119 protein-coding genes and 22 tRNA genes (2 of these 141 cut by a window edge) are annotated in these 108500 nt (G+C 67.3%); 49 read left to right on the forward strand and 92 right to left on the reverse strand.

Going from position 1 to position 108500, the window contains the following annotated elements; genetic code table 11:
* The 5 genes from ABD683_RS05325 to ABD683_RS05345 all read right to left on the reverse strand — a co-directional run.
* On the reverse strand, positions 1 to 648 hold the 5' portion of the coding sequence (locus tag ABD683_RS05325) for a phosphotransferase (RefSeq protein ID WP_344767979.1). Its footprint begins 252 nt before the window's first position; the window shows 648 of its 900 coding nt (coding positions 1-648); the start codon lies at positions 646 to 648; the stop codon falls past the left edge of the window.
* Between the two features lie 82 nt (positions 649 to 730).
* Entirely contained in the window at positions 731 to 1543 is an 813-nt protein-coding gene (locus ABD683_RS05330; protein ID WP_344767981.1) for a GntR family transcriptional regulator, read from the reverse strand.
* Between the two features lie 26 nt (positions 1544 to 1569).
* On the reverse strand, positions 1570 to 3141 hold the full coding sequence (locus ABD683_RS05335; RefSeq protein WP_344767983.1) for an amino acid permease: 1572 nt from the start codon (positions 3139 to 3141) through the stop codon (positions 1570 to 1572).
* 124 nt (positions 3142 to 3265) lie between these two features.
* Positions 3266 to 3898, reverse strand: coding sequence for a hypothetical protein (locus tag ABD683_RS05340; protein ID WP_344767985.1), 633 nt, complete (start codon positions 3896 to 3898; stop codon positions 3266 to 3268).
* 41 nt (positions 3899 to 3939) lie between these two features.
* Positions 3940 to 5073: a peptidoglycan-binding domain-containing protein gene (locus tag ABD683_RS05345; protein WP_344767987.1), complete on the reverse strand. Its 1134-nt coding sequence runs from the start codon at positions 5071 to 5073 to the stop codon at positions 3940 to 3942.
* A gap of 120 nt (positions 5074 to 5193) precedes the next feature.
* Here ABD683_RS05345 and ABD683_RS05350 point away from each other — a divergent pair, with 120 nt between their 5' ends.
* Positions 5194 to 5985, forward strand: coding sequence for an exodeoxyribonuclease III (locus tag ABD683_RS05350; RefSeq protein ID WP_344767989.1), 792 nt, complete (start codon positions 5194 to 5196; stop codon positions 5983 to 5985).
* On the opposite strand, the gene ABD683_RS05355 is transcribed toward ABD683_RS05350, so the two are convergent.
* Genes ABD683_RS05355 through wecB form a run of 3 tightly spaced genes read right to left on the reverse strand, consistent with a single transcriptional unit; the run spans position 5978 to position 9805 of the window.
* Positions 5978 to 7267, reverse strand: coding sequence for a class I SAM-dependent methyltransferase (locus tag ABD683_RS05355; protein ID WP_344767991.1), 1290 nt, complete (start codon positions 7265 to 7267; stop codon positions 5978 to 5980). The genes ABD683_RS05350 and ABD683_RS05355 overlap by 8 nt on opposite strands.
* The gene (locus ABD683_RS05360; RefSeq protein WP_344767992.1) at positions 7264 to 8622 is read right to left on the reverse strand and encodes an FAD-binding oxidoreductase; all 1359 of its coding nucleotides are present in this window, start codon (positions 8620 to 8622) and stop codon (positions 7264 to 7266) included. The genes ABD683_RS05355 and ABD683_RS05360 overlap by 4 nt, the downstream gene beginning before the upstream one ends.
* Positions 8623 to 8647: 25 nt before the next feature.
* Positions 8648 to 9805, reverse strand: coding sequence for a non-hydrolyzing UDP-N-acetylglucosamine 2-epimerase (gene wecB / locus ABD683_RS05365; RefSeq protein ID WP_344767993.1), 1158 nt, complete (start codon positions 9803 to 9805; stop codon positions 8648 to 8650).
* A gap of 120 nt (positions 9806 to 9925) precedes the next feature.
* Here wecB and wecC point away from each other — a divergent pair, with 120 nt between their 5' ends.
* Positions 9926 to 11149 (forward strand): UDP-N-acetyl-D-mannosamine dehydrogenase, encoded by a 1224-nt coding sequence (gene wecC / locus ABD683_RS05370; protein WP_344767995.1) that lies wholly within the window; start codon positions 9926 to 9928, stop codon positions 11147 to 11149.
* Here wecC and ABD683_RS05375 read toward each other — a convergent pair.
* Positions 11146 to 13242 carry a glycosyltransferase gene (locus ABD683_RS05375; RefSeq protein WP_344767997.1) on the reverse strand — a complete coding sequence of 699 codons (2097 nt, stop codon included), beginning with the start codon at positions 13240 to 13242 and terminating at the stop codon, positions 11146 to 11148. The genes wecC and ABD683_RS05375 overlap by 4 nt on opposite strands.
* Before the next feature lie 95 nt (positions 13243 to 13337).
* Here ABD683_RS05375 and ABD683_RS05380 point away from each other — a divergent pair, with 95 nt between their 5' ends.
* Positions 13338 to 14804, forward strand: a complete 1467-nt coding sequence (locus ABD683_RS05380; protein ID WP_344767998.1) for a class I SAM-dependent methyltransferase — start codon at positions 13338 to 13340, stop codon at positions 14802 to 14804.
* Here ABD683_RS05380 and aroQ read toward each other — a convergent pair.
* The 3 genes from aroQ to ABD683_RS05395 are packed head-to-tail and all read right to left on the reverse strand — an operon-like array spanning position 14801 to position 16231.
* The gene (gene aroQ / locus ABD683_RS05385; RefSeq protein WP_344767999.1) at positions 14801 to 15232 is read right to left on the reverse strand and encodes a type II 3-dehydroquinate dehydratase; all 432 of its coding nucleotides are present in this window, start codon (positions 15230 to 15232) and stop codon (positions 14801 to 14803) included. The two genes, ABD683_RS05380 and aroQ, sit on opposite strands and share 4 nt — an antisense overlap.
* Positions 15229 to 15888, reverse strand: coding sequence for a pirin family protein (locus tag ABD683_RS05390; protein WP_344768001.1), 660 nt, complete (start codon positions 15886 to 15888; stop codon positions 15229 to 15231). Before ABD683_RS05390 ends, aroQ begins: the two co-directional genes overlap by 4 nt.
* Positions 15881 to 16231, reverse strand: coding sequence for a metallopeptidase family protein (locus ABD683_RS05395; protein ID WP_344768002.1), 351 nt, complete (start codon positions 16229 to 16231; stop codon positions 15881 to 15883). The genes ABD683_RS05390 and ABD683_RS05395 overlap by 8 nt, the downstream gene beginning before the upstream one ends.
* Positions 16232 to 16298: 67 nt before the next feature.
* Here ABD683_RS05395 and ABD683_RS05400 point away from each other — a divergent pair.
* Positions 16299 to 16374 (forward strand) — tRNA-Glu (locus ABD683_RS05400).
* Between the two features lie 131 nt (positions 16375 to 16505).
* Here the strand turns inward: ABD683_RS05400 and ABD683_RS05405 are convergent.
* The 22 genes from ABD683_RS05405 to ABD683_RS05510 all read right to left on the reverse strand — a co-directional run bounded on the left by ABD683_RS05405 (position 16506) and on the right by ABD683_RS05510 (position 19978).
* A tRNA-Cys gene (locus ABD683_RS05405) sits at positions 16506 to 16576 on the reverse strand.
* A 19-nt stretch (positions 16577 to 16595) separates the two neighbouring features.
* On the reverse strand, positions 16596 to 17042 hold the full coding sequence (locus ABD683_RS05410) for an HNH endonuclease (protein ID WP_344768003.1): 447 nt from the start codon (positions 17040 to 17042) through the stop codon (positions 16596 to 16598).
* 108 nt (positions 17043 to 17150) lie between these two features.
* Positions 17151 to 17221: transfer RNA gene (locus ABD683_RS05415), tRNA-Gly, on the reverse strand.
* 4 nt (positions 17222 to 17225) lie between these two features.
* A tRNA-Thr gene (locus ABD683_RS05420) sits at positions 17226 to 17298 on the reverse strand.
* Positions 17299 to 17372 (reverse strand) — tRNA-His (locus ABD683_RS05425).
* A gap of 2 nt (positions 17373 to 17374) precedes the next feature.
* A tRNA-Arg gene (locus tag ABD683_RS05430) sits at positions 17375 to 17446 on the reverse strand.
* Between the two features lie 47 nt (positions 17447 to 17493).
* Positions 17494 to 17811, reverse strand: a complete 318-nt coding sequence (locus ABD683_RS05435; protein WP_344768005.1) for a WhiB family transcriptional regulator — start codon at positions 17809 to 17811, stop codon at positions 17494 to 17496.
* Between the two features lie 37 nt (positions 17812 to 17848).
* Positions 17849 to 17920: transfer RNA gene (locus ABD683_RS05440), tRNA-Lys, on the reverse strand.
* Between the two features lie 3 nt (positions 17921 to 17923).
* Positions 17924 to 17994 (reverse strand) — tRNA-Met (locus tag ABD683_RS05445).
* A gap of 8 nt (positions 17995 to 18002) precedes the next feature.
* Positions 18003 to 18074 (reverse strand) — tRNA-Gln (locus ABD683_RS05450).
* Between the two features lie 6 nt (positions 18075 to 18080).
* A tRNA-Asn gene (locus tag ABD683_RS05455) sits at positions 18081 to 18153 on the reverse strand.
* 161 nt (positions 18154 to 18314) lie between these two features.
* Positions 18315 to 18389, reverse strand: a tRNA-Val gene (locus ABD683_RS05460).
* Positions 18390 to 18461: transfer RNA gene (locus tag ABD683_RS05465), tRNA-Ile, on the reverse strand.
* A gap of 1 nt (position 18462) precedes the next feature.
* Positions 18463 to 18535 (reverse strand) — tRNA-Pro (locus ABD683_RS05470).
* Between the two features lie 4 nt (positions 18536 to 18539).
* Positions 18540 to 18613, reverse strand: a tRNA-Leu gene (locus ABD683_RS05475).
* 159 nt (positions 18614 to 18772) lie between these two features.
* Positions 18773 to 18843, reverse strand: a tRNA-Glu gene (locus ABD683_RS05480).
* Between the two features lies 1 nt (position 18844).
* Positions 18845 to 18919, reverse strand: a tRNA-Glu gene (locus ABD683_RS05485).
* A 6-nt stretch (positions 18920 to 18925) separates the two neighbouring features.
* Positions 18926 to 18998, reverse strand: a tRNA-Asp gene (locus ABD683_RS05490).
* A 1-nt stretch (position 18999) separates the two neighbouring features.
* Positions 19000 to 19086: transfer RNA gene (locus ABD683_RS05495), tRNA-Ser, on the reverse strand.
* 4 nt (positions 19087 to 19090) lie between these two features.
* Positions 19091 to 19172 (reverse strand) — tRNA-Ser (locus ABD683_RS05500).
* A 5-nt stretch (positions 19173 to 19177) separates the two neighbouring features.
* Positions 19178 to 19248 (reverse strand) — tRNA-Lys (locus ABD683_RS05505).
* A gap of 328 nt (positions 19249 to 19576) precedes the next feature.
* Positions 19577 to 19978 (reverse strand): hypothetical protein, encoded by a 402-nt coding sequence (locus ABD683_RS05510; RefSeq protein WP_344768007.1) that lies wholly within the window; start codon positions 19976 to 19978, stop codon positions 19577 to 19579.
* 46 nt (positions 19979 to 20024) lie between these two features.
* Here ABD683_RS05510 and ABD683_RS05515 point away from each other — a divergent pair, with 46 nt between their 5' ends.
* Positions 20025 to 20564 carry a TetR/AcrR family transcriptional regulator gene (locus tag ABD683_RS05515; protein ID WP_344768009.1) on the forward strand — a complete coding sequence of 180 codons (540 nt, stop codon included), beginning with the start codon at positions 20025 to 20027 and terminating at the stop codon, positions 20562 to 20564.
* Complete coding sequence (locus ABD683_RS05520; protein ID WP_344768011.1) at positions 20564 to 22693, forward strand: MMPL family transporter; 2130 nt, start codon at positions 20564 to 20566, stop codon at positions 22691 to 22693. Before ABD683_RS05515 ends, ABD683_RS05520 begins: the two co-directional genes overlap by 1 nt.
* Positions 22694 to 22791: 98 nt before the next feature.
* Here the strand turns inward: ABD683_RS05520 and ABD683_RS05525 are convergent, their stop codons facing one another.
* A complete protein-coding gene (locus tag ABD683_RS05525) occupies positions 22792 to 23436 on the reverse strand; it encodes a response regulator (RefSeq protein WP_344768013.1) in 645 nt (214 codons plus the stop codon).
* A complete protein-coding gene (locus ABD683_RS05530; RefSeq protein WP_344768015.1) occupies positions 23388 to 24704 on the reverse strand; it encodes a sensor histidine kinase in 1317 nt (438 codons plus the stop codon). Before ABD683_RS05530 ends, ABD683_RS05525 begins: the two co-directional genes overlap by 49 nt.
* A 166-nt stretch (positions 24705 to 24870) precedes the next feature.
* Between ABD683_RS05530 and ABD683_RS05535 the strand changes: the two genes are divergently transcribed.
* Positions 24871 to 27030, forward strand: coding sequence for an MMPL family transporter (locus tag ABD683_RS05535; protein ID WP_344768017.1), 2160 nt, complete (start codon positions 24871 to 24873; stop codon positions 27028 to 27030).
* Positions 27031 to 27119: 89 nt separating this feature from the next.
* Here the strand turns inward: ABD683_RS05535 and ABD683_RS05540 are convergent, their stop codons facing one another.
* The 6 genes from ABD683_RS05540 to ABD683_RS05565 form a co-directional block, all read right to left on the reverse strand.
* The gene (locus tag ABD683_RS05540) at positions 27120 to 28028 is read right to left on the reverse strand and encodes an ABC transporter substrate-binding protein (protein WP_344768019.1); all 909 of its coding nucleotides are present in this window, start codon (positions 28026 to 28028) and stop codon (positions 27120 to 27122) included.
* Between the two features lie 42 nt (positions 28029 to 28070).
* Positions 28071 to 28751: an ABC transporter permease gene (locus tag ABD683_RS05545; protein ID WP_344768021.1), complete on the reverse strand. Its 681-nt coding sequence runs from the start codon at positions 28749 to 28751 to the stop codon at positions 28071 to 28073.
* Positions 28748 to 29446 (reverse strand): ABC transporter permease, encoded by a 699-nt coding sequence (locus ABD683_RS05550; protein ID WP_344768023.1) that lies wholly within the window; start codon positions 29444 to 29446, stop codon positions 28748 to 28750. The genes ABD683_RS05545 and ABD683_RS05550 overlap by 4 nt, the downstream gene beginning before the upstream one ends.
* Positions 29443 to 30255 (reverse strand): ABC transporter ATP-binding protein, encoded by an 813-nt coding sequence (locus ABD683_RS05555; RefSeq protein WP_344768025.1) that lies wholly within the window; start codon positions 30253 to 30255, stop codon positions 29443 to 29445. Before ABD683_RS05555 ends, ABD683_RS05550 begins: the two co-directional genes overlap by 4 nt.
* Positions 30256 to 30331: 76 nt before the next feature.
* Positions 30332 to 30796, reverse strand: a complete 465-nt coding sequence (locus ABD683_RS05560; RefSeq protein ID WP_344768027.1) for a rhodanese-like domain-containing protein — start codon at positions 30794 to 30796, stop codon at positions 30332 to 30334.
* Entirely contained in the window at positions 30793 to 31302 is a 510-nt protein-coding gene (locus ABD683_RS05565; protein ID WP_344768029.1) for a cysteine dioxygenase, read from the reverse strand. The genes ABD683_RS05560 and ABD683_RS05565 overlap by 4 nt, the downstream gene beginning before the upstream one ends.
* Positions 31303 to 31478: 176 nt before the next feature.
* Between ABD683_RS05565 and ABD683_RS05570 the strand changes: the two genes are divergently transcribed.
* Positions 31479 to 31555, forward strand: a tRNA-Asp gene (locus ABD683_RS05570).
* Between the two features lie 82 nt (positions 31556 to 31637).
* The gene (locus tag ABD683_RS05575; RefSeq protein WP_344768031.1) at positions 31638 to 31925 is read left to right on the forward strand and encodes a DUF7489 domain-containing protein; all 288 of its coding nucleotides are present in this window, start codon (positions 31638 to 31640) and stop codon (positions 31923 to 31925) included.
* Positions 31926 to 31989: 64 nt separating this feature from the next.
* On the opposite strand, the gene ABD683_RS05580 is transcribed toward ABD683_RS05575, so the two are convergent.
* Positions 31990 to 32063 (reverse strand) — tRNA-Phe (locus ABD683_RS05580).
* A 244-nt stretch (positions 32064 to 32307) separates the two neighbouring features.
* On the opposite strand from ABD683_RS05580, the gene ABD683_RS05585 reads away from it, so the two are divergent.
* Genes ABD683_RS05585 through ABD683_RS05600 form a run of 4 tightly spaced genes read left to right on the forward strand, consistent with a single transcriptional unit; the run spans position 32308 to position 34928 of the window.
* Positions 32308 to 33168 carry an SDR family oxidoreductase gene (locus ABD683_RS05585; RefSeq protein WP_344768033.1) on the forward strand — a complete coding sequence of 287 codons (861 nt, stop codon included), beginning with the start codon at positions 32308 to 32310 and terminating at the stop codon, positions 33166 to 33168.
* Positions 33165 to 33713, forward strand: a complete 549-nt coding sequence (locus ABD683_RS05590; RefSeq protein ID WP_344768034.1) for a carboxymuconolactone decarboxylase family protein — start codon at positions 33165 to 33167, stop codon at positions 33711 to 33713. The genes ABD683_RS05585 and ABD683_RS05590 overlap by 4 nt, the downstream gene beginning before the upstream one ends.
* Before the next feature lie 23 nt (positions 33714 to 33736).
* Positions 33737 to 34492, forward strand: coding sequence for an SDR family oxidoreductase (locus ABD683_RS05595; protein ID WP_344768036.1), 756 nt, complete (start codon positions 33737 to 33739; stop codon positions 34490 to 34492).
* A 16-nt stretch (positions 34493 to 34508) separates the two neighbouring features.
* Positions 34509 to 34928 (forward strand): VOC family protein, encoded by a 420-nt coding sequence (locus tag ABD683_RS05600; protein ID WP_344768038.1) that lies wholly within the window; start codon positions 34509 to 34511, stop codon positions 34926 to 34928.
* Here the strand turns inward: ABD683_RS05600 and ABD683_RS05605 are convergent.
* Together ABD683_RS05605 and ABD683_RS05610 are read right to left on the reverse strand one after the other, a co-directional pair.
* The gene (locus ABD683_RS05605; RefSeq protein ID WP_344768040.1) at positions 34925 to 35494 is read right to left on the reverse strand and encodes a hypothetical protein; all 570 of its coding nucleotides are present in this window, start codon (positions 35492 to 35494) and stop codon (positions 34925 to 34927) included. The genes ABD683_RS05600 and ABD683_RS05605 overlap by 4 nt on opposite strands.
* Complete coding sequence (locus tag ABD683_RS05610) at positions 35491 to 36387, reverse strand: sterol desaturase family protein (protein WP_344768041.1); 897 nt, start codon at positions 36385 to 36387, stop codon at positions 35491 to 35493. Before ABD683_RS05610 ends, ABD683_RS05605 begins: the two co-directional genes overlap by 4 nt.
* Before the next feature lie 71 nt (positions 36388 to 36458).
* On the opposite strand from ABD683_RS05610, the gene ABD683_RS05615 reads away from it, so the two are divergent.
* Both ABD683_RS05615 and ABD683_RS05620 read left to right on the forward strand, forming a co-directional pair.
* Entirely contained in the window at positions 36459 to 37070 is a 612-nt protein-coding gene (locus tag ABD683_RS05615) for a TetR/AcrR family transcriptional regulator (protein WP_344768043.1), read from the forward strand.
* Positions 37067 to 37870, forward strand: coding sequence for an SDR family NAD(P)-dependent oxidoreductase (locus ABD683_RS05620; protein WP_344768046.1), 804 nt, complete (start codon positions 37067 to 37069; stop codon positions 37868 to 37870). The genes ABD683_RS05615 and ABD683_RS05620 overlap by 4 nt, the downstream gene beginning before the upstream one ends.
* Before the next feature lie 21 nt (positions 37871 to 37891).
* Here the strand turns inward: ABD683_RS05620 and ABD683_RS05625 are convergent, their stop codons facing one another.
* Positions 37892 to 38251, reverse strand: coding sequence for a DUF2834 domain-containing protein (locus ABD683_RS05625; protein WP_344768047.1), 360 nt, complete (start codon positions 38249 to 38251; stop codon positions 37892 to 37894).
* A 112-nt stretch (positions 38252 to 38363) separates the two neighbouring features.
* Here ABD683_RS05625 and ABD683_RS05630 point away from each other — a divergent pair, with 112 nt between their 5' ends.
* Both ABD683_RS05630 and ABD683_RS05635 read left to right on the forward strand, forming a co-directional pair.
* A complete protein-coding gene (locus ABD683_RS05630; RefSeq protein ID WP_344768049.1) occupies positions 38364 to 38756 on the forward strand; it encodes a hypothetical protein in 393 nt (130 codons plus the stop codon).
* Positions 38757 to 38876: 120 nt separating this feature from the next.
* On the forward strand, positions 38877 to 39965 hold the full coding sequence (locus ABD683_RS05635; protein WP_344768051.1) for a Glu/Leu/Phe/Val dehydrogenase dimerization domain-containing protein: 1089 nt from the start codon (positions 38877 to 38879) through the stop codon (positions 39963 to 39965).
* Here ABD683_RS05635 and ABD683_RS05640 read toward each other — a convergent pair whose 3' ends face one another.
* The 5 genes from ABD683_RS05640 to ABD683_RS05660 all read right to left on the reverse strand — a co-directional run bounded on the left by ABD683_RS05640 (position 39966) and on the right by ABD683_RS05660 (position 44687).
* Positions 39966 to 40847 carry a hypothetical protein gene (locus ABD683_RS05640; RefSeq protein WP_344768053.1) on the reverse strand — a complete coding sequence of 294 codons (882 nt, stop codon included), beginning with the start codon at positions 40845 to 40847 and terminating at the stop codon, positions 39966 to 39968.
* Positions 40848 to 40905: 58 nt separating this feature from the next.
* Positions 40906 to 41076: a DUF3073 domain-containing protein gene (locus ABD683_RS05645; protein WP_344768055.1), complete on the reverse strand. Its 171-nt coding sequence runs from the start codon at positions 41074 to 41076 to the stop codon at positions 40906 to 40908.
* A 220-nt stretch (positions 41077 to 41296) separates the two neighbouring features.
* Positions 41297 to 42340, reverse strand: a complete 1044-nt coding sequence (gene purM, locus ABD683_RS05650; protein ID WP_344768057.1) for a phosphoribosylformylglycinamidine cyclo-ligase — start codon at positions 42338 to 42340, stop codon at positions 41297 to 41299.
* Position 42341: 1 nt separating this feature from the next.
* Positions 42342 to 43829 carry an amidophosphoribosyltransferase gene (gene purF, locus ABD683_RS05655; RefSeq protein ID WP_344768059.1) on the reverse strand — a complete coding sequence of 496 codons (1488 nt, stop codon included), beginning with the start codon at positions 43827 to 43829 and terminating at the stop codon, positions 42342 to 42344.
* Positions 43830 to 43883: 54 nt separating this feature from the next.
* Positions 43884 to 44687, reverse strand: coding sequence for a phytanoyl-CoA dioxygenase family protein (locus ABD683_RS05660; protein ID WP_344768061.1), 804 nt, complete (start codon positions 44685 to 44687; stop codon positions 43884 to 43886).
* Between the two features lie 58 nt (positions 44688 to 44745).
* Between ABD683_RS05660 and ABD683_RS05665 the strand changes: the two genes are divergently transcribed.
* The 5 genes from ABD683_RS05665 (at position 44746) to ABD683_RS05685 (ending at position 49692) form a co-directional block, all read left to right on the forward strand.
* The gene (locus ABD683_RS05665) at positions 44746 to 45435 is read left to right on the forward strand and encodes a ZIP family metal transporter (protein ID WP_344768063.1); all 690 of its coding nucleotides are present in this window, start codon (positions 44746 to 44748) and stop codon (positions 45433 to 45435) included.
* 37 nt (positions 45436 to 45472) lie between these two features.
* The gene (locus ABD683_RS05670) at positions 45473 to 45922 is read left to right on the forward strand and encodes an SRPBCC family protein (RefSeq protein ID WP_344768066.1); all 450 of its coding nucleotides are present in this window, start codon (positions 45473 to 45475) and stop codon (positions 45920 to 45922) included.
* A 53-nt stretch (positions 45923 to 45975) separates the two neighbouring features.
* On the forward strand, positions 45976 to 47541 hold the full coding sequence (locus ABD683_RS05675; protein ID WP_344768067.1) for a long-chain-fatty-acid--CoA ligase: 1566 nt from the start codon (positions 45976 to 45978) through the stop codon (positions 47539 to 47541).
* Positions 47542 to 47622: 81 nt separating this feature from the next.
* A complete protein-coding gene (locus ABD683_RS05680; RefSeq protein WP_344768069.1) occupies positions 47623 to 48945 on the forward strand; it encodes a glycoside hydrolase domain-containing protein in 1323 nt (440 codons plus the stop codon).
* Positions 48946 to 48948: 3 nt separating this feature from the next.
* A complete protein-coding gene (locus tag ABD683_RS05685; protein ID WP_344768071.1) occupies positions 48949 to 49692 on the forward strand; it encodes a glycerophosphodiester phosphodiesterase in 744 nt (247 codons plus the stop codon).
* Here the strand turns inward: ABD683_RS05685 and ABD683_RS05690 are convergent.
* From ABD683_RS05690 to purL, 4 genes are all read right to left on the reverse strand, one after another.
* Positions 49668 to 50033: a hypothetical protein gene (locus ABD683_RS05690; protein ID WP_344768073.1), complete on the reverse strand. Its 366-nt coding sequence runs from the start codon at positions 50031 to 50033 to the stop codon at positions 49668 to 49670. The genes ABD683_RS05685 and ABD683_RS05690 overlap by 25 nt on opposite strands.
* A gap of 97 nt (positions 50034 to 50130) precedes the next feature.
* Positions 50131 to 50706 (reverse strand): hypothetical protein, encoded by a 576-nt coding sequence (locus ABD683_RS05695; protein WP_344768075.1) that lies wholly within the window; start codon positions 50704 to 50706, stop codon positions 50131 to 50133.
* Positions 50707 to 50746: 40 nt separating this feature from the next.
* Entirely contained in the window at positions 50747 to 51100 is a 354-nt protein-coding gene (locus ABD683_RS05700; RefSeq protein WP_344768077.1) for a sterol carrier family protein, read from the reverse strand.
* Complete coding sequence (gene purL, locus ABD683_RS05705) at positions 51100 to 53358, reverse strand: phosphoribosylformylglycinamidine synthase subunit PurL (protein WP_344768079.1); 2259 nt, start codon at positions 53356 to 53358, stop codon at positions 51100 to 51102. The genes ABD683_RS05700 and purL overlap by 1 nt, the downstream gene beginning before the upstream one ends.
* 64 nt (positions 53359 to 53422) lie before the next feature.
* On the opposite strand from purL, the gene ABD683_RS05710 reads away from it, so the two are divergent.
* Positions 53423 to 54091 carry an NUDIX domain-containing protein gene (locus tag ABD683_RS05710; RefSeq protein WP_344768081.1) on the forward strand — a complete coding sequence of 223 codons (669 nt, stop codon included), beginning with the start codon at positions 53423 to 53425 and terminating at the stop codon, positions 54089 to 54091.
* Here the strand turns inward: ABD683_RS05710 and ABD683_RS05715 are convergent.
* Genes ABD683_RS05715 through ABD683_RS05735 form a run of 5 tightly spaced genes read right to left on the reverse strand, consistent with a single transcriptional unit; the run spans position 54088 to position 57592 of the window.
* Positions 54088 to 55167 (reverse strand): NADH:flavin oxidoreductase/NADH oxidase, encoded by a 1080-nt coding sequence (locus ABD683_RS05715; protein ID WP_344768083.1) that lies wholly within the window; start codon positions 55165 to 55167, stop codon positions 54088 to 54090. The genes ABD683_RS05710 and ABD683_RS05715 overlap by 4 nt on opposite strands.
* A gap of 35 nt (positions 55168 to 55202) precedes the next feature.
* Positions 55203 to 55346, reverse strand: coding sequence for a hypothetical protein (locus ABD683_RS05720; protein WP_344768084.1), 144 nt, complete (start codon positions 55344 to 55346; stop codon positions 55203 to 55205).
* Entirely contained in the window at positions 55343 to 56545 is a 1203-nt protein-coding gene (locus ABD683_RS05725; RefSeq protein WP_344768086.1) for an NAD(P)/FAD-dependent oxidoreductase, read from the reverse strand. The genes ABD683_RS05720 and ABD683_RS05725 overlap by 4 nt, the downstream gene beginning before the upstream one ends.
* Positions 56546 to 56570: 25 nt before the next feature.
* Positions 56571 to 57170 (reverse strand): GTP cyclohydrolase I FolE, encoded by a 600-nt coding sequence (gene folE, locus ABD683_RS05730; RefSeq protein WP_344768089.1) that lies wholly within the window; start codon positions 57168 to 57170, stop codon positions 56571 to 56573.
* A complete protein-coding gene (locus ABD683_RS05735; RefSeq protein WP_344768091.1) occupies positions 57167 to 57592 on the reverse strand; it encodes a hypothetical protein in 426 nt (141 codons plus the stop codon). Before ABD683_RS05735 ends, folE begins: the two co-directional genes overlap by 4 nt.
* A gap of 93 nt (positions 57593 to 57685) precedes the next feature.
* Between ABD683_RS05735 and ABD683_RS05740 the strand changes: the two genes are divergently transcribed.
* A complete protein-coding gene (locus ABD683_RS05740; RefSeq protein WP_344768094.1) occupies positions 57686 to 58369 on the forward strand; it encodes a helix-turn-helix transcriptional regulator in 684 nt (227 codons plus the stop codon).
* Between the two features lie 2 nt (positions 58370 to 58371).
* Here ABD683_RS05740 and ABD683_RS05745 read toward each other — a convergent pair whose 3' ends face one another.
* Entirely contained in the window at positions 58372 to 59088 is a 717-nt protein-coding gene (locus tag ABD683_RS05745; protein WP_344768096.1) for a hypothetical protein, read from the reverse strand.
* Positions 59089 to 59148: 60 nt separating this feature from the next.
* Between ABD683_RS05745 and ABD683_RS05750 the strand changes: the two genes are divergently transcribed.
* The 3 genes from ABD683_RS05750 to ABD683_RS05760 are packed head-to-tail and all read left to right on the forward strand — an operon-like array spanning position 59149 to position 61183.
* Positions 59149 to 59865: an ABC transporter ATP-binding protein gene (locus tag ABD683_RS05750; protein WP_344768097.1), complete on the forward strand. Its 717-nt coding sequence runs from the start codon at positions 59149 to 59151 to the stop codon at positions 59863 to 59865.
* The gene (locus ABD683_RS05755) at positions 59862 to 60590 is read left to right on the forward strand and encodes an ABC transporter permease (RefSeq protein ID WP_344768099.1); all 729 of its coding nucleotides are present in this window, start codon (positions 59862 to 59864) and stop codon (positions 60588 to 60590) included. The genes ABD683_RS05750 and ABD683_RS05755 overlap by 4 nt, the downstream gene beginning before the upstream one ends.
* Positions 60587 to 61183, forward strand: a complete 597-nt coding sequence (locus ABD683_RS05760; protein WP_344768101.1) for a TetR/AcrR family transcriptional regulator — start codon at positions 60587 to 60589, stop codon at positions 61181 to 61183. Before ABD683_RS05755 ends, ABD683_RS05760 begins: the two co-directional genes overlap by 4 nt.
* On the opposite strand, the gene ABD683_RS05765 is transcribed toward ABD683_RS05760, so the two are convergent.
* Entirely contained in the window at positions 61180 to 61812 is a 633-nt protein-coding gene (locus ABD683_RS05765; RefSeq protein WP_344768102.1) for a hypothetical protein, read from the reverse strand. The genes ABD683_RS05760 and ABD683_RS05765 overlap by 4 nt on opposite strands.
* An 86-nt stretch (positions 61813 to 61898) precedes the next feature.
* Here ABD683_RS05765 and ABD683_RS05770 point away from each other — a divergent pair, with 86 nt between their 5' ends.
* Positions 61899 to 62726 (forward strand): EamA family transporter, encoded by an 828-nt coding sequence (locus tag ABD683_RS05770; protein WP_344768104.1) that lies wholly within the window; start codon positions 61899 to 61901, stop codon positions 62724 to 62726.
* A gap of 74 nt (positions 62727 to 62800) precedes the next feature.
* On the opposite strand, the gene ABD683_RS05775 is transcribed toward ABD683_RS05770, so the two are convergent.
* Positions 62801 to 63661, reverse strand: a complete 861-nt coding sequence (locus ABD683_RS05775; protein WP_344768106.1) for an Fpg/Nei family DNA glycosylase — start codon at positions 63659 to 63661, stop codon at positions 62801 to 62803.
* Positions 63662 to 63722: 61 nt separating this feature from the next.
* The gene (locus tag ABD683_RS05780; protein ID WP_344768109.1) at positions 63723 to 64943 is read right to left on the reverse strand and encodes an Nramp family divalent metal transporter; all 1221 of its coding nucleotides are present in this window, start codon (positions 64941 to 64943) and stop codon (positions 63723 to 63725) included.
* A gap of 73 nt (positions 64944 to 65016) precedes the next feature.
* Here ABD683_RS05780 and ABD683_RS05785 point away from each other — a divergent pair, with 73 nt between their 5' ends.
* Complete coding sequence (locus ABD683_RS05785) at positions 65017 to 65337, forward strand: ArsR/SmtB family transcription factor (RefSeq protein ID WP_344768111.1); 321 nt, start codon at positions 65017 to 65019, stop codon at positions 65335 to 65337.
* Entirely contained in the window at positions 65334 to 66065 is a 732-nt protein-coding gene (locus ABD683_RS05790) for an SRPBCC domain-containing protein (RefSeq protein ID WP_344768114.1), read from the forward strand. Before ABD683_RS05785 ends, ABD683_RS05790 begins: the two co-directional genes overlap by 4 nt.
* A gap of 26 nt (positions 66066 to 66091) precedes the next feature.
* On the opposite strand, the gene ABD683_RS05795 is transcribed toward ABD683_RS05790, so the two are convergent.
* From ABD683_RS05795 to ABD683_RS05820, 6 genes are all read right to left on the reverse strand, one after another.
* On the reverse strand, positions 66092 to 67474 hold the full coding sequence (locus ABD683_RS05795) for a DEAD/DEAH box helicase (RefSeq protein WP_344768116.1): 1383 nt from the start codon (positions 67472 to 67474) through the stop codon (positions 66092 to 66094).
* A gap of 162 nt (positions 67475 to 67636) precedes the next feature.
* Complete coding sequence (locus ABD683_RS05800; RefSeq protein WP_344768117.1) at positions 67637 to 67915, reverse strand: GNAT family N-acetyltransferase; 279 nt, start codon at positions 67913 to 67915, stop codon at positions 67637 to 67639.
* Positions 67912 to 69561 (reverse strand): glycosyltransferase family 61 protein, encoded by a 1650-nt coding sequence (locus ABD683_RS05805; RefSeq protein WP_344768119.1) that lies wholly within the window; start codon positions 69559 to 69561, stop codon positions 67912 to 67914. Before ABD683_RS05805 ends, ABD683_RS05800 begins: the two co-directional genes overlap by 4 nt.
* Positions 69562 to 69570: 9 nt before the next feature.
* Positions 69571 to 69789 carry an SCO4848 family membrane protein gene (locus ABD683_RS05810; protein ID WP_344768121.1) on the reverse strand — a complete coding sequence of 73 codons (219 nt, stop codon included), beginning with the start codon at positions 69787 to 69789 and terminating at the stop codon, positions 69571 to 69573.
* A gap of 12 nt (positions 69790 to 69801) precedes the next feature.
* On the reverse strand, positions 69802 to 70398 hold the full coding sequence (locus ABD683_RS05815; RefSeq protein ID WP_344771567.1) for a TOPRIM nucleotidyl transferase/hydrolase domain-containing protein: 597 nt from the start codon (positions 70396 to 70398) through the stop codon (positions 69802 to 69804).
* An 11-nt stretch (positions 70399 to 70409) separates the two neighbouring features.
* Positions 70410 to 70901: a winged helix-turn-helix transcriptional regulator gene (locus tag ABD683_RS05820; protein ID WP_344768123.1), complete on the reverse strand. Its 492-nt coding sequence runs from the start codon at positions 70899 to 70901 to the stop codon at positions 70410 to 70412.
* Between the two features lie 91 nt (positions 70902 to 70992).
* Here ABD683_RS05820 and ABD683_RS05825 point away from each other — a divergent pair, with 91 nt between their 5' ends.
* Both ABD683_RS05825 and ABD683_RS05830 read left to right on the forward strand, forming a co-directional pair.
* Positions 70993 to 72273, forward strand: coding sequence for an MFS transporter (locus ABD683_RS05825; RefSeq protein ID WP_344768125.1), 1281 nt, complete (start codon positions 70993 to 70995; stop codon positions 72271 to 72273).
* A gap of 238 nt (positions 72274 to 72511) precedes the next feature.
* Complete coding sequence (locus ABD683_RS05830; protein WP_344768127.1) at positions 72512 to 73651, forward strand: HNH endonuclease signature motif containing protein; 1140 nt, start codon at positions 72512 to 72514, stop codon at positions 73649 to 73651.
* Positions 73652 to 73848: 197 nt separating this feature from the next.
* On the opposite strand, the gene ABD683_RS05835 is transcribed toward ABD683_RS05830, so the two are convergent.
* The 3 genes from ABD683_RS05835 to ABD683_RS05845 form a co-directional block, all read right to left on the reverse strand.
* Positions 73849 to 74055, reverse strand: a complete 207-nt coding sequence (locus ABD683_RS05835) for a hypothetical protein (protein WP_344768129.1) — start codon at positions 74053 to 74055, stop codon at positions 73849 to 73851.
* Between the two features lie 70 nt (positions 74056 to 74125).
* Positions 74126 to 74782 carry a response regulator gene (locus tag ABD683_RS05840; RefSeq protein WP_344768131.1) on the reverse strand — a complete coding sequence of 219 codons (657 nt, stop codon included), beginning with the start codon at positions 74780 to 74782 and terminating at the stop codon, positions 74126 to 74128.
* Positions 74764 to 75984 (reverse strand): sensor histidine kinase, encoded by a 1221-nt coding sequence (locus tag ABD683_RS05845; RefSeq protein ID WP_344768133.1) that lies wholly within the window; start codon positions 75982 to 75984, stop codon positions 74764 to 74766. Before ABD683_RS05845 ends, ABD683_RS05840 begins: the two co-directional genes overlap by 19 nt.
* A 130-nt stretch (positions 75985 to 76114) precedes the next feature.
* Here ABD683_RS05845 and ABD683_RS05850 point away from each other — a divergent pair, with 130 nt between their 5' ends.
* Genes ABD683_RS05850 through ABD683_RS05860 form a run of 3 tightly spaced genes read left to right on the forward strand, consistent with a single transcriptional unit; the run spans position 76115 to position 79356 of the window.
* A complete protein-coding gene (locus ABD683_RS05850; RefSeq protein WP_344768134.1) occupies positions 76115 to 76882 on the forward strand; it encodes an ABC transporter ATP-binding protein in 768 nt (255 codons plus the stop codon).
* A complete protein-coding gene (locus tag ABD683_RS05855; protein WP_344768137.1) occupies positions 76879 to 78798 on the forward strand; it encodes an ABC transporter permease in 1920 nt (639 codons plus the stop codon). Before ABD683_RS05850 ends, ABD683_RS05855 begins: the two co-directional genes overlap by 4 nt.
* Positions 78799 to 78807: 9 nt before the next feature.
* Positions 78808 to 79356: a YdeI/OmpD-associated family protein gene (locus ABD683_RS05860; RefSeq protein WP_344768139.1), complete on the forward strand. Its 549-nt coding sequence runs from the start codon at positions 78808 to 78810 to the stop codon at positions 79354 to 79356.
* Positions 79357 to 79416: 60 nt separating this feature from the next.
* Here ABD683_RS05860 and purQ read toward each other — a convergent pair whose 3' ends face one another.
* From purQ to ABD683_RS05890, 6 genes are all read right to left on the reverse strand, one after another.
* The gene (purQ, locus tag ABD683_RS05865; protein ID WP_344768141.1) at positions 79417 to 80088 is read right to left on the reverse strand and encodes a phosphoribosylformylglycinamidine synthase subunit PurQ; all 672 of its coding nucleotides are present in this window, start codon (positions 80086 to 80088) and stop codon (positions 79417 to 79419) included.
* A complete protein-coding gene (gene purS, locus ABD683_RS05870; protein ID WP_344768144.1) occupies positions 80085 to 80327 on the reverse strand; it encodes a phosphoribosylformylglycinamidine synthase subunit PurS in 243 nt (80 codons plus the stop codon). The genes purQ and purS overlap by 4 nt, the downstream gene beginning before the upstream one ends.
* Positions 80328 to 80347: 20 nt before the next feature.
* Positions 80348 to 80863 (reverse strand): hypothetical protein, encoded by a 516-nt coding sequence (locus ABD683_RS05875; protein WP_344768146.1) that lies wholly within the window; start codon positions 80861 to 80863, stop codon positions 80348 to 80350.
* A gap of 9 nt (positions 80864 to 80872) precedes the next feature.
* Entirely contained in the window at positions 80873 to 82444 is a 1572-nt protein-coding gene (locus tag ABD683_RS05880; RefSeq protein WP_344768149.1) for a long-chain-fatty-acid--CoA ligase, read from the reverse strand.
* A 275-nt stretch (positions 82445 to 82719) separates the two neighbouring features.
* Positions 82720 to 83394, reverse strand: coding sequence for a hypothetical protein (locus ABD683_RS05885; protein WP_344768151.1), 675 nt, complete (start codon positions 83392 to 83394; stop codon positions 82720 to 82722).
* Positions 83395 to 83460: 66 nt separating this feature from the next.
* Positions 83461 to 84009 carry an RNA polymerase sigma factor gene (locus ABD683_RS05890; RefSeq protein ID WP_344768153.1) on the reverse strand — a complete coding sequence of 183 codons (549 nt, stop codon included), beginning with the start codon at positions 84007 to 84009 and terminating at the stop codon, positions 83461 to 83463.
* 22 nt (positions 84010 to 84031) lie between these two features.
* Here ABD683_RS05890 and ABD683_RS05895 point away from each other — a divergent pair, with 22 nt between their 5' ends.
* Positions 84032 to 84934, forward strand: a complete 903-nt coding sequence (locus ABD683_RS05895; protein ID WP_344768154.1) for a serine/threonine-protein kinase — start codon at positions 84032 to 84034, stop codon at positions 84932 to 84934.
* Here ABD683_RS05895 and ABD683_RS05900 read toward each other — a convergent pair.
* From ABD683_RS05900 to ABD683_RS05920, 5 genes are all read right to left on the reverse strand, one after another.
* Positions 84931 to 85791 carry a phosphoribosylaminoimidazolesuccinocarboxamide synthase gene (locus ABD683_RS05900; RefSeq protein ID WP_344768157.1) on the reverse strand — a complete coding sequence of 287 codons (861 nt, stop codon included), beginning with the start codon at positions 85789 to 85791 and terminating at the stop codon, positions 84931 to 84933. The two genes, ABD683_RS05895 and ABD683_RS05900, sit on opposite strands and share 4 nt — an antisense overlap.
* Positions 85792 to 85927: 136 nt before the next feature.
* Complete coding sequence (gene purB, locus ABD683_RS05905; RefSeq protein ID WP_344768159.1) at positions 85928 to 87349, reverse strand: adenylosuccinate lyase; 1422 nt, start codon at positions 87347 to 87349, stop codon at positions 85928 to 85930.
* On the reverse strand, positions 87346 to 88602 hold the full coding sequence (gene purD / locus ABD683_RS05910) for a phosphoribosylamine--glycine ligase (RefSeq protein ID WP_344768161.1): 1257 nt from the start codon (positions 88600 to 88602) through the stop codon (positions 87346 to 87348). The genes purB and purD overlap by 4 nt, the downstream gene beginning before the upstream one ends.
* Before the next feature lie 22 nt (positions 88603 to 88624).
* Positions 88625 to 89908: an adenylosuccinate synthase gene (locus tag ABD683_RS05915; RefSeq protein ID WP_344768164.1), complete on the reverse strand. Its 1284-nt coding sequence runs from the start codon at positions 89906 to 89908 to the stop codon at positions 88625 to 88627.
* A gap of 78 nt (positions 89909 to 89986) precedes the next feature.
* Positions 89987 to 90520 (reverse strand): CGNR zinc finger domain-containing protein, encoded by a 534-nt coding sequence (locus ABD683_RS05920; protein WP_344768167.1) that lies wholly within the window; start codon positions 90518 to 90520, stop codon positions 89987 to 89989.
* Between the two features lie 39 nt (positions 90521 to 90559).
* Here ABD683_RS05920 and ABD683_RS05925 point away from each other — a divergent pair, with 39 nt between their 5' ends.
* Both ABD683_RS05925 and ABD683_RS05930 read left to right on the forward strand, forming a co-directional pair.
* Positions 90560 to 91516, forward strand: a complete 957-nt coding sequence (locus ABD683_RS05925) for an EamA family transporter (RefSeq protein ID WP_344768169.1) — start codon at positions 90560 to 90562, stop codon at positions 91514 to 91516.
* A 12-nt stretch (positions 91517 to 91528) separates the two neighbouring features.
* On the forward strand, positions 91529 to 92416 hold the full coding sequence (locus tag ABD683_RS05930; RefSeq protein ID WP_344768173.1) for a diacylglycerol/lipid kinase family protein: 888 nt from the start codon (positions 91529 to 91531) through the stop codon (positions 92414 to 92416).
* Here ABD683_RS05930 and ABD683_RS05935 read toward each other — a convergent pair.
* Complete coding sequence (locus ABD683_RS05935; RefSeq protein WP_344768176.1) at positions 92413 to 92826, reverse strand: DUF3151 domain-containing protein; 414 nt, start codon at positions 92824 to 92826, stop codon at positions 92413 to 92415. The genes ABD683_RS05930 and ABD683_RS05935 overlap by 4 nt on opposite strands.
* Before the next feature lie 197 nt (positions 92827 to 93023).
* Between ABD683_RS05935 and ABD683_RS05940 the strand changes: the two genes are divergently transcribed.
* The gene (locus ABD683_RS05940) at positions 93024 to 93992 is read left to right on the forward strand and encodes a type IV toxin-antitoxin system AbiEi family antitoxin domain-containing protein (RefSeq protein WP_344768179.1); all 969 of its coding nucleotides are present in this window, start codon (positions 93024 to 93026) and stop codon (positions 93990 to 93992) included.
* A gap of 77 nt (positions 93993 to 94069) precedes the next feature.
* Here the strand turns inward: ABD683_RS05940 and fbaA are convergent, their stop codons facing one another.
* The 6 genes from fbaA to ABD683_RS05970 form a co-directional block, all read right to left on the reverse strand.
* Positions 94070 to 95089 (reverse strand): class II fructose-bisphosphate aldolase, encoded by a 1020-nt coding sequence (fbaA, locus tag ABD683_RS05945; RefSeq protein WP_344768182.1) that lies wholly within the window; start codon positions 95087 to 95089, stop codon positions 94070 to 94072.
* A 66-nt stretch (positions 95090 to 95155) separates the two neighbouring features.
* Positions 95156 to 95626 carry a GNAT family N-acetyltransferase gene (locus tag ABD683_RS05950; protein WP_344768184.1) on the reverse strand — a complete coding sequence of 157 codons (471 nt, stop codon included), beginning with the start codon at positions 95624 to 95626 and terminating at the stop codon, positions 95156 to 95158.
* On the reverse strand, positions 95619 to 96224 hold the full coding sequence (locus tag ABD683_RS05955; protein WP_344768185.1) for a TrmH family RNA methyltransferase: 606 nt from the start codon (positions 96222 to 96224) through the stop codon (positions 95619 to 95621). Before ABD683_RS05955 ends, ABD683_RS05950 begins: the two co-directional genes overlap by 8 nt.
* Entirely contained in the window at positions 96221 to 96859 is a 639-nt protein-coding gene (gene pyrE / locus ABD683_RS05960) for an orotate phosphoribosyltransferase (RefSeq protein WP_344768187.1), read from the reverse strand. The genes ABD683_RS05955 and pyrE overlap by 4 nt, the downstream gene beginning before the upstream one ends.
* A gap of 3 nt (positions 96860 to 96862) precedes the next feature.
* Positions 96863 to 97540 (reverse strand): class E sortase, encoded by a 678-nt coding sequence (locus tag ABD683_RS05965; protein ID WP_344768190.1) that lies wholly within the window; start codon positions 97538 to 97540, stop codon positions 96863 to 96865.
* A gap of 182 nt (positions 97541 to 97722) precedes the next feature.
* Positions 97723 to 98889: an MFS transporter gene (locus ABD683_RS05970; RefSeq protein ID WP_344768192.1), complete on the reverse strand. Its 1167-nt coding sequence runs from the start codon at positions 98887 to 98889 to the stop codon at positions 97723 to 97725.
* Positions 98890 to 98929: 40 nt separating this feature from the next.
* On the opposite strand from ABD683_RS05970, the gene ABD683_RS05975 reads away from it, so the two are divergent.
* The 5 genes from ABD683_RS05975 to ABD683_RS05995 all read left to right on the forward strand — a co-directional run bounded on the left by ABD683_RS05975 (position 98930) and on the right by ABD683_RS05995 (position 103309).
* A complete protein-coding gene (locus ABD683_RS05975) occupies positions 98930 to 100081 on the forward strand; it encodes a pyridoxal phosphate-dependent aminotransferase (RefSeq protein WP_344768193.1) in 1152 nt (383 codons plus the stop codon).
* Positions 100082 to 100146: 65 nt separating this feature from the next.
* Positions 100147 to 100302, forward strand: a complete 156-nt coding sequence (locus ABD683_RS05980) for a hypothetical protein (protein WP_344768195.1) — start codon at positions 100147 to 100149, stop codon at positions 100300 to 100302.
* A 108-nt stretch (positions 100303 to 100410) separates the two neighbouring features.
* Positions 100411 to 102024 (forward strand): MDR family MFS transporter, encoded by a 1614-nt coding sequence (locus ABD683_RS05985; RefSeq protein ID WP_344768197.1) that lies wholly within the window; start codon positions 100411 to 100413, stop codon positions 102022 to 102024.
* 12 nt (positions 102025 to 102036) lie between these two features.
* Positions 102037 to 102474: a MarR family winged helix-turn-helix transcriptional regulator gene (locus ABD683_RS05990; RefSeq protein ID WP_344768199.1), complete on the forward strand. Its 438-nt coding sequence runs from the start codon at positions 102037 to 102039 to the stop codon at positions 102472 to 102474.
* Between the two features lie 451 nt (positions 102475 to 102925).
* Positions 102926 to 103309 carry a hypothetical protein gene (locus ABD683_RS05995; RefSeq protein WP_344768201.1) on the forward strand — a complete coding sequence of 128 codons (384 nt, stop codon included), beginning with the start codon at positions 102926 to 102928 and terminating at the stop codon, positions 103307 to 103309.
* Between the two features lie 18 nt (positions 103310 to 103327).
* Here the strand turns inward: ABD683_RS05995 and ABD683_RS06000 are convergent, their stop codons facing one another.
* Entirely contained in the window at positions 103328 to 103819 is a 492-nt protein-coding gene (locus ABD683_RS06000) for an Lrp/AsnC family transcriptional regulator (protein ID WP_344768203.1), read from the reverse strand.
* A 120-nt stretch (positions 103820 to 103939) separates the two neighbouring features.
* Between ABD683_RS06000 and hppD the strand changes: the two genes are divergently transcribed.
* From hppD to ABD683_RS06025, 5 genes are all read left to right on the forward strand, one after another.
* Entirely contained in the window at positions 103940 to 105139 is a 1200-nt protein-coding gene (gene hppD / locus ABD683_RS06005) for a 4-hydroxyphenylpyruvate dioxygenase (protein ID WP_344768205.1), read from the forward strand.
* Positions 105140 to 105147: 8 nt separating this feature from the next.
* Positions 105148 to 106326 carry a homogentisate 1,2-dioxygenase gene (locus ABD683_RS06010; RefSeq protein ID WP_344768207.1) on the forward strand — a complete coding sequence of 393 codons (1179 nt, stop codon included), beginning with the start codon at positions 105148 to 105150 and terminating at the stop codon, positions 106324 to 106326.
* Positions 106326 to 107054, forward strand: coding sequence for a hypothetical protein (locus tag ABD683_RS06015; protein ID WP_344768209.1), 729 nt, complete (start codon positions 106326 to 106328; stop codon positions 107052 to 107054). The genes ABD683_RS06010 and ABD683_RS06015 overlap by 1 nt, the downstream gene beginning before the upstream one ends.
* Positions 107051 to 108193, forward strand: coding sequence for a fumarylacetoacetase (fahA, locus tag ABD683_RS06020; protein WP_344768211.1), 1143 nt, complete (start codon positions 107051 to 107053; stop codon positions 108191 to 108193). The genes ABD683_RS06015 and fahA overlap by 4 nt, the downstream gene beginning before the upstream one ends.
* A gap of 169 nt (positions 108194 to 108362) precedes the next feature.
* Positions 108363 to 108500 carry the beginning of a crotonase/enoyl-CoA hydratase family protein gene (locus tag ABD683_RS06025; RefSeq protein ID WP_344768213.1) on the forward strand. 864 nt of this gene lie beyond the right edge of the window, so 138 of the gene's 1002 nt are visible here — the first part of the coding sequence; the start codon lies at positions 108363 to 108365; its stop codon lies off the right edge, out of view.

Consider the following 108500-nt stretch of genomic DNA (forward strand, 5'->3'; position numbering starts at 1 on the left):
GCACTCGGTCCAGCAGTTGCCGAGCTCGAAGAACGGGTCGTTGTTGCCGGAGTACTCGTAGTCGATCAGCCAGAGCTTGTCGCCGTCGTCGACGATGTTGCCGGCGAGCAGGTCGTTGTTGCACGGCACGGTGTCGACCGGGCTGACCCCGAGAGCATCCCGGATGCGGGCGAAGTCGGCGGCGAAGTCGGCATAGCCGTCGGGGACCTTGAAGCCGCGCTCGGTGCAGGTGCGCAGATAGGTTGCCTGGCGGGTGAACATGTCGAACTCGTTCTGGAATCGCGGTCCCGCGTGCAGCATGCGGAGCGCGATCGCGACTCGGTCGAGTGCTCCCGGTGCCCGCAGGTCGGCGTCGACGTACGTACGCCCCTCGATGAACCCGATGACCAGCAGCCCGAGGTCGGGGCGGTAGTCGACGTACGGCGCGCCGACGCCTGACTGCTCAGCCGCACGGGTGTTGAACGCCTCCGCCTCCCGGTCGATGTCGAGCAGCTCAGAATCGCTGAGGTTGAGCCGGGCGACGTACACCCCGTCCGGGGTCGTGACCTTGAGGTTGCGGTTGGTCAATCCGCCGGAGAGCTCCTCGATCCGGCGCGGCGAGCCCGTCAACGCCGGCACCTGGTCGAGCAACGCGTCCAGCTCCGTCATGCAAGGACCCTACCGACCCATCCCAGCAAAGGTCTAGACATCACAGGCCGGACGCACGGGGGTCCGGCCCACGGGCGGTTCTTCAGGTGAGGTCGATGCTGAGCTCCGTGGCCACGTGCGTGCCGGCGCCCGTCTGCAGGGTGATGCGGGTCCGGTCGGGGCGATAACGGTCGCGCGCGTACTCGACGACGATCCCGCCGGCCGTCGACGCCTTCCTGGTGACCAACATCAGCGCCGTCCCGGGATCGACGTCGAGCAGCGCAGCATGCTCGTCGGAGGAGATCTCCGGCTCGAGCCACTCGACGGCCCGGTCGGGCGCGAGTCCGTACGCCTTGCGCATCAGCGCGTAGAGCGACCCCGTCAGCTGGTGGTCGAGCAGACCCGGAAAGAGCTGTGCCGGGAGGTAGGTCTCCTCCAGAGCGAGCGGCTGCCGCCGTGCGGACCGGACGCGGACGAGCTCGACGACCTCTTGCCCCCGCGCGATCTCCAGACCCTCGGCCACCTCGGCTGGTGCGTCGATGAGCTGAGCGCGCACGACGCGAGCGCCTGCTCGTACGTTGGCGCGCCGCATCTGCTCGGTGAACCCGGGCAGCCCCGTGAGGTCGACCGCGACGCGCGGCTCGCGGATGAAGTTGCCTCCGGCGCGGCCACGGCGACGCTCGATCCAGCCCTGCTGCTCCAGCGAGCCGAGCGCCTGACGCAGCGTCATTCGGCTCACCCCGAGGGCGGCAGCAAGACCTTCTTCGGGTGGCAGCTTGTCGCCCGGTCGCAGCTTGCCGGGAACCATCCGCGACAGCAGCCACGCAGAGATACGGGCATGCGAGGGTTCATCGGTCGTGGCACCGAGATCCGGCTTGTCAGCCAGTGCATCGTCGTCGACGTCGAGAACCCTCACATGCCCATCCTCGTCCTTCCCTCCCGTCAGTCCTTGAACGCCTCGACGACAGCCTCGTCGATCGTGTGCTTCGGACCCGTGAACCATTTCTTGGCCGACAGGTGCCACCAGAGCGTCAGCAGGATCAGCGCACCACCGGTCAGGATCGGCGCGTAGTTGACGAACTTCCACGAGAAGTTGTCGTCCCACGGCCTCGCCGCCGGAGTGAACGGCAGGATGAAGTAGACGCAGATGATGGCGATCTCGATGACGGCGATCAGGTTCATCCACTTGTACTTCTTGCCGTTGGTCCAGCTGCCCGGCTTGAACGCGTCGCCCATCTTCCAGCGGAGCCAGATCGGGATCAGGAACGCCAGATAGAGCCCGATCACGGCGACCGAGACCACCGCGTAGAACGCCACGGGGACGATCAGTGGGGCATCCGCCGTACCGAGGTTGACCTCGACCAGAGCAGGCAGGGTGATGAGGGCGCCGATGACGGCCACGAAGATGACGGCATTCGCCGGCACCTTGGCGGACGTGACCTTCGACCACAGTCCCGATCCCGGGATCGCACCGTCACGACTGAACGCGAACGTCATGCGCGAAGCACTCGTCAGGCAAGCGACCGTGCAGAAGAACTGACCGGCGGTCGAGATGGCGAGGACCGTGACATGCCAGCCTTGCGGCAACGCCTGGCTGAAGATCGCGTCCACGCCACCACCTGCCGCTGTCACACCATCCTTGTCCTGGACCGCGAACAGGAAGGCGAGCAGCAGGATCCAGCCTCCAACAGCCGAGTAGAAGATCGAGCGCCAGATGCCCTTCGCCGCACCCTCGGACGCTGCCTGGGTCTCCTCCGAGAGGTGAGCCGAGGCGTCGAAGCCGGTGATCGTGTACTGCGTGAGCAAGAAGCCCAGCGGAAGCACCAGGAACCAGAAGTGGTTTCCAGAGGTCGCAGCATCCGCATATCCGGAGTTGTTGACCTTGTCACCGAACACGAAGTCGAGCGCCTGATGCGTGTCGGGGACGAACACCAGGATCGCAATGACGAATGCCACACCGGCCACGTGCCACCAGACCGAGATGTTGTTCAGCACAGCCATCAGGTGACCGCTGAAGATGTTCAGAATGGCAGCGATGGCCAGCAGGATCACGAAGATCACGAACACGCGCTGGAGGCTGTAGTCGTCAGCCCAACCACTGCTCATGGTGCTGAGCGTCAGATCGAGGAACGTCGCACATCCGTACGCGACCGATGCCGTGACGGCGAGCAGGCCGATGAGGTTGAGCCAGCCGGTGAAGAAGCCCGCGGCCGGCCCGCCCATCTTGGAGGCCCACCAGTAGATGCCGCCGGACGTCGGGTAGGCCGACACCAGCTCAGACATCGTGAACCCGATGATGAGGATGAAGATCGAGATGATCGGCCAGCCCCAGGAGATCGCGATGGGACCGCCGTTGTTCCACGCCTGGCCAAAGGTCGTGAAGCAGCCAGCAAGGATCGAGATGATCGAAAAGGAGATCGCAAAGTTGGAGAAGCTCGACCAGTTGCGGTTGAGCTCCTGCTTGTAGCCAAGCGTCGCGAGTAGCTTTTCGTCCTCGGTGAGTTGATCCGCCATGTGGTGCACCCAACTTTCAGTGAAGTTGGTGCATGCTAGCCCCTGCGTTGCGTTTGCATCTAGACCTTTGATGCAGAAGTTTCATCCCCGATACGCGACGGAATCGGGCGCGTCACACAAGCTTTCAGTGGGATTCGTCGGGCGGCTGCGAGATCGATCGGCGCAGCTGGTCGCGCTCTGACTTGAGCCGCTTGACCTGGTTCTTGCGGCGCGTCATCCACAGGCTCGTCGCGGTGAGCGCGAGTGCTGCCGCGGCACCGATGACGGCGCCGATCAGGGTCCCGGCACGGAAGTTGGGGGCGTCGACGTCCATGATCCGCTCGCCGGCGTGCGCAGCCTTGCTCGTGCCCAGCACGACCGAGAGCGTCAGCCAGTTGGGTGCCGCGAGGACGATCGCGAACAGCGCGACGATGAGCCGCCACGTCCAGTTGAAGAAGCGGCGACGGATCTGGAACAGGATCAGCAGCGGCACGAACGTGAACAGGAATCCGTAGAACAGGCCCCAGAGGGTGCCGGCGGTGAAGCCGCCCTGCACCTGGTCGGCCACTCGCTGCGCCCACCACCGTGGGAAGAACGCGGCCGCGACGCGGAATGCGATGAACGCCGCGACGAGTGCCACGAGGACCAGCACGATCCGGAGCACCCAGTTGCTCGACTCGGTGTCGCGGACGTCGGCCCGGTCGTGGCCCGCGTTCGCAGGTGCGTCGCTGGTGGGCTTGTCCTGGGGTGCGTCCGGCGTCGCCGACTCGTCCGTCATGGCCTCATCATGGCACCACGGCGCCGCGAGATGCCACGCCTTCAGCGCGCCGTGAGGGCCTGCCACTCGGGCTTGCCCACGATGCCGGTCTGCTGGAGACCGGCATCGGCCTGCAGCTTCTTGACCGCCGCGAGGGTGACGACACCGAAGTAGCCGTTGCGGTCGGCGGGCTTCATGCCGAGCGCGAGCTGCAGGAATGCTGAGCCCTTGCCGGTCGAGGTCAGGCGCAGCGTCGTGCCGCCGTACGTCTTGAGCCCGTACGCCGCTGCCTGCTTCGCGTTGTATCCGGCGGTCACGTCATTCGTCGCCTTGGCGGGGAACATCGACGCCCAGGTCGGCACGTCGAGCATCCCGGTCACCGGCAGGTCATGGGCTCGCTGGTAGTCCCTGACGGCATACGTGGTCGCCTGATCAAACGTCTTGGTCTGCTTGATCTTGAGCAGGGCCTGAGCCGTCACGACGGTCTTGGCCTTCGAGCCGAACAGCGCGATCGCGTTGGGGTGCTTGCGGACCAGCGAGATCTGCTTGCCGCACGGGGTGAACCGCGGTGTCAGCGACGGGATGGCGGGTTGCCCGGCGAAGTAGGCGCACGGGCCGTGGTCGACCTTCTGCACCGCTCCAGTCCAGAACGAGGTGTTGCCGCGGGCGCCATTCCAGCTGAACGAGATGTGGATGTGGTCGGTGTGTCCCGAGCTCGGACGCCATCCTTCCTTCTCGCGGTAGACCGCCCAGATCAGCTTGTTGTGGATCACGTACATGATGCCGAGGCGTTTGGCGTTCTCGCCGTGGTTGGCGGTCAGCCAGGCGAGGAAGTCGCCGGCCGCCTTCTTCTGCCTGGCGTCCTTGACGTTGACCATCCAGTCCCACGCACGACCGTCGGCGTGCTCGGACGTGCCCTCGTTGCACGTGCGTGCGGTGTTGCCGGCGCCACCCGTTCCGTACGTCTTGAGCACCAGGTCGCGGAGCTTGGCCACTCCGGCGGGCGTGCCGGGCTGGCACGAGATCTGCGGTACGTACGCGGGCGTCGCGTCGAGCGCTGTCGGTAGCTTGACCGGCGCCTTGAGGCCGACGGGCTTGGCCGGGAACGGGACCGGCGTCGTCGATGCACCCTCGGCCGAGACGACGCCACCGAGGCACAGCACCGCCACGACGGCGACCAGAAGCAATCGGCGCATGTTGGTCCCTCCTCCATCGCGACGAGCTTCCATAATGCGTCCCTTCCGTCACACCTGTCCCGCGAATCACACGATTGGGCGGAGCGGAGCACTGTCATGACGCTCGGATAGGTTCGTTCCATGCGCATCGCGACCTGGAACGTCAACTCCATCCGGAGCCGCATCGACCGCGTCGTCGCCTGGCTCGAGGCCAACGACGTCGACGTGCTCGCGATCCAGGAGACCAAGTGCCGCGAGGACCAGTTCCCCGGTCTCGAGCTGTCCGCACTGGGCTACGAATACGTCCACTTCGGCCTCAACCAATGGAACGGCGTCGCGCTGATCTCCCGGGTCGGGCTCGACGACGTCGCCACCTCGTACGCCGACGACCAGCCGCACTTCGGCGACCCGGCACACCTCGAGGCGCGCTCGATCGGCGCGACGTGCGGCGGCGTACGCGCGTGGAGCTTCTACGTGCCCAACGGTCGTACGCTCGACGATCCGCACTACGACTACAAGCTCCAGTGGCTCGACCGCCTGCACGCCGCGTCGAGCCAGTGGCTCGCCGACGATCCCAACGCGCAGATCGCGCTGATGGGTGACTGGAACGTCGCGCCGACCGACGATGACGTGTGGGACATGGCGGTGTTCGAGGGCCACACCCACGTGTCGGTCCCCGAGCGCGAGGCGTTCCAAGCCATCGTCGACGCGGGCTACGCCGATGTCGTACGGCCGCACACCCCGGGCCCGGGCGTCTACACCTACTGGGACTACCAGCAGCTGGCGTTCCCCAAGAAGCGCGGACTCCGCATCGACTTCATCCTCGCCTCTCCGGCGCTGGCATCACGCGTCGAGGCAGCGTTCATCGACCGCGAAGAGCGCAAGGGCAAAGGCCCCAGCGATCACGCCCCGGTCGTCATCGACATCAGCTGAGCCAGTCGGGGCGAAGCGGCCAGTTGGCCTGGCCCTTGTCGTCCGTCTTGACCGCGAGCACGTGGTGCAGCTCGATCTCGTTGCGCTCGAACGCCAGCCGGGAGCCGGCCATGTAGATGCCCCAGACCTTGGCGCGGCCGATGCTGACCTCGTTGAGTGCCTCGTCCCAGTGCTCGACGAGGTTGTCGCACCAGGCGTGCAGCGTCATGGCGTAGTGCTCGCGGAGGTTCTCGACGTGACGCACCTCGAGGCCGGCATCCTGCGCCGCCGTCGTGATGCGGCCGACGCCGGTGAGCTCGCCGTCGGGGAACACGTACCGGTCGATGAACGCACCCGTCGACATCGTCTTGTTGTGCGGGCGGGTGATGCAGTGGTTGAGGATACGGCCGCCGGTCTTGACGTGGTCGCGCATGAACGAGAAGTAGGCCGGGTAGTTCTTGACACCGATGTGCTCGGTCAGGCCGATCGAGCTGATCGCGTCGAAGCCGGTCTCCGTGACGTCGCGGTAGTCCATGAACCGCACCTCGGCGAGGTCGTCGAGTCCCTGACGCTTGATCTCCTCCTGCGCCCAGGTCGCCTGCTCCCTAGACAGCGTGACGCCCAGCACCTTGACGCCGTAGTGCTTGGCGGCGTGGCGGACCATGCCGCCCCAGCCGCAGCCGATGTCGAGCAGTCGCTGTCCGGGCTGCAGGTTGAGCTTGCGCGCGATGAGGTCGTACTTCTCGTACTGCGCCTCCTCGAGCGTCGACTCGAGTGTCGGGTAGACCGCGCACGTGTAGGTCATCGACGGACCGAGCACCAGCTCGTAGAACCGGTTGGACACGTCGTAGTGGTGGTGGATCGCCTCGGCGTCCCGCTTCTTGTTGTGGCGCAGTCCTTCGAGGGCGCGACGCCACTTGGGCAGGTGCTCCTCCTCCGGCGGCGGCGGGGGCTTGAGGTTGCCGAAGCCCAGGCTGCGGACGATCTGCAGCATCTCGGGTGCCGTGGGCATCTTGAAGCGCAGCTGGCTCATCACCAGCACCATGGCGTCGTACGGGTTGCCGGGATGCACGCCCTCGAGCTCGAGGTCGCCGGACACGTACGCGCGGGCGAAGCCCAGATCGCCGGGCGACGTCATGAGATAGGCGAGGCCGCGCTCGTTGACCAGGCGGAGCGTGATCGGCGCGTCCTCCGGTCCGGCGGCACTCCCGTCGAACGCCTCGAACCGGAACGGGAGTCCGTCCTTCATCAGCCGTCCGAGGGCGTCGGCGATCGAGAGTCGTACACCTACGTCTGTGGTCATGTGTTCCTCACCGCTTTCTCGTAGAGAGTGCTGAGACGCCCGTCGGGGTCATAGCGACGGCGGGCGGCGGCGAGCGTCTCGCCGCCATACATCTGCTCGAAGGTGTCCTGGTCGTAGAACGCCTCGGAGTACAGAGACTTGTGGCCGCCCATCCGCTGGACGGCTTCCTCGATGCGCCGGTTGACCGCACCGGGCTCGGACCCGGCCGGGACCTCGACGGTGCCCCAGAAGCCGGCGTTGACGTACGTCGCACCGGGCGTCAGCGGGTAGACGGGCCAGGCCCGGGTCGTACGCAGCGGGCACAGCCACACGGGGCGCATGCCGATCTCGGCGTCGAACCACTCGAGGAACTCCGGGAGGCGGTCGACCGGCACCTCGATGTCCTGGATGACCCGCTCGCGGCCCGGCACCTTCTTGATGCGGTCGAGCAGCCGGCTGAGGCCGACCTTCTCGTCGAGACCGACCAGGCGGTGGTAGACGTCGCTGCGGCGCCAGCGGCGGGGCCAGATGCGGCGCAGGATCTTGTTCTGCGCGCCGAACGCGCCTGAGCACCAGAACCAGTCGGTGTCCCAGCGCCAGATGTATTGCTCCATCGTCATCGAGTCGGTCTCGCGGGTCTGGATCGACTTGTAGTAGATCTGCTGGCCCGTGTAGTCGCTCGGCTTGCCCGGTGCGTCGTTGGTGAACTGCGCCAGCGTCAGGTAGATCTCGTCCGGGCTGAACGCGGTGCCGTCGAGCGCGTCGACGCGTACGCCCTCCCACTCGCCGGTGTCGGCGATGACCTCGATCGTCTTGACCGCGGCGTTGGCGTCGGCGACGCGTACGTGCCGCAGCGACGCTCGGGCCGGGACGACCTCGAGCTTGATCCTGAGCCGAGTCGCGTAGCCGAGGCTTCCGTAGGAGTTGGGGAACGCGTCGAACAGGTCGGCGTGGTCGCCCTCAGGTGCAGCGGTGACGATCTCGCCGGACCCGGTGAGGATGTCCATCTCCAGCACCGACTCGTGCGGCAGCCCGCTGCGGAACGACGTCGACTCGATGCCGAGCCCCGTCACGGCACCGCCGAGCGTGATGGTCTTGAGCTGCGGCACGACGTACGGCATCAACCCGCGCGGCAACGTCTCGGCGACGAGGTCCTCGTACGTGCACATGCCCTGCACGTCGGCGGTCAGCGCATCGATGTCGATGTCGATGACGCCGTCGAGCCCGCTGACGTCGAGACCCGTGACGGACTCGTCGCGGGGACGGAACAGGTTGGAGGTCTTCTTGGCGAGGCGCACGCGATCGCCGGCCGGGATGCGTTTGAAGGATGCCCCGAGCCGGTCAACAGCCTCCTGGTGCGCTGGCCAACCCTTCACATACTGCAGATTACGACTGTCCCTGTCAGACGGCATCGTCGGGAGGGGCAAAATCGTCGACCCGCTTGCCCAGGCCGAAGAACTGCTCCATCGCGGCGAGGTGTCGTGGGGTCGCCGCGCCGTCGCCGTACGGGTTGACCGCGTTGGCCATCGACGCATACCAGTCAGGGTCGGTGATCAGCCGTTCGCACTCGTCGACGATGCGGCTCTCACCCGTGCCGACCAGCCGTACGGTGCCCGCCGACAGGGCCTCGGGGCGCTCGGTGTTGTCACGCATCACGAGCACCGGCTTGCCGAGCGACGGCGCCTCCTCCTGGATGCCGCCGGAGTCGGTGAGCACGAAGGTGCACAGTGACAGCAGGTGCGTGAAGCGGCCGTAGTCGATCGGCTCGGTGACGACGACGTTGTCGATCGACTCGACGTATGGCAGCACGGCCTCGCGCACGACGGGGTTGCGGTGTGCCGGCAGCACGATGGTCCAGTCGGGGTGGCGCGTCGCGACCTCGGCCAGCGCACGGCCGACGTCGTGCATGCCCTCGCCCTGGTTCTCGCGGCGGTGGATCGTGACGAGGATGAACGGTTTGCCGGAGTCGGCCACCGCGTCGAGCGCCTCGTCGTCGAACGCGACCTTGTGCTTGACGGCCTCGAGCAGTGCGTCGATCACGGTGTTGCCCGTGACGACGACGTCGGCAGCAGGGATGTTCTCCACGAGCAGGTTGTTGCGGCTCAGCGGCGTCGGCGCAAAATGCAGGCTCGCCAGCTGGCTGGTCATCTTGCGGTTGACCTCCTCGGGGAACGGCGAGTAGCGCTGCCCGCTGCGGAGCCCGGCCTCGACGTGGAAGACCGGGATCTGGAGATAGAACGCGGCCAGCGCGGCGACCATGCTGGTCGTCGTGTCGCCCTGCACGATGACGGCGTCGGGCTTGTGCTCCTCCATCGCCAGCGTCAGCCCGTTGAGCGCCTTCTCGGTGATGCCGGCGAGGGTCTGGCGGGGTTGGATGATGTCGAGGTCGACGTCGGGGACGATGCCGAACAGCTCGTTGACCTGGTCGAGCATCTCGCGATGCTGGCCCGTCACCGCGACGAGCTGGTCGAACGACGCGTTGCGTTCGATCGCGCTCACCAGCGGAGCCATCTTGATGGCTTCCGGGCGCGTGCCGTAGACCGGCATCAGCAACGGCATGCGTACCCCTTGAGGCTCTGGGCGGCTAGGTCAATTCGAGTCAAGTGACGCTTGCACACTACAGTTGGGGGGCCTCGATCTCGGGGGCGCCCGCACGTCTCGCATGCACGAAGGATCACCATGAAGTCACGTATTGCCGTCATCGGTCTCGGCTACATCGGCCTGCCGACGGCGACAATCCTGGCCAAGAACGGCCAAAGCGTGGTCGGCGTCGACGTGTCCGCCCCGATCGTCGAGGCGGTGTCTGCAGGACGGCTCCCGTTCGTCGAGCCCGACCTGGCCGACGCGCTCGCCGACGTGGTCGCCGACGGCAGCCTGATCGCCACCAGCGAGATGCCGGAGGCCGAGGTCTACATCCTGGCCGTGCCGACGCCGTTCCTCGCCGACAAGTCCGCCGACATGGCGTACGTCGAGTCGGCCACCCGCTCCATCGCCGCCAAGCTCAGGGGCGGCGAGCTGCTGATCCTCGAGTCGACCAGCCCGCCCGGATCGACCGAGCAGATGGGTGCCTGGATCGCCGACGCGCGGCCCGACCTCGACCTCTCGACGATCGACCTGGCCCACTGCCCCGAGCGCGTCCTGCCCGGCCAGATCATGGCCGAGCTCGTCACCAACGACCGCGTCGTCGGTGGCATCACGCCCCAGGCGGCAGAGCGTGCGGCCGACGTCTACCGGACGTTCTGCAAAGGCGAGATCCTGATCACGGACGCCCGTACGGCCGAGATGGCCAAGCTGACCGAGAATGCGTTCCGCGACGTCAACATCGCCTTCGCCAACGAGCTGTCGCTGATCTGCGAGCGCCTCGGCGTCGACGTGTGGGAGCTCATCGAGCTGACCAACCACCACCCCCGCGTCAACGTCCTGCAGCCCGGTCCCGGCGTCGGCGGCCACTGCATCGCGGTCGACCCGTGGTTCATCGTCGCCGCGGCACCCGAGGAGTCCAAGCTCATCTCGATGGCCCGGCAGGTCAACGACGGCAAGCCCGAGCACGTCATCCACCAGGTGATCGACAGCGTCGCCGGCATCGCCAACCCGCGCATCGCGACGCTCGGCCTGGCGTTCAAGAAGAACGTCGACGACCTGCGTGGCAGCCCGGCGATCCAGATCACCGGTGACCTTGCCCGGCGCCTGCCCGACGCCACGGTCGTGGCGGTCGAGCCACACGTCGACGCGCTGCCCGAGTCGCTGGCCGACCTCGGGGTGACGCTGGAGATGGTCGACGACGCGCTCAAGGGGGCCGACGCGGTCGTGCTCCTGGTCGACCACGACGTGTTCGCCGACCTCGACCGTGAGCTGCTCGGCACCGCCACGGTGCACGACACCCGAGGCCTCTGGAAGAGCTAGCGCGCGTGGTCGGCGATGACGCTGCGCAGCACCGCGAGCGCACGGTCGACATCGCCCAGTGGCGACATGTACCTCGTGTCGATCGAGCTCAGCACCGATCCGTCCTCGACGAGTGACCACACGTCGGAGCCCGAGCCGCTGTAGTCGCTGATCTTGGACGGCAGGTAGGGGTTGATCCCGTGCGAGTCGGTGACCTTCGCGTCGTTGACCAGGAGCACGTCGAACGTCTTGGTGACCGCGAGGAAGTCGAGATAGGGCAGGAACCCCGTCGGCTTGATGACGTCGTCGAGCCCACGACCCTTCAGCTGCTTCGCGAGCTTCCTGGGATCGCGGGTGAAGACGTGGAGCGCCACCTTGCTCCGCTCCTCCGGCGTCAGCAGCGCGATCGCGTCGACGACCTCAGTCAGGCTGCGGGAGGCGTAGAACATACCGAAATAACCGATGTTGGCCCGAGCCGGATCGAGCGGATAGTCGACGTGACCGAGTTGGTAGAACGACGGGTCGAGCGTCGGGTGGTGGGCGACGATGGCTCGTTCGCGGATGCGCTCGACCAGTGCCGGGTCGTCGACATGGTCGAGCATGAACTGCATCTGGTGCTGATTGGTGAAGACGATCTCGTCGGCGAGCTGGTAGGCCAGGTGCTCGACGATCTCGGGAACGTTGCGGCTGGGGGGCGAGCCGTACGGAGTCGCGTCGAGCCCGGCGAGGATCTCGCGGGCCAGCGGCCCATCGGGCATCGCCGACTCACGGATCTTGCCGTTGCTGTCATAGAGCAGCGGGTCTGAGAACTCCGCGCGCCACTTCACCTCGGGCCGGCGCAGCTTGTAGAGCGCCGCGAGCACGTGCGAGGCCGGCCACATGGTGCGGCTGTAGACCGAGCGGTAGGGCTGGCCGCGATCGGCCTCCCACCCCTCGATCGCCTCCCAGCCTTCGCGGAGGAACCGGCCGAACCCGCCCCAGTTGAGCAGGCTCACCTCGCCGCCGACGACCTTCTGGTTGCCGACGTACTCCGCCGTCAACGCCGAGATGCCCGGATCCAGATCACGGATCCGCTTCATCCGGTGCGAGACCACGTCGACCGCGACGCCGGCCAGGCGTACACGTTTGGCGGCGACGATCGCGCTGGTGTCATTGGTGGGCGGGAAGGCGTACGCGATGACCAGGTCGCGAGCGCGATCGCGGTTCATGAACTTGTAGGGGAACTCCGGGTAGCCGCGTGCGGCGATCTGGCGGAGCGCTTCCTGGTGCAGGTCCGGGTGGGTCGCGAGGAACGACCCGATGTGGCGGGCCTGGGCGAAGACGTGCTCCCGCGCCGCCTTGTGGGTCCACGCCCCCGGGTCCTGGGCGATCGGCATCATGAGGTCGATGACGTCGAGCTTGGCGCCGATGCCGCGCTCCGGCGACACCTCGGTGGGCCGCGACAGCGATCCGGTGCGCGTGGTCCGGTAGTAGACGACATGGGCCGACGTCCTCGCGACGTTGACGCTGAGCTTGAACCGCTCGGCGAGCTCGGTCCAGTAGACGATGTCCGTGCCGCCGACCAGGTCCTCACGGACACGCACGGTCTGAGCCTGGTCGGTCCGCACGATCTTGCACACGTTGAAGCCCAGCCACGCCGACAGCTCGGACGGCGTACGTCGGCGTCCCGCGTGCCCGACGATGCTGGCATTGACGTACGTGTCGTAGTCGGGATCGCCCTCGCCGTCGTCCGTGACGTCGGCGAGGAAGCCGACGCCCACGACATCGGGGCCCGCCAGCTTGAGCAGGCCCTCGAGATAGGTGTCGGAGACGGTGTCGTCGTCGTCGACGAACGTCACGTACTCGCGTCCCGCGGCGAGCAGGCCGACGTTGGTCGCATGCGCGACGCCCGCGCGGGTCACCCGAGCGATGCGCAGGTCGATGTCGGAGTGCCGGTGCCGGAAGCGCTCGAGCAGCTCCAGGGTGCCGTCGTCAGGCCCGTTGGGCACCACCACGACCTGCATCAGCTCACGCGAGATCGTCTGCTCGGCAAGCGATCGCAATGTCGCCGGCAACCGCTTGGCGCCGAGATAGGTGGGGATGACGACACTGACGCCGGCATCGAACGCGGTCACCCTCGGACCTCCTCGGTCGCAGATTGGACGCGGACTCGCTGCGGCTACTATGGCAAACGTCTCGACGCCCATATCGACCGGGAGCCCCACCCAACATGTCCGTCCTCTTGGTGTGCACTCCCGATGAGTCCTACGCAGCTCCGTTCCTCCGGAACTCACATGACGAAGTCGTCGTCGACACCGCGGGCGACTTCACCGGGATCGCCGATCGCGTCATCGTCACCGGCGTCCCCGCCGAGCCCGCAGCACTGCGTACCGCCATCGACAAGGCCTCCGGCTTCGCCGCCGGGACGGTCGACATCGGACCCCTCGTCGGCGCGCTGTCCGGCGACCGGGCCTCGTGGGCCACTGCCCTGGCCGGTCTGAGCCTGGTCGAGGTCTCCGCCGACAGCGGCGTGCCGGTGGCGCGGGTCACGCTCGACGAGACAGCCGGCGACCTCGAGGCCGCCCACATCGTCGGCGCACTGATCGCCCTTCCCCAGAGCCCCATCGTTCCGCCAGTTCCGACGCCGGCCAAGCCCGTCACGTCCGCCCCGGTCAAGGCGACCGAGACCACGAAGAAGCCCGCGCCGCCGCAGACCCTCAAGCAGCGGATCGTCGGCATCGCCCGTCGCAACCGCAAGGTGCTCCTCGCACTCGCGCTGGTCGGGCTGGTCGCCCTCGCGATCGGTGGCGTCGCGTACGCCGTGATCGGCGGCTACTACACGGCGCTCGTCGTGACCGCGATCCTCGGCGTGGTCACCCTGTCGGCACTCCGCTCCGAGCAGCAGCACCGACGCCTCCTGGGCGGCGACACCGCGTTCCAGACCAGGCAGGCCCAGCGATCGGCGACACATTTCAAGCGTCTCGCCCGCAGCATGGGCGTCATCGAGCTCACGACGGTCGAGTCCAAGAAGATGCTGTCGCGCACCGAAGGCACGGTCCGCGTCATTCGCTCCGACGTCGCCCAGCACTTCGAGCAGGTCCAGGCCACGCTCAACCTCTTCCAGATGGTGAAGGTCGACGGCCTCCTCCCGCCGATGCGCGGCTGGGCTGCTTCCCCCGATGTCGTCGGCGTGCTGATCGAGGAGCTCCGCGCCTCCAGCCCCAAGCTGATCGTCGAGTGCGGCAGCGGCGTCTCGACGCTGTTCCTCGCCCTGGCCGCCAAGCAGCACAGCCCGCAGACTCGCATCGTCGCGCTCGACCACGACGAGGAGTACGCCGGCAAGACTCGTGCCCTGCTCCAACGTCACGGTGTCGCGGAGTTCGCCGAGGTGCGTCACGCGCCGCTCGTACCCAACGTCGCCGGCCAGACCTGGTACGACCCCCAGGTCGCCGAGACCCTCAAGGGCATCGACCTGCTGTTCGTCGACGGCCCCCCGATGACGACGGGTCCACTTGCCCGCAAGCCCGCCCTTCCGGTCCTGTGGGACCAGCTCTCACCCCACGGCATCATCGTTCTCGACGACATGATCCGTGCCGACGAGCAGGAGATCGCCGCCGCCTGGCAGAGCGACCACCCCGAGCTCGAGCGTCAGGACGTACGCACCGAGAAGGGCACGACGATCCTGCGACGTCGCTAGCTCTGCTTCTGCGCGAGGAAGCGCAACGCCGCGGCGTAGCCCTCGAGGCCCATGCCGACCACGACCGCGGCGGCGATGTCGCTGAGGTAGGACGTGTGGCGGAACGCCTCGCGGGCGTAGACGTTGCTGAGGTGCACCTCGACCAACGGTGCGCCGAGCTGGCTGGCGGCGTCGCGTACGGCCACCGACGTATGGGTCCAGGCGCCGGCGTTGAGGATCACCGAGGCGCCTGAGTCGGCGGCGTCGTGGAGCCAGCCGATCATCTCCGCCTCGGCGTCGGTCTGGCGCACCTCGACGTCGAGCCCCGTCTCCTTGGCGACCTCGGCGCAGCGCGCGACCAGGTCGTCGTACGTCGCGGTGCCGTAGACATCAGGTTCGCGGACGCCGAGTCGACCCAGGTTGGGTCCGTTGAGGACGAGGACGTTCATGAGCTCCTCAGCTGCCAGATCAGTGCTTCGCCGCCGTCGTCGGCAGCACTCAGATCGTACGCGGGTTCGCCCCTCAGACGTGCCTCATCGCCACTGGTCAGGGTGGTGTCATCGAGCGCGACGGCGCCACGGGTCACGTGGACGAGGCTGCGTTCGGCCGCGGGTACCCTCACGGTCTCGCCGGGTGTCAGTCGTACGACGAACAGGTCGGCCGGGGCGTGCACCGCGATCGCCGGGGTGAGGTCGGATGTGACGACCACGGCGTCGGCGTACTCCGGCTCCGCGTCGTGGGTCGAGCGCAGCATCATCTGCACGAACACCAGCGGCTCGTCGACGGAGGCGTTCTGCTCGGTGTGCTGCACGCCCGTGCCGGCGCTGAGCCGCTGGGCGGTGCCGGGTGTGACGATGCCGCTCTGGCCCGTGGAGTCGGCGTGCTGGAGCGCTCCCTCGAGGACCCAGGTGACGATCTCGACGTCGGCGTGGTGGTGCTCGTCGTACCCCTTGCCAGGTGCGAGCTGCTCGGTGTTGATCGCGATCAGCGGGCCGAAGCCGACGTTGTCGGGGTCGTAGTGAGCGCCGTACGAGAAGCTGTGCAGCGTGACGATGCCGTCGGCGTCGGTGCGGTAGCGCTGGTCGGAGCGGCGGATCTCACGCATAGCCGAGCTCGTGGAGTCGGTCGTCCTCGATGCCGAAGTGGTGCGCGATCTCGTGGACCACGGTGATGCCGACCTCCTCGACGACGTCCTGCTCGGTCTCGCAGATCGCCAGTGTCGGGTTGCGGTAGACGAAGATGCGGTCGGGCATCGCACCCCCGTACGACGTGTCGCGCTCCGTGAGCGGTATCCCGTCATAGAGACCGAGCAGATCCGGGTCGTCTGCGGGTGCGTCGTCCTCGATGAACAGCACCACGTTGTCGAGCAGCGCGGCAAGCTCGTCGGGCACGGCGTCGAACGCCGCCTCGACGAGCTCGGCGAAGCGATCCTCGCTGATCTCGACCATGTCTCCATCCTGCCCGACGCGGTTTGGGAGCCACCTTGCTCACCCACTATGCTGAACTGGTTTTCTGGCCCCCATCGTCTAGCGGCCTAGGACGCCGCCCTTTCACGGCGGTAGCACGGGTTCGAATCCCGTTGGGGGTACCAACCTTTCAAGCAAGACGCCGCCCTCTACCCAATGGCCGGCAGCCACCGGTTCGAATCCCGTTGGGGGTACGTCTTGGTCGCGCCGACGTGCTGGTTGAGCGCCCCGACTCAACAGAGAACAGCATCCTCAGAAATCCCGACCGGGTTCGAACCGGTGTCCTCGGCTTTGCAGGCCGCCGCCTCACCACTCGGCCACGGGATCACGTGAACCGACCCGAGCGTCAGCCGATCGCTGCCAGCTGGGCTCGGGTCGGAACGAAAGGTCGGAACCGCAGCGGCATACCCGCTTCGACTGGCGTCCGATCTCCCTTGCGCGAGTTGCACGGCTCGCAGGCCGCGACGGTGTTGGCCCACTCCCACAGACCTCCACGGGAGGCCGGAAGGACGTGGTCCACCGTCGCTGCACGCCCACCGCAGTAGGCGCACGTGTGGTTGTCGCGACGCAGCAGGTTCTGCCGCGACCATGCTGCTTCGCGGTAGAGCCACTTCGTCACGACGTACCGCACCAGCCGGATCACGTCCGGCCACGGGTGAGGGCCGATCATCCGATCGTCCTGACCTTGCTCCACGGTCGCGACACCGCGGAACAGCATGCGTACAGCGTGCTTGAACGACACCGAACCGAGCGGCTCGTAGGAGGCGTTCAGGAGTGCCACTTGCGTACTCACCGTCGACCTCCTCTCGTGTTGTTCGGACGAATGCGAGTGCCCCCACCTGGAGTCGAACCAGGCAGTCCGGCGTCGGAGACCGGACGGAAGATCCACCACTGGAGGCGGAACGGATAACCGGGATCGAACCGGTGCCTCGGACATGGAACGCCCGTGTGCCGCCACAACACTTCACCCGCACGGAGCCGAAGGAGAGATTCGAACTCTCGACATCCCCTTTACGAGAGGGGCGCTCTGACCACTGAGCTACGTCGGCTGGGGTGTCCGACCGGATTCGAACCGGCTCCGCCTCCGCCACAAGAAGGTGTGCTGCCGCTACACCACGGACACAGCACGCTCGGGAGGAATCGAACCTCCGTCTCCGACTTCGTAGGCCGGCGTCGTGTCCTCTGGACCACGAGCGTAGGTGGCTGCTGAGGCCTCGGGCCCCTCTCGCGCGCAGCCTGCACGGTCAGGCGACGGCTGACTTGGGCGGCCGTCCCCGACGCTTGACGCCGGCCTGAGGGACACCCTCCGCGAGGAGGACTCCACCCCAGACACCGGACTCGGCCCGGGCCACGGCGATCGTGCGGCACAGGGTCCGCACGGGGCAGCCGTCGCAGATCGCGAGGGCCGCCGCCAGGCTGGCGTCATCGGCGGGGAAGAACACGTCCGGGTCGATGCCGGCACATGCCCACGCCACGTTCGGGGTCGGGTGCTCGTACGCGCCGTTCACCGCCGTTGTGTTGAGGATCAGCGCGAACTGCTCCTCCTTCCGTACCTTCTTCATGTGCCGTCACCTCCTTCTGGTGTCGTTGGTGGCACAGTGCCCCGCCCAGGATTTGAACCTGGACCCACGGAGTAAAAGTCCGCTGCACAGCCAGTCGTGCTCGCGAGGCGAATGGTTGCGGGGCCACGAGTCGAACGTGGACCTACGGGCTTATGAGACCCATGGCGTCTCCCGACACCCGCACTGCTGAGCTGCGGATCGAGGACTCGAACTTCGGTCTTCCGGATCAGAACCGGACGTCCTTGCCACTGGACCAATCCGCATCGTTGCTGCTCGACCAAGACTCGAACTTGGGACCTTCCGGGTAACAACCGGACGCTCTGCCATCTGAGCTATCGAGCATCAGTGGGACCGCGAGGGATCGATCCCCCAAGCGCTTCGCCGCGGCACCCTTCGGGAGGTGCCTCACCCATGAGAGACGTGCCGCGGCTCGTGCAGGGAGGTACCCCCACGGTCACTGCCGGGCTTCAACCGGCCGCGCCGCCTGCAACGCTTCAGTCCCGTGGTCGGCTGAGAGGGACTCGAACCCCCGCTCCACTCCTTGTAAGAGAGCTGCTCTGCCACTGAGCTACCAGCCGTTTGCCTGGCCAGAGTTGAACTGGCATTTCCTCGATATCAGCGAGGCGACCTGACCGTTGGTCGACAGGCAAGTCCGGGTGGAGGGACTCGAACCCCCGATCCCCTGCGCCCAAAGCAGGTGGCGTGGCCGCTCGCCTACACCCGGTGAGTACTCGCCCGGGGATTCGAACCCCGATCCTCCGGTTTCTGAGACCGGCGCCTCTGCCAGTTGGGCTAGGCGAGCATGGAGCAGATGACCGGCCTCGAACCGGCTTCCTCAGCCATGGCGAGGCTGCGAACGTCCACATGTTCTTCATCCGCGAAGTGGAGCGACAGAGTGTCGAACTCTGCTGAGTCTTCTTGCAAGGAAGTCCTGGACCCGGTCCCCGCCCCTCTTGCTAAGTGCCTCGTACGGATGTCGACCCCGTCTGTCCTGGTTGAGAACCAGGTGTCCTGCCGCTAGACGAATGAGGCGTGGCACCGTGGACCGGAATCGAACCGGCGCGGCCCGGAGTGAAAATCCGGATTGGCCACCAGCAACCACCACGGCGTGAAGCGCCCTGTACCGGACTCGAACCGGCGATCTCCCGCTCGACAGACGGGCGTCCACTCCACTGGACCGACAGAGCTTGGCGGAAGACGGTGGAGTCGAACCACACACCCCGAGGTGCCTCCCGGCTAGCAACCGGGCGCCTCGCCACCGAGGCATCGTCATCCAGAGCGGAGGTGGAGGGACTCGATCCCTCGCGGTGTCACCCCCAGCCGTTTTCAAAACGGTGTCCTCGTCCAGCCGGACCACCTCCATGCGTGCCTCACCAAGGAATCGAACCTTGCTCTCCGGATTAAGAGTCCGGAGCATCGCCGCAATGCTTGCGAGGCATGTGCCGCGGCGCTGGCTTCCCAGTCGTCTCCGAACGGGTCGCCGCGGCTGGCAGGTCGCCGCTCCGGCGCCTGCCTGATGCTGTTCTCTGTGGAGTTCGTCCCCACTCCCGATCTCGGGTCTGGGTCGGACGGTGTCTTCATGGCCTTGTGACGGTGAGCCCGGTGCCACGGTGTCCTCGGCCTCTCGGCTGATTCGCGGGTCCGGTGCCCATGAAGTCCTGTCTCGATGAAGTTGTGCTGCAGGTGCTCGGGCATAGAAAAAGGGCCGTCCCATGAGGTGATGTGCCTCGCTGGAAACGGCCCCGGAAGTCGGGTGCGAATGCACCTACTCCATGGGCAGCTCCCGGACGAGGGACAGCCGCTTGTGGCCGCCGTTCATCGGCGAGGGCTCAATCCCGACGCGCTGCACGAAGGCAGCGCGAAGCTCACGATCGGCGGTCAAGCCGGTCGCGCATTCGAAGCTGCGATACGTACTCATCGGGTTCTGCCCTCTCGGATCGTCGGCGCACTGTGCACCAACGAGAGTCAACGGTAGGGCGTGACCACCGATTCCTCCAAGCGAATTAATGCCGTCGAGGAATCTCAGACTGCTCGAGACCTGCGGATGATCGTCGCCCGCTCCGGCGATGGAGGAGGAAGGCGCGTTTGAGCTGCACGCATGGAGTTCCTTGGGAGTGGGAGTGTCTGAAGCGTAGGGCGACGCTTCTCGCACACCGGAAACGCTCATCCCGACCACCGTTGACAGGTTTGTGAGTCATCACTAACTTGGCCCCATGGTCACTGGAAAGCGCATGAAGGCAGAGGACCGACGGCTCCTCATCCTCGAAGCAGCACTGGCGGAGTACGGCCGCTCGGGCATGCACGCCACCTCCGTCGAGGTCATCGCCGATCGTGCGGGAGTGTCCCAGCCGTACGTGTTCAAGATGTTCGGCACCAAGAACGACCTGATCGCCGCCGTCATCACACACCACACGACCGTGTTGCGCCAGGCCTTCCGCGACGCGGTCGAGCAGCGCGAGCCCAACAGCTCCCCGCTCCAGGCGATGGCGCTCGCGTACCTCGGATTCATGCAGGACGACGTCAACTCTCTGCGCTGCCAGCTCCACACCTGGGCGGCAGCGTCCGATCCCGCCATCAAGGACGTCGCCCAACGCACGTACCGCGAGATCTGGGAGGACATCGCCGAGCTCAGCGGTGCCACCGCCGATGAGATCCGCGACTTCATGAGCCACGGCATGTTGCTCACCGTCCTAGCCTCGCTCGACCTCACCGAACTGTTCGGCGACCCCCTCGCCGTCGCAAAGGAGTACTGATGTTCGCCGCACTTGCTCGTCTTGCCAACACCCACCCACGACGTGTTCTCGCCGTCACCGTGCTGTTCTTCGCAGTCGCCGGAGCCCTCGGCGGCCCGGTCGCGTCGCTGCTCAACAGCGACAACGACTCGTTCTCCGACACCGGCGCCCAGAGCGCCAAGGCGCTGGAGCGGATCGAGAAGGCATCCGGCGAGATGGCATCGCCGGACCTCGTTGCCGTGCTGCCAGCGAAGGACGCGGCGGCGCTCGACGAGACCGTCTCGATCCTCAAGGCCGAGAAGAACGTCGCGCAGGTCGCCGGCGGGCCCGAGGCAGGTCCCGCCTTCGTCTCGAAGGACGGCTCCAAGACGTACGTCGTCGCGGTCTACAAGTCCCATGGCGATCCGGACAGCACCACCGAGCACCTGCGCGACCAGCTCAGCGACGTCGACGACGTGTCGGTCGGTGGCGCCGGACCGGCGTACCAGCAGGTCAACGAGCAGGTCGAGAGCGACCTCGTGAAGGCAGAGCTCATCGCGTTCCCGCTGCTGTTTCTCGTGTCCCTCTGGGTCTTCCGCTCGGCAGTCGCGGCACTGTTGCCATTGCTCGTCGGCGGCATCACGATCGTCGGTTCACTGCTGGTCGTGCGCGGCATCAATGAGTTCGTCGACATCTCGATCTTCGCCCTCAACCTCATCACCGGGCTGGGCCTCGGCCTGGCGATCGACTACTCGCTGTTCCTCGTCTCGCGCTATCGAGAGGAGCTCGCGCGCTCGGGTCCGGGCCCGGAGGCGATCCGCCGTACGATCGCCACCGCCGGCCGTACCGTCGTCTTCTCAGCCGTGACCGTTGCCGGCGCTGGACTCGCGCTTCTGGTGTTCCCGTTGCGCTTCCTCTACTCGATGGGCATCGGCGTCTCGGTCGTGGCACTCATGGCCGCTGCCGTGTCAGTCATCGTCCTGCCGGCACTGTTCGCCGTGCTCAAGCACCGCGTCAACGCCGGCTCCCCGAAGCGCTGGCAGCGAGCGCAGGCCGCTGAGATCGCCGCCGAGAAGCACGGCTTCTGGTACCAGCTCTCGAAGTTCGTCATGAGGTTCCCGGTCGCGGTCGCACTGACTGGTACGGCGATCTTGCTGGCACTCGGTGCACCGTTCCTCGGCGTCAAGTTCACCGGTGTCGACGCAACGGTGCTGCCTGACAGCGCATCTGCCCGGCAGGTCGACACGACGCTGCGCACCGAGTTCGTCGGCGCTGAGTCCCTGCCGATCATCGTTGCCGTACCCGCCGCCGAGTCAGACGCTGACGAGGTCAAGGCGTACGCGGGACAGCTCCGCGAGCTCAACTCTGCGGCCGCGGTCACCGAGCCCCGCTACCGCGGCGGCGACACCTGGCAGATCGACGTGATATCGAAGTTCCCGACAATGGACGAGAAGTCACTCGACCTGGTGACCGAGATCCGGGACCTGGACGCATCCAGCCCGGTGCTCGTCGGCGGCGCGGCTGCTGAGCAGGTCGACCAGGTGCACGCCATCAAGGGCGGCATACCGCTGGCGATGCTGATCCTGGTGGTCGTCACGTTCATCACGCTGTTCCTGATGACCGGCTCGGTGGTGCTCCCGATCAAGGCATTGATCATGAACGTCCTGACGATCACCGCGACGTTCGGCATCCTCGTGCTCGTGTTCCAGGACGGGCGCCTCGAGGGCCTGCTCAACTACACGAGCCAAGGGGCTCTCGAGTCGTCGCAACCGGTGTTCCTCTTCGCCGTCGTGTTCGGCCTCTCCACCGACTACGCGGTGTTCCTGCTCACCCGTATCAAGGAGGCACGAGACGCCGGAGCCGGCGAGCGCGAGTCCGTGGCGCTGGGCCTGCAACGTACCGGCCGTATCGTCACCGCGGCGGCGTTGCTGTTCGCCATCGCGCTCGGAGCGTTTGCCACGTCCGACATCATCTTCATCAAGGAGCTCGGTGTCGGTACGGCGGTCGCCGTCCTGATCGACGCGACGATCGTGCGCGCGATGCTCGTCCCGTCACTCATGGCGTTGCTGGGCAGGCGCAACTGGTGGGCACCCAAGCCGCTGCGCAAGCTGCACGACCGCATCGGCCTCAGCGAGGGCGACCCCGAGGAGCTCGAGCCGACGAGGGCTTAGTGAGGCGGTGACCTAGCGTCCACCGTCAAGCAGAGGCGGTGACTTAGCGTCCACCGCGCAATGCACTCTGGACGCTAAGTCACCGCTCCACTCCGTCGTTAGCCCTGCAGGTAGGCGACGACGGCCAGCACGCGCCGGTTGTCGTCGTCGTCCGGCGGCAGGTCGAGCTTCATGAAGATGTTGCTGGTGTGCTTGCTGATGGCCTTCTCGGTGACGAACAGCGCGGCGGCGATCGCAGTGTTGGAGCGCCCCTGAGCCATCAGCTCGAGCACTTCACGCTCACGATCAGTCAGTCGCGAGATCGGGCTGTCGGGCTGCGCCCGCGCCATCAGCGTCGCGACGACCTCGGGATCGAGCACCGTGCCGCCCGCGGCCACCGTTCGTACGGCCTCGACGAACGTCACGACATCCGCCACCCGGTCCTTGAGGAGATAGCCGACCGCACCGTCGCCGCTGCTCAGCAGCTCGCGGGCGTAGAGCTGTTCGACGTACTGCGACAGCACCAGCACGGGCAGACCAGGCCGCTCGGCCCGGGCCTCGATCGCGGCGCGCAGGCCCTCGTCGGTGAACGTCGGCGGCATGCGTACGTCGACGACCGCGATGTCAGGCTCGTACGTGCGCAGCGCCTCGATGAGTTTCTCGGCGTCGTCGACCGCGGCGACGACCTCGAACTCGTAGGCCTCGAGGAGCCGGGTCAGGCCGTCCCGGAGGAGGGCGAGGTCTTCGGCGATGACAACTCGCACGGGACCTCCAGGGTGATGACGGTTGGGCCCTCGGCGGGGCTGCTCACGTCCATCGTGCCGTCAAACGCCGACAGACGTCGCGCCACCCCCGCCAGACCCGAGCCGTTCGACGCCTCGGCGCCACCTCGACCGTCGTCCTCGACGCGAACCGTGAGCATGCCGTCGACGTGTGACACCTCGACCACGGCACGGGTCGCACCAGCGTGCTTGCCGATGTTGGCGAGCAGCTCGTTGGTCGCGAAGTAGACCGCGGACTCGACCGGAGCCGGCGGGCGACCGGGCAGCGTGATCAGCACCGAGACCGGGAACGACATGTCGAGCGCCAACGCCTGGATCGCACCTGCGAGGCCGCGATCGGCGAGCACCGGCGGATGGATGCCGCGTACGACAGAGCGCAGGTCGCCGAGCGCCGACGTGGTGACTCCGCGTGCCTCGGCGAGCAGGGCGGCAGCACCCTCGGGGTCGGTCGCGAGCATCTCCTCGGCGAGGCCGAGGTTCATGCCGAGCGCGACGAGCCGAGCCTGTGCGCCGTCATGCAGGTCGCGCTCGATGCGCCGCAGCTCGGCGGCGGAGTGATCGATGGTCTCCGTACGAGACGCCGACACCTCGGCGACGCGGCGTTCAAGCGTCTCGCGCGACGGCGACAGCAGCGAGCGATCGAGCTCGGCCCGCCAGCGCATCAGAACCGGCATGACCTTCCACCACAGCCCCAGCATCAGCAGCGACCAGGTCCACTCGAAGAACGACTCGGCCTGGGTGTCGATCTTGAAGAGTCCGTAATTGACGTCGAACACACCGTCGGGAGTGATCGCGAAGATGAACGGGTAGATCGCGAACCAGATGACGCCGAGACCAATGCCGAACGCGATCCACGACAGTGCCCAGCCCACCGTGGCCGACATCCAGGTCCACGCCCAGTCACGCCAGCGGGCCGGGTCGTTCATCCACCGCCTGAGCAGGCCGAACCCCGACACTGCCTCGGTGGGCATGTACGGCTCCTCGATCTTGACGCCGAGGATGCGGCCCGACAGGTGGCGGTGAACGTTCGCGAGGTGCCGGTTGAGCGGGACGAACATGAGCAGCAGCACCATGCCGACGCCGACGATGGCGACGCCCAGAGCAGTGGTGAGCACGCAGAGCAGTACGAGCGCCGGGACGGCCAGGAGCACGTACGCGATGGACAACCCGCTCAGCTTGAGTCGGCGCGAGACGCCCTCCGCGAACGACTCCCCCGCGAACGGTGAGGCGGCTTCGACTGTCGTGCTCATGAGTGGTGCTCCGATTCGTGAAGTGGTTGTTCTCCGTCCATCGTGGCTCATCGCCCACCGTCGCACAGTGGGTCCAGGCCCACTTCGGACTGGGGTGTCAGCACCATGTCGCGACCGGTCCGGGAGCTGAAGGCTGGAGCCAACAACATCGAGGAAGGACAACACCATGTCATCCAGCTCCCCCACCGTTCGGGTCGCACGTTGGAGCGCGACCCACCCGTGGAGGGCGATCGGACTCTGGATCGCCCTGGTCACGGCCGCCGTCGCGCTGATGATCAGCGTGCCGACGCAGCAACCCAGCGAGGAGGACAGCCGCATCGGCCAGTCCGGCCAGGCTGCCGAGCTCCTCGACGAGGCCGGGCTCAGTGCCAGCCCGACCGAGTCGGTCCTCATCACCGCCGCCGACGGAACGCTCGACCCCGACCAGGCAGAGACTGCGGCGACGCAGGTCTCCGAGGCCGCGGTCGACGTCAAGGGCATCTCCGACGTCGGTCCGCCCATCTGGTCGGAGTCACGGGACGCCCTGCTGGTACCCATCACGCTGGCCGGAGACGCCGACGATGCGGCCGATCATGTCGGCGCCTTGCTTGATGCCACCGCCAAGGTCCAGAAGAACAACCCGGGCCTCGACATCGCCCAGGCCGGAACCGCGTCCATCGACTCGGGAATCAACGACAAGGTCGGCGAGGACCTCGCCTCGGCAGAGTCGCTGAGCCTCCCGATCACGTTCCTGATCCTGCTGATCGCGTTCGGCGCGTTCATCGCTGCCGGCATCCCGGTGCTGCTCGCAATCACCTCGGTCGTCACGGCACTGGGTCTGTACGCGCCCTTGTCCTACCTCGCCCCCGACGAGGGCACCGTCGCCAACGTCGTCCTGCTGATCGGCATGGCTGTCGGCGTCGACTACTCGCTGTTCTACCTCAAGCGCGAACGCGAGGAGCGCCGACGTGGTCGGGCGACGATCGACGCGATCGAGATCGCGGCAGCCACCTCGGGCCGCGCCGTCGTCGTCTCCGGATTCGCGGTCATGGTCTCGATGGCCGGGCTGTTCCTGTCCGGTGAGCAGGTGTTCAACGCCCTGGCCGTCGGCTCGATCGTCGTGGTCGCCGTCGCCGTCCTCGGTTCGCTCACGGTACTGCCGGCACTGCTGGCCAAGCTCGGTCGCGCCGTCGACCGTCCACGAATCCCGCTGCTGTGGCGCCTCAACCGCCGCATCGGAGCTGGCGGCATCAGCGGTCGGCTCGTACGTCCGGTGGTCCGCAAGCCCGTCGTGTCGGCACTCATCGCCGGCGGCCTGCTCCTCGGGCTCGCAGTTCCGGCGCTCGGCATGAAGATGCAGCAGGGCACGGTCGACACACTCCCGCAGGACATCCCGGCGATCGCTGCCTATCAGCGCATGCAGGAGAGCTTCCCGACGGAGCGGCCGAGCATCGACATCGTCCTGAAGTCAGCTCGCGATGGCGGTGCCGATCTCCGTACTGCGATCGAGCAGATCAAGAGCGACGCCGTCAGCGCCGACGTCGGCTCGGCGACCGACGATGCGATCGAGTTCTCCAAGGACGGGCGTACGGCAGCGCTCACGCTGTCTGCTCCTCACCACGAGGGCGACCCCCGCAACGACGCGTCGATCGAGCAGCTGCGCGACACGATCGTGCCGCGCGCCGCGGGCTCCCTGGACGGCGTCACCACCGCCGTCGGCGGCGGAGTCGCCGAGGCGTACGACTACGAGAACCGTCCCTCGAAGCTCCCCCTGGTGATCGGGTTCGTGCTGGCACTGACGCTGGTCATGATGGGTTGGACGTTCCGCAGCGTCACCATCGCGTTGCTGACGACGGCACTCAACCTGCTGTCGGTCGGGGCCGCGTTCGGAGTCCTGACACTGGTGTTCCAGCACGACTGGTTCAACGGCCTGCTCGACTACGAGTCTTCCGGGTTCGTCGTCGACTGGATCCCGCTGTTCTGCTTCGTGGTCCTGATCGGCCTGTCGATGGACTACCACGTGTTCGTCCTCAGCCGGGTCCGTGAGGGTCTGCGCAAGGGCCTCGACTACGACAGCGCCGTCGAGTTCGGCATCCGCGACACGGCCAGTGTCGTCACGAGTGCGGCGGCCGTCATGGTCTCGGTGTTCGCGGTCTTCGCAACGCTCAGCATGCTCGAGATGAAGCAGATGGGTGTCGGCCTGTCGGTCGCGATCCTGCTCGACGCGACGCTCGTACGACTGGTGCTGCTGCCGGCCCTGCTGCTCGTGCTCAGGAAGCCGCTGACCAAGCTGGCCGTCGAGCCCGCACCGAAGGTGCAGCCGGAACGCAAGCCCGCCCTGGTGTAGCTCCGGACACGGCAAACATCGTCCCCCTGCGGCAAGTTTCCCGCGGGGGGACGATGTTTACCACGGTGGCGTGGTAAACCGAGGAGCCCTTAGATCAGGCCCTTGTCCGTCAGCCACTGCTTCGCCAGCACGGCGGGGGCGGTCTTGTCGGCGCCCTGGTTCTTGCTGTTGAGGTCGAGCAGGTCGGCCGTCGTGAGCTGGGCCGAGATCGCGTTGAGCACGTCCTCGACCGTGTCGGTCGCCTTGTCGTCGTTGATCAACGGCACGACGTTCTGCGAAGCGATGAGGCTCTTGGGATCCTCGAGCGTCACCAGCTTGTTGGCGAGGATCGACGGCGTCGTCGAGTAGATGTCGGCGACATCGATCTTGCCGTCGAGCAGCGCCTTGAGAGTCGCAGGCCCGCCGCCGTCATTGATCGCGGTGAACTTCACACCCGTGATGCCGTAGACCTTCTCGAGGCCCGGGATGCCGTAGGGGCGCTCCGCGAACTCCGGGTTGGCACCCAGCTTCAGGCCCTTGACGCTCTTGAGGTCCTCGATCGTCTTGAGGTTGTTGGCTGCGGCGAACTCGGACGTCACGTTGAGCGAGTCCTTGTCCTCAGCCTTGGAGACGTCGAGGATCTCGAGGTTGTCGGGCAGGGCGTCGTCGATGCCGTCCTCGATCGCGTCGGGCGTCGTGGCCGTCGCCTTCGGGTCGAGGTAGCCCAGCAGGTTGCCGGTGTATTCGGGCACCAGGTCGATCGCACCGTCCTTGAGAGCCTTGATGTAGGCCTCGCGGGCACCGATGTTGAGCTGCTTCTTGACCTTCACACCCTTGGCCTCGAGGGCCTGGGCGTAGATCTCGGCAATGATCTCGTTCTCGGGGAACGCCGCCGAGCCGACCGTGATGGTGCCCTTGTCGGACGATCCGGAGCTGGTCGGGTCATCGCTTCCACAGCCGGCGAGTGCCAGGCCGAGAGCGGCCACCGCTGCAAGCGCGGTGAGCTTGGTCTTGTTCATGGTTGTTTCTCCTTGTGAAGGGGTTCAGGGGGTGGGAGTGGTTCATGACTGGGCGGCTGATTCGACGGTTGCTCGACCTCCCATGGCCAGGCGCTGGAGCGCGACGAAGACAGCATCGAGGACGAGCGCGAGGACGATCACGACGACCGAGCCTCCCGCCATACGGGGATAGTCACTGAGTGCCAGGCCGTCGATGAGGTAGCGGCCGAGCCCGCCGAGGCCGACGTACGCGGCGATCGTCGCGGTGGCGACGACCTGGAGCGTGGCCGAACGGATGCCGCCGACGATCAACGGCAGGGCGAGTGGCACCTCGACCTTGGTCAGGATCTGGGTCTCGGTCATGCCGATCGCGCGGGCCGCGTCGATCGTCGAGCGGTCGACGGCTTCGAGTCCGGAGTATGCGCCGGCGAGCAGCGGCGGGAGCGCCAGCAGCACGAGGGCGATGATGGACGGCTTGAGGCCGATCCCGGTGATGAGCAGGATCGACGTCAGGACACCGAGAGTCGGCAGGGCGCGAAGCGCCCCGGAGACGGCGATCGCGAGTCCGCGGAGGCGGCCGGTGTGACCGATGTAGAGACCGAGCGGGATGGCGATCGCCGCAGCGATCGCGACGGTCAGTGCGGTGTAGCCGAGGTGCTCGACCACCCGGTGGGGGATGCCGGCGTCGCCGGACCAGTTGTCGCCATCCGTCAGCCAGTCGACGGTCTCGCTGAGGACGCTCATGGCCTCGCCCCACTCAACCGGTGGAAGAACTGCCGCAGGGGCGGGTTGTCGTGATCGGGCGTCTGCGCCTTGGCCCAGGGCATCAGGAGGCGACCCACAAGGACCAACAGCAGGTCGTAGACCAGGGCGATGACGACCGTTGCGATGATGCCGATCACGATCTCGGTCTGGAAGTCACGCCGGAAGCCGTCGGTGAAGAGCGATCCGAGGTTGTCGACGCCGATCAGCGCCCCGATGCTGACCAGGCTGACGGTGCTCACCGACACGACCCGAAGGCCCGCGAGCAGCACCGGACCGGCGAGCGGCAGCTCGACCCCGAACGCCCGTCCTGCCGGCGCGAAACCGGCCGCAGTTGCCGCGTCGAGCACCGCCGGCGAGACCGCCGCGAACGCATCTGTCGCCGAGCGGACCATGATCGCCACGGCATAGATCGTCAGCGCGATGATGACGTTGAGCGGATCGAGGACGCTGGTGCCGACGATCCCGGGCAGGATCAGGAACAGCGGCAGCGACGGGAGCGTGTAGAGCACACTGCCGGTGCTGAGGATGAGGCCACGGGTGCGCCGGTGGCGGCTGGCGTACCAGCCGATCGGCACCGCGATGACGAATCCGAGCACGATCGGGACGGCACTCAGCCACACGTGCTTGAGCGTCAGCGACCAGACGTAGTCGACGTTGTCGAGGAACCAGGTCATTCAGACAGCACCCCGGTGACCTTGCCGTCGGTGTCGACGACGATCGAGGTGCCGTCGCGCTGCTCGACGTGGAGCGTGCGCTTGCCGCGGTCGAGTCCGACGAAGCTGCGCACGAAGTCGTCCGCGGGCTTGGCCAGGATGTCGGCCGGCGAGCCGACCTGGGCGATGTGGCCGCCCTGCTTGAGGATGACCACCTGGTCGCCGAGCAGGAACGCCTCGTCGATGTCGTGCGTGACGAAGACGATCGTCTTGTCGAGCTCGCGCTGCAGGCGGAGCAGCTCCTGCTGCAGCTCGTCACGCACGATCGGGTCGACGGCCCCGAACGGCTCGTCCATCAGCAGGATGTTGGGGTCGGTCACGAGGCCACGCGCGACTCCGACCCGCTGCTGCTGACCGCCGGACAGCTGAGTGGGGTACTTCGTCGCGACCGACGAGTCGAGTCCGACCGTCTCGAGCACGGCGTACGACCGCTCCCGCGCTTCCTTCTTGTCGACACCGTTGAGCCGCAGCACGGCACCGACGTTGTCGATGACCTTGCGGTGCGGCAGCAGCCCGGCGTGCTGCATGACGTAGCCGATGCTGCGCCGCAGCTGGACCCGGTTGCGGGTCGCGATGTCGACGTCGTCGATGCGCACCTCGCCCGCGGTCGGCTCGACCATGCGGTTGACCATGCGCAGCAGCGTCGTCTTGCCACAACCCGACGATCCGACGAACACCGTCGTGGTGCGGGACGGGAGGACGAGGCTGAAGTCGTTGACCGCCTCGGTGCCGTCAGCGAACGTCTTGCTGATGGAGCGGTATTCGATCATGCGGTCCTCCGCGTGGCGCACAGTGTGGGCAGGGGCGTTGGTAGGCAATCAACAGACTCGGGACAGTCTTGCCTCATCACGCGAGGTCGGCAATGCCAAGAGGGGCTGATCTCGTGACGGTTCGGTGACGCGGCACGACCGTCTCGACCGGTGTGGGACCGGCCACGACGGGCAGTCCGGCGTCACGCCAGGCGTGGATTCCGCCCACGATGTCGCTCGCCGGCAGGCTCAGCGACGTCAACGCCGCTGCCGCCAGCGACGAGGTGTAGCCCTCGGTGCACACCACGATCCACTCCTGACCAGCCTGCGCCTGGGGCAGGCTCGCGCCTGACTCGGGATGCAGGCGCCACTCCAGATGATTGCGCTCGACTACGACAGAACCAGGAATCTCTCCATCTGATTCCCGCTGCCAGGCAGGGCGTATGTCGACGATCAGCGCTCCGGCGGCGACGCGAGCGTACGCATCGAGGGGTTCGAGGCGCTGGATCGAGCCCCGCGACGCCTCGAGGAGATCGTCGACGGAGGCGTACCGGATGGTCATGTCACGGCTCGCAGGGTGGGCGCCGGCTCCTCCGGGTCGTCGGTCCACACCGAGGCCAGCTTGATGAGCTCACGTCCGTCGGTGTCGTAGTAGTTCATCAGCGACAGCGGCGGCGAGTAGGCGTGCACGCTCACGGCGGTCTCGGCGGCGGTGTTGCGCACGTCGTGGACGTAGTGCTCACCGAACACCACGGTGTCACCCTCCGTACGCGGTGTCTCCGCGAGCCTCTCGACGCCGGGTGTCCAGATCGTCTCGCTGAGCTCCCCGCTGACGACCGTGAACGCGCCCGACGATCCGCCGTGGTCGTGCAACTGCGTGCCCTGGTCGGTGGTCCAGCTGATCAGCCAGATGTCGACCTGGTCGTCACGGTGCAGGCGCACGTGCCAGCGCTCCTCGGCGTCGGCCTCGACGGCGTAGTGCCCCGCACGTACGTCGTCGGCCACACAGCTCGTCCACTCCACCAGCTGCGCAAGCGAGAGTGGGGACGGGATGGCGTGTGCGGTCATGCCTTCATACAAGCGATTTCCGAGCGATTTGTGGGGCTGGCTCAGTCTGCGGACGGGGTGCCCACCAACCCGTCAGATGAGGTACGTCCAGGGGCTCCGTGAGACCGCCACCCGTTTTGTTTCGCTGACCGCCCGTGCGTTACAGTTGCGTCTGCTCCTTTGCGGAGTTGCCACGAGGCCCCGTGGCGCAGTTGGTTAGCGCGCCGCCCTGTCACGGCGGAGGTCGCCGGTTCGAGTCCGGTCGGGGTCGCCACGTGAATCTCCCCTCATCTCATCGAGATGAGGGGATTTTCTTACCCTTGACCCTCGTACACCAGGTGCCTAGCGTGCGAGACATGTGGATCGCCATCGCCATCGCTGTTGTACTCATCGCTCTTCTCCTGCTCCTCCGCGCTCGCGTTCGTCAACGCGGGGCGGCTCGCCGATCCGAGGCCTGGGAAGGCGTCGTCACCGATCTGTCCCGCAACTCGTTCGACGGACAGAACATGGTTCACCAGGTCGAGGTGCGACTGTCAGACGGGAAGACAAAAAAGCTGCGCATCCCGGGCAAGCTCTTTGAGTCGCTCGCCGTCGGCGACGCCGTCAGCAAGACAGCTGGCTCACCAGATCCCGTCAAGAAGTAGCGACGCGCGCACACTTTCGCGACTGTGACCCGTGCGCTTGCTTGCTGATGTGGCCCATTCCTTGTGGCCAGGGCCGGGGTCGAACCGGCGACCCTCCGCTTTTCAGGCGGATGCTCGTACCAACTGAGCTACCTGGCCGTGCCCGAGACGGGCGACGATCACCCTATCGCACGAGGTTGGTCGGTCAGAAATCGCCGGACCCAGTGTCAGCCCAGCCGCAGGGAACCCAGCGCCGCTCGCGCATCAGCGATCGCAACCCCGTCGGCGACAGACAGCACCGCCGCTCTCCAGGCCGCGGCCAAGATGCTGCCCACAGTCTTGTCGTAAACCCCGTTTACGGTTTGGGGGTCACAACTGAACGAATTGCCAATAAGATGCGGGGATGACCGACATCAACGGCAAGCTCGTGCTCGTCACCGGCGCCGCCAGCGGCATCGGCCGAGCCACCGCCGAGGTGGCTGCCGAACGCGGCGCCCGGGTGATCCTCACCGACATCTCCCCGCTCAACGAGACCATCTCGACCATCACGGCCGCTGGCGGCAACGTCGCGTACGCCAAGTCGCTCGACATCACCGACGTCGAGGCGGTGAAGGCGTTCGCCGGCGAGGTGCACGACGCCCACGGCTCTGTCGACGTCGTGATGAACGTCGCCGGCATCTCCGCCTGGGGCACGGTCTCGGCGCTGGAGCACAAGCACTGGCGCAGCATGGTCGAGGTCAACCTCATGGGACCGATCCACATCATCGAGGCGTTCGTACCCACCATGGTCGACGCGGGTCGCGGCGGACACCTCGTCAACGTCTCGTCGGCGGCGGGCCTCATCGGCATGCCGTGGCACGCGGCCTACTCGGCGAGCAAGTTCGGCCTGCGCGGCGTCTCGGAGGTGCTGCGTTTCGACCTGCGCCGTCACGGCATCCGCGTCAGCCTGGTCTGCCCCGGCGGCGTCAACACCGGGCTGACCGAGACGATCGAGGTGGCCGGCGTCGACAAGAGCAGCAAAGCGTTCAGGAAGGCACAAGCGCACTTCAAGAAGCGTGCCGTGACGCCCCACCATGCCGCCCGGGCGATCCTCAAGGGCGTCAGTCGCAACCGCTACATGGTCTACACCTCACCCGACATCTTCCTGATCTTCACGCTGCAGCGAGCATTCCCGCCCGGCTACGCCGTCGCGATGCGCATCTTCAACACCCTGGCCAACAAGGTGCTCCCCGAGGCTGAGAAGGCCAGGCCGATCGCCGGATGAGCGGGCCACGCATCACGTCCGGCACCTGGCGGCAGACCGGACCGCTGATCCGCGGCTTCGGCTCGCTTGCCGGTCGGGCCATGGGCACCGACCCACCCCAGGTGTTCCTGGTGCTGGGGCGCACCAAGCGGCTGTTCTGGGGGTGGCTGATGTTCGCCGGCGGCCTGATGCCCGGTGGCAAGCTCCCCCGCCGAGAGACCGAGCTGATCATCCTGCGCGTCGCCACGCTGACCGGCAGCGCGTACGAGCGATCCCATCACGAGCGCATCGGCAAGCGTGCTGGTGTGACCACGGACGACCTTGCCGCCGTGACGGTCGGCCCATCGGATCCGCACTGGAACGCACGCGAAGTGGCGTTGCTGTCCGCCGTCGATGAGCTGCACAACACGAAGGACCTCAGCGACGCCAGCTGGAACGTCCTTCGCGAGCACCTCGACGAACGGCGCTCGGTGGAGTTCCTCCTGCTCACCGGTCACTACGAGATGCTGGCGACGGCACTCAACACCCTGCGCATCGAGCCCGACCCACCCCGCAAGAAGAAGTAGTGCAACCGTCCTAGTCTGGCCACATGGACCTGGGACTCACGGACCGCACGTACATCCTGACCGGAGCGACCGGTGGACTCGGTCTCGCCACTGCGAAGGTGCTCGTCGCTGACGGCGCCAAGGTCGTCATCTCGTCGCGTTCCCAGGAGTCGGTCGACCGTACGCTGTCCGAGCTCGGGGCCAACACCACCGGTCTTGCGGCCGACAACGCCGATCCCGAGACGCCCGCGCGGTTGATCGCCGCCGCCCGAGAGACGTTTGGCCGTCTCGACGGGGCGTTGATCAGTGTCGGCGGGCCGGCGGCTGGAGTCATGATGGAGCGCACCGAGGACGAGTGGCGCTCGGCCTTCGAGTCGGTCTTCCTCGGCTCGATCCGCCTCGCCACGGCAGTCGGCGCTGAGCTCGGGGAGGGAGGCTCGATCGCGTTCGTGCTCTCGAGCTCGGCCAAGATGCCGGTCGCCAACCTCGCGATCTCGAACGGGCTCCGACCGGGCCTGGCGATGGCCGCCAAGACCCTGGCCGACGAGCTCGGTCCGCGCGGTATCCGCGTCAACGGCCTGCTGCCGGGTCGGGTCGACACCGATCGCGTCCAAGAGCTCGACTCGCTCGCGGCTGATCCGGCTGCCGCTCGCGCCGCCAACGAGGCGGCCATCCCGCTGCGCCGCTACGGCACTCCCGAGGAGTTCGGCAACGTTGCGGCCTTCCTGCTCTCGCCGGCAGCGAGCTTCATCACCGGCGCAATGGTGCCAGTGGACGGCGGGCTCACGCGCGGGTTGTAGATCTAGGCTGGCGGCCATGACTGATCATCAGGTGACCCAGCTGCGACTCGTCGTCGAGACCGAGGACTTCGACGCGGCGCTCGCGTTCTACCGCGACGGGCTCGGACTTCCCGAGCTGGAGTCGTATGAGGGCGACGGTGGCGCGAAGGTGTCGATCCTGTCGGTTCCGACGGCCACTCTCGAGCTGTCCAACCCGGCGCAGGTGAGACTCATCGACTCGGTCGAGGTCGGGCGTGAAGGCGTGAGCCGTACCTACCCGCTCAGCATCCGTGTCGCGTTCGAGGTGGACGACGCGGCAGCCACCACCCATGCGCTCGAGGCCGGCGGCGCGACCGTTGTCGCCCCGCCGACCGAGACACCGTGGCGATCACTCAATGCACGCCTCGAGGCGCCCGGCGGCCTGCAGATCACGGCCTTCCAGGAGCTCGACGGCTAGGCCACCGTGGCTGGTTCGGGGACCATCGGACGATCCATGATGGCGGCAATGTCTCGTGCCGCCAGCGCACCGTGCAGATAGAGCGGGAGCAACCACCACGGAACGCCGAGCAGGTCGGGCTCCAGGTAGCTGAACTCACCGATCGCAGACAGCGCCGCCTCCCCGAGCACGCCGCCGACAGCGATCATCAGGCATGCAATGATCGCCGTGCCACGTTCGCCGCGGCGTACGACTCGTATGCCCCACGTCACCAGCAAGAGCAACGCGTACGCGACCGCATACTCCTGATCGACGAACCCCGAGATGAGGTACGCAGCGGTGACGATCGCCAGACTGGCGATCACCCCACGTGTGCTCGTCGAGCGGGGTTGCAGTGTGTTGACTCGCAGACTCGTGTCGAGCATCGAGACCGTCGCCAGCAGGAACGTCAACGGCACGATCACCGTCTGACCGGCCAGTTGAGGGTGCCAGTGATAGACCAGCGTCTCCGTCCGGACGTGGAACAGCTGGTCGAACATCGTCAGGACGATCGCCGAGGCGATGGCGACGAGCGCGAACCGCTTCACGCGTTGGACATCGTGCGCGGCTGCTCGGCTTCTGCCCGCCGTTCGCCCGGGTGCCAGCCCGGCGGCATGAAGACGTAGCCCAGCTTTTCGCGCCAGCTGGTCGCGTGGTGGACGTCCCGGAACAGCTCGCCGTACGCGCCGTACTGCAGGCGCAGCACGTTGTAGGTGTCGACCGGCACGGTGAGCCCGTACGTCGGACGCTGCAGCTCCTTCTGGAAGGTGCCGAACATCCGGTCCCAGATGATCAGGATGCCGGCGTAGTTCTTGTCGAGGTACTCCGGATCGCTGCCGTGGTGCACTCGGTGGTGCGACGGCGTGTTGAAGACGAACTCGATCGGCGCCCAGAGCCGGTCGATGCGCTCGGTGTGCTGGAAGAACTGGAAGACCAGGTTGATCGAGAACGCGACGTAGAGCATCCACGGCTCGAAGCCGAGGAACGGGAACGGCAGCCAGAACAGCGCCTCGAACCACGGGTTCCACTTCTGTCGCAGCGCGGTCGAGTAGTTGAAGTATTCGCTCGAGTGGTGGGCCTGGTGTGCGGCCCAGCCCACACGTACGCGGTGCACGAACCGGTGCTGGAGATAGAACGCCAGGTCGAGGCCGAGGATCAGCGCCGCCCACGACCACCACGTGTCGGTCGGCAGGTGCCACGGTGCGAGGTGCACGCTGATCGCGACGAACAGCACGAGCGTCGTGAGCTTGAAGACCGTGCTGGAGACCAGCGAGCCGATGCCCATGATGATGCTCGTACGGGCGTCCTTGCCCTCGTAGCCGCGATATTCCTCGTCGGTCTCGAGGTACTTGAACGCGGCGAGCTCGATCAGCAGCGTCATCACGAAGAACGGCGACGCAACGAGGATCGGATTCTTCAACGGGTCGAGGAAGTCCTGCACGGTGTTCTCCTGATCTATATGACTCGTCGGTAAGTTACCACAGGTTCATACACAGCGGCTAGACTTCCTCCGTGGCCAGACCCAATGCCGGCACCAAGGGTGTCCCCCGCCTCGATCGCGAGGTGCAGATCCTCGACATCGCCTCCGAGCAGTTCGGCACCCACGGATATGCCGCCACGTCTGTCGCGACAGTCGCCGAGAAGGCCGGCATCTCCAAGCCGCTGATCTACAACTACTTCGGCTCCAAGGAAGGGCTGTACGAGGCATGCCTCGACCGCGGCGGCGCGATCGTCGCTGAAGAGATCGAACGCATAGCTCGCGGCGACGCGGTCGGCATCGAGCGCGGCATGCAGACTCTCGCCGGCATGTTCACCCTGCTCGAGCCTCAGCCCCATCTCTGGCGGCTGTTCTTCGACACCACGGCACCCACCACCGGTCCCATCGCCGACTCCGCCACGCTGTACGCCGATCGCATCGGCAAGCTCGCCGAGGAGGGTGTCGCCGAGCTGATGGCGCTTGCCGGCAATTCCGACCAGCTCGACATCTCGGCGATGACGACCGTATGGCTCGGCATCGTCGACTCGTTGATGGACTGGTGGCTCGACCATCCCGACCAGACGGCGGACCAGATGATCCAGCGCTGCATGCGGTTGCTCGACGCGCTGTTCGGGGACCACTCGTGACCAAGCTCGCCGGCCAGACGATCGTCATCACCGGCTCGTCGAGCGGCATCGGCGCCGAGGCGGCCCGCAAGCTGGCGCGGCTCGGTGCGACGGTCTGCCTCCTGGCCCGACGCGAGGACCAGCTCGCCGACGTCAAGGCCAGCATCGAGGCCCAGGGCGGCGTCGCCCATACGTACGTCGTCGACCTCTCCGATCCCGAGGCCGCCGACGCGGTGGCCCGGCAGCTGCTCGCAGAGCATCCCCGCATCGACGCGCTGGTCAACAACGCCGGACGCTCGATCCGCCGGCCGATCCTCGAGTCGGTCGACCGGGCACACGACTACGAGCGCACGATGGCGATCAACTACTTCGGTGCCGTACGCCTGACGCTCGCGCTGGTGCCACGCTTCGTCGAGCAGGGGCACGGCCACGTCGTCATCTCGTCGAGCATGTCGACGCAGGTGCCGATCCCGCTGTTCTCCGCCTACCTCGCCAGCAAGGCCGCGCTCGAGTCGTTCACCCGGTCACTCACCGCCGAGCTCGGTCACCAGGGCATCACCTCGACGGTCGTCTACTTCCCGATGGTCCGTACCGAGATGTCCACCGCAACGCACATCTACCAAGCCATGCCGATGCTGAGCGCTAACAAGGCCGCCAACTGGCTGGTCAAGGCAATTGTCGACAAACCGACAAGAGTGACGAGCCTGGCCGGAACGATGGGCGAGCTCGGCATGGCCGCCTTGCCCGGCATCGTCACCAAGGCGTCGCAGCCGCTGTTCCGCCGCATGGACAAGAGCCTGGCCAAGCGAGTTCAGGACTGAGCTCGTGGGGGCCCCAACGGTCTAGCTGGCTTCCCTCGGCGTCCGGCCGCGGGCAGCCTCAGCCTCGTGACGCAGCCGGATCAGCAAGTACGCCGCGAGTGCGACCGTCAGGCCCGTGACCAGGCCGAGCAGCAAGGCGATCCAGCCTCGGCGCACGTGATTGGACACCGCCTCGTACACGACCCACGACGCGAGCACGCCGTATGCCAGCAGCACGTCGATCGAGACTCCCGCCGCGTACGGATTGTCGAACGTGTGCAGCGCGCCGCCCCAGAAGTCGAAGCCGTCGTCGATCAGCGCGGGCGGGATGATCGCGGCGAACAGGACCGTGGACACGACGGCGAAGGTGATGAGCCCCGCCCTGAAGATTCGCTCCGTCATCAACCCAAACTAGAGCGAAGTCTCCGAAGCCACAGCGATTGCACAGGATCGTCGGGGTCGGCCCACAGCCTTCGCCGCGATGCTGACAGCACCATCTGACAAGGAGCATCACGTGAGTCCGAAGAAGACGACCCAGAAGGACGAGGTCGAGGCGAGCGCCCCCGAACCGGCGCTTGAGGCCGAGACGGTCGAGGTACCGGCTGCAGCTCCCGTCACGAGCCCGGCCGCTCCGCGCTACTCCCGAGGCGCCATCGCGGCTGGCGTGGCAGGCCTCCTGGCCGTCGGTGGAGTCGCCGGCTTCGCCATCGGCCGCGAGACCGGAGACGGCGACGTCCCGCGCATCACCCAGGTCGGTGGGCACTTCCCCGGTCAGGGGCCCGTCCCCGGCGGACCGCAGATGCGGCGCAACGACTCCGGTGACCAGCGGGGCCAGCTCCCGCAGCTCCCGGACCAGCGCGGCGAACCGCTGCGGCAGGATTCGGGGGGCGACGTCAGCGGTACCTGAGCGCTCCTCGTGCAGAGGCGACCGGCGGTAGACTGCGGAATGACTTGCACCACCCCGCGAGTCCGCCGTTGACCGTGCCCACCACCGCACGGTCGTCACCCACAACAAGAGAGCACTACCGTGACCGACTCCAGCACCCCGCCGTCCGCATTCGGCAGCCAGCACGAACAAGTCGTCTTCTGCCACGACGAAGCCTCCGGCCTCAAGGCCATCATCGCGATCTACTCCACCGCCCTCGGCCCCGCGCTCGGCGGAACGCGCTTCTATCCCTACGGCTCCGAGCAGGAAGCCCTTGCCGACGTCCTCAACCTGTCGCAGGGCATGGCCTACAAGGCCGCGCTCGCCGGACTGGACCTCGGTGGCGGCAAGGCCGTCATCATCGGTGACCCCAACACGATCAAGACCGAGCCGCTGCTGCGCGCCTACGGACGCTTCGTGCAGTCGCTCAACGGTCGCTACTACACCGCGTGCGACGTCGGCACCTTCAGCCCCGACATGGACATCATCGCGCGCGAGTGCGACTACGTGACCGGTCGAACGGTCGAGCACGGCGGTGCCGGAGACTCGTCGGTGCTCACGGCGTACGGCGTCTACCAGGGGATGCGTGCCAGCGCGTTCCACGTGTGGGGCGACCAGTCGCTGGCCGGCAAGACGGTTGGCGTCGCCGGCGTCGGCAAGGTCGGCAAGCACCTCGTCGGACTCCTGCTCGAGGACGGTGCCGACGTCGTCGTCACGGACGTCTATGCACCCGCGGTCGAGGCCCTCCAGGAAGCCCACCCGCAGATCAAGGTCGTGGCGGACACGGCGGCGCTCGTACGCGAGCCGCTCGACATCTATGCTCCCTGCGCGCTCGGTGGCGCACTCGACGACGAGGTCGTCGGCGTGCTCTCGGCCAAGATCGTCTGCGGTGCTGCCAACAACCAGCTCGCCCACGACGGCATCGGCAAGCTCCTTGAGGAGCGCGGCATCACCTACGCGCCCGACTACTGCGTGAACGCCGGTGGCCTGGTGCAGGTTGCCGACGAGCTCGAAGGCTTCAACTTCGACCGCGCCAAGGTGCGGGCGGCCAAGATCTACGACACGACGCTGAGCGTGCTGGAGCACGCCAGGAGCGAGGGCGTGCCCCCGTCGGTGGCGGCGGACCAGGTCGCCGAGCAGCGCATGCGCGAAGTCGGCCGGCTCCGCTCGGTCTGGCTGCCTCAGTCCTGATCAGGCCTGGTCCGTCAGCGACCAGGTGAACCGCTCCAGCCCGACCAGCACATGTAGCTCCGCGCCGCGGCCGACGACTCTTGCGTCTTCCGGGATTCGTCGGCCGTTCGGCATGGTCAGCCGTGTGGTGGCGCGCGGCTTGAGGTCAGCGTCGCTGAGGTGCCCGATGACGAGTCGGTCACGCTCCTCCCAGTGACCGAACAGGGCGACGCGGTCATCGGCGACGGCAATCGTCTTCGCACTCGCGACGTCGTTGCGCCAGCGCTGCACGGCTCCGTCGCGCACGAGCGCGACGTCGAACTCGGAGTAGCAGCACACCCACACGTCGTCGCCTATGACGTTCATGGCGTAGCAGTCGTCGATCGGATTGTCGCTGGGCGGGAACTCCCACAGCAGCTCAAAGTCGCGCGTGAACTGCACGAGCCCGCTGTGACCGATCGGCTCGGGTCCCTTTCCCATTCCCCAGCCGAGATTGCCGAAGATGCCCTCATCGAAGTAGCCGACCCAGATCGTGCCGTCAGCGGCCACCTTGACGTGCTCGATCCCGTCGCCGAGACATCCCGACCGCTCCAGCGATCCGTCATGGCCGAAGACGAACGCGTTGTGCTCGCCCGCACCGTCTCGCCATTCTGATCGCATACCGACCACCAGAAGTCGGTCGTCAGGGAGCAACTGGACCAGCGGCCACTCCGGCGCGGAATGAGCAAGCGTGACCGCCTCGCCTTCCGACCCGTGGGTTATCACGGGGCGGCCATCGCCGGCCCACAGCACGACCGCCTCACCATGAGCGTCGAGATCAAACGACACGAGCTCAGGTCCGTCAGGCGGCGGGATCAGTGCTCCGCGCGGGCGCAGCTCAAAACTGCCTGAGGTCGCGGACATGCGGACAGGCTAGCGACCGCGCTCAACGCGGTGGAGATTCACAAGAGACGTGATCGCCTCAGGAGGCGGCGGGGTCTTCTCGTTCGAGATCGCGGTACTGCTCCGGGATCGGTTCGCCCGATTCGCCGTGGAGCTCACGCTGCAAGGTGTTGAAGTCGGTGTCAGGCGTCCGATACTTCAGGTCGCGCGCAACTTTGGTCTGTTTGGCTTTAGCTCGGCCGCGGCCCATGGGTCCGACCCCCTCGCAGAAAAATAGTCAGTTTGTCGTACCGACAAGCCTACCGAAGGTCGCCAACAATCCCGGCATCGACCCCCGTAACGGGCGCGGTTTCCCGGGAGCGCTGTCAAATCCGGTACCCCGGCCAGATTCCTGGCACACCACCCTTGTTGCGACAGTGGTGGAGTGCCAGAGCTCGGGGACCTCCTGGGAATCTAGAGGCTACCGACGGTTAGACGAGGGTTACGGTGCCACCGTTGCCGTGGGTGCCGGCCTCTGACACGTCGCCGGCGATCCACGCGTCCACGCCACGCTCACCCAGCAGGCGGACCGCGGCATCCGCCGCGTCCGGAGCGACGATCGCGACCATCCCCACGCCCATGTTGAGCGCGAGATCGAGGTCGTCCTGCGACACTCCGCCGACCGAACCGACCAGGTCGAAGATCGGCTGCGGGGTCCAGCTGGAACGCTCGAAGCGTACGGACACCGTGTCGGGCAGCACCCGAGCCAGGTTGGCGGCGAGTCCGCCACCCGTGATGTGCGACATCGCGTGCACCTCGAGCTCGTCGGCGAGCGCAAGACACGGCAGCGTGTAGAGCTTGGTCGGCGTCAACAGCTCCTCGCCGAGCGTGCCGCCGAGCTCTGGCACCTCACGGTCGAGCTCCCAGCCAGCCTTGTCGAAGAACACGTGACGGACGAGTGAGTAGCCGTTGGAGTGCAGGCCGCTCGACGCCATCGCGATCACGACGTCGCCCGGGCGTACGAGGTCGGCGCCGATCAGCTTGTCAGCCTCCACGACACCCGTCGTGGATCCCGCGATGTCGTACTCGTCGGGCGACAGCAGTCCGGGATGCTCGGCGGTCTCGCCGCCCAGCAGGGCTGTGCCGCTCTCGGCACAGGCCTGCGCGATGCCCTTGACGATGTCGGCGATGCGCTCGGGGACGACCTTGCCGCACGCGATGTAGTCGGTCATGAACAACGGCTCGGCGCCGCACACGACGAGGTCGTCGACCAGCATCCCGACGAGGTCGAAGCCGATCGTGTCGTGCTTGTCCATCCGCTGGGCGATCTGCACCTTGGTGCCTACCCCATCTGCGGAGGTGGCCAGCAGTGGCTTGTCGTACGACTTGAGGGCCGACGCGTCGAAGAGACCGGCGAATCCCCCGATGCCGCCGACGACCTCGGGCCGACGGGCCTTCTCGACCCATTCCTTCATCAGCTCGACGGCGCGGTCACCCTCGGCGATGCTGACGCCGGCGCTTGCGTACGAGGTCATGTCAGATGACCTCGAGGGGCAGGGTGTCCTGCACCTCGAGCAGGTGCTTGCCGATCAGGTCGTCCTCGGGCAGTGCCACGGGGTAGATGCCGTCGAAGCAGGCGCGGCAGAGGTTGTCCTTGGGCACGTTGGTCGCCTCGACGAGCTGGTCGAGCGAGATGTAGGCCAGCGAGTCGGCGCCGATCGACTTGCGGATCTCGTCGACCGAGATGCCGTTGGCGATGAGCTCGGCGCGGGAGGCGAAGTCGATGCCGTAGAAGCAGGGCCACTTCACCGGCGGCGACGAGATGCGTACGTGCACCTCGGCGGCTCCGAACTCACGCAGCATGCGTACGAGCGCCCGTTGGGTGTTGCCGCGGACGATCGAGTCGTCGACGACGACGAGCTTCTTGCCCTCGATGACATCGCGCAGCGGGTTGAGCTTGAGCCGGATGCCGAGCTGACGCAGCGTCTGCGAGGGCTGGATGAAGGTGCGGCCGACATAGGAGTTCTTGACCAGACCGTGGCCGAACGGGATACCGCTCTCCTCGGCATAACCGATCGCCGCGGGCGTGCCGGACTCCGGGACCGGGATGACCAAGTCGGCATCGACCGGGAACTCGCGTGCCAGGCGGCGGCCGATCTCGGCACGTACCGAGAAGACGCGCTGGTCGGAGATCGTGGTGTCGGGACGGGCGAGGTAGACGTACTCGAAGATGCAGCCCTTGGGCTCGGCCTTGGCGAAGCGCTCGGTACGGAGGCCGTTCTCGTCGATCGCGATGAACTCGCCGGGCTCGATCTCGCGGATGTATGACGCACCGACGATGTCGAGCGCCGCCGTCTCGCTGGCGACGACCCAGCCCCGCTCGAGGCGACCGAGCACCAGCGGCCGGATGCCCTGGGCGTCGCGGGCGGCGTACAGCGTGTGCTCGTCCATGAAGACGAGGGAGAAGGCGCCGCGCAGTCGTGGCAGCACCTCGAGGGCGGCCTCCTCGACCGAGCGGTCGGGGAACGATGCCAGCAGCGTCGCCATGACGGAGGTGTCGCTGGTCGCGGTCTCACCCTTGGTGGCGCTGCCGGCGAGGTCCTCGCGCTGGCGCACCATCTCGATCAGCTCGGCGGTGTTGGTGAGGTTGCCGTTGTGGCCGAGGGCGACCGAACCCTGGGCTGTGGGACGGAACGTCGGCTGCGCGTTGTGCCACACGCTGGAGCCGGTCGTGGAGTAGCGGGCGTGGCCGATCGCGATCTCGCCCTTGAGCGAGTCGAGCGTCGACTCGTCGAACACCTGGGAGACAAGACCCATGTCCTTGTAGACGAGGATCTGCTTGCCGTTGCTGACTGCGATGCCGGCGGATTCCTGACCACGGTGCTGCAACGCGTACAGACCGAAATAGGTCAGCTTGGCGACCTCTTCACCGGGAGCCCAGACACCGAACACGCCGCAGGCGTCCTGGGGTCCGGCGTCCTGGGGATCGATGTCGTGGGTCAGGCGTCCATCTCCGCGGGGCACGTGCACCAGTGTACGGGCGGGAGCCGGGTGGATCCCAATTCCGCCGAGTGTCGTCTACGCGGGCCAGGCCACCGGGAAGAGCGGGTGGTCCATGGGGGCGCCGTCGTCCAGCTGATCGACGAGCCCGTCGAACTCCGGAGACGTGGTCCAGCGCCGCGGCGCATGGCGTGCTTCCTCGGACAGGTAGCGCAGCGAGAGCACGCGACGGCGACCGGAGAACGGGAAGCCGGGTGCACCGTGCACCGTCAGGAAGTCGAAGAAAATCGCATCGCCGGGCTGCATCTCGAAGCGTCGGATGTCGTACGCGGAACGGTCGGCCTCGATGTCGGGCAGCTCGCCCAGCGAGCCCTCCGGGAACCACTTGGCTTCCCCGTCGAGGAACGTCCTCGGCATCAACCACGGTCCGAGGTGGGTCCCGGCAACCATCTCGAGGCACCCCGCTTCCGGGACCGGGTCGACCGGGATCCAGGCGCTGATGCCGCGCCCGTCGACGTTGTAATAGGGCTGGTCCTGGTGCCACGGGGTGCGCTGCTTGGTCTGTCCTTCCTTGACCAGGACGTGATCGTGATAGAACCGCACACTCGGCGTCGCCATGAGCGTCGCCGCGACCTCCGCCGCTCGGGAGTGACGCGCCAGCTCCTCGATCGCCGGCACGTCACCCCATCGTCGGAAGTCCTCGATGAAGGCACCGGGATCGTCGTGTCCACTGGCGACCTGCGCCAACGGGCCCGGGACGTCTAGCACGGTGTCGATCGCCTCGCGGGCGCGTTCGACGTCGGCCGGGTCCAGGAGACCGCGTACGCAGATCACCCCGTCCCGCTGGTAGTCCTCGACGTCCTGTGCTGTCAGCTCGTTCATGCCGACAGCGTACGGAAGGGCGCGCCGATCTGGGCGGCTTGCGGCGTAGCGTGGCGCTGTGACCAAAGCGCTGCTGTATGGACTCGCGACGGCCCTGCCGCTCGTGGTCGGAGCGGCCATCGGCCTGCGCTGGAGGATTCCGCGACCTGCCCTGGCAGCCCTGATGGCGTTCGGTGCGGGGACCATGATCGCGGCCGCGTCAGCGGAGCTGTTCGAGCCGGCGTTCCACGCAGTGGCGGCGTGGCATGCCGGGCTCGCGCTGCTTGCCGGAGCAGGTACGTACGTCATCGCCGATCACGTGATCGACAACAAGCTCGGCACGGCGGCCGTCGGGTGGGGACTGATGCTCGGATCGCTGCTGGACGGCATACCGGAGAACACGGCGCTCGGCGTCTCGCTCGGCGAGGCCGGTGGCGTGGTGCTTCTCGTCGCGATCGCCGTGGGCAACACGCCCGAGGCGATCGGCAGCGCCGCGAAGATGCGCGAGACTCCCGGAGGCAGCGCCAAGAAGGTCATGGGCCTGTGGGCAGTCACGGGCCTGGTCCTGGTGCTCGTCACGATGGCCGCGAACGGCGCCGGCGACGAGATCGGGCCGGGTCACATCGCCACGGTGCAGGCGTTCGCGGGTGGCGCGACGATCGCCGTCCTCGCCGACACCTTGATGCCGGAGGCCTACAAGGAGGGCGGCTGGTGGGTGGGGCTCACCACGGCGCTGGGCTTCTTCGTCGCGTTCGTCCTGGGCGGTTGACACAGCGGAGCAGAGCTCGTACCGCTTGAATGGGCGTATGAGCTCAGACCAGATCACCGTCGAACGCACCATCAAGGCACCGCCGGAGCAGATCTTCGCTCTGGTCGCCGATGCCGCCAAGCACTCCGAGATCGACGGCTCCGGGACGGTCAAGGGCACCCGCCAGGAGTCGCGGCCGCTCAAGCTCGGCACGCGGTTCGGCATGGAGATGCACCTCGGCGTCGGCTACAAGACGTCGAACGAGGTCATCGAGTTCGAGCAGGATCGCCGCATCGCGTGGAAGACGACCGGCGCCAAGGGCCTGATCGGCGGACGCATCTGGCGCTACGAGCTCGAGCCGGTCGACGGCGGCACGCTGGTCAAGGAGACGTGGGACGTCTCGCAGGACAAGCAGAAGTTCTTCCTCAAGCGAAGCCGGATGGCACCAGCCGCCAAGAACGGCATGCGCAAGACGCTCGAGCGCATCGCCGACACCCTCGAGGCCTGACCAGGCATCCTCTAGGCTGTCGTGACCCAGGTCACACTGTCTGAGGAGCTCCGATGACGTTCACGATCCCGCCCGCGACTTTCCTTCCCGACTTCCTCGAGTATCGCGCGGGTGACGCGCCGGACAAGCCGTGCTGGATCTTCGTCGAGCGCACGTGGTCGTGGTCCGAGGCGTGGGAGTCCGTACGTCGGGCTGCCGGCGCGCTCCAGGCCGACGGTGTGCAGCGCGGCGACCGCATCGCGATCCTCGACAAGAACAACCCGGCGATCCTGCAGCTGCTGCTCGGCGGCTGCAACCTCGGTGCCGCCACGACGGTCGTCAACTGGCGGCTCGCCGGCGACGAGCTCGACTACGTCATCAACGACTGCGGCGCCACGGTCGTGTTCGTCGGCCACGCACTCCTCGAGCAGTTCAACCTCGTCCGCGACAAGCTCGAGCATGTCGAGAAGGTCATCGTGGTCGGTGGTGAGAACGACGCGTACGAGGCCTGGCTGGCCGCGGGCACGCCGACCGACCGGCAGGCCGACGTCGACCCGAACGACATCTGCGTCGTCATGTACAGCTCCGGCACGACCGGCCGCCCCAAGGGCGTCATGCTCAGCCAGCACGCGATGGTCGAGCACAGCGTCAACGGCATCGGCGATGCGACGTACGAGGACGGCGACATGGCCTTGGTGGCGATGCCGATGTTCCACGTCGGCGGCACGTCGTACGCACTCACGGGTCCCGTGATCGGCATCCCCGGCTACATCATCAGCGAGGTCGACGCGATGCAGCTGGCCGGCGGCATGATGGCCGGCTGTACGCACGTGTTCCTCGTACCCGCCGTCGTCGCGGCCCTGATCGCCGCCGGACCCGATGCGATGGCGCTCTTCAGCAAGCTCAAGGGCTTCGGCTACGGCGCCGCCCCGATGCCGCTGCCCGTGCTGCGCCAGGCCATGAAGGACTGGCCCGACACCGAGTTCCAGCAGGTCTACGGCATGACCGAGTTCGGTGGTGTCATCACGGTGCTCAACGACGAAGCCCATCGCGACGAGTCGCATCCCGAGCGCCTGGTCTCGGCCGGCAAGCCGGTCGCCAACGCCGAGATGCGCATCGTCAATCCCGCGACGCTCCAGGACGAGCCGGTGGGCACCTCGGGCGAGGTCTGGTTCCGCACACCCCAGGCCACCGCGGGCTACCTCGGCAAGCCCGAGGCGACTGCGGAGCTCATCACCGAGGACGGCTGGGTGCGTACGGGCGACCTGGGTCGCGTCGACGAGGACGGCTTCCTGTTCATCGAGGACCGGCTGAAGGACATGATCATCACCGGTGGTGAGAACGTCTACTCCCCCGAGGTCGAGCGCGTGCTCGCGGAGCACCCGAGCGTCGCCGAGGTCGCCATCATCGGTGTCCCCGACGACACGTGGGGTGAGACGGTCAAGGCAGTCGTCGCGTTCAAGCCCGACCAGGCCGTCGAGCCTGCCGAGCTGATCGCGTTCGCCAAGGAGCGCCTCGCGGGCTACAAGGCACCGACGTCGATCGACGTCGTCGAGGCCCTTCCGCGCAACCCGTCGGGCAAGATCCTCAAGCGCGACCTGCGCAAGCCCTACTGGGGAGACAGCGGCCGCCAGGTCTGACCGGACTCACCACCGCTCACGCCGCTCGTTCCTCGCGGCCAGTGGACGGAAATATCGGCCTGCGCGGGATACCCTTGTGAGATGCGCCTGGTTTCTTCCCCAACCGCGCGGAAGCTGCTGACCCTCGTTTCGGTCGGCCTCGCCGCGATCCTCACGACGCCGACTGCCGCCGTTGCAGCGCCCCCGCCGGCGCCCGGCAACTTCACCGGATACGGCTTCGACGCCTGCGTCGCGCCCAGCCAGACCGTGATGGACGCGTGGAACCTCAAGTCGCCCTACTCGGCTATCGGCATCTACATCTCCGGCAACTCGCGCTACTGCGGCGACGCCTATCAGCCCAACCTGAGCAATGCCTGGGTCGCGAGGAACGCTGCGAACGGCTGGCGGTTCATCCCGATCCACGTCGGCTACCAATCGCCGTGCTTCAAGAACAACCCCGACAGCAGGGTGCAGAAGAAGAAGATGTCGACGACCGTGTCGGTGGCTCGCACGCAGGGCGTCGCCGATGCCGACGAGACGATCGCAGCGCTCAAGAAGTACGGGTTCGGACTCGGCAGCGTGTCCTACCTCGACATCGAGTGGTACGCCCGCACGGCCGCCTGCGACAACATCGTGCTCGAGTTCATCGATGCGTGGACCGTACGGCTGCACGCCGCCGGCTACAAGTCCGGGGTTTACTCCAGCGGCTCGGCGGCGATCAAGGCCGTCGACGAGGCCCGCATCGCCGGGCGTCCGGGCTTCGACATGCCCGATCACATGTGGATCGCGTGGACCAACAAGATCGCCAACACCGACGGCGGCCCCTACCTCAGCGACTCCGGATGGACGAATCACCAGCGCATCCACCAGTACCAGAACGGCGTGACGGTCTCCTACGGCGGCTACAAGGTCAACATCGACAAGAACTTCCTCGACGTCGGCACCGGATCGGTGGCCGTCAAGGATCCACGACCCTGCGGCGTACCCATGACCTTCCCGGCCTATCCGACCCTCAAGCTGGGCACCAAGGGCTACGTCGTGATGACCTTGCAGTGCGCGCTGACCAAGCGCGGCTTCCCGACCACGATCAACGGCACGTTCGACGCCGGCACGATGAAGGCAATGCAGGCCTACCGCGCGTTCCGCAAGTGGCCGCCGAACACGACCACGACCAAGAACCTGTGGACCGCGCTCCTGTCGCAGGGCACCAACCCCCGCGTGCTCAAGCAGGGCTCGATCGGCGAGTCGGTGTGGCGTCTGCAGCGCGCCCTCGCCGCCTCCGGGTTGAAGGTGACGATGAACGGCATCTATGACGCCAAGACCGTGGCAGCGGTCAAGGCCTATCGCACGGGCAACAACCTCACCGACTACTCCACGACGGACGCATCGATCTGGGCCCTGATGCTGAGCGGCAAGATCGCCTGATCCATGGCGCTGGTCTCGGCGCATCGCGGTGGCGCCGGCGATGACCACGTCCTCGAGAACACCCTCACGGCGTTCAGGGCGGCGCTGGTCGCCGGGGTCGACTACATCGAGTTCGACGTACGCCTGACGGCAGACGGACGCGCCGTCCTGTCACACGGCGACGCCCTGCGCGGTGACGCTGAGCGGTCCATCTCGAGGCACACGTACGACGAGTTCACCCCCGGCACGCTGCTCGACCTCGACATCGTCCTCGAGCTGATCCGCGGCAAGGCGGGCGCGCACGTCGATCTCAAGATCAACCGCGACGAGGTGAAAGTGGTCAGCCACATCATCGACGTGCTCGGCGTCGACGACGTCATCATCACGACGGAGGAGGACGCATCGGTCCGCGCGATCCGGCAGTGGTCCCGGACCCATGCGCCCGGCCTGCTGGTCGGCCTGTCGTCGGCCCCGTGGTCGCACGACGGCCGCTTCCTCCCCCGCTGGCGGGCCAGGATCGCATCGTGCTTCCCGCGGGCGCGGGTGTTCTTCAGCGGTGCCAACCTGGTCGTGGCGCACAAGCGGGTCGCGAGGTGGACGCTCAAGTCGTACGCGCGACGTCACGCACTCCCGCTGGTGGTCTGGACCGTCGACAGCCCCAAGGAGCTGGAGGCGTGGATGAACGATCCCGACGTCTGGATCGTGACCACGAACTTCCCCCAGCGCGCCTTCAACGCGCGGCGTCAGCGTTCGAAGAGGAAGTCGTAGCCGGCGTCGGGGTCGAGGCGGCCGGTCGGTTCGTGGAGCGTGGGAGCAGGTGTGACGGGTTCCTTCTCGGCCGATGCCCTGGCCAGCAGCTCCCGGGCCGTCTGGACGTCGGCGTAGCCGAGCTCGACCAGCGACCGCGCGGCATACTCCTGGGCGGTGATCTGACCCTGTGCGTACGCGACGAGGCTCTCGACGCCGGCGCGGGTCGCAGGCCAGCCCGACACGGCGGACTGCTGCAGCGTGCTGAGCACAGCCTTGCGCTGCGGGAGTGTCAGGCCTCGGAGAAGGTCGGCCCATTCGTGCTCGGGGTGGTCCAGTGGTGCGGTCGTCGTCTCGCTCATCCAGCTTCCTGCGGTCGTGCCCTCCGAGTTCGAGGATAAGAGCCTTCGCGGGATCAGTCAGGAAAACACGTCAACTGCCAGCGAAAAACACCGCGGGCTATCTGCCCCGCTGCAGGCGCAGGAATTCCTCGACCGGGATCTGGCCGTTGACGTAGGCCTGGACGACCTCGTGGCGAGTGTTCCGACGAGATTGCGTGATCGTCGTGCTGAACCTCTCCGACTCACGGGACTCGACCCGTGACTCGTTGAAGTCGAGCAGCGCGGGTGCCGCCGCCTGAGGGCGGCGCGATGCGGAGCGCTCGTCGTCCCACGGGGCGGCGCGGCGTACGGACGGGGTCTGGCGCCACGACCCCTGCTGGCGCTCCGACGATGCGGGCGCGTAGGCGGCGGGCAGGAATCCGAGTGACTCGAGGGTCTGTGTCACGTATTGCCGGGCGCTGATCTGGCCCTGCGCATAGGCCACGAGGATGCGGACGCCTTCCGCGGTGGCGGGGTAGCCGCTGTCGACGGAGTTGCGCAACGCCTTGATGACTGCCTCGCGTCGCTGACCATGGATGCCCTGGAGCAGGCTGGACCAACGCCGTGCTGGATCGTCGAAATGGTGTGCGGCGTCGTCGCGCATCATGGCAGTGGCGTATCCCTCGTTGGCCCGGATCTCGTACGGCCGGCCCACCCGTCCCCCGAGCGCTCCTTGCCGCAGTGCTCACCTTAAATCATCTGGGGTCCAGCGGAAACAGGTCAGAGAGGTCGGATCTTTCGCCTGACGCCCGCTTCTTCGCATCGGCCCAGTCGAGGCGTCCACGACCCAGTGCGATCCAGGTGGCGGCGTCCATCTCGACGACTGCCGGAGGCGTGCCGCGCGTGTGCCGGGCACCTTCTCTGCACTGCACGGCAGCGAACGGCGGGATGCGGACCTCGACGCTGTTGCCCGGGGCCTTCTCCACCAGGAGGGCGATCAGGTGCATCGTCGCGGCCTTCAGGTCAGCGCGGTCGGACGATCCCGCATCCAGCCGCGCGCACACCGCGGCGAACTCCTCGGGTGTGAGAGGTAGGGGCCGGCGGGCCATCAGGCAAGAGCGGCCGGGATGGTTGCCTGCCACGCGGCCTTGAGCTCGGCGACCGGGATCGTGAGCTGGCCGACGACCTCGAGGTTGGTGCCGCCCGTACGGCCGACCGACGCCAGCTCGACGCCGTGCTGCTGGGCGAGGCTGACGAGCTCTTCGTGGCGTTCTTCGCTGACGACGACCATCGCGCGCGCCGACGACTCGCTGAAGAGGTCGAGGAACGGGTCGTCGAGCTCGACCCGCACGCCGACGCCGTTGCGGAAGGTCGCCTCGGCCAGGGCGACCGCGAGCCCGCCGTCGGACAGGTCGTGTGCCGACTCGAGCACCCCGGTCCTGGCTGCTTCGACCATCAGGGTGGCCAAGGCCTGCTCGGCGACGATGTCGACAACCGGCGGCTTGCCGCCCAGGTGACCATGGACGACGTCGGCCCACGTCGAGCCGGAGAGCTCTTCACGGGTCTCGCCGATGACCAGCACGTGTGAGCCGTCGGCGCTGAAGCCGTGGCCGATGCGCTGGCGTACGTCGCCGATCACGCCCAGGATGCCGACGACCGGCGTCGGGAGGATCGGCGTCTCGCCGGTCTGGTTGTAGAACGACACGTTGCCGCCGGTGACCGGGATGCCGAGCACCTCGCAGGCGTCCTTGAGGCCAAGCGTGGCCTGCTCGAACTGCCACATGACGTCAGGGTCCTCCGGCGAGCCGAAGTTGAGGCAGTCGGTGACGGCGAGCGGAAGTGCGCCGGTGACGGCGACGTTGCGGTAGGACTCGACCAGGGCGAGCTGCGCTCCGACGTAGGGGTCGAGCTTGGCGAAGCGACCATTGCAGTCAGTCGACACCGCCACCCCGAGGTGCGTCTCCTCGTCGATGCGGATCACGCCCGCATCCTCGGGCTGCGCCAGAACCGTGTTGCCCTGCACGTAGCGGTCGTACTGGTCGGTGATCCACGCCTTGTCGGCCATGTTGGGAGACGTGACGACCGCGAAGATCTGGTCGCGAAGCTCGTCGCCGGAGGCCGGGCGCGGGAGCTGCTCGGCGCCGTCGGCCTGCAACGCGTCCTGCCAGGCCGGACGGGCGTAGGGACGGTTGTAGGTGGGTCCGTCGTGGGCGACCGACCGCGGGGGCACGTCGACGACGGTCTCGCCGTGCCAGTCGATGACGAGGTGATCACCATCGGTGACCTCGCCCACCACCACGGCCTCGACGTCCCACTTGTTGCAGATCGCCATGAACTCGTCGAGGTGCTGGGGCTCGACGACGGCCATCATCCGTTCCTGCGACTCGCTCATCAGGATCTCTTCGGGCGACAGCGTCGAGTCGCGCAGCGGGACGGTGTCGAGCTCGACGTGCATGCCACCGCTGCCGGCTGAGGCGAGCTCGCTGGTTGCACACGAGAGACCGGCACCGCCGAGGTCCTGGATGCCGTTGACGACCTCGGCCTTGAACAGCTCGAGAGTGCACTCGATCAGGAGCTTCTCCATGAACGGGTCGCCGACCTGGACGCTGGGCCGCTTGGCTGGTCCGTCGGCATCGAACGTCTCGGACGCGAGCACGGAGACGCCGCCGATGCCGTCGCCGCCCGTACGCGCTCCGTACAGGACCACCTTGTTGCCGACGCCGCTGGCGAAGGCGAGGTGGAGGTCCTCGTGGCGGAGCACGCCGACGCAGAGCGCATTGACGAGCGGGTTGCCGAGGTAGGACTCGTCGAACACGACCTCGCCGCCGATGTTGGGAAGGCCGAGGCAGTTGCCGTAGCCGCCGACTCCGGCGACGATGCCCGGCATCACCCGGCGGGTGTCCTCGGCATCGAGCGGGCCGAAGCGCAGCGGGTCCATGACCGCGATCGGGCGTGCGCCCATCGCGAGGATGTCGCGGACGATGCCGCCGACGCCGGTCGCCGCACCTTGGTAGGGCTCGACATATGACGGGTGGTTGTGCGACTCGACCTTGAACGTGACCGCGTAGCCCTGGCCGATGTCGATCACGCCGGCGTTCTCACCGATGCCGGCGAGCGTCTTGCCGAGCGGGGTCTCCTGCGGGAGGTCACCGAACTTCTTGAGGTGCACCTTGGACGACTTGTAGGAGCAGTGCTCGCTCCACATCACGGAGTACATCGCCAGCTCTGCGCCCGTCGGCCTGCGGCCGAGGATCTCGCGGATGCTGTCGTACTCGTCCGCCTTGAGTCCGAGCTCGGCCCACGGCTGGGGCTTGTCGGGGGTGGCTGTTGCTACGTCGACGGTGTCCAGGCGGGGGGCTTCGGTCACGCCCCGATCCTATCGGTGACGACCACGCCCGACTCATCCGGCGCTCGGGCTCTACGGTTGGTCGATGACCGCTGCTTCCGGCACACCCGGCGCCGATGTCCCTGACACCCGTGGACGTACCGGGTTGCACCTCACCGGACTCGACCTGGACCGCAATCCGCGCGTGCGCGTGCACGACGTCGACCTGCTGTCGGCTGACTGGTACGTACTGCGTGCCACGACATTCGACTACCTCGGCGCGAACGGCTCATGGGAACGCCAGCGCCGCGAGACGTACGACCGCGGCGATGGTGCCACGATCCTGCTGTACGACCTCATCCGTCGAACCGTGCTGCTGACCCGGCAGTTTCGCTTCCCCGTCTATGTCAACGCGCACCCCGACGGCATGCTCCTGGAGACGGCCGCGGGCCTCCTCGACGACGATGATCCAGAGACGGCTATCCGTCGGGAGGCTGCTGAGGAGACGGGCTACGCGGTCGGCGACGTGGAGCACGTGTTCGACGTCTACATGAGCCCGGGCTCAGTGACCGAGAAGCTCCACTTCTACGCGGCACCGTATGACGCCTCGTCGCGCACCGGTGACGGCGGAGGCGTCGCGGACGAGGGCGAGGAGATCGAGCTGGTCGAGCTCGACATCGACGCCGCCGTCGAGGACATCGGCACCGGGATCGTGGATGCCAAGACGATCATGTTGCTCCAGTGGGCCGTTCTCACGGGCCCGTTCGCCCGCTAGCGCCAGCTGCCGCGGATGTGCTGGGGCGGGTAGGGCGCGTCGCGCGGTGGCACGCCGAGCTCGTGCGCCGCCCGCAAGGGCCACGCCGGCTCGCGTATCGCTGCGCGTCCCAGCATCACCGCATCGGCGGATCCGTCGGCGAGGATCGCCTCTGCCTGTGCGGGCTCGGTGATCAGACCGACGGTGGCGACGGCCACCCCGGCCGAGCTCACCTCATGCGCGAAGGGCACCTGATAGCCGGGGCCGGCCACGATCTGCTGCTCCGCGACGGCACCACCTGAGGAGACGTCGATGACGTCGACGCCGTGGTCCTTGAGGATGCCGGCGAGTCGGGTGGTCTGCTCGACGTCCCAGCCGCCGTCAGCCCAGTCGGTGGCGGACAACCGTACGAACAGCGGCTTGTCGTCGGGCCACACACCACGAACGGCGTCGACCACCTCGATGACGATCCGCGTACGGTTGTCGAACGAGCCGCCCCACTGATCCGTACGGTGATTGACCAGCGGCGACAGGAACTCGTGCAGCAGGTAGCCGTGAGCGGCGTGGATCTCGACGAGGTCGAAGCCGGCGTGGTCGGCACGTGTGGCTGCATCGGCGAACGCCTGCGGCAGCGCCGCAACCTCCTCGGCCTTCAGCTCGCGGGCCTCGGCATATCCCTCGAATGCGTTGTTGGACGGACCGACTGCCTGCCACCCACCTTCGATGTCCGGAACCGTGCCATCACCGTCGACGAACGGCGCGTACGTCGAGCCCTTGCGCCCCGCGTGCGCCAGCTGCATGCCCGCAAGTGCGCCCTGCGAACGCACGAACTCAGCGATCCTGCGCCACGGCTCGATGTGCGCATCGGACCAGATGCCGGTGTCCTCCGGGCTGATGCGACCTTCCGGTACGACGGCGGTCGCCTCGGTGAGCACGATGCCGAACCCTCCGATCGCGTGCTGACCGAGGTTGACCAGGTGCCAGTCCGTCGGAATCCCGTCCTGGTCAAAGCACGAGTACTGACACATGGGGGCGAGCCAGATGCGGTTGCGCGCGGTGACACCGCGGAGCTTCAGGGGCTCAAAGAGAAGGGACACGTTCCTCCCAACCGTTGCGGTCGGCAGATGATTCCTCAGAGCGCGCCGTAGCGGAGCAGGAAGGCGCGATCGGTGTCGATGCCACCTTCGGGATCGGGCACGGGCTCCATGTCCTGCGACGTGACGGTGTCCTCGAGCTTGACCGGCTCGGGCAGCTTCTTGAAACGCTCTGGCTTCATTCGGAGCCCTCCCCGAGCGGTACGTCGGGATCGACGAGTCGCTCGAGGTCGACACGGCGTCCGATCAGCGCGCGCAGGTCGTCGTTGACGTCCCAGACGTTGACGTTCATCGCTGCCGTCACGCGACCATCACCCAGCCAGAAGGCGATGAACTCACCCGAGTCCTTGTCACCGCGGATCACGACCTCGTCGCTGGCGGACGATCGGCCGACATACTCCATTCCCAGGTCGAACTGATCGCTGAAGAAGTAGGGCTGCCAGTCATAGGTCACCTCGCCACCGAGGACGACCTTCGCGACCGCCTCGCCCTGGCGGATCGCATTGTCCCAGTGCTCAACCCGCAGCGACTCGCCGCGAGCAGCGTTGTAGGCGTTGGCGACATCGCCGACGGCATAGATCGCAGGATCACTGGTGCGGAACGACTCGTCGACGATCACGCCGTTGTCGGTCGCCAGTCCTGCGCGCTCGGCAAGCTCGGTGCGCGGCGCGGCGCCGACACCCATCACCACCACGTCGGCCTCGATGTCGCCGCCGTCGGTGCGTACGACGTACGGCCCCGAGCCTGAGATCGACTCGACCGAGCTGGAGGTGCGCAGGTCGACGTCGTTGCGACGATGCAGGTCTGCGAAGTAGCCGCCGAGCTCGTCACCGAGGACCTGCTGCAGCGGCAGCGGCTCGCGCTCGAGCAGGACGGTGTCCACGCCGGCAGCACGCGCCGCCGCGGCGGTTTCCAGCCCGATCCAACCGCCACCGATGATCACGACGGTCGAGGCGTCGGCATAGGCCGCCTTCAGCTCATCGCTGTCCTCGACGCTCCGCAACGTCAGCGCCAGGTCCTTGCCGGGGATGTCGAGGCGTCGAGGGCTCGCTCCGGTGGCGAGGATCAGCGCGTCGTAGGGCAGCTCCTGGCCATCACTGAGGTGCACCCGCCTGTGCTCGCGGTCGATGCTCTCGGCCGTGACTCCTTCGATGCGGACGACATCGTTGTCGTCGTACCAGGCCGCCGGAACCACCAGCATGTCGTCGGCCGTCGACGCGCCCTGGAGGTAGTCCTTCGACAGCGGCGGGCGTTCGTACGGAGGATGCCGCTCATCGCCGACGATCGTGAGCGAGCCGGCGAAGCCGCCCTCCTTCAGCGCGACGGCAGCCTTGGCCCCGGCGAGTCCGCCGCCGACGATGACGATGCGTTCTGCGGTCATGCGATCCTCCTCATCCCAGCATCGCTCACGACGGCAAGCACGCAAAGAACTCGGCCCTGGACTGCGGGCTCTCACGGAGCAGGCCACGCACGCTCGAGGTGCTCGTCGTCGTGCCCGCAGCCTGTACGCCGCGCAACGTCATGCACGAGTGCTCCGCGACGACGACAACTCCGACGCCTCGTGGCGACAGGTGGTCGTCGAGCCAGTTGGCGATCTGCTGGGTCAACCGTTCCTGCACCTGGGGACGACGCGCGAACATCTCGACGACACGCGCCAGCTTCGACAGTCCGACGATCCGTTCTCCCGGGATGTACGCGACGTGCGCGATCCCGGTGAACGGGAGGAAATGGTGCTCGCACACCGATTGCACGGGGATCGAGCGGACCACGACGAGCTCGTCATATCCCTCGTCGTTCGGGAAGGTCGTCATCTCGAACGGCCGCGGCGTCAGCAGGGCTGCGTAAGCCGCTGCCATACGCCGCGGCGTCGAGGCCGTGCTCTCGTCGTCACAGGCCACGCCGAGGGCACCGAGGAACGCACTGGCCGCTGCCTCGGCGATGTCCAGATCGATACCGGCGGGCTCGGCGCCGAGCAGCAGGTCGGCGTGATCGGCGAGCTGGGTCATGACGTCGAAACCGGCGAGCGGTCCGCGTACACAGCTGCGAGGCGACCCAGCGCGAGAGCACCGACGAGCAGGCCGAAGTCACGAAGTGCGACGTCATGGAAGTCCTGGAGCGTCAGCAGATTGACGATGATGCCGGCGAGCCAGAGCGCGACGACATACGCACCGATGCGGGGGGCGAACGCAACCAGCAGTCCGGCGGCGATCTCGATGACACCGACGGCCTTCATGGCCTGGTCGGCATTGCCGGGGACGATGTCATTGATCCATGGCGCGAGGTAGATGGTCCACTCGGTGAGGATGTTGGTGAACTTGTCGAGGCCGAAGGCGATCGGTGCGACCGTGAACACCGTCCGCAGCAGGAAGAAGGCCTGAAATGCCGGATCGGTCCGACGGTCAGTTGAGGCAGATGAAGTGGCGGGCATTGGTTGTCTCCATATCTAAAGAACAGTAATCTGGACTTTAGAGCGGCCCGGATATTTCGTCAAGCATTCTGTCTTTTAGAAAGGGGAGGGCGTATGCCGACCTTCACCGACAACGTGTCGGGCATCGGACTGCTGTCTGACCCGCTCCGCCGGGAGATCTATCTGTACGTCTGTTCCCAGCCCACGGCGGTCGGCCGCGACGAGACCGCGGACGCCCTCGACATCGCCCACCACAAGGCGAAGTTCCACCTCGACAAGCTCGAGGAGCAAGGTCTCCTGGAGTCGGAGTTCGCCCGGCTGACCGGCCGCACGGGACCGGGTGCGGGACGGCCCGCCAAGCTCTACCGGCGTGCTCCGCAGGAGATCTCGGTGTCACTGCCGGGCCGCGAATATGAGCTTGCCGGCAAGCTCATGGCAGACGCGATCGCCGCCTCGGCCGCCAGCGGCGAGTCCGTGATCGATGCCTTGCTCCGCGTGGCCGCCGAGCACGGTCGTGCATGGGGCCGCGCCGCCATGGAGTCAGGGCCGAGGCGCGAGGCGCTCGACATTGCCAGCGAAGCGCTCGCCGAGCACGGCTACGAGCCACGAAGCGTGGGGCCGTCGGTCGAGCTCGCCAACTGCCCGTTCCACTCCTTGGCCAGCGAGCACACCGAGATGGTGTGCGGGATGAATCTCGCACTGATCGACGGCTTGGTGGACGAGGTCGACTCCACCGGCCTCCGCTGCAGCCTGGAGCCCGCAGACGGTCGATGCTGCGTTGTGCTGCACCCAGCGTGAGGCTACTCGGGTTCTGCGCCCTCGAGCGCCGGCGTACGACGACGCCCTCCGGGCAATCGGTTTGCCAGTGAGCTGAGTGGCTCGACCGCACCGCTCAGGATGTTGACCGCGGTGTTGAGGTTGGGGATCGCGTTGCCCAACGCCTCCAGGCGCGGGACGATCGCGTCGAACGTCGCACCCAGGTCGATCAGCTGATCGAGGGTGCCCCCGGGGGCGAGCAGCTTCTCGAGGATGCCGTCCTCAGCGAGAAGCTGCTCGAGCAGTCCACCTTCGGCGAGCACCCGATCGATCGCACCCTCCTCGGCGAGGAAGCGATCGAGCGGACCGCCGGGGGCGAGGAACCGATAGAGCGGACCATCCTCGGCCAGAGCCCGATCGAGCGGGCCGCCGGTCTCGAGCAGCCGTACGAAGGGACCGTTCTCGTCGGCCATGCGATCCAACAGTCCGTCGCGGGCGAGCGCCTTGCCGATCGGACGGTCATCCGACGTGAGGTCGGCCAGCGTGTTGGCGAGGCCCACGGGACCCCGTTCGTCGGCGAGGATCCTGCTCAACTGGTCGAGCAGCCCGTTCTCCCCCAGGAGCGCCCCGTGCCGGTTGGCGTAGCCGCCCTCGCGCAGGATCGGGCCGTTCGGCGACGCCAGGTGGCCGAGAGCCAGCGTCGCCTGGGTGCCGGCGACCGCCACACGTGCGGGCAGCAGTACGAATCCGCGAAGGTCCATGGCACGACAGCGTAGGTCCATCAGTCGACGGGCGTCGACCGGAACGCCTATATTCAACGGATGATGAATAATGCGATCGAGGTCACGAACCTCAAGGTGATCCGGGGCGACAAGACCGTCCTCCCCGATCTCAACCTGACGGTTCCCACCGGATCGGTCACCGGGCTGCTCGGGCCCAGCGGCAGCGGCAAGACCACGCTGATCCGCTCCATCGCCGGGATCCAGATCATCGCCTCCGGCACCGTGACCGTGCTCGGCGAGTCGGCTGGTACGGCGCGCAACCGCGCCCGCGTCGGCTATGTCACGCAGGGCAGCTCGGTCTACCCCGACCTGACGGTGCGCCAGAACCTCGCATACTTCAGCTCCCTGGCGGGCAAGGACGGCGGTGCGATCACCTCGACGATCGCCGACGTCGGCCTCACCCAGCGCGCCGATGCGCTGACCGGCAACCTGTCGGGTGGCGAGCGGATCCGCGTCTCGCTCGCAGCCGCGCTGCTGGGTGACGCCGAGCTCTACCTGCTCGACGAGCCGACCGTCGGGCTCGACCCGGTGCTCCGCCGCGACCTCTGGAAGATGTTCAGCGGTCTCGCCCGCGACGGCAAGACCCTCCTGGTCTCGAGCCACGTGATGGACGAGGCCGGGCGGTGCGACCGGGTGCTGTTGATGCGCGACGGTGACCTGATCGCCGACGCCACCCCCGACGAGCTCCGTGCCCAGGCCGGGACCGACGACCTCGAGGAAGCGTTCCTTGTCCTCGCAGAGAGGGATGCGGCATGACGCGGACACTGGCCACCGCCCGCCGCGTGCTGCAGCAGCTGAGCCACGATCGCCGCAGCATTGCCTTGATCGTGCTGCTGCCATCGATCCTGCTGGCACTGTTCAAGTACATCTACGACGGTCAGCCGCAGGTGTTCAACCGGGTCGGCCCGCAGATGCTCGGCCTGTTCCCGTTCATCGTGATGTTCCTCGTGACCTCGGTGACGATGGTCCGCGAGCGTACGTCCGGAACGCTCGAACGGCTGCTCACGACCCCCTTGCGTCGTGGCGAGCTCATCGGCGGATACGCCCTCGCGTTCGGCATCGCCGCGCTCGTGCAGGCGCTGGTCAGCGCCGGCGTCGCGATCTGGCTGCTCGACCTCGACGTGGAGCTGCCCTGGGCCATCGTCCTGTTCGCCGTGGTTGACGCGGTGCTCGGCACGGCGCTCGGCCTGCTGATGTCGGCGTTCGCCCGTACCGAGTTCCAGGCCGTCCAGTTCATGCCGCTGGTCGTCGTGCCGCAGATCCTGTTGTGCGGGCTGCTGGCACCGCGCGACACGATGCCCACGGTGCTCAACTGGATCTCCGATGCGCTGCCCCTGAGCTATGCCGCCGATGCGTTCAACGAGCTGGCCAACAGCGACGTCTTCACCGGCACGCTCGGCCGCAACCTGGGCATTCTCGTAGGCTGCTGCGTTGTGGCCATCGCTCTCGCATCGCTGACGCTGAGGCGCCGTACGCCGTGACGGCTCCACGCCGCCGTGGCCGGCCGGCCGCCGGCGCCGCGGTCGACACCCGGCAGGCGATCCTCGACGCCGCCCGTACGCAGTTCGCCGCCAAGGGATTCACGGGCGCCTCGATGCGCGCCATCGCAGCCGAGGCAGGCGTGGACGCGAGCCTGATCAGCCACTACTTCGGCGACAAGTCGAGGCTGCTCGTCGCGACCATGGAGCTGCCGGTCAACCCGATCGAGAAGATCGCGACGGTCGTCGAGGGTGGACCCGACGGCATGGCCGAGCGACTCCTGCGCACCTTCCTTGGCGCCTGGGACCCGCACCGCGAGGTCTTCAGCACGCTCGTCCGCACGACACTTGGATCGGGCGACGGCCAGGCGCCGATGCTTCAGCTGGCCCGCAACGTCCTCATCACCTCGCTGCTGAGCGTGCTCGAGGGTGACGACCGAGAGCTGCGGGCGAACCTGATCGCCGGCCAGCTGATCGGCATGGCGACGATGCGCTATGTCGTACGTCTGGAGCCGCTGGCCGGTGCGACGGTCGACGAGGTCGTACGTCTCTACGCTCCGTCGCTGCAGCGGCTGATCGGCTCGGACACGCCCTAGATCGAACCGGCGATCGTACCGATCACCGACACCAGGGCGACCACGATCGAGATCGGGACCAACCAGAGGGCGGCGACGGCGACCGTGACCGTGGTGCCGATCTTGGGCGGCCCGAAGTAGCGGGCTCGCGGCAGGTCGCCGATGCCCTCGATCCAACGGCTCGTCATCGCCATGCCGGACCAGAGGCCCTTGAGCCTGCTGAAGATGCGCCACCCTCCGGCACCGGCGATGCGCGACAACGCACCGCGGGTCTCCTCGACCTTGTCGGTCATGCTGATCATGATGCCGAGCTCGGTCGCCAGCTTGTCGGGCTCCTCGACCGCATGGATGATCCTTCGGCGGCGACCCCAGAACGCCCCGCTGACGACGAGCATCACCACGGCAGCGGCCAGGATGACCCACCGGACACCGCCGTCGGCAAGGAGTCCCATGACCGCCGTGGCGATGATGAACGGGATCGGCGCACACAGGATCAGTGCCGTCGGGATGCGGGCGAGCCTGACCGCGAGCGCGATGACGTCGGCCGCCTTCTTGGCGGCCTCGCCCGTCTGGTCGTCGACCTTGGCCGCGAGATCACCCGCCGCCTTGTTGGCCTGCGATCCGAGCGACTTCACCTGACGTAGCTTCATGGCACCCAGCGTACGGTCGCACCACCAGCGCGCTGCGCGTGAACCGTCCCGCACCGGCGTGGAAGTGACCGCTCTAGGCTGCACCTGTGGCCATCGTCTTCTCGCTGATCTCGGCTCTGACCTATGGCATCTCGGACTTCCTCGGCGGCATCTTCGCCAAGAAGGCGTCGCCGTGGCAGGTGGCGATCGTCGGGCAGTCGTCGTCGGGGTTCTTCAGCCTGGTTGCCGCGTTCTTCCTCGCCGGGTCCCCCACCGGCCGCGATGTGGCGTTCGGCGCACTGGCCGGACTCGGCGGAGGATTCGGTGTCGCATTCCTCTACCGCGGCCTGGCCACGGCCCGTATGGGCGTCGTCGCCCCGCTCTCGGCGATCGGCACGGCGCTGCTCCCGGTGGCCGTCGGCCTGGCGACGGGTGACCGTCCGTCCTCGCTCGCGGTGTTCGGCATCATCTGCGCCTTCCCGGCGATCGCGCTGATCTCCCGCGTCGCCGACGACAACCCCGCACATCGTGGTGGCGTGCTCGACGGCAGTCTCGCCGGCATCGGCTTCGGCGCGCTGTTCGTGTTCCTCGGCCAGGTCGGTGACGACGCCGGCCTCTATCCGCTGGCCATGTCACAGGTGACGTCGGTGTTCGCGATCATCGTGACGGCGACGATCCTGCGGCACGCCTGGGTTCCCCGTGACCGGGGGTCGTGGAAGGCCGTCATGATGGGCCCGCTCGGCGCCACGGCCCAGGGTTCGTTCCTGTACGCGACGCATCACGGACTCCTCTCGGTCGTCTCTGTCATCTCGTCGCTCTACCCGGCCAGCACCGTGCTGCTCGCGGCCGTGCTGCTCCGCGAGAAGATCCACGGCTGGCAGGGCGTCGGCCTGGTGTTCGCGATCCTCGCCGTCGCCCTGGTCGCCGCGGGCTGATCCCCGTCCGCGATTTGTGACGTTATGCGCGCTACGCGCGCGATATGGCGCCTAGAGGGTCACAAATCGCGGGGCTACTTGAGGAACTTGCTGGTGCTGCGGTCCTTGAGCGGCTTCCCGCCGGTCTGACAGGTCGCGCAGTACTGCAGCGAGGACGTCGCGTACGAGACCTCGCGCACCGTGTCACCGCAGACGGGGCACTTCTCGCCTGTGCGTCCGTGAACCCGCATCCGGGCGCGCTTGTCGTCCTTGAGCTCGGCGGCGGGCTTGCCACGCGCCTCCTCGAGGGCCTCGCTGAGGATGTCGTGCACCGCAGCCTCGAGTCGTACGATCTCGTCCTCGCTCAAGCTGTCCGCGATGGCGAACGGCGACAGCTTGGCGGCGTGCAGGATCTCGTCGCTGTAGGCGTTGCCGATGCCGGCGATGATCTTCTGGTCGCGCAGCAGTCGCTTGACCTGCATCTTGCGACCGAGCAGCGGGCGCAGCTCGAATTCCGGCTCGAGCGGATCGGGCCCGAGAGCGGCGATGCCGGGCACCTCGTCGGGTGAACGTACGACGTACATCGCGAGGCCCTTGCGGGTGCCGGCTTCCGTGACGTCGAAGCCGACGGTGGGCCCGTCCCCGCGGTCGAGGCGTACGCGCGCGGCGATGTTGCTGGCGCCGAGCTTGAGCTTGGTCTCGGGCAGCTTGTCGGACCAGCGGAGCCAGCCGGCCTTGGCCAGGTGGATGACGATGTGGATGCCGTCGACGTCGATGTCGATGAACTTGCCGTGCCGGGTGACGTCGGTGACCGTCAGGCCGGGTAGCGCTGTCACGGGAGGATCGAACGTCTTGAGCACCGAGAACGATGCCAGCTCGACGCCGACCACGACCGAGCCGACGGTCTCGGCACGGAGGTACTCGATCAGTCCGTTGACCTCGGGCATCTCAGGCATGACTCCATCATCATGCTTCGCGCTTCGGTGGTCGACCCACCACGGTGGGTTTCACCCACGGTCAGCCGGTGAACGTGAGCCAGAGCAGTGCGACGTTGAGGACGATGACGATCGCGGCCACCAGACACGCTGCGGCGGTCGTACGGCGCAGGTTGACGTACTCGCCCATCACCTCGGTACGCGCCGTCAGCATGACGAGCGGAATGAGGGCGAACGGGATGCCGATCGAGAGCACCACCTGGGAGATGACGAGGGCACGGCTCGGCTCGGCACCGATCGCGAGGACCACCAGTGCCGGGATCAGGGTGACGACACGTCGTAGCAGGATCGGGAGCCGGATGCCGAGCAGCCCGCTCATCACCTCGGCCCCGGCAGCGCTGCCGACCGACGTCGACGCGAGGCCCGAGCTGAGCAGCGCGACCGCGAACAACAGGGCGACCCCCGCGCCGAGCTCGGAGGTGACGACCTCGTGAACGCCGGCGAGGGTGTCGGTGCCGGGCAGGCCGTCGAGGCTCGCCGCCGCGACGACCAGCAGCGACAGGTTGAGGATGCCGGCCAGGACCAGGGCGAGCACGACGTCGGTACGCGTGGCCGACAGCAGCTGCCTGACGGTCAGCCCCTCACCACGACGACCGAGGCGGGTGATCGTCAGGCTGGAGTGCAGGTAGATCACGTGCGGCATGACGGTCGCGCCGATGATGCCGGACGCGAGCAGGACGCTGTCGCTGCCCTCGAACGTCGGGATGAGTCCCTTGGCGAGGGGTCCGGGCTCAGGGGCATTCACGAACAGCCCGGCCAGGAATCCCGCGGCGATCAGGGCGAGGAATCCGACGATGACCCGTTCGAGCGCGCTCTGGCCGCGCAGGTCGCCGATGCGCAGGATGACCATCGCGACTGCGGCCGTGATGATCGCGCCGGCCACGAGGGGCAGGTCGAACAGCAGGTTGAGCGCAATGGCACCGCCGACGACCTCGGCGAGGTCGGTGGCGATCGCGATGGCTTCAGCCTGCAGCCAGAACGCCAGCCGCGGTGCGCGAGGGAGCTGCTCCCCGACATGTGTCGCCAACGACTTGCCCGTCACCATGCCGAGCTTGGCGGAGAGGTACTGCACCAGGACGGCCATGACGTTCGCCATCACGACGACCCAGACGAGGGTGTAGCCGAACTTCGACCCAGCCGTCACGTTGGTCGCCACGTTGCCGGGGTCGACGTATGCGACCGCGGCGATGAACGCCGGACCCAGCAAGGTGACGCGACGCACCACCGGAGCACTGGAAACCATGGTCACCGAGCCTAGAGGCACCCGAACCCAGGCTGGACAGCACCTATTGGTTGCCCTAGAGTAACCGTTACTCATGAGCAACCAAGCGAGAAGTGAAGCCGCGTTCGACGCGATGGGCGACCCCATGCGGCGACGCATCACCGAGACCCTGGGGCGCGGTGCCCTGCCCGTCGGTGAGCTCGCCGATCGGCTGCCGATCGGTCGCCCCGCAGTCAGCAAGCACCTCAAGGTGCTCGAGTCGGCCGGCGTCGTCGAGCACACCAGCGTCGGCACCCGCAACCTGTACGCCCTCGCACCTGACGGCCTTGCACCGTTGCAGGTGTGGATCACCGAGACCTGGGACGACGTCCTCTCGGCGTTCGCGGAGCACGTCGAGAACGGAGAACGCCCATGACCATCGCGCCCGTCGTACGCAATGTCGTCGTCTCGGCATCCCCCGACGCCGCCTACCAGGCGTGGACCGAGCGGATCGGCGAGTGGTGGCCACTTGGCCGACACTCGGTCTACAAGGGCGACAACTCGGTTGCCCTCGTCGACGGCGAGATCGTCGAGACCTCGTCCAGCGGCGAGACATCGGTGTGGGGTCGCCTGCTCGAGGCCAACCCGCCGGGCAACCTCAGCTTCACCTGGCACCCGGGGCGTGGTCCGGAGGCGGCAAGCACCGTCGCGGTCGACTTCCTACCGATTGCCGACGGTCGCACCCTCGTACGGCTGACACACACCGGCTGGGAGATCTTCGACGACCCGACCGCCGGACGCAACGAGTACCGCAACGGCTGGCCCACGGTGCTCACCGACTTCCGCGACAGCGTTCCGGCCGGAGCCGCATCGGATGGCGACGTGTGGCTGGTGCTCGAGCACCGGCCCGGTCACACCACGACCGGCTCAGTCTTCGGGCACCCGTTGTTCGCCGAGCACCTGGCGTTCGTCAACGGCTTGAAGGACAAGGCCGTGCTCATCGCCGCCGGTCCGCTGCCGGACGAGCCCGGCACGGGCCAGACGATCATCCGCGTACCCGCCGCCGAAGCCGCCAGCTACGTCGAGGCGGCTCACGACGACGCTGCAGTGGCCGGTGACCTACTGGTGCTCCGGGTGCGCCCCTGGAACGTGATGGTCAGCTAGCGAGCGGTCGACTCGAGTGCTGAGTCTCAGCTGGCGTAGCTGCGGTTGCGTCCGCCGGACGAGCCGCCGCGACGGCGCTGGCCGTTGCCGTTGCCACTCGGGCGGCCGCCGTTGTTGCCGCGGTAGCCACCCTGCGGGCGACCTCCGCCATTGCCACGGTTGCCACCGTTGTTGGTGGTTGCCGTACGAGCACCGGCGCGGACCGACGACGGGTGCGGAGCATCTGTCCCGGCGCCCGACAGGTTGGCGACGGTCATCGGCGACGGAGCAGTACGGGCCTCGTGATGCCGAGCCGTGACGCCGGCCTTGTTCTGCAGCGCCATGACATCGCGGAGGGCTTCGGGCGTCGTCATCGTGACGACGGCTCCCGACTCGCCGGCACGAGCCGTGCGGCCCGAGCGGTGCTGGTATGCCTTGTGCTCGGCAGGCGCGTCGTAGTGGACGACCAGACCGATGCCGTCGACGTGGATGCCGCGGGCGGCGACGTCGGTGGCGACGATGACACTGGCCTTGCCGCTGCTGAACGCCGCGAGGTTGCGCTCGCGGTGACGCTGCGAGAGGTCGCCGTGCATGTCGACGGCTTCGATGCCGTTCATCGTCAGCTGCTTCGCCAGGCGCATCGCACCGCGACGCGTACGGGTGAAGACGATGCTGCGCGGGTTGGCGCGGAGCAGGTCGAACGCCGTCTTGGACTTCTCGGTCGCGGCGCTGACGAGCACGTGGTGCTCCATCGTGTCGACGTGGCTGTCGGCCGAGTCGACCTCGTGCAGCGTGTGCTGAGGCAGGTGGCGCTTGACGAGCTTGTTGACGTCACCGTCGAGTGTCGCCGACAGCAGCAGCCGCTGGCTACCCGGCGGAGTCTTGGCGAGGATCGCGTCGATCGGCTTGTAGAAGCCGAGGTCGCACAAGTGGTCGGCCTCGTCGAGGACCGTGACCTCGATGTCGTCGAGCGTGATGCAGCGACGATCGAGGAGGTCGGTGAGGCGGCCCGGGGTGGCGATCACGACGTCGACGCCGTTGCGCAGTGTCGTGATCTGCTTGTTGATCGGTACGCCGCCATAGACCGTGGTCAGGCGCAGGCCCATCTTCTGGGCAAGCGGCTCCATGGCAGCGCGCACCTGGGTGGCGAGCTCACGGGTCGGCAGCAGGATCAGGGCGCGGGGAGCCTTGGAGCGGCTGGTACGACCGGCGAGCCGGATCAGCACCGGGAGGCCGAAGGCCAGCGTCTTGCCGGAACCCGTACGGGCCCGGCCGAGCACGTTGCGTCCCGCGAGCGCATCGGGGATCACCGCGGACTGGACCGGGCTGGGGTTGACGATGTCCTGGCGAGCCAGCGTCGACACGAGAGACGCGGGCAGGTTGAGGGAAGCGAAGGTGGGCAGCGCAGGGCTGCTTGCAGCATTGTTCACAGAGAAGTACTCACAGACGTTCAGGATGATTGCCCGAAAGTCCATTTCGCGCGGGATCGCGCTACTTCGCCGGGCAGAACAGCGCTGTGATCAGCGCGTTCACGTATTCACATACTACCAGTCGGGTGTGCTCGCCGACGAATCGTGAGGACGTGCCGAGCGTCACGCCAGCAGATCGGCGTACTCGGCATGCTTCTTGATGAAACGCGAGACGTACGGACAGGTAGCGATGACCTTGAGGCCCTTGGCCCGTACGTCATCGAGCGCCGCCGCGACGAGCTGGCTCGCGAGACCCTGGCCCTCGAACTCGTCGAGCACCACGGTGTGCGGGAACGTCACGACGTCGCCGTCGACAAACGCCTGGGTGAAACCCGCGAGCGTGCCGTCGACGTGGATCTCGTAGCGGTTGTCGCCGGCGTTGAAGTCGATCGTGTTGGTCATGACGGGCCTCCGTGCCACTCGTTGATGCAGGTCTGCAGGACGTTGATGTCGATCGTGAAGTCTGAGCCCATCGTGGGCGGATCGTCGGTGGTGCGGCCTTGCACGCCGACATACGTACCCCGCTTGAGGCAGACGATGTCGTAGAAGTAGTCGTGGGCCATGCGCTCGGTCGCCAGCGACATGACGTTCACGCCGCGCGGCGAGAACGCGAGGTTGGTCATCGCGGCGCCCATGTTGCCGATGACGTGGTCGGCGCCGGCGAAGACCGCCATCTGCTCGGCGAGGGTGAGCTCCTCGGTGCGTACGGGCACGTAGCCGTGCGGGGCGAGCACCTCGAGCACCTCGTCCTCGTTGACCAGCCGGCGGCGGTGCGTGGCGTTGCGCGAGAGATAGATGCGCTTGGCGGCGCCCGGCTCGTGCTGGCCGGCAATGCGTTCGAGAAACTCGATCGCGAACGGCGACTTCTTGATGGGGTGCTGGGTCAGCGCGCCGAGCACGGTGAGCCTGGCGAACTCGTACGTGCCGCCGACCGGGAGGAAGAGCAGGTTGTCCTCGGGTACACCCGCCATGGCGAGCGAGTCGATCATGATCTGGCGGATCGGGTTGTCGCCGTGGTCGTTGAGGACGAATGTGCAGTCGGCCGGGTCGGCGATCTCCTGCAGGAGCCCCATCTTGGGGAACGAGTCGATCAGCCAGTGGCCGTAGTTGGAGTCCCACGTCTGCTTGAGCAGCACGTAGCGCCGGTCGTCGTCGAACCGTTCGCGCACCTTCTTGGGCTTGGCCTCGGTGACCCAGATCGAGTCGTCGAGCGGGCGATACAGGCCCGAGCTGCGGCGGATGTTGTGCGCGCAGTTGAGTGTCTCGAACACGACATCGCCATCACTGGTCAGCACGACGCCCTGGCTGAGCACCGTCACGTCGGTGAGCTCGCCGCTGGCGGCCGGCTCGAAGGCGACCGGCGTGACGGCGTTGAGCTTGGCCCACTGCGGCTCGACCCGGTGGGTGTGACCCACGATCCTGGCGTCGGGCAACCGGTCGTACGGCTCACCGACATCGCGCAGCACCGCGGCGTCGCTGACGTCCTTGACCGACCGCGTGAGGTGGACCCGTTGGGCATGGCCCTTCTTGGTGGCGCTCACGACATCGTCCTCGACCGTGACCGCCGCCGACGTGGTGTGGAGGTAGGCCTCGAAGTCGTCGGTCGGCGGGCGCTGCCTCTCGGTCGACGCGATCGCGTCAGCCCGGCGCAGGAACGTGAACCGCAGGTCGTCGTCGGCTCCGGCGATCACGTACACGCCCTTGGCGGCCAGGACCGGGTAGAGAGCCCGGAACGCTTCCCCCTGGTCACCGCCCAGGCCGCTGTCGATGATGACGCCGGGTCGTACGTCTCGGGCGAGCTCGACCAGGTTCTCGGTCGTCGCGTGAATCACCGTCGCGTCGCTGAAGAACTGCCCCCACACCTCGAGCATGACCTCGTGTGGATCGCCGATGTCGAGAACCGTGACCGGCTTGGCCTGCACGTCGGCAAGAGCTGCCCCGAGGTCCTTGAGGACCGCGGCGTCGGGCGCGCCGGCGACGCCCGCTGCGAGCTTCGACAATCTGGGGCGGCGAAGCGCCGCGAGCTTGGTGCGTATTCCGAGACCCATGTCAGCGGATCAGACGAGGGTGAGGATGCCCAGCACACCGACGGCCGCAGCGAGGGCCAGCGAGATACTGATCAAGACGACGTGGACACGCAGGAACGTGGTGGGCTTGCCGGCGGCATCATGCGCGCGATCGTCCTTGAGCACGCGGCGCAGGAACGGCGGCCAGATGACGAAGCTCCAGACCGCGGAGGCGATCAGCAGCAACGACCAGGCAACGGGGAGGTCCATGACCCCATCCTCTCAGGCGTAGGCGAGCAGGTCGTCGAGCGGCCGCGGCACCCGGTCGAGGTCGAGGGCGTCGACGAGCGCGCCGGCGTACCGCTCCTTCCGACCCCCGATCGAGCCGAACCACCGGTGCAGCTGGTGCTCGGCCGACCGCGGTCGCTGGGCGGGCTGGCGCTGGAACGTACGCAGCGTCGCCAGGTCGCCCTGATCGTCGATAACCCGCTCCACGCCCGCCACACCCAGGGCTCGGATCAGCTCGTGCTCGAGGTCGGCGTCGCAGACGAAGAAGCCGTCGGTGCCGAGTCCGGCTCGATCGAGCGCGCGTACGTAGAACTGCCACTCGCCCCGGTCGCTCAGGCCCGCCATCCTGACACCGCGGGGGGCGAGCAGCTCGACGAACCGGCCGACACTGGTGGCACCGCCCATCGGGACGACGCACACGCGTTCGGCGTGGAGGTCGCGAGCGCGCCGCACGGCGAGGTGCTCAAGAGCGGCGACATCGCTGACGCCCTCGACGAGCACGACCGTACGAGCTGAGCCGACGAGCTCACGAACATCCTCTCCGTCGCGTCCCGCTGCGGCGTCGACGATCGCATCGCGCAGGCGGGACATCTCGGGCACCTCTAGAGCGTAGGTGCTCCGACGAGTCGCTCGCGGGCGCGCTTCCAAGGCTTGTCCCAGCTGACGTCATCGGCGCGGAGCTCGTCACCGCACTCGCTGCAGGTGTCGGCGGACCTCGTCTCGGCGCCACAGCTCTCGTGGATCACCGCCATGTGCGTGCCACCTTCGGGCATTGGCGTGTGCTTCTCGGCCCAGATCGACACGGCGTGCATGATCGGCAGCAGATCGGCACCCGCCTCGGTCGCGACGTACTCGTGGTGCGTACGGCGATCACCGCGGTACTCGACCTTGCGGAGCAGCTCCTCGTCGACGAGCAGGCGGAGCCGGCGGCTGAGCACGGCGTCGGAGATGCCGATGCTGTCGCGGATCTCCTCGAAGCGGTTTCGCCCGTGCAGCACCTCGCGCATGATCAGCAGGATCCAGGGGTCGCCGAGCACGTCGAGACCGCGCCGTACGGGGCAGAGCTCCTCGGACCAGTCGGATCGAAGCGGCATGCCAACCACCCTCATTCCTGTGCGGCACTTGCTTGAAGAAAGTGAGTACCACTATGGTGCATCTACTCACTTTTCTCAAGAAAGCCAGAACATGACTCGACAGCGGATCCACCCGGCCTGGTTCGTCGCTGCCGCCGCGTTCCTGGCCCTCATCGGCGCCGCCGGCTTCCGCGCCGCACCGGGTGCACTGTTCGTGCCGCTGCACGACGAGTTCGGATGGTCGACCAGCGTCATGTCCCTCGCCGTCAGCATCAATCTGTTGCTCTACGGACTCACGGCACCGTTCGCGGCAGCGCTGATGGACAAGTTCGGCATCCGCAAGGTCACCACGGTCGCGCTGATCATGGTGGCGCTCGGCAGCGGGCTGACGGTGTTCATGACCGAGTCGTTCCAGCTGCTCATCACCTGGGGCGTGCTGATAGGTCTCGGCACCGGGTCGATGGCCATGGTGTTCGCCGCGACGATCGCCAACCGCTGGTTCGTCGAGCGTCGCGGCCTGGTCATGGGTGTGCTCACAGCGGGCGGAGCAACGGGGCAGCTGGTGTTCCTGCCGATCGTCGCCGCCCTTGCCGACCACGTCGGCTGGCGCACCGCATCGCTGGTCATCGCGGGTTCGGCGCTCGCCGTGGTGCCGCTGGTCATACGATTCATCGGCGACTTCCCCGAGGACCGCAACCTCACGCCGTACGGCGCGCCGGCGGACTGGACTCCCCCGGTGCGCGAGACCGGCGGCTCCGCGCAGCGCGCCATCGACGCCCTCCGGGAAGCATCCCGTACGCGGGCGTTCTGGGCCCTGGCGCTGGCGTTCGCCATCTGCGGTGCCACCACCAACGGCCTCGTCGGCATCCACTTCATCCCGTCGGCGCACGACCACGGGATGTCGACCACGACGGCGGCAGGCCTGCTGGCGGTCGTCGGCATCTTCGACATCGTCGGCACGATCGCGTCGGGCTGGTTCACCGACCGCTACGACCCGCGACTGCTGCTCGCGGGCTACTACCTGTTCCGCGGCGTCGGCCTACTGCTCCTGCCGCTGCTGCTGTCGCAGAGCGTACGGCCCAGCATCGTCGCGTTCGTCGTGATCTACGGACTCGACTGGGTGGCGACGGTGCCGCCGACGGTGGCGCTGTGCCGCGAGTACTTCGGCGAGCAGGGCACGATCGTGTTCGGCTGGGTGTTTGCCGCGCACCAGCTGGGGGCGGCCGGCGCCGCTCTCGGCGCGGGTGTCATCCGTGACCAGACCGGCAGCTACACGCTGGCGTGGATCGGCGGCGCCGGGCTGTGCGCTGTCGCCGCGGCGCTGTCCTGGATCCTCGGCTCGAGCAGGAAGCGGCAGGCCAGGCGGGACGAGCTCGTACCCGTCCCCATGTGAGCTCGATGTCTGCACAGACGTCGAGCCTCTTGAGGACGGCTTGCGTTGCGACGCGGGCGGGTCAAACGGCGCAAATACAAGAGCGCCGGCTGGGTCTGTGGACAGACTCATCTGCGGCTCGCGTTGTGGATAGGAATCTTTGTTTTTTGTTGAATTCACAGGGTTTTCCACTGGTCATCGAACGGTTGTTCTAGTACGTTCGAGGTATGGCACAGCATTCGCTCCCACAGCCGAGTCCTTGACGGACTTCGCTCGGGAGCGGGCGCGGTCTGAGGCTCGTGAGGTCGCGGCGATGCTGCGCTTCCACGACGCCGAGATCGCTCGGACCGCGGCGATCGAGCCGCCGATGCGGCGTCAGGTTGAGCGGGCTGTCATACCGATGACGATTGGAGAGGCGACCGGGTTCAGCGAGGGCCAGATCCATCATCTGCTGTCGAACGCGCGGACGGTGCGTGACCGCGCACCATTTGCTTGGGCGGCGTTCGTGGATGGTCGGATCGACCGGGCCCGGGTGCGCGACATCGCCCACACCATTGACCAGCTGCAGCGCGTCGAGTCGGTCGAGCGGCTCGACGCGAGGGTTGTTGACTACGCGGTCGACCACACGGCTGCTGAGTTGCGGGTCTGGTTGCGCCGTTTCGTGCAACGTGTCGAGGAAGATCTCGCGGTCGAACGAGCCAGCGCCGAACGGGCGCAGCGACGCGTGGGCGTCACCCACGGCGACGACGCAATGGGATGGCTCAACGCCTACCTCCCGTCCCATGAGCTCGCCGCGATCGAAGGACGACTCCACACCGACGCCCGCAAACCCGCCGACGGTGACGACCGCACTGTCTGCCAACGTGAGGCCGACCTGCTGGTCGCCTGGTGCACCGACGCCGAACCCGCTGCGAAACCCGCTGACGTGCACGTGGCGGTCACGATCGACGCCGACGTCCTCGCCGGTGCCGTCGACGGATACGCCCAGTCCACCGACGGCCGCTGGGGGGTTCCCGCCTCCTGGATCACCGAAGTCGCCGCCACCGGCAACGCGTTCTGGCACCGCATGGTCCTCGACCCCGTCAGCGACGATGTGTTGTCACACGAATACGCCGGCCGGTTCTGCCCCGACATCCTCGCCATCGCGTTGAGGTTCCGCGACGGCGTCTGCCAAGCACCCGGATGCATGGTCCCCGCCGAACGCTGCGACATCGACCACCGCATCCCCCACCCACAAGGCCCCACCAGCGGCCCCAACCTCGGCCCGTTCTGCCGCCGGAACCACAACTTCAAGAGCCACGGGCTCCTACGCTGGTCCACCAGACCACCACCCGAACCGCCACCACCCATCGTGATCGAGATCTACCGCGACCCCATCAACATGGAGTGGGCGGCGTAGCCGAGCACCTGTGCCGCACAAGCGCGGGTTCTGCGTCTCTCTGAAGGTCAGCTAAGGCGTATCGATGCTTCGGCCCATCCACTCGGCTAGCGCCAACACACCCTCGCGCTGGGTCTCGCCGCCGCCCAGTCCGCCCAGCAGGCCTGTTCCCTTCATCATCATCAGCTTCGTCTTCTCACCGTCGGCGGTGCGCGACGTCAGCTCGGCCGCCGAAGCATCCAGGACCGCTGCAGCTTGCGGTCGAGGGGCATCAGGAGCAGGCGTCGATCGGTCACGCCCAACGCGACGAGGCCTCCGCTGAATGTCTTCTGCACCGTCGCCGCGACGACGCCCTGAAGCACTTCTTCCGGCTCAAGAAGTCCTTCGAAGTGGGGGCGAACGGTTCCAGCAAATTCGGTTGCCATGCCCACGTTCTAGCTCAGGCAGGACTGCGAGGCAACGCCACGAAACGGGACTGGAACAGAGTTGGGACACTCAGCCTCTCAAGTAGGTGAGCACCGCGGCGACTCGGCGGTCGGTGTCGTCGCCGAGGTCGAGCTTGGCGAAGATGCTCCCAACGTGCTTGCGTACGGCGGCCTCGCTGACGAACATCGTCTGGGCGATCGACCCGTTCGTACGACCCTCCGCCATCAGGCCGAGGACCTCGCGCTCGCGCGGGGTCAGCGCAGCGAGCGGCCCGTCGTCGCTGCGGCGCGCGAGCAGCTGGCGTACGACCTCGGGGTCGACGACCGTCTCGCCACAGGCGACCTGGTCGAGGCTGGCAAGGAAGTCGGCGACGCGGCCGACCCGGTCCTTGAGCAGGTAGCCGAGGCCCGCATCGCCCGCCGACTCCATGAGGCCCGGGAGGTAGGCGTCGGCGACGTACTGCGACAGCACCAGGATCGGCAGCGAGGGGAAGTCCTCGCGGATCTCGGCGGCCGCGCGCAACCCCTCGTCGGAGTGACCAGGCGGCATCCGTACGTCGGTGATGACGACGTCGGGCGTGTCGGCGCGTACGGCGGCGACGAGCTCCTCGGCGTTCTCGGCGCTGGCGACGACCTCGTGCCCGGCGCCGACGAGGAGCGCGATCAGGCCTTCGCGCAGCAGAGCGGAGTCCTCGGCAAGGACGATCCTCAGAGAGCGACCAGCCATGGGCACTCCATCCGTACGCGGGTCGGCCCGCCGGCCGGGCTCGTCACGTCCAGCGTGCCACCCAGAGCGTCGAGCCGGGTGACCAACCCGGAGAGTCCTGAGCCGCTGCCGATCTCGGCACCGCCCACGCCGTCGTCGGTGATCACGACGACCAACGAGTCCTCGTGTCGCCACGCCTGGACCGACGCCGACGTCGCGCCGGCGTGCTTGGCGACGTTGGCGAGGGCTTCGCTGACGACGAAGTAGGCCGCCGCCTCGATCTGCGGCTCCGGACGTTCGGGGATCGCGATGTCGACCCGGACGGGCAGCGGCATGCGGTCGGCAACCTCACGGATCGCGGCTGCGAGTCCGAGATCGGTGAGGACCCGCGGGTGGACACCACGAACGACTTCACGGAGATCTGCGAGCGCGGCCTCGGCCTCGCCGTGTGCCTGCCGGACGAGATCGAGGCCGGGTCCGTCCGCGACGTCGAGCTCAGCGCGGCCGAGGAGCATGGTCAGCGCGACCATGCGCTGCTGCACGCCGTCGTGGAGATCGCGCTCGATGCGCTTGCGCTCGGTCTCGAACGCGTCGACGAGCTCGAGACGGGACCGACGGAGCTCGGAGACGTACGCCTCGAGCTCCTCCTCGCGCGGGCTCAGCAAGATGTGAGCCAACGACGCCTGCGCGGCCGCGAGCGCGGTGAGAAGGTAGCAACCCAGCACGTACGAGACGGGGGTCGCGATCAGCGCGAACGGGAGCGCCTCCCCGGCGCTGGTGAAGTCCCAGCCGAACATCGCCACGGTGTCGATCTCCGCGAGCAACGGCGAGATCAGACTCGTCACGAACGTCGTGACAACCAGGCCCACAACGAGGAGGTCGGCCAGCCAGAGCGCGAGGGTGAGAAGCACGACATAGCCGAGCGCCCTCCACGAGGGTGAACCCGGCACCACCTCGCCACCGTCGAACTGCATGATGCCGAGGCGGCGGCGCTCGAGCACGGCGAGCCAGCCCGCGAACCGGGGCACGAAGCCGAGGATGAACAGGCCGACGACCACGATGATCGTCAGGACGCCGACGCCGATGACGACGAACAGCGCGACGATGCTGGCCAGACCGACCAGTACGGTCGTCACGAGGTAGGCGAGCGAGCGCCACGGCCACACCGAGGTCAGCAACCGCAACGGGTTGCCGCCGAGCGCAGCCCACACCGATCGGTCCATCCGACCAGCGTAGGGCGATGAACCGGTGAGGTCGGTGCACCAGGCACCACTTCCGGGGTAGCGCAGGCGCTACCCCGGATCGGGCGTGCGGGCCAGAGACTCCGCAGGCCCACATCGAAACCATGGATGCATGACAATTCTCAGTTCGCCAGAGACGCTGACGCAGCAGACTGCACCCCACGCCGTGACGCTCGACGGCATCACCAAGACCTACCAGTCAAAGGCCGGCAAGGTCGACGCTCTCGCCGGCGTCACGCACGCCTTCCCCTCCTCGACGTTCACCGCCGTGATGGGCCCGTCGGGATCCGGCAAGTCGACGCTGCTGCAGGTTGCTGCCGGGCTCGACCGTCCATCCAAGGGCGACGTGCTGATCGGTGGCAATGACATCGGCAAGCTCAGCGAGGTCGAGCTCACGAAGCTGCGCCGCAGCACGATGGGATTCGTGTTCCAGTCCTACAACCTGCTCCCCGCGCTCACGGTGTTCGACAACGTCGCGCTGCCTCTGCGGCTCGCCGGCAAGCATCCACGCAGGAACGAGGTCCTCGCCGCGTTGGACCAGGTCGGCCTCCACGGCCTGCACCGTCGTCGGCCGGCCGAGCTGTCGGGCGGCCAGCAGCAGCGTGTCTCGATCGCGCGTGCACTGATCAGCAAGCCCGAGGTCGTCTTCGCCGACGAGCCGACGGGTGCCTTGGATCGGCAGACCAGCCGCCAGGTGCTGGAGCTGCTTCGCCAGGTCGTCGACGACCGGGGCCAGACCATCGTGATGGTCACCCATGACCCGCTCGCGGCGTCGTACGCGCACTCCGTGCTGTTCCTCGCCGACGGCCAGATCGTCGGCCACCTCGAGCGCGGCACCCCGGCGCAGATCGCCCAGAAGATGAGCGAGCTCGAGAAATGATGCTCCTCGACCTGAGCCGCCACACCGTACGGCGCAACGTCGCCCCGTACGTCGGTTCCTTCGTCGCCCTGTTCCTCGGCGTGACCCTGATCGGTCTGACGGTCGAGATGATCACGTCGGCCAACCGGTACGGCGCGACGCTCGGAGCGGGTGACACCGAAGGGCTGGCGCAGGTCAACGACCTCAACTCGATGTTCGGCGTCATGTCGGGGTTCGCCGGGTTCATGGCGATCTTCGTGGTCGCCAGTACATTCTCGTTCGTCGTGTCCTCGCGGCGGCGTGAGCTGGGCCAGCTGCGGCTGATCGGCTCGACGCCACGGCAGGTGCGCCGGATGATCCTCGGCGAGTCGCTGATCGTCGCCACCGTGGCGTCCATCGCCGGAAGCCTGTTCGCGCACCTGATGATGCCGGCCGCGCTGTGGTTCACGCACCACCGTGGTCTCACGCCCGCCGGCCTGGAGTCGCCATCGTGGTGGTCGGGCCTGGTCATCGCCGCACCCATCGGCCTGGTCGTTGCGCTCCTCGGAGCTCGCGCCGCGTCGAAGCGTGCCTCGAAGATCTCGCCCGTCGACGCGATGCGCGAGGCAGCGGTCGACGGCCGTCGGCTCGGCTTCAAGCGCATCGTCGTGGGCCTGTTCTTCCTGGCCTGCTCGATCACGATGCTGGTGATGATGGGTGCCTCGACGGGAATCCTGTCGCTGCTGCTCGGAATCTTCGTCCCGGAGATGCTGGTCATCTCGGCGATGTGCTTCGGCCCGGTGCTGTTTCCCGCCGTGGCCAAGCTGGTGTCGGCACCGTTCGTCAAGCGCGACGTCACGATCCGCATGGCGCGCGACAACGTGGCCGCAGCCGGCAAGCAGACAGCTTCGCTGGCCGCCCCGACGCTGGCGATCTCCGCGATCGCCGGCTCGCTGATCATGACGCTGGGCATCGGTGCGGACTTCGACAACGCCATCAACACGCAACAGCTCAACGCCCCGATCGTCGTCACGACGAACGGTGACGCCGATGCTGCAAGGATCCTGGCGGAGTCGTCCGACGTACGTACGGCCGACGCCGTCACTCCGGTCAACGTCACGTTGTACCGCGCTGAAGGTGAGCGGGACGTCGAGCAGGCTGAGGCCATCGACGTGGCGGCGGCCGCCGACGCTCGTACGTTGACCGCCAAGAAGGGCAGCCTCGCCGACCTCACGGGCAACACCGTGGCAATGTCGGACGAGTTCATCATGGACTCGGGATTTGGTCTGGGTCAGAACGTCAAGGTCGCCGTCAACGGCGGCAAGCCGGTCGAGCTCAGGATCGTCGCGGTCACGCATGCGGCGCCGACCCTGCAGGGCGACATCCTCATTCCCGCTGCGCTTGGACGTGCTCACGGTGTGACCGATGTCGACAGGGTCTACGTGATGCCGAAAGCCGGTGCCACGATCGCGGACGTGAAGGCGGATCTCGCCGGCACCGAGGCCACGGTCGAGACCAAGGCCGCCTGGATCGACGCCGCCGACAAGGACCTGCGGCGCACCAACCAGCTATCGCTCTGGGTGCTGCTCGGCCCTGCCGGGTTGTATGCGGCGATGGCGATCGCCAACACGCTTCTGATGGGCAGCCTTCAGCGCAAGCGCGAGCTGGTGGCGACGCAGCTGATCGGCGCGACCAAGCGGCAGCTCCGCACGATGGTGCTCTGGGAGTCGGCGATCGTCACGATGGCCGCACTGGCTCTTGGCGGTGCGATCACGGCGACGGTCGGCATCCTGGTCAGCCACTCGCTGGGATCCACCTTGGAGACCATGCCGGTGCACGTCCCCTGGGGCAGCCTGGGCCTGATCGGTGCCATGTGTCTGGTCATCGCAGCGGTCGCGGCGTGGGCGCCGACGCCGCGGATGTTGAAGAACATCCACCCGTCACAGGCCGCTGACTAGGGTTTGGGGATGGACGTCCTCGATTTCCCTAACGCCGAGGCGTGGTCGTCCTGGCTCCAGGAGCATCAGGGCGACCAGACCGAGGCGTGGCTGCGCATCGCCAAGAAGGGTTCGGGGCTCGAGACCATCTCCATCTCGGATGCCCTCGATGTAGCGCTGTGCCACGGCTGGATCGACGGCCAGCGGCGCGGCAACGACGAAGTCTCGTTCCTGCAGCGCTACTGCCCGCGCCGTCCCACCAGCTCGTGGTCGCAGGTCAACGTCGCCAAGGCCGGGGTGCTGATCGCGGCCGGCCGCATGCTCCCGGCCGGCTTCGCCGAGATCGAGAAGGCCAAGGCTGATGGTCGGTGGAACTCGGCCTACGAACCCCAGAGCACAGCCGAGCCACCGCCCGACCTGATCGCCGCCCTCGACGCAGACCCGGTAGCTCGTGCAGCGTATGACGCGCTCGGCCGATCCGAGCGCTACGCGATCATCCTCCAGCTCCTGAAAGCCCGAACCCCAGAAGGCCGAGCCAAGATCCTCGCCCGTGAGGTAGCCCGGCTCGGCAAGCGGTGACTGACGCACCCACCAGCACGAGGGAAAGGTGCAAGGGTCACCGCCCCACACCCGCTCAGCTCAGGAGGCCGTCAGGACCTTGAGGGCTGAGGTGAAGAGGCCGAGGCCGTCCGTTCCCGGGCCTGTGAGGTCTTCTACTGCGTGCTCGGGGTGGGGCATGAGGCCGACGACGTTACCGCGGTCGTTGGTGATGCCGGCGATGTCGTTGACGGAGCCGTTGGGGTTGACGTCGACGTACCGGAACACGACCCGCCCCTCCCCCTCGAGCCGCTCGACGGTCGAGGCATCGGCGACGAAGCCGCCCTCGCCGTTCTTGAGCGGGATGACGATCTCCTGGCCGACGCTGAGGTCGGAGGTCCACGACGTGTCGGCGTTCTCGACCTTGAGCGTCTGGTCGCGGCAGATGAAATGGCGGTGATCGTTGCGGATCAGTGCGCCGGGAAGCAAGTGTGACTCACACAGGATCTGGAAGCCGTTGCAGATACCGAGCACCGGCATGCCACCTTCGGCCGCCGCGATCACCTCGGTCATCACGGGTGCGAAGCGGGCGATGGCCCCGCAACGGAGGTAGTCGCCGTACGAGAACCCGCCCGGCAGGATGACGGCGTCGACGCCCTTGAGGTCGTGGTCTCCGTGCCACAGGGCGACGGCTTCGCCACCGGCGATACGTACGGCGCGCTGCGCATCCGTGTCGTCCAGCGATCCCGGGAACGTGACGACGCCGATCTTCACTCGGAGACCCTGACGGCGTAGTCCTCGATGACGGGGTTGGAGAGCAGCGTCTCGGCGATCTTGTGCACCTCGGCCAGCGTGGCCTCGTCAGCGGCGGCGACCTCGAGCTCGAACCGCTTGCCCTGGCGTACGTCGGTCACCGCGTCAAAGCCGAGCCGCGGAAGCGCTCCGTGCACCGCCTTGCCCTGCGGGTCGAGGATCTCGGGCTTCGGCATGACATCAACGATGACGCGGGGCATGCGCCAAGTCTATCGGCCGATCAGTGAGAGACCTTGCGCGCCTGACGCTTCTTCTTCACCACACGAACCGTCTTGCGGCTGCCCTTGTAGATCCGGATGCCGAACCAGATCGAGAAGCCGATCAGTGCCACTGTCGCCAGGACAGGAAGGAGTCGCGGACCCCAGTCCTTGGACAGCCACTGCCCCGAGACGACGAGGTAGGACACGACGAGCCCGGCGAAGTTGACGAGGTACTTGGACAGGTTCTTGACCATCAGGGACCGCACCACACCCCAGGACACCTTCTTGGCTCCGCCTTGTGCCTTCTTGCGCAGCGCCTGGAGCGTCAGCTCCTCCTCCTTGCGCTCCTGTTTCTGCATGACTGAGCGGTAGGCGATGATCCCGCGCTCGAGCTGACGCGCCTTCCACGCGACCTCGGCGTCGTGCCTCGACTCGTAATGGAAGTCAGCGCCGCCGAACTCACAGTTCAGCGGGTCCGGGCACTGGTTGGGCCGACCCGTGTCGGGGTTGATGTGGAAGGCGCCGCTCTCAGCCATGGACAGATGTCAGCTGAGCTCGCGCTTGAGGATCTTGCCCGTCGACGTCATCGGCAGCTCGTCGATGAACACGACCTCGCGCGGGTACTTGTAGGCGGCGAACTGCTCCTTGCCCCACGCCACCAGGTCGGCCTCGGACACGTCGTCGTGGTCCTTGTTCTTGACGACGTACGCCTTGATCTCCTCGCCGTGCGAGTCGTGCGGGACGCCGATGACCGCGACCAGCGAGACGGCCGGGTGCTCCATCAGGACTTCCTCGATCTCGCGCGGATAGACGTTGAAGCCGCCGCGGATGATCATGTCCTTCGACCGGTCGACGATGTAGTAGAAGCCGTCGGCGTCCTTCTTGGCCAGATCGCCCGAACGGAACCAGCCGTCCTTGATCGACTCGGCCGTGGCCTCGGGCCGGGCGTAGTAACCCTTCATGACGTTGTGACCCTTGATCGCGATCTCGCCCACGGCGTCAGGACCGTCCTCGACCTCAGACCAGTCATCATTGATGAGCTTCATCTCGACGCCGGGGATCGGCAGGCCGATCGAGCCGACCCGCGGCTCCTCACCGAAGCGCGAGAAACTGGCGACCGGTGACGTCTCCGACAGGCCGTAGCCCTCGAGGATCGTGACGCCGAAGCGCTCCTTGAACTGCTTGTGGATGTCGACCGGCAGCGCCGCGCCACCCGCCACGGCGACGCGCAGGTTGGCAGCCAGCTGCGTGACGTCGACCGACTCGTCGAGCGCGGCCAGCAGTCCCCAGTACATCGTCGGCACGCCCGCGAAGAACGACACCTTCTCCTTGAGCATGAGCCCGATCGCGGCCTGCGCGTCGAAGCGCGGCAGCATCACGACGGTGCCGCCGTACGCGAACCCGCCGTTCTGGATGACGGTCTGGCCGAACGAGTGGAACAACGGCAGCACGCAGAGGTACGTGTCGGGGTTGGCCGCATCGGCACCGAACAGCGCGGCGCCGCTCAGAGCGTTGTCGCGCATGTTGCGGTGACGCAGCTCGGCGCCCTTGGGCTGGCCCGTCGTACCGGAGGTGTAGAGGATCACGGCGGTGTCGTCGTCATCGGTCTCCACCGTGTCGAACGTCGGGGGCTGCTCGGCGACCAGCGGCGAGAAGAACTCCGGCGGGCTCAGCGGTGCCGGCTGGGCGGAGTCGAGCTTGATCAGGAAGAACTCGGTGCACGAGTCGGTGGCCTGGAATCCCTCCCATGCGGCGTCACCGATCGGCAGGTCCGGCGTGCCCTCGAACGCGAAGTAGGCCTTCGCGTTGGAGTCGGACAGGTGATAGGCCACCTCGCGGCCCTTGAGCAGGATGTTGAGGGGTACGACGGTGGCGCCGGCCTTGAGGATCCCGTAGTAGATCGTGCTGAAGTACGGAAGATTGGCGCACGACAGCGCCACCTTGTCGCCGGGCTTGATGCCGCGCGACACCAGCAGGTTGGCGACCTGGTTGGCGGCGCCGTTGACCTGCGCGTAGGTGAGCCGGGTGTCGCCGAACACGATCGCCGTGCGGTCGGGATATTCGGCGGCGGACTTCTCCAACAGGACGGCCAGGTTGGAAGACGAGCTAGTGCCCACGATGCGCTCCTCAGGTGTGACGGGGCCTTCACCCTATCGGCCACATGCTGGCCGTGCCGCGCAACTTTTTCGCTCGTCCGCGCATCTCTGACGTGAACGAACCAACGACAGGGAGATGCGCATGGCTGCACGACAGAAGGATCCGTTGCCGATCGTGATCGCGGTGTGTGCATTCGTCGCACTCGGCATGCTCAGCATCGCGCTGGCACTGACGACGTCGTACGGGTAGTGAAGGAAGCCCCCAACCCGCACAGGGTTGGGGGCCTCGGCGCGCCTCAGCAGCCGTCGCGCATCAGGTCGGGGAGCCGGCCACGGGTGACCTCGATGAACACGACCTTGGCGTTGTCGGAGATCGTGTCCGGATCACCGTCGAACAGGAAGCCGATCCAGCTGTCTCCCTCGTTCACGAAGAGACCGGTCTGGCTGTAGCCCGCCTCCATGGGCTGCGACTCCTCACCGAGCACGTCCTTGACGGCCTTGTAGGTGCTGCCGATCTGCAGTCCCGAACGCGTTCGCGGCCCGGCCTTGAAGATCCCCATCGCCGACACCTCACCGTCATCGAGCGTGAAGATGTCGAAGGTGCCCTGGTAGGCCGGCTTCCACTGAAGGCGCTCTACGGCGTCGCAGTTCTTGCTCTGCACATCCTTGTCGAAGTAGCCCGTCGCATACGCCTCGGCCTTCGTCATACCGACCTTCACGGGACCGACCTGGCCGGGCAGGATCCGCAGGGAGCTGGCGGGCTGCAGCACCGGTGCTGCCGGCGGGGCCACTGTCTGTGTCGCCGGGCTCTCCGACACCTTGTCCGGCGCCGGCGTCGTCGCGGTCGTCGATGCCGTGGCGTTCGGCTTGGCGTTGTCGTCATCGGGTCGCAGCTGATGGGCCACCACACCCGTACCGACTCCGCCGATCATGCTGACCGCCAGTATGCCGGCGGCGACTTGCTGCTTCATGACGATCTCCTGGTTCTCGGCGCTCCCCGTGGAGCCGCCGTCACACTCAGAGATGCATGAATGCTCTCAAAAGTTGTCGACATCTGTGCCCAGCTTTCCGCGGACGAATCCACGCGCGGTGTGGATCCGCGCCTTGACGGTGCCGAGCGGTGTCTGAGTCAGCTCGGCAATCTCCTCGTACGGCAACGACCCGATGTCGCGCAGCACGAACGCCTCGGCCGTCTCCGGGTGCGCCTGCTCCAGCGCCTCGATCGCATCCAGCAGGTCGATGCGACTTCCGGCGATGACGCTGGTGGTTCGAGGGTCCGGAGCGACCGGCATCTCTCCCACGCTGCGCTCGGCGAAGCGCCGCTTGAGGGTGCGGTAGGTCTGCCGCGCCGAGTTGGATGCGATGACGGTCACCCAGCCCATGAAGGAGCCGCTGCCGCTGTAGTCCTTGAGATGCGTCGCGATCGACAGCAGTGCGTCCTGTGCCGCCTCTTCTGCGTCGAGGGTGTGCGGCAGCAACCGTGCACACCGTCGTACGACCTGGGGCCTGATCTGGGTCAGCAGCTCTTCCATCGCCCAGGCATCACCTGCACGTGCTCGCTCGACCAGCTCCCCCTCAGCCTCCATGGTTCGACCATACTGAAGCCCTATGAAGCAGATCGGGCGCTACCGTCTTGAAGAGGTACAAGGATTTGGCGCCTTCGCGACCGTGTGGCGCGGCTTCGACACCGAGCTCGAGATCCCCGTGGCGATCAAGATCCTCGCCGAGAACTGGGCCCATCACGCCGACGTACGCGAGCGCTTCCTCTCCGAGGCCCGCCTCCTTCGTCGCATCGACAACCCACGCGTCATCCGCGTCTACGACATCGGCACCCACGAGGACCGCCCCTACTTCGTCATGGACTTCGTGCCGGGCGGCACCGTTGCGGATCGGGTGAAGTCGGCCTTGACCGTCGACGACGCGATGCATCTGGCGATCAACTCCGCGCGTGCGGTCGAGGTACTCCACGACGCCGGCGTCCTGCACCGCGACATCAAGCCGAGCAACCTGCTGGTCGGCAACGACGAACGCGTTCTCGTCGCCGATCTCGGCAGCGCCAAGCGGATCGCCGAGGCCAGCGGCGTCACGGTCACGACCGGCACCCCCGCATACATGGCACCGGAGCAGGCCCGCGGTGACACGATCGATGCCCGCTCCGACGTCTATTCGCTCGGCGCGGTGACGTATGAATTGGTCTCTGGAAAGCAGCCGTTCGACGTCAGCGACCCTGGCGCACTGCTGAGCCGTCCGGTCGACAGCCGCCCACCGAAGCTCGACGGCGCAGGCCTGCGGCCCCTCGACCACCTGCTCGCCTCGGCACTGGCGACGCGGCCCGTCGATCGACCCTCATCCGCGGCGGCGTTCGCCGATGCGCTTGAGCAGGTTGCCGGCGGCACCAAGGCCAAGAACGTGACACGCATCCGCCGTGAGGTGTCGCCCTCACTGCTGATCACGCTGGCAGTGCTGGTCTTCGGCGCCTCAGCAGCAGCGACCTGGTACGTCGTCCGCTAAAACGTCAGGCCGGTCAGCTGCTCGTAGGCCTGTACGTAGCGCTCCCGCGTCTTGGCGACGACGTCGGTCGGCAGGTCGGGGGGCTGGGTGTTGCTGGCCCTGTCCCAGCCGCTCTCGGGTGAGAGCAGCCAGTTGCGGACGAACTGCTTGTCGTACGACGGCTGCGTCCGTCCCGGCTGCCACTCGTCGGCGGGCCAGAAGCGTGACGAGTCGGGCGTCAGAACCTCGTCGGCGAGGACGATCGTGCCGTCTGCCCGCGCGCCGAACTCGAGCTTGGTGTCGGCGAGGATGATGCCGCGCTCTCGGGCGATGCCCTCCGCGCGGGCATACACCTGCTGCGTCAGGTCGCGCAGAGCGCTGGCGGACTCGAGGCCGATCGTGTCAACAACCGCGTCGAACGAGACGTTCTCGTCGTGCTCGCCCATCTCGGCCTTGGTCGCCGGCGTGAAGATCGGCTCGGGCAGCCGGTCGCCGTCGACGAGACCCGGCGGCAGAGCCACGCCGCACACCTCGCCGGTCGCGTTGTAGTCGATCAGTCCCGAGCCCGTCAGATAGCCACGTACGACGCACTCGACGGGGAACATCTCGAGCTTCTCGCAGATCACGGCGCGACCGCGTACGGCATCGGGCACGTCGGTCGAGATCATGTGGTTGGGCACGATGTCCTCGAGCTGTTCGAACCACCACAGCGACATCCGGGTCAACAGCTCGCCCTTGTCGGGGATGCCGGGACTGAGCACGAAGTCGAACGCCGAGATGCGGTCGGACGCCACCATCAGCAGCCCCGCTTCGGTGTCGTAGAGATCGCGCACCTTGCCCGAGTGGATGTGGCGGGCTCCGGGGATGTCGAGTGGCACGGAGTCAGCCTATCGGCGTCGTCGGGACGTCAGTTGCTGAAGTCGTTCCAGAAGTCGACGTGATAGAGCACCGACGCGATCACGACCACCGCCGCGACGACGAGGCCGATGTAGCGGTGGCGTGGATCGGGCTGGCTCAAAGGATCGAGCCGGGCGCGTACGAAGCGGCCTCGGGGTTGGCCGCGACCAGCTCCTCGATGCGCTTGGTGACAGCGGCGACCTGGCTCACGGCCGCACCGGTGAAGTCGATCGGCGAGGCCACCAGCGACGCGAGATCGGACTCCGACAGGCCGAGTCGCTCGTCGGCCGCGAGGCGGGCAAACAGGTCGTTCTCGGCGGCGCCCTTCTCGCGCATCTCGAGGGCGACCGCCACGGCGTGCTGCTTGACGGCGTCGTACGCGGTCTCGCGTCCGCGGCCGTTGCGGACCGCCGCCATCAGCACCTTGGTCGAGGCGAGGAACGGCAGGTAGCGGTCGAGCTCACGCTGGATGACCGCGGGGAACGTGCCGAACTCGTCGAGCACCGTCAGGAACGTCTCGAACAGTCCGTCGGCGGCATAGAACGCATCGGGCAGCGCGACCCGGCGTACGACCGAGCAGGACACGTCGCCCTCGTTCCACTGGTCGCCGGCGAGCTCGCCGACCATCGACGCGTAGCCACGCAGGACCACCGCGAGCCCGTTGACGCGCTCGCACGAGCGGGTGTTCATCTTGTGCGGCATCGCGCTGGAGCCGACCTGGCCGGGCTTGAACCCCTCGGTCACGATCTCGTTGCCGGCCATCAGGCGGATCGTCGTGGCGAGGTTGGACGGTGCCGCGACGAGCTGGACCAGCGCCGTGACGACGTCATAGTCGAGCGATCGCGGGTAGACCTGGCCCACGCTGGTGAGCACCTTGTCGAAGCCGAGGTGGCGGGCGACGCGCTGCTCGAGCTCGTTGAGCTTGGCCTCGTCACCCCCGAGCAGGTCGAGCTGGTCCTGAGCCGTGCCGACCGGACCCTTGATGCCGCGCAGCGGGTAGCGCGCGATCAGGTCGTCGAGGCGTTCCATCGCAACGAGCAGCTCGTCGGCGATCGTGGCGAAGCGCTTGCCCAGCGTGGTGGCCTGGGCCGCGACGTTGTGGCTGCGCCCGGCCATGACCAGCTCGGCGTGCTCACTCGCGAGGCGGCCGAGGCGCGCCAGCGTGGCGACGCCGCGATCGCGGACGAGCTCGAGCGACGCGCGGATCTGCAGCTGCTCGACGTTCTCGGTGAGGTCGCGCGAGGTCATGCCCTTGTGGATGTGCTCGGTACCCGCCAGCGCGGCGAACTCCTCGATGCGGGCCTTCACATCGTGGCGAGTGACCTTCTCGCGGTCGGCGATCGACTGGAGGTCGACCTGGTCGATGACGGACTCGTACGCCTCGATGACACCGTCGGGCGTCTCGACGCCGAGATCCTTCTGCGCCGTGAGCACGGCGATCCACAGCCGGCGCTCGAGGACGATCTTGTGCTCAGGCGACCAGATGCGCGCGAGCTCCGGCGATGCGTAGCGACTGGCCAGAACGTTGGGGGTGGTCACCCCTTCATTGTCCCATCCGCCGCCGCCTGGGCGATGTCCGTACGGGCATGGGCGCCGTCGAAGCTGATCTCGGCCACTCCGGCGTACGCTCGTTCGCGCGCCTGGGCGAGGTCGGCGCCGGTCGCGGTGACCGACAGGACGCGTCCGCCGGCGGTGACGAGCTCACCGCCGATGATCGCCGTACCGGCGTGGATCACGTCAACGCCCTCCAGCGCATCGGCGGCCTCGATGCCGAGGATCTCGTCGCCCTTGCGCGGTGACTCGGGGTAGCCCTCGGACGCCATCACGACCGTCACGGCCGACGCATCGTGCCACTGCGGCAGGCCGACCTCGCCGAGCGTTCCGGTGGCGGCACCGTTGAGCAGCGCCGACAACGGCGTCTTGAGCACGGCCAGCAGCGCCTGGGTCTCGGGGTCGCCGAAGCGAGCGTTGAACTCGATGACCCGGGTGCCGCGGCTCGTCAGGGCGAGGCCCGCATAGAGGAGACCCTGGAACGGGGTGCCGCGCTTCGCCATCTCCTGCACGGTCGGGACCAGCACGCGCCGCGTCACCTCGGCAACGAGGTCGTCGGGTGCCCAGTCGAGCGGCGTGTAGGCACCCATGCCCCCGGTGTTGGGTCCTTCGTCGCCGTCGAATGCGCGCTTGAAGTCCTGGGCGGGCTGCAGCGGCAGCACGGTCTCGCCGTCGGTGATGGCAAACAACGACACCTCGGGGCCTTCGAGGAACTCCTCGATCACGACCCGGCCGCACGCGGCGGCGTGGTTGATCGCGGCCTGGCGATCCTCCGTGACGACAACGCCCTTGCCTGCGGCGAGGGCATCGTCCTTGACGACGTAAGGCGGACCGAACGCATCAAGCGCGGCCTCGACCTGTTCGGGCGAGTCGCACACGTGCGCCATGGCGGTCGGCACCTCGGCGGCGGCCATCACCTGCTTGGCGAACGCCTTCGAGCCTTCGAGCTGCGCGGCAGCGGCGCTCGGCCCGAAGCACGCGATGCCCGCAGCCCGTACGGCGTCCGCCACCCCGGCGACCAGCGGCGCCTCCGGCCCGACGACCACCAGGTCGATGCCCAGCGATTGCGCAAGAGCAGCCACTGCCTCGCCATCGTCGGGGTCGACCTCGTGCAGCGTTGCGACGGCGGCGATCCCCGGGTTGCCGGGTGCCGCGTGCACCTCGGTGACCTGCGGATCGCGCGACAGTGACAACGCCAGCGCGTGCTCGCGACCGCCCGTACCGATGACCAGTGTCTTCACGTCTCGACCCTATCGGCGAGAGTCAGAGCAGGTCGTGGCGGACGATCGTCTGCTCGCGGTCCGGACCCACGCCGATCGTCGAGATCCGCGCGCCCGACATCCCCTCGAGTGCCAGGACGTACGCCTGCGCCGTCTCGGGGAGGTCCTCGAACGTGCGGGCCGCGGAGATGTCCTCGGTCCAGCCGGGGAAGAACTCGTAGATCGGCTTGGCGTGGTGGAATCCGGTCTGCGTCATCGGCATCTCGTCGACCCGCTCACCGTCGACGTCGTACGCGACGCACACCGGGATCTGCTCCCAGCCGGTCAGCACGTCGAGCTTGGTGAGGACGAAGTCGGTGACGCCGTTGATGCGGGCGGCGTAGCGCGCGATCGGCGCGTCGTACCAGCCACAACGACGCGGGCGACCGGTCGTGGTGCCGAACTCGGCGCCGTTCTTGCGCAGCTGCTCGCCGTCGTCGTCGAACAGCTCGGTCGGGAAGGGGCCTTCGCCGACGCGGGTCGCATAGGCCTTGACGATGCCGATGACCCGGGTGATCGCGGTCGGCGCGATGCCGGAGCCCGTACAGGCGCCGCCCGTGGTGGCCGACGAGGACGTCACGAACGGGTAGGTGCCGTGGTCGACGTCGAGCAGCGTCGCCTGACCGGCCTCGAGCAGCACGGTCTTGTCAGCGGCCAGTGCCTCGTGCAGCACCAGTGCGGTGTCGGCGACCATCGGGCGGAGTCGCTCGACGTACGACAGCAGCTCCTCGACGATCTCGTCGGCACTGGCGGCGCGACGGTTGTAGACCTTGGTGAGGATCTGGTTCTTGAGCTCGAGGGCACCCTCGACCTTCTGGCGCAGGATCTTCTCGTCGAACAGGTCCTGGATGCGGATACCGAGGCGGTTCATCTTGTCGGCGTACGTCGGGCCGATGCCGCGACCCGTCGTGCCGATCTTGCGGCTGCCGAGGAACCGCTCGTTGACCTTGTCGAGCGTGCGGTTGTAGTCGGCGATCACGTGGGCGTTGGCGCTGATGACCAGCCGCGAGGTGTCGATGCCGCGTTCCTCGAGGCCGTCGATCTCGTGGAACAGGACCTCGAGGTCGACCACGACACCGTTGCCGATCACGGGGATGCAGCCGGGGCTGAGGATGCCACTGGGCAGCAGGTGGAGGGCGTACTTCTGGTCGCCGATCACGACCGTGTGGCCGGCGTTGTTGCCGCCGTTGAACTTCACGACGTAATCGACGCGGCTACCGAGCAGGTCTGTCGCCTTGCCCTTGCCCTCGTCGCCCCACTGGGCTCCCACGATCACCACTGCAGGCATGGAATTGCACCACCCTCACATGCGACAAGCCCCGGTTTGACGGGGCTCTTACTGGTGCAGTCTAGCCGCTGACAACCGTCACTGCGACTGGCGAGCGCGGTAGGCGGCGACCGCTTCGCGGTTGCCGCACGTCGTGCTGCAGAAGCGCCGCGACCGGTTGCGTGAAAGGTCGAGGACGATCGCGTCGCAGTCGCTGGCCGCACATGTGCCGAGGCGCGAGAGCTCGTCAGCGCGGATGACGTCGATCATCGCCATGGCCGTCTCGACCGCGATCCGGGTGTGCAGCGGTCGGTCGTCGGCCGTGGCGTGCAGGTGCCAGTCGGTGTCGCCGTGCCGTACGAGTCGTGGCACCGCCTCGGCGTCGTCGAGGATGCGGTTGACGATCGGCACGGCGTCGTCGCGCGAGCTGGTCAGCAGCGTACGGAGCGCGGATCGCAGTGCGCGTACGGCGTCCAGCTCGGCCTGGTCACCGACCAGCGTGCCGGTGTAGCCGTGCCTGGTGAAGAACTCCGCCAGCTCGGCGGTCGTCAGCATCGACTCGGGTGGCTCGGCGGAGTTCGCGAGCTCGACGGCCGAGACCAAGGCACCTTCCGTGTCATCGGTGAAGACCATGTTGACACCTTACATTGCCGGGCTCTAGTGTCATGTGCCATGACCGCGTTGACCCATGACATCGCCAGAGTCCCTGCCTCGCGCCTGCGAGCCGGGCTGACCCTGGCCGTGCTGTCGGCGATGTCGTTCGCACTGTCGGGCCCGTTCGCCAAGGCACTCATCGAGTCGGGATGGTCTGCCGGCTCCGCGGTGACTGCCCGCGTCCTGATCGCCGCCGCCGTCCTGCTCGTGCCTGCTGCGATCTCGCTCCGCGGCCGATGGGGTCTGCTGCGGCAGAACGCCGGACTGCTCGTCGCGTACGGAGGGATCGCCGTCGCCGGGTGCCAGCTCGCATACTTCAACGCGGTCGACCGCATGGAGGTCGGCGTCGCGATCCTGATCGAGTTCACGTCTCCGGTCGCCGTGATCATGTGGTTGTGGCTCCGTCATGCGCAGCGGCCCAGCCGTCTGACAGTTGTCGGGGCCTGCGTCGCTCTGGGCGGGCTCGTTCTTGTGCTCGACCTCGTGTCAGGCGCTGACGTCGACGCGCTCGGCATCATGTGGGCCCTGCTCGCGATGGCGGGAGCCGCGTTCTACTGGATCATCTCGGCCGACGAAGACAACGGCCTGCCCGGCATCGTGCTCGCGGCCGGCGGACTGGTCGTGGGGGGAGTCGTGCTGCTGGTCGCCGGGCTCGTGGGCATCGTGCCGCTGGCGACGTCGACCTCGGACGTTCGCCTTGCCGGTGCCGATGTCCCGTGGTGGCTGCCCGTCACTGGTCTCGGCGTGGTCACCGCCGCCATTGCGTACGTCCTCGGCATCGCCGCGACCCGCCGCTTGGGATCTCGACTCGCCGCGTTCGTCGGGCTCGGTGAGGCCGTGGCGAGCGTCGTGTTCGCCTGGCTGCTGCTCGACGAGGCACCGCGTGCGATCCAGCTTCTCGGTGGAGCGCTGATCCTGGCCGGTGTCGTCTTCGTGAAGCTCGGCGAACCCAAGGAACATCCGCTGCTTGTCTAGAGTGGCGGTCTCATGCAGACCCTCCTAGCAATAGCCAACGCAAACGCGGGCAGCGCCGACGACGAGTCGGTTGACGTCGCGATCGCAGCACTGCGAACGACGTCCGACGTCGAGCTGGTGAGGACCTCAAGCCCAGAAGACCTCGATCAGGCGCTGGAGTCGCACCCGATGATCCGCGGCGTAGTGGTGCTTGGCGGCGACGGCAGCCTGCATGCCGTGGTCGCTGCCATTCGCAAGGCAAATCGGCTCGACTCGCTGGTCATCGGGCTCGTGCCGCTCGGCACAGGCAATGACTTTGCGGCGACGCTCGGCCTGCCGGACGACCCGGCCCTTGCCGCCGAGGTCATCGTTGCCGACAACCCCGAGCCGATCGACCTGATCATCGACGGCGACGATCAGATCGTCATCAACGTGGCACACATCGGGATCGGCGCCGAGGCGGCCATCGTCGCCCGACCGCTCAAGAAGGTCCTCGGTCCCATCGGCTACGTCGCCGGGGCGCTCATCGCCAGCGTCAAGGGCATCGCTACGACCGGCGCCAAGCTGCGCATCACGATCGACGGCGAACCGTTGCTCCCGCACGGCTCGGTCATCCAGCTCGCGGTCGGCAACGGCCGGTTCGTCGGAGGCGGTGCCGCGCTGCTCCCGGAGGCGGACCCGGCCGACGGCCTGCTCGACGTCATGGTCACGTACGCCGGCCGTCGCCACCGCCGCATCGCGTACGCGTGGAAGCTCAGCAAGGGTGACCAGCACGAGCATGCCGACGTCGTCTATCGCCAAGGAACGACCGTGACGGTCGTCGGCGACCCACTCCCCTGCACCAGCGACGGCGAGCTCACCCAACCCGCCGCCGAGCACTCCTGGAGGCTCGAGGCGGCCGCCATCCGGATGTGGCGTTAGCCCTTCGGTGCGACGAGCTCTTCGTACGCCTCTTTGCTCGACTCGTGGAGGAACTCGCGGCAACGCTGAGCCTCACCCGCATCGCCGAACCGTTCAGAAGCGTCGGCCAGCGCGGCGAGCGAACGCAGGAACGGGCGGTTGGGCTCGTGCGCCCAGGGCAGCGGGCCGTGACCCTTCCAGCCGTTGCGGCGGAGCAGGTCGAGCGAGCGGTGGTAGCCCGTACGGGCGAACGCATATCCCTCGAGGTCGAGCCCGTCGGCCAGTGCGAGCTCCGACAGCGTGATCCACGCATCGGCCGAGTCGGGATGGAGCGCGGCGACGTTCTTGGGGTCGTCGCCGGCCGCCAGGGAAACGGCACCGGGGTCTTCGGGCAACAGGGTCTCGGGCGGTTCACCGAAGAGGTTCGTCATGCGCTCATCCTCCCACCCGTCCCAAGATTCCCAGCAGGTCCCCGAGAACCGGCACCGCACCCTCGTTGCAACATGGCAGGAGTGCCAGAAACCTGTCCGCAGATCACCTTTCCACAGACGATTTTCGTCGACTGTCTCGTTCACAGCACCCCGCAGATGCTCCCCACCGGACGCGTCACCGACAGACCTTGGCCAGCATGGACATCGACCTCATGACTCGCGCCGAGCTGCGTGGATACATCACCCGCCCGGAGATCCTCGACTGCGGCTATGACGATCGAGACATACGCGCAGCACGCGCCATCGATCTGCTGACCCGGATCGGCCCCGGGTTGTACGCGCTCTCCGCCACGTACGAACCGCTCACTCCGGAGAAGCAGCACTTGATTCGATGCCGCGCCGTCGCCCACCGACTCGGCGACGGCGTCGTGCTGACCCACCAGTCAGCAGCGCTCATGCACGGGATGCCGGTCTGGGGCCTTGACCTCATGGAGGTTCAGCTGACACGTCGCGACGGCAAGCGAGGGCGTCATGAGGCCGGCGTAAGTCATCACATTGGCAACATCGACGACACGCAGATCGTTGAAGTCGACGGCGTACTCACCGCGAAACCGGCGCGCACCGTGTGGGAGGTCGCCTGTGCGGGAGAGTCCGAGTCTGGACTGGTCACCGTGGACGCCGCGCTCCACGATGGATTGGTGAGCCACGAAGGACTCCTGGAGGTCGCTGGGAGCTTCGCGCATTGGCAGGGTTCACGGTCTGCACGTCTCGCACTCAGCCTCGCCGACGGCCGCTCGGAGTCTCCAGGCGAATCTCGGGCCCGACACCTCTTCTGGCGTGCCGGCATTCCGTCGCCCGACCTGCAATTTCGAGTCGTCGGTCGAGACGGCCATATCATCGCGCGAACCGACTTCGCGTGGGAGCTGTATCGCCACCTTGCCGAGTTCGACGGGCGAATCAAGTACGACGGCACCTTCGGCGACGCAGGCTTCGCGACGGTCTTCGGGGAGAAGAAGCGCGAAGACCTGGTGCGAGCTGAGATGTGGGGATTGACGCGGCTGACCTGGGCTGATCTCGACGCCACTGTCGCAAGAGCGACGGCCTACCGCGTAAAGGCCGACCTCGGACGGTCACGGTCGACGTACGGCCGGACGATCATCGCCTGACAGAAAACCGGCACTCCACCCTTGTTGCAACAGTGGTGGAGTGCCAGCTTCGAGGGACCTGCTGGGAATCTTGGGACTCAAAGCTTGGTGCCGGCCGAGCGGAGGTTTTCGCAGGCCTCGGCGACGCGGGCAGCCATGCCGGCCTCGGCGGCCTTGCCCCAGGCGCGAGGGTCGTAGGCCTTCTTGTTGCCGACCTCGCCGTCGACCTTGAGCACGCCGTCGTAGTTGGAGAACATGTGCGCCGCGACGGGACGGGTGAACGCGTACTGCGTGTCGGTGTCGACGTTCATCTTGATGACGCCGTAGTCGACGGCTGCCGAGATCTCCTCCGGCGACGATCCGGATCCGCCGTGGAAGACCAGGTCGAACGGCTTGTCGACGCCGTACTTCTCGCCGACGACTTCCTGGGCCTGCTTGAGGATCTCGGGACGCAAGGTGACACCACCGGGCTTGTAGACGCCGTGCACGTTGCCGAAGGTCAGCGCCGTCATGTAGCGGCCGTTCTCGCCGAGGCCGAGTGCGGCAGCGGTGGCGAGAGCGTCCTCGGGTGACGTGTAGAGCTTCTCGTCGATCGCGCCGACGACACCGTCTTCCTCACCACCGACGACACCGATCTCGACCTCGAGGATGACCTTGGCCGCCTTGGCCTTGGCCAGCAGCTCCTTGGCGATCTCGAGGTTCTCGTCCATCTCGATCGCCGAGCCGTCCCACATGTGCGACTGGAAGTAGGGCAGTCCGCCGGACTTCACCCGCTCGGTCGAGAGCTCGAGCAGCGGGCGTACGAATCCGTCGAGCTTGTCCTTGGGGCAGTGGTCGGTGTGCAGGGCGACGTTGACCGGGTAGCTGGCGGCGACCTCCTCGGCGAACTTCGCGAACGCGATCGAACCGGTGACCATGTTCTTGATCGTCGGGCCGGAGATGTATTCGGCGCCACCGGTCGAGACCTGGACGATGCCGTCGCTGCCCGCCTCGGCGAACCCCTGGAGCGCGGCGTGCAGCGTCTGCGACGACGAGACGTTGATGGCGGGGTACGCGAACGACTCGCGCTTGGCCTTGTCGAGCATCTCGGCGTAGATCTCGGGGGTCGCGACGGGCATTCGTACTCCTGTGTGGTGGCGGTGGTGACCTCAGTATCCCAGTCCGCCGACCTACCAGCGAGTCACCTAGGACGTGAGGCGCTTCTCGAACCAGAAGTCGGCGTACGGGTTGTCGTTGTAGCGCTCGATGTCCACATAGCCGGCCGCACGGTACATCTCGATGGCATTGGTCAGTGCGCGGTTGGTGTCGAGGCGTACGACGTCGTGCCCGAGCTCGACCGCCCACTCCTCGAGCCGGCGTCGGATCCGCCCGGCGAGCCCCTGACCCCGTGCCTCTTGGGCAACCCACATCCGCTTGATCTCAGCGACACCGTCGTCGAGCGTCGTGAGGCCACCGCAGCCGACGACCACGTCACCATCGCGGAGAGCCACGAGGAAGCGTCCCTTGTCGCCGCTGAACTTCTCCTCGTCGCCGTCGGCCTCCGACGCGTCGAAGCCCTCCTCGAATCGTTCGTCCAGCTCTCGCAGGTAGGCCGCAACCGCACGGCGTGCCGGCTCGGACCCGGGATCGACCAGCTCGAGCGTGACGTCAGACATGCGCGCGGATCCAGGTGTGCATCGCGATTGCGGCGGCGGCACCGGCATTGATCGACCGAGTCGACCCGAACTGCGCAATCGACAGCGTGCGTTCGCAGGCCTTGCGCGCCTCGTCGCTCAGCCCCGGACCCTCCTGCCCGAACACCAGCACGCACTCGCGCGGAAGGACCGCGGTCTCGATCGGCTCAGAGCCGTCGACATTGTCGATGCCGATCACGGCGAGCCCGGCGTCACGCGCCCAGGCGGCGAAGTCATCGACGGTGGCGTGGTGCCGTACGTGCTGGTAGCGGTCGGTGACCATGGCGCCGCGACGGTTCCACCGCTTCTTGCCGATGATGTGCACCTCGGCAGCGGCGAACGCATTGGCGGTGCGCACGATCGAGCCGATGTTGAAGTCGTGCTGCCAGTTCTCGATCGCGACATGGAACGGATGACGGCGCAGGTCGAGGTCGGCGACGACCGCCTCCAGCGACCAGTAGCGGTAGCGGTCGACGACATTGCGCCGGTCGCCCTCCCGCAGCAGCTCCGGGTCGTAGTGATCACCTGCGGGCCACTCGCCCTCCCACGGTCCGACACCGGGCAGGTCGGGCTCGGTCACGCCACGCCGTACTCGTCGCGGTAGGCCCGGATGGCGTCGAGGTGCTCACCGTGCCGCCCGGTCTCCTCGACGTACTCGATGATCTGGCTCAGCGTCACGATCGAGGAGACGGTGACGCCGAAGTCACGCTCGACCTCCTGGATCGCCGACAGGTCACCCTTGCCGCGTTCCTGCCGGTCGACCGCGACGACGATGCCGGCGATCTGCGCACCGACGCCGTCGATGAGCTCCATGACCTCGCGGATCGCGGTGCCGGCGGTGATGACGTCGTCGACGACGAGGACCCGCCCTTCGAGCGGGGATCCGACGACGAGACCGCCTTCACCGTGGTCCTTGGCCTCCTTGCGGTTGAAGCACCACGGGACGTCACGCTGGTGCCGTACGGCGAGCTGCACCGCCGTCGCCGAGGCGATCGGGATGCCCTTGTACGCCGGGCCGAGCAGCACGTCGAAATCGAGGTCGACGATCGCGGCAGCGTAGAACCGGCCGAGCTCGGCGAGGCGTTCGCCGGTGTTGAAGAGTCCGGCGTTGAAGAAGTAGGGCGACGTACGGCCCGACTTCAAGGTGAACTCGCCGAAGCGGAGCACCTCGTGGTCGAGGCTGAACTCGATGAACTCGCGCTGGTAGTCGTGCATCCGTCAGGTGGCCGGGTCGTCGGCCTTGTGGACCGTCTCGATCAGGTCGCCGATCACCACGTTGCGGTTGCGGGTGTGGAACAGCTCGGAGCAGGTGAGCATCGTCAGCACCGCCTTGGTCGGTCGCTCTCCGGCGGCCTTGGGGTCGGGGACGCGTTGCAGCGGCCAGCCCTGGGTGAAGTCGACCGTGATGCTCTTGCCGCCGTTGCGCAGCTTGTAGGTGTAGATGTCGGTGCGCGTCTCGATGTAGACGAGGTCACCGCGCTTGAGCTTGGGGAACTTCGAGAACGGCTCACCATGGGTCACCCGGTGACCGGCGATGGCGAAGTTGCCGATCTCGCCGGGCTTGGCACCCTTGGTGTCCCAGCCGACTCCGCGCGCCAGCGCGTCCTTGCTGAACCCCTTGACGATCGGTTGCTCGTAGGTGTCTCCGAACCGCGGTACGCGGAGCAGCCCGATGGCGTCGCTGTCGAGTCCCTTGCCCCAGTCCTCGGCGATGTGCTGCTTGACCTCTTCCTGCTTGTGCTTCGAGACGATGTTGGTGCCGAAGTACTGCCAGGCGATGTAGGCCAGCATGCCGAGGCCCGCGAGGATCAGGAGAATTCCGAACGCGGTGACGATCCGTCGACCGGTCGACTTCTGCGGGCTCTGCGGGCTCTGCGGGGTCAGAGTCATTGTCATGGCCACAATTCTCGCATCTCGATCTCCGTTGCGACTATTTCCTGAAAACCCGGTTCGCGGTTGGCCCGGTCGCGTAGCATTTCTCCTGCAGGGTCAATGCGCCTCTGGCTGTTGGCGCCTGTTGTCGCCCCACCGTTTCACCCCCCGAGAACGGTGGGGCGACTTTATGTCTTGAGCAGGTCTCAGACTGCGTCGACGGCGTCGGGATCGGCGGTACGGAAGCTGCGTGCCGTCAGCAGGACGATCGGGATCAGCACCAACGGGATGACGAACGCCCAGCGCAGATGATCGGCGGTTGCCGCGGCGCCGATCAGGCCGCCACCGAGGATCGCGCCGACGTAGTTGGCGATGTTCATCCGGGCGATCGCGACGTCGAGCGACGCCGCCGGGACGGCGCCCGCCAGCGCGGCGAACGCCATCGGCGCGAGGATCGCGAGTCCGAGGCCGGCGACGAAGAACCCGGCGATCGCCATGAACGGCACGGCGGCCGAGACGACCGTGACGAGCCCGAGGATGCCGACAGTCGTACCGACGCCGACCACCGCAGGTGCACCGATGCGCCGTACGAGGAAGTCGCCGCCGAAACGGGAGACCAGCGCACCCGCCTGGTAGGCGCCGTACGCCAGCGGCGCCACGGTCTTGGTGGCATCCAGTGCGTCCTCGAGGTAGACACTGCTCCAGGTCAGGATTCCGGTGTCGGCCGCATAGAAGAGGAGGATGACGAGCCCGAAGACCAGGATCGGGCGCCACGGCAGGTCGAGGCCCTTCGCGGAGAGACCGGCGTCGTGCTCCTGCGCCTCGATGAACGCCGGCGATGCCCAGAGCACGACGCCCCAGACCGCCACCGCGACGAAGAAGAGCGACAGCGCGAGCGGCAGGTCGACCTTCGCGGCTCCCGACGCATACAGCGCTCCGGTGATGCCGCCGACCGACCACATGCCGTGGAAGTTGGCCATGATGCTGCGGCCGTACGCCTTCTGCACCCGTACGCCCTGCATGTTCATGCCGGCATCGACACCACCCACGCCGAGGCCGTAGAGGACGAACGCAGCCAGCAGCAGTCCGAGGTTCGGCGCGAGCCCGACGAGCAGGGCACCGAGCCCGATCGTCGCCAGTGCCAGCTTGAATGCGGCGGCACTCGTACGGCGCTCCGCGATCATGCCCGCGATCACCGAGCCGACACCCGACACGACCGCCACCATCACGAGGATCCCGGTCAACCCGCCGTCGCCGAGGTCGAACTTGTCCTTGATGCGCGGGGTCTGCGTCACGATCGACGCGAACACCAGCCCCTGCAGGAAGAAGCCCGCGGCGACGGAGATGCGCGTGCGCGCCAGTGCTGGAGTCACCGCGCAATCGTAGGTGCTCAGCGGGTCTATCGTCGGTGCCGTGAAGACCTCCAGCGCCCGCATCGCCGGGCTCGGCACCACGATCTTCGCCGAGATGAGCGCGACGGCCCTGCGTACGGGTTCGATCAACCTCGGTCAGGGCTTCCCCGACACGGACGGTCCGGCGTCGGTCATCGAGGCGGCGGCGGACGCGATGCGCAGCGGCCGCAACCAGTACCCGCCGGGCATCGGCGTGCCCGAGCTGCGGGTGGCGATCGCGGCTCATCAGCAGCGGTTCTACGGGCTGACGATCGACCCCGACACCGAGGTCGTCGTCACGACCGGCGCCACCGAGGCGATCGCCGCGGCGATCCTCGGACTCGTCGATCCCGGTGACGAGGTGATCGTGCTCGAGCCCTACTACGACTCGTACGTCGCGGTGATCCAGATGGCCGGTGGCGTCCGCCGGCCCGTGACGCTGCGTGCACCCGACTTCCGGTTGCCGATCGACGAGCTGCGGGCTGCGGTGTCACCGCGTACGACCGCGATCCTGCTCAACAGCCCGCACAACCCGACCGGCACGGTCCTCAACCGCGAAGAGCTCGACGCGATCGCCGACGTGGCGCGCGACAACGACCTGGTGGTGATCAGCGACGAGGTCTACGAGCACCTGACGTTCGGTGTGCCGCACATCCCGATCGCGACGCTGCCCGGGATGCGCGAGCGCACGCTGACGATCTCGAGCGGCGGCAAGAGCTTCTCCTTCACCGGCTGGAAGATCGGCTGGGGCACGGGGCCCGCGGCACTGGTGCGGGCGATGTTCGGGGTCAAGCAGTTCCTCTCGTACGTGTCGGGCTCGGCGTTGCAGCCCGCGATCGCCGAGGCGCTCGGATTCGACGATGCGTACTTCTCGTCGTTCGTCGCCCGCCTGCAGGGGCAGCGCGACCTGCTCTGCGACGGCCTGGCATCGCTGGGTTTCGACGTGTTCGTGCCGGAGGGCACCTATTTCGCCACCACCGACATCCGGCCGCTCGGGTTCAAGGACGGCATCGAGTTCTGCCGCGCACTACCGGGGCTCGCCCGAGTCGTGGCGATCCCGCACCAGGTGTTCTACGACGACGTCGAGGCCGGAACGCCCCTCGTACGTTGGGCGTTCTGCAAGCGCCCGGAGGTCATCGCGGAGGCCCTCGAGCGGCTCTCGGCGCTGTCATGAAATGGCCATCTGATCGCCACCGAAACACCCCGAAAACTGTCACCCCTGACGCCTAGGTTTGAGTCATGGAGACAGTCGCTGAAAGGGCCGAGGCGATCCTCGACAAGATCGCCCACAACCGCTTGCGCAACGCCTCCGGGGAGCGCGTCCGCGGCAGCGAGCTCAGCACTGGTTCCGAGCGCGTGGAGACGCAGATCACGGACGGACCGTTGGCCACTTAGTTGCATGACGCAACTAAGTGGGATAGGGTTGCGGAGCAGGTTCGCCAGTCGTGACGACTGCCCGCGCGCATCAGGTCGCGCCGCACGTACGTCTTGAAGGAACTCCCCGTGACCACCGAACTACAGACCACTCGCGAGCCCACCGACGCTCCGATGACCCACCGCGAAGTGCTGCTCGCACTCTCCGGCCTCCTCCTCGCCCTGTTCGTCGCGATGCTCTCGTCGACCGTCGTGTCGACCGCGCTCCCCCGGATCGTCGTTGACCTGCACGGCAGCGAAGCCGGCTACACCTGGGTCGTCGTCGCGACGCTGCTCACCATGGCGGCGACGACGCCGATCTGGGGCAAGCTCGCCGACTTGTTCAGCAAGAAGCTCCTCACGCAGGCCGCGCTCGTCATCTATGTCGCCGGGTCGGTCGTCGCCGCCATTGCGCCCGACATGGGTGTGCTGATCGGCGCCCGGTTGCTGCAAGGCGTCGGGATGGGCGGACTCACCGCCCTGGTCCAGATCGTCATCGCCAGCATGGTGTCGCCGCGGGAGCGTGGCCGTTACTTCGGCCTGCTCGGCGCGGTCTTCGCCGTCGCCACCGTCAGTGGCCCGCTGATCGGCGGCGTGCTGGTCGACGCCACGTCGCTGGGCGACATCCTCCCCGGGTCGATGTCGGGCGACTCGTGGCGTTGGTGCTTCCTCGTCGGAATCCCGTTCGCCGTCGCCGCGTTCATCGTCCTGCAGCGCACCCTGCACCTGCCGACAATCAAGCGTGACGTGAAGATCGACTACGTCGGCGCGCTGCTGATCACCAGCGGCGTCTCGATCCTGCTGATCTGGGTGTCGTTGGCCGGCAGCCAGTTCGACTGGGCATCCGCCACCACCGCGTGGATGGTGCCGCTCGGGCTCCTCCTGCTCGCGGCGTTCGTGTATGCCGAGAGCAAGGTGCAGGAACCGATCGTCCCGCTCCGCCTGTTCAACGATCGCACCACCAGCCTCGCGGTGTTCGCCTCGATCATGGTCGGCGTCGCCCTCTTCGGCTCGACGGTCTTCCTGGTGCAGTACTTCCAGATCTCCCGCGCCATGTCCCCGACACACGCGGGACTGATGACGCTGTGCCTCGTCGGCGGACTGCTCGTCTCGAGCATCACCTCGGGACGGCTCATCGCCTCGACCGGCAGGTGGAAGCGCTACCTCGTCGGTGGCGCGACCATGATGGTGATCGGCATCGGCCTGCTCAGCACGATCGACCCTGACATCAGCCTGTTCACGGTGGGCGCGTTCATGGCCGTCCTCGGCATCGGCATGGGCGCGGTCAACCAGAACCTCGTCCTGTCGGTGCAGAACAACGCCGCCCAGGCCGACATCGGCGCCGCCAGCTCGCTGGTCGCGTTCTTCCGTACGATGGGCGGCTCCATCGGAGTCTCGGCCCTGGGTACGGCCCTCGGGCACAAGGTCAGCTCCGGGATCAGTGACGGGTTCAACCGGATCGGCGCGACCCCGCCCACGAGCACCGGCGGCACCGACATTCCCGACATGAGCACGTTGCCCGAGAAGATCCGCCCGATCGTCGAGGGCGCGTTCGCCACTGCCACCGGCCATATCTTCCTGCTCGCGATGCCGTTCGCGGTCCTTGCCCTCGTGGCGATTCTTCTCATACGTGAAGTCCCACTACGCGACACCATTGCGCGAGAAGATGAGCTGATGGTGCAGGGAGAGTCCCTGGCACCCTGAGAGGCGAGGGTCATGACCAAGCAGGACGCGCTGTGGGACATCGAGCGTGAGGTCCGCACCGTCGTGCATCGAGTCCGGCGCATGTCGATCGAGAACGCGCAGACGATCGACCCCCAGCTCTCGGCCCCGGCATTCAGCGTGCTCTTCTTCATCTTCGACAACGGGACCGTACGCGCCCAGGACGTCGTCGAGGCGTTCGGCGTTGACAAGGCCACCGTCAGCCGGCAGATCGCCCAGCTCGAGGAGCTCGGCCTGGTGTCGCGCAGCATCGATCCCCACGACGGACGAGCACAGTCCGTGAGCCTCACCGACGTGGGGCAGGAACGAGTCGACACCCTGGCCAAGCAACGTCGCTCCGACTTCATCGAGCGACTCAGCGACTGGTCGGCCGAGGATCTTGAGCAGCTCGCGGAGTTCCTCGCCCGCTACAACGCCTCGCTCGAGCCCTGAGTCAGTCGCGGTAGGACGCGAACCACCCCGGCGCGTCAACACACGCGGACTTGGCAGTCTCCTACACGGGGTCGATGACCCGGAGTCGGTGAGTTACAGACGGCATGTCAGTTGACGGTACAAATCGGGCCGGCCGGCGGACCACGGGCCGAAGTGGCCCGCGCTGCAGGAACGCAATGAGGTTCAGGTCGACCCAACCAAGGTACTGAACGAACGTGACTCCACGTTTGCGATGCGGGCGAGCAGCTACCAGCCAGACGACTGCCGCCACGGGTACAACGACCCACAGGAGGAACCCTCGCAACACGAGCACCAGCAGACTGCCGAAAACGGAGTTCTGGGGTTCCATCTGCTCATTCGTCACCTCGTGATCACCATGAGACATGGTTTCACGTCCCTGCGTGCAATCAACGCCGTCACCCAGTTCACGGTTTCATCTACGCTGCGAAACGTGAAGAGACGCGTAGCGGGAGTGGCTCTCGGAGGAGCGATCTTTGTCGCTCTCGGCTACAGCCTGGCGACGGGACCCTTACGAGACACCGGGTTGAGCAGATTTCTGCACGGTGACGTGACTCGTAGCGACGCGGTCACTCAGTGCATCGAGTCGGCGGATCGCGAGCTCGCCGGCGCTGATACTCCAACGGTCTCGGCGCATCACGCAACGTTCGACGGAAACGACAGACTTGAGTGGACGGTTGCCGGGAACATCTCCGCAGGCAAGGTAGAGGGACCCTTCCTATGCAAGATCGGATGGACCTCTGGCGGGGCCACGTCGTGGACGGAGTACCTGTCCCTTCCGAACGGCCACGTCTCGCGAGTCTCTGACGGCGACTAGGTGCCCTCGAGCCCTGAGTCAGTCGCGGTAGGCCGGGGCGCGGCTCGGCGTCGCCGTCGCGCCCTTGCGGAGCATCGGCAGGATCCGGGGACGTACGAGCTCCGACAGCACGATCACGCTGGTCGACCGGATGATCGAACCCGACTGGCTGATGTGCAGCAGCACCGCCTGGAGGTCCTCGTGCGAGGTGGCCGCGATCTTGCAGACGACGTCGGCCGTGCCGCTGGTGACATAGGCATCGAGGACGTTGGGCAACGAGTCGAGCTCTTCCGTCACGGCGTCCAGCGAACCCTGCGCGATCTCGAGCGTGACGAACGCCAGCACCGGATGTCCCGCCGCGACGAGGTCGATGTCGGGGCCGTAGCCCGTGATGATCCCGGCCGCCTCCATCTTGGACAGCCGTGACTGGACCGTCGCACGGGCGACCCGGGTGATCCGCGACAGCTCGAGGTCACCCACGCGGGGGTTCTCGCGCATCGCCTCGACGAGCGCCACATCCAGCTGATCCATGACACCACTCCTAGACACCATGACTACCTGAGCGCCATCCTACTCCGCTCAGGTGTCATGACTGACCACCTCTGACTGGCTCGCTTGCTCATCGACCGGCCGATGCGGTGACCTAGGGCCATGACGATCGATCTCACCGACTCCGAACGCCTCGCCGAGCTCGACCTCGACCAGCTCAAGCAGCTCGTCGGCCTCGTCGAGTACGACACCAAGTCCGACCCGTTCCCCGTCACCGGCTGGGACGCCGTCGTGTGGGCCGTCGGCAACGCGACCCAGTCCGCGCACTTCTACATGTCGGCATTCGGCATGGACCTCGTCGCCTACTCCGGTCCCGAGACCGGCAACCGCGACCACCACGCGTACGTCCTCGAGAGCGGTGCCGTGCGCTTCGTCCTCAAGGGCGGCGTCGACCCCGACAGCACGATCCTCGACCACCACCGCGCCCATGGCGACGGCATCATCGACATCGCCCTCGAGGTCCCCGACGTCGACGTGTGCATCAAGCACGCCCGCGCGGAGGGCGCCACGATCCTCGAGGAGCCGCACGACGTCACCGACGCGCACGGCACGGTCCGTACGGCGGCCATCGCCGCGTACGGCGACACCCGTCACTCGCTCGTCGACCGCAGCAAGTATTCCGGCCCCTACCTGCCCGGCTACGTCGAGCGCCGCTCCGGTCTGGTCCGTCCGGCCGATGCGCCGAAGCGGATCTTCCAAGCCCTCGACCACGTCGTCGGCAACGTCGAGATCGGCCACATGGACGAGTGGGTGGACTTCTACAACCGGATCATGGGCTTCACCAACATGGCCGAGTTCGTCGGCGACGACATCGCGACCGAATACAGCGCCCTGATGAGCAAGGTCGTCGCCAGCGGCAACCACCGGGTGAAGTTCCCGCTCAACGAGCCGGCGATCGGCAAGAAGAAGTCGCAGATCGACGAGTACCTCGAGTTCTACCGCGGCCCCGGCGCCCAGCACCTTGCGCTCGCGACCAACGACATCCTCGACACCGTCGACCGCCTCCGCGCCGCCGGCATCGAGTTCCTCGACACGCCTGACTCCTACTACACCGACCCCGAGCTGCGCGAGCGCATCGGCGAGGTCCGGGTGCCGATCGAGGAGCTGCAGAAGCGCGGGATCCTGGTCGACCGTGACGAGGACGGCTACCTCCTGCAGATCTTCACCAAGCCGATCGGCGACCGCCCGACGGTGTTCTTCGAGCTCATCGAGCGCCACGGTTCACTAGGCTTCGGCAAAGGCAACTTCCAGGCGCTCTTCGAAGCGATCGAGCGCGAGCAGGCCAAGCGAGGAAACTTCTAGGAGGGTCCGTGGCCCACTACCGAAGTGCGGGCAACATCCCGCCCAAGCGTCACACGCAGCATCGCGACCCCGACGGCAACCTCTACCGCGAGGAGCTCATGGGCGAGGAGGGCTTCTCGTCCGACTCGTCGCTGCTCTATCACGTGGGCGTCCCGTCGGCGATCACCGAAGCACGTACGTGGGAGCTGCCCGACCAGTCGACCACGCCCAACGAGCCGCTGCTCGCCCGGCACCTCAAGCTGCATGACCTGTTCGACGGCGGCGCCGGCAACGACATCGTCCGCAGCCGTCGACTCGTCCTCGGCAACGGTGACGTCCGCATCTCGTACGTCGTCGCTGCCGAGACCTCTCCGCTCTATCGCAATGCCACTGGCGACGAGTGCGTGTTCATCGAGTCGGGCCGTGGCGTCCTCGAGACGGTGTTCGGCCACATCCCGTTCAGCGACGGCGACTACCTGATCATCCCGAGGGCGACGACACATCGCTGGGTGCCAGAGGGCGACGTGCGCGCGTACGCGATCGAAGCCAACAGCCACATCGGCCCGGCCCGGCGCTACCTCTCGAAGTACGGCCAGCTCCTCGAGCATGCTCCCTACTGCGAGCGCGATCTCCGCGGGCCCGGCGAGCCCGAGGTGCGCAACGAGAAGGACGTCGAAGTGTTCATCAAGCACCGCGGCTCCGGCCCCGGTGGTCTCAGCGGCAGCATCCACGTCACGCCGCTGCACCCGTTCGACGTGGTGGGCTGGGACGGCTGCCTCTATCCGTACGCGTTCAACGTCGCCGACTTCGAACCCATCACCGGGCGTGTGCACCAGCCGCCGCCGGTGCACCAGGTGTTCGAGGGCAACAACTTCGTGATCTGCAACTTCGTGCCCCGCAAGGTCGACTACCACCCGTTGGCGATCCCGGTGCCCTATTACCACTCCAACGTCGACTCCGACGAGGTCATGTTCTACGTCGCAGGCGACTACGAGGCCCGCAAGGGGTCGGGTATCGGCAAGGGCTCAATCTCGTTGCACCCCGGTGGCCACTCGCACGGACCGCAGCCGGCGGCGATCGAGGCCAGCCTCGGCGCCGAGTCGTTCGACGAGCTCGCCGTCATGGTCGACACGTTCCGGCCGCTCGAGCTCGGCGAGGGCGGCACCGCGAGCGATGACGGCGCCTACGCACTGTCGTGGATCCGCTGATGACACCACCGGACCTTTTTGGCCACTTCCTCGACGACGCGGCGATCTTTCCCCCCGGCAACATGGCGATGGGCGACGCCGTCAGCGCGCACCTGGCCCGGCGTGGCACCCCCGAGGGCGAGTACGTCGGTCCGTTCATCTGCAGCACGGCTCGGCTCGGCGAGCTGCGCGAGATCCTGGGGCACGGCCACCTCGAGCTGTCCCTCGTCGCGGTGGTCGACGAGCTCTCCGACGTCGTCGACGAGCTGACGACGCAGCAGAACATCACGCTGGTCGCCGTCGAGCTCAAAGGGCCTGTCGACGCGCTTCCGGCCACGCCGCACGGCGTGCGGGTGTTCGTCGAGCGCACGTGGCACGAGTCGTACGAGGTGCCCGACGGTGCGATGCTCAAGCTGCGCTGCGGCGGCCCTGACGTGCGAGACATCCCGTCGGCGTGTCAGCTCGGCGGCGCCATAGAGCACTGCGTCGAGCACGATGTCGCGTTCAAGCTGACCGCGGGACTGCACCACGCCGTACGCGGTGAGCGCGAGCTGGGGTTCCTCAACATCCTCGCGGCCGTCAACGCGGCGATCGACGGCAGCGACCCCGTGCCCGCGCTGCTGGAGAGCGACGCCGCGGCACTGAAGGTCTCGAACCCCGCGGCCGTACGCCGGTTGTTCCGCTCGATCGGTACGTGCAGCATCGACGAACCGCTCGACGACCTCCGAGCGCTCGAGCTGATCGCATGACTGATTTTGGCCGCACCACGCTCCCCTACTGCTCCTTCGTCACCGAGGGAGCGCCCCACGTCGGCGTCGGTATCGGCACGCAGGTGCTCGACCTGACCCGCGCCGCGTCGGCGATCGTGCCCGAGCACGCAGAGCTGTTCGCCGATGGATCGCTCGACGCCCTCATGGCGGCTGGCCCCGACGTCTGGCACGCCGTACGCGAGGCGCTCCTCGCACACCAGCCGGCCAGCCTCCTCGACGACGTGGAGCTGGTGCTGCCCTTCACGGTCGCCGACTACGTCGACTTCTATGCCTCAGAGCACCACGCGACCAACGTCGGTCGCATCTTCCGCCCCGGCGGTGATGCACTGACGCCCAACTGGAAGCACCTGCCGATCGGCTACCACGGTCGTGCCGGCACGGTCGTCGTCTCCGGCACCTCAATCGTCCGCCCGTCGGGCCAGCGCCGCTCGCCCGACGGCGAGATCACGTTCGGCCCCAGCATCAAGCTCGACATCGAGGCCGAGCTGGGCTTCGTCGTCGGCGTACCTTCCGCGCTCGCCACGCCGGTGCCGATCGACCAGTTCGCCCAGCACGTGTTCGGAGTGTGCCTGGTCAACGACTGGTCGGCGCGAGACATCCAGGCCTGGGAGTACGTCCCGCTCGGACCGTTCCTGGGCAAGTCGTTCGCCACCTCGATCTCGCCGTGGATCATCCCACTTGCGGCACTCGAGGGAGCGCGTGTCGAGCAGCCTGCCCAGTCACCCGAACCGCTCCCCTACCTGCAGGGCAGCGAGCCGTGGGGGTTCGACCTCGACTTCGTCGTGTCGATCAACGGAACCGAGGTCTCACGGCCGCCGTTCGCGTCGATGTACTGGACCGGCGCGCAGATGCTGGCGCACATGACGGTCAACGGCGCATCGCTGCGTACCGGTGACCTGTTCGCGTCCGGCACGATCAGTGGCGCCGGGGTCGCCGAGCGTGGCTCGCTGCTGGAGCTGTCGTGGAACGGCACCGAGCCCATCACGCTTGCCGACGGCTCGACCCGCTCGTTCCTCGAGGACGGCGACACCGTGACGATCTCAGCGGTTGCACATTTGGCACGCGGAGAGATGCTGGAGCTGGGCGAGGTGTGCGGAACCATCGTGGGTCACCCGTAACGAACCCTCGACCGACCTCGTTGACTCAGACATCACGAGAAGGAAGGGACCGGTCATGAATCCGTACCTCCACTTCTTCCTGGCCCTGCTGCTCGTCATCCAGGCGATGCTGATCGCAGTGTTCCTCTACGGCCTGATCTTCGAGCACGACGCCAGTTAGCCTTCGTGCATGACCGACGAAGCACCCTGGCGCCGCTCCGCCACCGAGGGCGACGACTCGCCGTACGCGCGCGCCAAGGTCTCGGGCGATGACGGTCCGACCTACGCCACGCTGACGTACGAGGTCGACGGACGCGTCGCACGGCTG

Origin of the sequence: Aeromicrobium panaciterrae (assembly GCF_039537165.1) — a bacterium.
GTDB lineage: Bacteria > Actinomycetota > Actinomycetes > Propionibacteriales > Nocardioidaceae > Aeromicrobium > Aeromicrobium panaciterrae.

What these genes read in the sequence shown, in the direction of transcription:
- ABD683_RS05335 (WP_344767983.1), bottom strand. Translation starts at nt 3,141, where the DNA reads ATGGCGGATCAACTCACCGAGGACGAAAAGCTACTCGCGACGCTTGGC.
- ABD683_RS05340 (WP_344767985.1), bottom strand. Translation starts at nt 3,898, where the DNA reads ATGACGGACGAGTCGGCGACGCCGGACGCACCCCAGGACAAGCCCACC.
- ABD683_RS05345 (WP_344767987.1), bottom strand. Translation starts at nt 5,073, where the DNA reads ATGCGCCGATTGCTTCTGGTCGCCGTCGTGGCGGTGCTGTGCCTCGGT.
- ABD683_RS05350 (WP_344767989.1), top strand. Translation starts at nt 5,194, where the DNA reads ATGCGCATCGCGACCTGGAACGTCAACTCCATCCGGAGCCGCATCGAC.
- ABD683_RS05355 (WP_344767991.1), bottom strand. Translation starts at nt 7,267, where the DNA reads ATGACCACAGACGTAGGTGTACGACTCTCGATCGCCGACGCCCTCGGA.
- wecB (WP_344767993.1), bottom strand. Translation starts at nt 9,805, where the DNA reads ATGCCGTTGCTGATGCCGGTCTACGGCACGCGCCCGGAAGCCATCAAG.
- wecC (WP_344767995.1), top strand. Translation starts at nt 9,926, where the DNA reads ATGAAGTCACGTATTGCCGTCATCGGTCTCGGCTACATCGGCCTGCCG.
- ABD683_RS05380 (WP_344767998.1), top strand. Translation starts at nt 13,338, where the DNA reads ATGTCCGTCCTCTTGGTGTGCACTCCCGATGAGTCCTACGCAGCTCCG.
- aroQ (WP_344767999.1), bottom strand. Translation starts at nt 15,232, where the DNA reads ATGAACGTCCTCGTCCTCAACGGACCCAACCTGGGTCGACTCGGCGTC.
- ABD683_RS05390 (WP_344768001.1), bottom strand. Translation starts at nt 15,888, where the DNA reads ATGCGTGAGATCCGCCGCTCCGACCAGCGCTACCGCACCGACGCCGAC.
- ABD683_RS05395 (WP_344768002.1), bottom strand. Translation starts at nt 16,231, where the DNA reads ATGGTCGAGATCAGCGAGGATCGCTTCGCCGAGCTCGTCGAGGCGGCG.
- ABD683_RS05435 (WP_344768005.1), bottom strand. Translation starts at nt 17,811, where the DNA reads ATGAAGAAGGTACGGAAGGAGGAGCAGTTCGCGCTGATCCTCAACACA.
- ABD683_RS05510 (WP_344768007.1), bottom strand. Translation starts at nt 19,978, where the DNA reads ATGAGCGTTTCCGGTGTGCGAGAAGCGTCGCCCTACGCTTCAGACACT.
- ABD683_RS05515 (WP_344768009.1), top strand. Translation starts at nt 20,025, where the DNA reads ATGGTCACTGGAAAGCGCATGAAGGCAGAGGACCGACGGCTCCTCATC.
- ABD683_RS05520 (WP_344768011.1), top strand. Translation starts at nt 20,564, where the DNA reads ATGTTCGCCGCACTTGCTCGTCTTGCCAACACCCACCCACGACGTGTT.
- ABD683_RS05530 (WP_344768015.1), bottom strand. Translation starts at nt 24,704, where the DNA reads ATGAGCACGACAGTCGAAGCCGCCTCACCGTTCGCGGGGGAGTCGTTC.
- ABD683_RS05535 (WP_344768017.1), top strand. Translation starts at nt 24,871, where the DNA reads ATGTCATCCAGCTCCCCCACCGTTCGGGTCGCACGTTGGAGCGCGACC.
- ABD683_RS05540 (WP_344768019.1), bottom strand. Translation starts at nt 28,028, where the DNA reads ATGAACAAGACCAAGCTCACCGCGCTTGCAGCGGTGGCCGCTCTCGGC.
- ABD683_RS05545 (WP_344768021.1), bottom strand. Translation starts at nt 28,751, where the DNA reads ATGAGCGTCCTCAGCGAGACCGTCGACTGGCTGACGGATGGCGACAAC.
- ABD683_RS05550 (WP_344768023.1), bottom strand. Translation starts at nt 29,446, where the DNA reads ATGACCTGGTTCCTCGACAACGTCGACTACGTCTGGTCGCTGACGCTC.
- ABD683_RS05555 (WP_344768025.1), bottom strand. Translation starts at nt 30,255, where the DNA reads ATGATCGAATACCGCTCCATCAGCAAGACGTTCGCTGACGGCACCGAG.
- ABD683_RS05560 (WP_344768027.1), bottom strand. Translation starts at nt 30,796, where the DNA reads ATGACCATCCGGTACGCCTCCGTCGACGATCTCCTCGAGGCGTCGCGG.
- ABD683_RS05565 (WP_344768029.1), bottom strand. Translation starts at nt 31,302, where the DNA reads ATGACCGCACACGCCATCCCGTCCCCACTCTCGCTTGCGCAGCTGGTG.
- ABD683_RS05575 (WP_344768031.1), top strand. Translation starts at nt 31,638, where the DNA reads ATGTGGATCGCCATCGCCATCGCTGTTGTACTCATCGCTCTTCTCCTG.
- ABD683_RS05585 (WP_344768033.1), top strand. Translation starts at nt 32,308, where the DNA reads ATGACCGACATCAACGGCAAGCTCGTGCTCGTCACCGGCGCCGCCAGC.
- ABD683_RS05590 (WP_344768034.1), top strand. Translation starts at nt 33,165, where the DNA reads ATGAGCGGGCCACGCATCACGTCCGGCACCTGGCGGCAGACCGGACCG.
- ABD683_RS05595 (WP_344768036.1), top strand. Translation starts at nt 33,737, where the DNA reads ATGGACCTGGGACTCACGGACCGCACGTACATCCTGACCGGAGCGACC.
- ABD683_RS05600 (WP_344768038.1), top strand. Translation starts at nt 34,509, where the DNA reads ATGACTGATCATCAGGTGACCCAGCTGCGACTCGTCGTCGAGACCGAG.
- ABD683_RS05625 (WP_344768047.1), bottom strand. Translation starts at nt 38,251, where the DNA reads ATGACGGAGCGAATCTTCAGGGCGGGGCTCATCACCTTCGCCGTCGTG.
- ABD683_RS05640 (WP_344768053.1), bottom strand. Translation starts at nt 40,847, where the DNA reads ATGTCCGCGACCTCAGGCAGTTTTGAGCTGCGCCCGCGCGGAGCACTG.
- ABD683_RS05645 (WP_344768055.1), bottom strand. Translation starts at nt 41,076, where the DNA reads ATGGGCCGCGGCCGAGCTAAAGCCAAACAGACCAAAGTTGCGCGCGAC.
- purM (WP_344768057.1), bottom strand. Translation starts at nt 42,340, where the DNA reads ATGACCTCGTACGCAAGCGCCGGCGTCAGCATCGCCGAGGGTGACCGC.
- ABD683_RS05660 (WP_344768061.1), bottom strand. Translation starts at nt 44,687, where the DNA reads ATGAACGAGCTGACAGCACAGGACGTCGAGGACTACCAGCGGGACGGG.
- ABD683_RS05670 (WP_344768066.1), top strand. Translation starts at nt 45,473, where the DNA reads ATGAGCTCAGACCAGATCACCGTCGAACGCACCATCAAGGCACCGCCG.
- ABD683_RS05675 (WP_344768067.1), top strand. Translation starts at nt 45,976, where the DNA reads ATGACGTTCACGATCCCGCCCGCGACTTTCCTTCCCGACTTCCTCGAG.
- ABD683_RS05680 (WP_344768069.1), top strand. Translation starts at nt 47,623, where the DNA reads ATGCGCCTGGTTTCTTCCCCAACCGCGCGGAAGCTGCTGACCCTCGTT.
- ABD683_RS05685 (WP_344768071.1), top strand. Translation starts at nt 48,949, where the DNA reads ATGGCGCTGGTCTCGGCGCATCGCGGTGGCGCCGGCGATGACCACGTC.
- ABD683_RS05690 (WP_344768073.1), bottom strand. Translation starts at nt 50,033, where the DNA reads ATGAGCGAGACGACGACCGCACCACTGGACCACCCCGAGCACGAATGG.
- ABD683_RS05700 (WP_344768077.1), bottom strand. Translation starts at nt 51,100, where the DNA reads ATGGCCCGCCGGCCCCTACCTCTCACACCCGAGGAGTTCGCCGCGGTG.
- ABD683_RS05710 (WP_344768081.1), top strand. Translation starts at nt 53,423, where the DNA reads ATGACCGCTGCTTCCGGCACACCCGGCGCCGATGTCCCTGACACCCGT.
- ABD683_RS05720 (WP_344768084.1), bottom strand. Translation starts at nt 55,346, where the DNA reads ATGAAGCCAGAGCGTTTCAAGAAGCTGCCCGAGCCGGTCAAGCTCGAG.
- ABD683_RS05725 (WP_344768086.1), bottom strand. Translation starts at nt 56,545, where the DNA reads ATGACCGCAGAACGCATCGTCATCGTCGGCGGCGGACTCGCCGGGGCC.
- folE (WP_344768089.1), bottom strand. Translation starts at nt 57,170, where the DNA reads ATGACCCAGCTCGCCGATCACGCCGACCTGCTGCTCGGCGCCGAGCCC.
- ABD683_RS05735 (WP_344768091.1), bottom strand. Translation starts at nt 57,592, where the DNA reads ATGCCCGCCACTTCATCTGCCTCAACTGACCGTCGGACCGATCCGGCA.
- ABD683_RS05740 (WP_344768094.1), top strand. Translation starts at nt 57,686, where the DNA reads ATGCCGACCTTCACCGACAACGTGTCGGGCATCGGACTGCTGTCTGAC.
- ABD683_RS05745 (WP_344768096.1), bottom strand. Translation starts at nt 59,088, where the DNA reads ATGGACCTTCGCGGATTCGTACTGCTGCCCGCACGTGTGGCGGTCGCC.
- ABD683_RS05750 (WP_344768097.1), top strand. Translation starts at nt 59,149, where the DNA reads ATGATGAATAATGCGATCGAGGTCACGAACCTCAAGGTGATCCGGGGC.
- ABD683_RS05755 (WP_344768099.1), top strand. Translation starts at nt 59,862, where the DNA reads ATGACGCGGACACTGGCCACCGCCCGCCGCGTGCTGCAGCAGCTGAGC.
- ABD683_RS05765 (WP_344768102.1), bottom strand. Translation starts at nt 61,812, where the DNA reads ATGAAGCTACGTCAGGTGAAGTCGCTCGGATCGCAGGCCAACAAGGCG.
- ABD683_RS05775 (WP_344768106.1), bottom strand. Translation starts at nt 63,661, where the DNA reads ATGCCTGAGATGCCCGAGGTCAACGGACTGATCGAGTACCTCCGTGCC.
- ABD683_RS05780 (WP_344768109.1), bottom strand. Translation starts at nt 64,943, where the DNA reads ATGGTTTCCAGTGCTCCGGTGGTGCGTCGCGTCACCTTGCTGGGTCCG.
- ABD683_RS05785 (WP_344768111.1), top strand. Translation starts at nt 65,017, where the DNA reads ATGAGCAACCAAGCGAGAAGTGAAGCCGCGTTCGACGCGATGGGCGAC.
- ABD683_RS05790 (WP_344768114.1), top strand. Translation starts at nt 65,334, where the DNA reads ATGACCATCGCGCCCGTCGTACGCAATGTCGTCGTCTCGGCATCCCCC.
- ABD683_RS05800 (WP_344768117.1), bottom strand. Translation starts at nt 67,915, where the DNA reads ATGACCAACACGATCGACTTCAACGCCGGCGACAACCGCTACGAGATC.
- ABD683_RS05805 (WP_344768119.1), bottom strand. Translation starts at nt 69,561, where the DNA reads ATGGGTCTCGGAATACGCACCAAGCTCGCGGCGCTTCGCCGCCCCAGA.
- ABD683_RS05810 (WP_344768121.1), bottom strand. Translation starts at nt 69,789, where the DNA reads ATGGACCTCCCCGTTGCCTGGTCGTTGCTGCTGATCGCCTCCGCGGTC.
- ABD683_RS05815 (WP_344771567.1), bottom strand. Translation starts at nt 70,398, where the DNA reads ATGTCCCGCCTGCGCGATGCGATCGTCGACGCCGCAGCGGGACGCGAC.
- ABD683_RS05820 (WP_344768123.1), bottom strand. Translation starts at nt 70,901, where the DNA reads ATGCCGCTTCGATCCGACTGGTCCGAGGAGCTCTGCCCCGTACGGCGC.
- ABD683_RS05825 (WP_344768125.1), top strand. Translation starts at nt 70,993, where the DNA reads ATGACTCGACAGCGGATCCACCCGGCCTGGTTCGTCGCTGCCGCCGCG.
- ABD683_RS05835 (WP_344768129.1), bottom strand. Translation starts at nt 74,055, where the DNA reads ATGGCAACCGAATTTGCTGGAACCGTTCGCCCCCACTTCGAAGGACTT.
- ABD683_RS05840 (WP_344768131.1), bottom strand. Translation starts at nt 74,782, where the DNA reads ATGGCTGGTCGCTCTCTGAGGATCGTCCTTGCCGAGGACTCCGCTCTG.
- ABD683_RS05845 (WP_344768133.1), bottom strand. Translation starts at nt 75,984, where the DNA reads ATGGACCGATCGGTGTGGGCTGCGCTCGGCGGCAACCCGTTGCGGTTG.
- ABD683_RS05850 (WP_344768134.1), top strand. Translation starts at nt 76,115, where the DNA reads ATGACAATTCTCAGTTCGCCAGAGACGCTGACGCAGCAGACTGCACCC.
- ABD683_RS05855 (WP_344768137.1), top strand. Translation starts at nt 76,879, where the DNA reads ATGATGCTCCTCGACCTGAGCCGCCACACCGTACGGCGCAACGTCGCC.
- ABD683_RS05860 (WP_344768139.1), top strand. Translation starts at nt 78,808, where the DNA reads ATGGACGTCCTCGATTTCCCTAACGCCGAGGCGTGGTCGTCCTGGCTC.
- purS (WP_344768144.1), bottom strand. Translation starts at nt 80,327, where the DNA reads ATGCCCCGCGTCATCGTTGATGTCATGCCGAAGCCCGAGATCCTCGAC.
- ABD683_RS05875 (WP_344768146.1), bottom strand. Translation starts at nt 80,863, where the DNA reads ATGGCTGAGAGCGGCGCCTTCCACATCAACCCCGACACGGGTCGGCCC.
- ABD683_RS05885 (WP_344768151.1), bottom strand. Translation starts at nt 83,394, where the DNA reads ATGAAGCAGCAAGTCGCCGCCGGCATACTGGCGGTCAGCATGATCGGC.
- ABD683_RS05890 (WP_344768153.1), bottom strand. Translation starts at nt 84,009, where the DNA reads ATGGAGGCTGAGGGGGAGCTGGTCGAGCGAGCACGTGCAGGTGATGCC.
- ABD683_RS05895 (WP_344768154.1), top strand. Translation starts at nt 84,032, where the DNA reads ATGAAGCAGATCGGGCGCTACCGTCTTGAAGAGGTACAAGGATTTGGC.
- ABD683_RS05915 (WP_344768164.1), bottom strand. Translation starts at nt 89,908, where the DNA reads ATGCCTGCAGTGGTGATCGTGGGAGCCCAGTGGGGCGACGAGGGCAAG.
- ABD683_RS05920 (WP_344768167.1), bottom strand. Translation starts at nt 90,520, where the DNA reads ATGGTCTTCACCGATGACACGGAAGGTGCCTTGGTCTCGGCCGTCGAG.
- ABD683_RS05925 (WP_344768169.1), top strand. Translation starts at nt 90,560, where the DNA reads ATGACCGCGTTGACCCATGACATCGCCAGAGTCCCTGCCTCGCGCCTG.
- ABD683_RS05930 (WP_344768173.1), top strand. Translation starts at nt 91,529, where the DNA reads ATGCAGACCCTCCTAGCAATAGCCAACGCAAACGCGGGCAGCGCCGAC.
- ABD683_RS05935 (WP_344768176.1), bottom strand. Translation starts at nt 92,826, where the DNA reads ATGACGAACCTCTTCGGTGAACCGCCCGAGACCCTGTTGCCCGAAGAC.
- ABD683_RS05940 (WP_344768179.1), top strand. Translation starts at nt 93,024, where the DNA reads ATGGACATCGACCTCATGACTCGCGCCGAGCTGCGTGGATACATCACC.
- fbaA (WP_344768182.1), bottom strand. Translation starts at nt 95,089, where the DNA reads ATGCCCGTCGCGACCCCCGAGATCTACGCCGAGATGCTCGACAAGGCC.
- ABD683_RS05950 (WP_344768184.1), bottom strand. Translation starts at nt 95,626, where the DNA reads ATGTCTGACGTCACGCTCGAGCTGGTCGATCCCGGGTCCGAGCCGGCA.
- pyrE (WP_344768187.1), bottom strand. Translation starts at nt 96,859, where the DNA reads ATGCACGACTACCAGCGCGAGTTCATCGAGTTCAGCCTCGACCACGAG.
- ABD683_RS05965 (WP_344768190.1), bottom strand. Translation starts at nt 97,540, where the DNA reads ATGACAATGACTCTGACCCCGCAGAGCCCGCAGAGCCCGCAGAAGTCG.
- ABD683_RS05980 (WP_344768195.1), top strand. Translation starts at nt 100,147, where the DNA reads ATGGAGACAGTCGCTGAAAGGGCCGAGGCGATCCTCGACAAGATCGCC.
- ABD683_RS05990 (WP_344768199.1), top strand. Translation starts at nt 102,037, where the DNA reads ATGACCAAGCAGGACGCGCTGTGGGACATCGAGCGTGAGGTCCGCACC.
- ABD683_RS06000 (WP_344768203.1), bottom strand. Translation starts at nt 103,819, where the DNA reads ATGGATCAGCTGGATGTGGCGCTCGTCGAGGCGATGCGCGAGAACCCC.
- hppD (WP_344768205.1), top strand. Translation starts at nt 103,940, where the DNA reads ATGACGATCGATCTCACCGACTCCGAACGCCTCGCCGAGCTCGACCTC.
- ABD683_RS06015 (WP_344768209.1), top strand. Translation starts at nt 106,326, where the DNA reads ATGACACCACCGGACCTTTTTGGCCACTTCCTCGACGACGCGGCGATC.
- fahA (WP_344768211.1), top strand. Translation starts at nt 107,051, where the DNA reads ATGACTGATTTTGGCCGCACCACGCTCCCCTACTGCTCCTTCGTCACC.